Here is a 115,343-nt window from a genome sequence, read left to right as displayed (position 1 = left end):
CGAGCAATTCCGCTGGGTGTCGGTGGATGAGTATTGTGTGGTGAATGGCGGGGTCCCGAGACCGTTCGGGGGATGCTCGGATATCTCTTGGACTCTTTCGGGCGACACCCGGTAGGGAGCGCTCCCATTCCTTGATCTTGCTGCTCCGGCGCGCGGCTTTGTAGTAAACGCGTGTTTACCGCGTGGCTCTGCGTGGAGAACGAATGGGGTGATCCGGGCCTGTCCCGGATGGTCCGGACCTGTGACACGGGCGCTTCGACGATTTTTTCGGGACGGCCCCTCCTGTACCGATATGCGGTACCAACTCCCGGAAAATGGGAAACCTGCGGAGGATGCCAGTGAGCGCCCGATCAGCGGGAACGTGCCGAGGCGAGCGCGAGTGCCCGATGCAGCACGCGCGAGTCCCCGAGCATGCCGCGCAGCCGCCGCTCCAGCCCGGCGATCGGCACGAGGTTCTGCGGCGCCCGGGGATCCTTGTACGACGCCGACGCGAACCGGGGCAGCGTCGCCCCGGACAGCCCGGCCAACTCGATCGCCTGGTCCACGGTCAGCTCCGGCGAGCACTCCACCCGGACGATGCCGGACCACGGCGCGCCGGTCCCGTTCGGCAGCCGCAGGTACCACGACCAGCCGCCCCACCGGGTGCCGAGATGGAAGACCGGGGTCCGCTGGCCGGCCCGCAACCGGGGCACGACCGCCTCCTGGGCCGCGGGCAGATAGCGGCTCTTCTGCGTCTTGATGTATCCGATCGTGCGCGGCAGCTGCCGCCGGTCCCGCAGCGGCCCGTCCACGATCAGCAGGTCGGCGCCGTCCGTGCCGCGGGCCCGCGCCTCCGACGAGATGTCGATCTCCAGCGCGGTGAGCGGCCCCTGCACGGCGGCTTGCAGCTTGCTCGCCTCGCCGGCGCCGGCGATCCGGTGGATCTCGTAGTGCACCGAACCGGCCTGCACGCCGTCGACCGACGGGCTGGCGGTGAACAGGCCCCGGCCGACCCGGGCGGCGACCAGCTCGGCCGCGCCGTGCGCCAGGTCGCACCGGACGACGCCGGCCGCGAACGAGGCGGCCAGCCCGGCGAACGAGGTGCCGTCCTCCTCCGCGGTCCAGATCTGGGCGTCGTTGCGGCGGACCCCGTCGACCAGGAACACCACGTCCGGCGCTCGGGCGCCGGCCGGCACGTCGACCGGGGCCCACTCGGCGGCCGGCACCTCCACGTCGACGTCCACCTGCGCGCTGCTGGGCGAGGCCGGCCCCTCGCCGTCCCCGCCCTCGAAGGAGGCCCCGTACGCCGGGTCCCACGCGTCGACGTACATCCGGGTCACAGGCCGATCCTCTCGACGTGTGCGGTGCGGGCGTCCTTGCGTACCTCGAACCGGACCGGCACCCGCTCGGCGAGCGCGTGCACGTGGGTGACCAGTCCGACCATCCGGTCGCCGCGGGCGGCCAGATTTTCCAGCGTCGCGGCGACCACGTCGAGGGTCGCCGCGTCCAGCGTGCCGAAGCCCTCGTCCAGCACGATCGACTCCAGGCTGGCCGCCGTGGTGCTCATCCCGGCGAGCTGCTCGGAGAGGGCGAGGGCCAGCGCCAGCGACGCCTGGAACGTCTCGCCGCCGGAGAGCGTGCGCACGCCCCGCCGCAGTCCCGCGTCGTGATGGTCGATCACGAAGAACTCGCCCTTGTCGTGCATCAGTTCGTACTGCCCGCCGGTGAGCTCGCGCAGGATCCGGGAGGCACCGTCGACCAGCAGGTCCAGTGCCTCCTCCAGCAGCCAGCGCTCGAAGTTGTTCGCCCGCAGGTGCCCGGCCAGCGATTTCGCCACCCGGCCGGCCTGTTGCAGGGCCATCCGCTGGTCCTGCATCTCGCGCGCCTGCTCGAGCCGCTCGACCAGGCGCTGCCAGGCCGCCTCGGCCCGCTCGGCGGTGACCGCGGCGGCCCGGATCAGGGTGGCCTCGGCGTCGGCCGGCGCGACCGTGGGCGGCTGCACCCCGGCGTCGGTGAACAGCGTCGCGATCGCCGACTGGGCGCCGGCCGTGGCCTCGTGCGCGGCGGTGACCGTGGCGTCCGCCTCGGTCCGGGCCGCGGAGCGGGCGGCGTGCTCGTCCCGGGCCCAGCCGACCAGGGTCTGCCAGGCGCCGGCCAGGTCGTCCCGATCGGCCGGCGGCGGCACGAACCGGGCCAGGCCGTCACGGACCTCGTCGAACCGGCGCCACGCGGTGCGCTGCTGCTCCTCGGCGGCCCGGACCGCGGCCTGAGCGGAGCGCAGCTGGTCACGGGCCGTCCGGACGGCCGAGGTGGCGTCCTCCAGCCTGCCCTGCAACCGCCCGAACTCGGCGAGCTGCTGCTGGATCGCGGCCACCCCGGGCAGGCCCTGCACCGCCTTGCGCACCTCGGCGAGCCGGGTCAGGTGGTGCTCGTACTGCCCGCGCTTGCGCTCCAGGTCGGACTCCAGGTTGCGGGCCACCGCGTCGCGCTCCTGCCAGCGGGCGGTGGCCTGCTCGGCGGCCTGCCGGGCGGCGGTCCCGGCCGCCTCGGCCAGCCGCACCGCCGACTCCCGCGGAACCTCCGGCACCACGGTGACCGGCTGCTCGCAGACCGGGCAGTCGTCACCGGGGGTCAGGTGCCCGCGCAGCGCGGTGGCGCGGTCCCGCTGCTGGGCGTCGCGGTAGTCCTGCCGGGCCTGTTCGAGCAGTTGCTGGGCGCCGATGTGCTCGGACTCGGCCAGGTCGGCCGCGGCGCGCGCGTCCCGGCACTCCACCTCGGCGACCGACACCTTGCCGGCGAACCAGCCCTCCTGCTCCGTGAGCCGCTCCAGCTCGGTGTGCCGGTCCAGGGCCAGCCGCAGCGAACCGGCGTCGCCGGCCGCGGCCAGCTCGCCGCGCACCTTCTCCTCGGCCTCCTCGGCCGCGTGCACCGCCTCGGCCGCCCGCTCGGCCTCGGCACGGGCCGCGGTGATCGCGGTGGTCGCCTCGGCCAGGTTCGCCGGGGTGCGCACCGAGGTCAGCAGCCGCAGCTCCGTGTCCAGGGTGTCCCGGGTGCTCCGCGCCGCGTCCTCGGCCGCCCGGGCCGCCCGCAGCGCCGGCACCGCGGCCTCGACCGCGGCGGTCAGCTCCCGCATCCGGGCGAGGTGGCCCGCGGCCTCCTCGACCGCCTCGTCGGTGGCGTCCTCCAGGGCGGCCAGCGCCTGGTCGACCACGGTCAGCTTGGCCTCCGCGGCCTTGCCCCGCTCGGCCGCCTTGACCTGCACCTGCTCGTACATCTGCAGGCCCAGCAGGTTGACCAGGATCTGCTGGCGGGTGGCCGGTTTGGCGTGCAGGAAGTCGGCGAACTGGCCCTGCGGCAGCACCACGCAGCTGGTGAACTGTTCATAGGGCAGGCCGACGGCGTGCAGCACCGCGTCGTCCATCTCGGCCGGGACGCCGGCCAGCACCTCGCCGAGGTCGTCCAGGTCCATCCCGGTGTCGAGCTTGCTCACATCGAAGCCGGGCGGCATCAGCTGGAGGCCGGCGCCGGAGGTCTTGACGTTGCCCCGCCCGTCACGCCGGACCACCCGGGTCGCCACGTAGCGGTCACCGGCCGACTCGAAGACCAGGCGGACCCGGGCCTCGGCGGCGGACGGGGCGAGCGCGTTGCCGATGCCCCGGGCGCCGCCCCAGCGCGGGACCTGGCCGTAGAGCACGAAGCAGATCGCGTCGAGCACCGTCGACTTGCCCGAGCCGGTCGGGCCGACCAGGGCGAAGTAGTCGGCGTCGGTGAAGTCCACCGTGGTCTGGTCACGGAACACCGTGAACCCGGACATGTCCAGCCGAATGGGCCTCATTGGGTGCTGCTCACCTCGTCGTACAGCTCGTCGAAGAGCTCGCGGACGCCCTCCTCGGCGTTGCCGCGACTGTCCAGGTAGTCGCCGAAGAGCTCGCGCGGGGAGCGGCCGGCGCGTTCCGCCGATCGGGCGCCCGCGCGGTCGGGCAGCATGTCCGGGTCGATGCGGACCTCCAGAGCGTTCGGCAGCAGCTCCTGCACGTCCTCGCGCAGGCCGGGGCGGGGCGCCTCACGCACCAGGACACGCAGCCAGGCATCCGGAAGGTTCACCGTGGCGAGCTGTTCCAGGGTCCCCCGGACGGTGCGCAACGTGAGCGCCTCGGTGACCGGCACGTCCCGGACCTGGGCCGCCTTGTCCACGCCGACCTCGACGATCGCCACCGAGCAGACGTTCTCCTCCTCGCCGAAGTCGATGGCGAGCGGGCTGCCGCTGTACCGCACCGGGCAGGGGCCGATCACCCGCTGCGAGCGGTGCAGGTGGCCGAGCGCGACGTAGTGCGTGTTCTGCGGGAAGACCGTGGACGGCACGGCGTAGCCCATGATCGTGTGCGCCTCGCGCTCGCCGCCGCCGGTGCTCGCCCCGACCAGGGTCAGGTGCGCGGTGATCAGATTGACCACCCCCGGCTCCGCGAAGGACTCGCTCAGCTTGCCGATCAGCCGTGCCATCAGATCGGCATACGTCTGATTCGCCTCGGCCTCGGTGAGGTCGTACATCTCCGCGGCGCGGATCGCATATCGCTGGGAGAGGAACGGCAGCGCGATCAGTCGCCACCGCTCGCCGCCCTCGGTGGTGCCCTCGATCACCAGGTCGCCGAGGCTCTCCCGGACGGAACCGCGCAACTCGATGCCGGCCGCGTCGGCCCACGGCCGCAGCGCGTCCAGAGCCTGACCGTTGTCGTGGTTGCCGCCGATCGCCACCACCCTCGCCCCGGTGTTGCGCAGCGCAGAGAGCGCCCGCGTCACGAGACGCGTCGACTCGGCGGTGGGTGCCGCGGTGTCGTAGAGGTCACCGGCGATGATGATCAGGTCCGGTTTCTCCGCCCGGGCGATCTCGATCACCTGGGCGAGCACCTTGGTGTGCTCCTCACGCCGGTCGCGACCCTTGAGAACCTTGCCGACGTGCCAGTCGGACGTGTGCAGGATGCGCATCGCAGAACCTTAGAACGGAATGTCGTCGTCGCCACCGGCCCGGCCGCCGATCACGGCGAACGGGTCGGCGGACTGCACGATCGAGCGCAGCGACTCGGCGGGCGGGGGACCGGACTCCGACTTGCGGGTGGCCCAGGCCGGGAACGGGAACTCCACGCAGAGCGGGACCGGGATGTCCGGCTGGTTGACGAACATCGTGCCGGGCCGGGCCAGCAGGGCGCGCTGGCGCATGGCCGGGGGCAGGAAGCCGTACTCCGGCCGGGAGGCCTCGGCCGGGTCGAGCCGGCCGACCACCCGGATCGCCGAGTTGGTGACGATCCGGCGCTCCACCTCGCTGGCGGTCTGCTGCGCGCCGATCAGGATCACGCCCAGCGAGCGGCCGCGCTCGGCGATGTCGAGCAGCACCTCCTTGATCGGGGAGGAACCCTCGCGCGGCGCGTACTTGTTCAGCTCGTCGAGGACGACGAAGAGCAGCGGGCGGCCGGTGCCGGACTTCTCCTTCTCCTCGAACTCCGACTTCAGCGTCACGCCGACCACGAACCGCTGCGCCCGGTCCGGCAGGTTGTGCAGGTCGACGACGGTGACCTGGGCGCTGTCCGCGGTCTTGATCTGGTGCGGGCGGCGCTGCGCCAGGTCGCCCCGGATCAGTCGGGACAGGTCCCGCTTGCTGCCGATCAGCCGGCGGGCGAACGCGTTCACCGTGCCCATGTTGATCGCGCTGCCGGCCCAGATCGACCGGGTCTCGTCGTCGGTGAGCTGGTCGACGATGTGATCGACCAGGTCGCCATAGGACCCGATGCGGCGGCCGTCGATGCTGATCCCGCCCTCGGCCGGGACCGCGAACCGGTGCAGGTGGGCGGTGACCGAGTGGACCACCATCGTGTACTGCTGGCGCTCGTCGTCGGCGTCGGCGAACACGTAAGGCAGGAGCTTGCCGGAGCAGAACTCGTCGAGCGTCCAGTAGAACGCGTCGACGCCGGTCAGCCGGCCGCTCACGTCGGGGGCGCCGGACGGGTCGCCGGGGCGGGGCGGCGCGTAGACCCGGACGTCGGTGAACGGGGTGTCCGGCAGGTCGAGCAGCTTGTAATACGCCCGGGTCTGCTCGTCCAGCTTCGTGTTCGGGTGGTCGAGGAAGAGCAGGTCCTCACCCTTGACGTTGAAGATCAGCGCCCGTGCGTTCGCCCCGTCGGCGCCCAGCTGCCCGGAGCGGAACACCGAGTAGAGCAGGAACGTGGCGAAGCTGGTCTTGGTGGCCACGCCGGAGATGCCGGAGATGGAGACGTGCGCGCCGCGGGTGCCGTCCAGAAAGTCCGCGTTCAGGAACACGGGGACGCCGTCGCGGCCGGTGCCCATCGGGACGCGGCGCTCCATCCGGTCGAAGTGCAGGGCGGCGTCGCGGTCCTCGCCGGAGGCCCGGTGCACGATCGCGCCGGGGGCCGGTGGCACGTAGAGCTCCGGGTCGACGCGGGTGGTGGTGATCTCGGCCGCCTCCTGAACCATGGCCGGCAGCGTGCCGTCGGCGATGGCGAACACGTCCGAGTCGAACTGCGCGCCCTCGTGCCGCGCCCGGACCTGGGTGACCACCCCGGCGATCGTCACCGGCTCGCGGTCCGGCAGCTCACGCTGGGTCACCACGACGTCGTCGAGCTGGAGGTAGCTGCCGGGGGCGACGGCCGTCCAGAACTGCAACGGGGTGGCATCGGCGGTACCCAACACCCGCCCGACGGGGGAAGTTTCGTCAGACACGGAGATCATGGTGCCTCAGAGGTACGACAAAACGCTTGTTCCCGGGGTTGTCCACAACTTCTGGGGTCCATCCACAGAGTTATGCACAAGATCTTGATCACCCGAAGGAGGCGCGCCTGACATCACACCGGTTGGCACCGACGTCGGCCGGGACTAACTCCGGGCGTACCGTAAGAAAAGCATGTCGTCCCTGGTCAGTGCGTGCCGCAGCGACATCCGCCGCGGCGGCGAAGGCGGACCGGTCGCGATGCGGCCGGCCCGGCCGCCGATCAGCAGCGGCGCCACCGTCAGGCACAACTCGTCGACCAGGTCCGCCGCGATCATCGAGCCGAGCAGCGCCGGACCGCCCTCGCAGAGCAACTGGGTGGCGCCGCGCTCGTGCAGCAGCCGCACCCCGGCGGCCAGGTCGACCCGCTCGTCACCGACCGCGATCACCTCGGCCACCTCGCCGATCGGCGCGACCGGCGCGGCCCGGTGGGTCAGGACGATCGGCCGGACCGGCGCGTCCGAGAAGATCAGCTGGGCCGGGTCCAGGTCCAGCGACCCGGAGACGATCACCATGAGCGGGAACTCCGGCAGCCCCTGCGCCCGGCGCCAGGCGCGATCGTCCGCGGTCAGCCGCAGCGCGTCGTAACGTTCGGCGCGCACCGTGCCGGCCGCCACGACCAGCGCGTCGCAGACCATCCGCAGGGTGTCGAAGACCTCCTTGTCACCGGGCCCCTGCAGCCCGGCGGAGAGGCCGTCGACGGAGACCGCCCCGTCGGCGCTGGCGATGAAGTTCGCCCGCAGGGTGGGCCGCTCGTGCCGCGGATAACGGGCGACCAGCCCGTCCCGGTCCTCCGGAAGCGGGATCATGGCCCGGGCGGGCCGGTCACCGGCGGGACCGGACCGGGCTCGCGGTGCTGGCAGTCGCACCACGATCCGCCCTTGCAGTCCTCGTGCCGCCGATCCCGGCAAGACTCGCAGATCATGTTTCGACTCTAGGACGCACGGTCCGCTTCCGGTGCATTTGTGGTACGGCCGCGGCGCCCGGCCGATACCCGAAGGTGTCAGACAGCTGACAACCGTGCGGAATCCCGGAGCGGGATCTGCCTACGCTGAGTTGTGACTTACGGCATATCTTGCCCGGCTTGATGGCCGGGACACGACCGTGCAACGGGTCCGAAACGCCGGATGGGCAGGGTGTTCACCTAGGGCGGCGGCACCGGTCGTCCGCGACGGGAGGAGTCACATGTTGCTGCGGGTTCGAGTCACCCTGCCGGACCGTCCCGGCGCTCTCGGCCAGGTCGCGCGCACTCTCGGCGTGGCCGGCGCGGACATCGTGCAGGTCGTGGTGCTGGAGCGGCTCGGTGGCCGGGCGGTCGACGACTTCACCGTCGTCTGGCCGGGCGCGGCCCGCGTGGAGCGTCTGCTGGCCGGGCTGGCCGCGATCCCCGGAGTCCAGGTCGACGGGGTGTGGAAGGCGATCGGCGCCCCGGTGAACGGTGGACACGACGCCGAGCTGCTCGCCCAGGTCGCGGCGAACCCGGCGGACGGGCTGGCCACCCTGGTCGACGCGGTCCCGGGGCTGCTCGCTGCCGACTGGGCGGCAGCGGCGACGGTCCCGGCCGACTGGGCCGCGCGCAACGGCGCCAACGGGGTCGGTCACCAGCCCCGGGTGGCGTACGCGAGCTGGCGCGCCCCGTCCCCGCTGCACCTGCCCGAGGTCACCCCGCTGCGGGCCCGCCCGTTCGCCGACCCGGGTGGCGCCCGGTACGCGGTCGCCCCGTTCGGCCGTGGCGGGCTGGTCCTGCTGGTCGCCCGGACCGACGAGGACGACCTGCCGGCCGCCGCGTTCCACGTGACCGAGGTGGACCGGGTGGCCCAGCTGGTGCGCGCCGCCGCGGTGATCCTGGGCGACCGGCTGGACGCCGTGACGCCCGCCACGATCGCCAAGGTGTGACCGTCCTAACCCGGAAAATCGCAGCTCAGGCAATAACACGGCAACAAGGCCGGGGCACTCTTGAGGCAGAGCGAAAGGAGTGCCCCGCATGGCGTTGTGGCGTGTCCGGGCCACGGTCGACGACCGTCCCGGCTACCTGTCCGTGCTGACCGCGAGTCTCGCCCTGAAATCGATCAACATCCTGGCCGTCCAGGTGCACACCACCGAGGCCGGCGCGGTCGACGACTTCCTGGTCGACGCCCCGGAGACGATGACCGAGGCCGACCTGCTGGCCGCGGTGACCAAGGGCCGGGGGCGGGACGCGTTCGTGGCCCGCGCCGAGGCGCAGGGCTTGGCCGATCAGCCCACCCGCGCGCTGGCCCTGGCCGGCCGCCTGGTGCACGAGCCGGAGGCGCTGGGCGAGACCCTGGTCGCCCTGCTCGACGCGACGGACGTGCGCTGGCGCCCGCGGCCGTCGGCCGAGCAGCCCGGCGTGCACGGCGGCCGGATGACCCTGACCGACCCGGCCGGTGGTTCCTATGAGGTGCTCCGGGCCCTGCCCGCCTTCACCCCGGCCGAGTTCGCCCGGGCGCAGGCCCTGGTCGAGCTCGCCGCCGGTGTCACCCGCCACCAGCGCGAGACCGTCACCCTGATGCTGCCGGACGGCGCCGAGGTGACCCTGCGCCCGGCCGGCCCGGACGACCTGCCCGCCGTCCGCGAGCTGCACGACCACTGCTCCACCGCCACCCTGCGCCGGCGTTACCTGGGCGTGGTCCCCGGCGACTCCCGCCTGCGCCGCCTGCTCGAGCCGCCCGGCGGCGTCACGCTGCTCGCGATCGCCCCCGGCGGCCGCGTCGTCGCGACGGCCAGCCTCTGCGCCGAGGGCGACCTGGGCGAGGTCGCCGTCCTGATCGAGGACGACTGGCAGCGCCGGGGCCTCGGCACCGCCCTGCTCCGCCGCCTGCGCGCCCACGCCGAGCGCGCCGGCTTCGCCGCCCTGGTCGCCCACACCAGCGCGGACAACGTGGCGATGCTCCGCACCCTGCGCCGCCTCGGTCACGGGCCGCTGGAGCGCGACGGTTCCCTGGTGAGCGTCACCCTCCCGACCGCCGCCCAGCCGGTCGGCGACGAGACTCCTGCTACTTCGGGGTAGCGGGTGAGAGGGGCGGCGGGTACCGGTTCGGGCCCGCCGCCCAGGGTAATTTCGGGTTCCCGCCGGGTCGCTTCGGGCTCTCTCTGCGGTGCCCGTCTCGCGGCCTGCGAAGATCTTCATTTACGCAGGCCCGGCGGGGTGCGGATCGCATGCTCCCGCGCGGGCCGGGCGGGCTGATCTGGCCGCTGACGCGTCCAGAACGATCAGCCCGCCCTTTGCTGTCCGCGGGTGGTTCCGGAGATCAAACCCGGGCTGGCCCTGGTGGCCCTATCCCGCGTCTTGATAGGGCCGTCAGGGCCAGCCGGGCAGTGGGCCGCGTCCGCTGGCGTGGTGTAAGAGTCGGCCATCGCTGATCCGTGTGGGTTGATGCTATGCGGCGATCTCGGCGGGTTGGTCGGGTTCGGTGTCTTGGCTGGTGGTGATGGGTGTGAGGCGGGCTTTGCGGAGTAGGTCCAGGCTCATGTAGCGGCGTCCTTCGACCCATTCGTCGGTTTGTTCGGCGAGTACGGCGCCGACGAGGCGGATGATCGCGGCCCGGTTCGGGAAGATCCCGACGACGTCGGTGCGCCGCCGGATCTCCTTGTTGAGGCGTTCTTGGGGGTTGTTGGACCAGATTTGGCGCCAGAGCTCGCGTGGGAACGCGGTGAAGGCGAGCAGGTCAGCTTGGGCGTCGTCGAGGTGTTCGGCGGCGTCGGGGAACTTCTCGGCGATGGTGTCGAGCACGCGGGCGAACTGGGCGTGGACTTCGTCGGTGTCGGGTTGGTCGAAGACGGTGCGGACCAGGGTGGCGACCCAGGGCTGCGCTGTTTTGGGGACTTTGGCGAGCAGGTTGCGCAGGTAGTGGGTGCGGCAGCGTTGCCAGGACGCGCCGGGTAGTGCAGCCCCGATCGCGGAGACCAGGCCGCGGTGGGCGTCGGAGACGACCAGCCGGACGCCGGCCAGGCCGCGGGCGGTCAGTGATCGGAGGAAGGCGAGCCAGCCGGCGCCGTCTTCGTCGGAGCTGATCTCCAGGCCGAGGACTTCGCGGCCGCCGTCGGCGTTGACCCCGACCGCGATCAGCGCGTGCACGTTGATCGTGCGGCCGTGCTCGCGGACCTTGATGACCAGGGCGTCGACCCAGACGAACGTGTAGGGGCCGGCGTCGAGCGGGCGTTGGCGGAACGCTTCGACCTGGGCGTCGAGATGGCGGGCCATCTCGCTGACCTGGCTTTTGGACAGCTGCTTGATGCCGAGTTGCTCGACCAGTTTCTCGACCCGGCGGGTGGAGACGCCGAGCAGGTAGCTGGTCGCGACGACGCTGACGAGGGCTTGTTCGGCGCGGCGGCGGTGTTGCAGTAGCCAGTCCGGGAAGTAGGAGCCTTGCCGCAGTTTGGGGATGGCCAGTTCGACGGTGCCGGCGCGGGTGTCCCAGTCGCGGTGGCGGTAGCCGTTACGGGAGTTGGTGCGCTCATCGCTGCGTTCGCCGTACTCGGCGCCACACAGCGCGTCGACTTCGGCGGACATCAGCACGTCAGCGAAGGTTTTCACCATCGCCCGCAGCAGATCAGGGCTCGCCGATTGAAGATGCTCGCGCAACAGGTTCGCGACGTTCAGACTCGGTTCTGCGGCCATCGCAGGTCTCTCCTTCGTGATCTTCAGACAATCCGAAGGATCTGCGATGGCCGCCTTCATACACCGGGAAAGACCAGGTCATACACCACTTCGGTGGACGTGACCGGGCAGTGTCGGGCTGGTGTTGAGGGTCCTGTCTCGGGTCTTGGTAGGGCTGTGAGGGCCAGCCGGGCAGTGTCGGGCTGGTGTTCAGGGTCCTGTCTCGGGTCTTGGTAGGGCTGTGACGGCCAGCCGGGCAGTGTCGGGCTGGTGTTCAGGGCCCTATCCCGCGTCTTGATAGGGCCGCGACGGCCAGCCGGGCAGTGTCGGGCTGGTGCTCAGGGCCCTATCCCGCGTGTTGATAGGGCCACCAGCACCAGCCCAGGTTTTGGCCTGTGTCGAGGGCTGTCATCCGTCCGCTTTCGGGGCCCTCAGGGCAAGCCAGGGCGAACGCGCCCAGTCGCGGACCGCGAGCGGCGGCCGCGACGGTGACCCGCTGGCCCCTTGGCCTGGCGGTCAAACCGTGACCGGTGTCGGGCCGTTGGTGGCGGCTGCGGCCGGGGGCTGCCGGCTGCTGGCCTGGCGGTCAAGACCGTGACCAGTGTCGAGCCGTTGGTGGCGGCCGCGGCCGTGACCCACCGCCCCTTGGCCTGGCAACCAAGACCGTGACCGGTGTCGAGCCGTTGGTGGCGGCCGCGGCCGTGACCCACCGCCCCTTGGCCTGGCGACCAAAACCGTGACCGGTGTCGGGCCGTTGGTGGCGGCCGCGACTGGGGGCCGCTGGCTGCTGGCCTGGCGGTCAAGACCGCGGCCAGTGTCGGGCCGTTGGTGGCGGCCGCGACCGTGGGCCGCTGGCTGCTGGCCTGGCGGTGAAGATCGTGGCCTGCCGGTTGCTGGGATGGCGGTCGGGGCTGCGGCGGGCCGGAGGGGTCAGCTGTGGTGGAGGCCGTGTTCGACGCAGGTGGCGGTCCAGCCGGTGGGGACGACCTGGACCTTCATGCGGCGGCGGCAATCGGGGCAGTAGCGGGGTGGCTCCAGCTCGCGGGCCGCCGCGCACGGGGTGTGGTCGCCGGAGTCGGCCGGGTCGCCGCAGCGGTCGCAGTAGGTCTTCATCGTGGTCGGCATCAGAACGTCGCCGACAGGGACTTGACCGGCATCTTCAGGTCCTGGAGCAGCTCCAGGTCCGCGGTGGCCGGGCGGCCCAGGGTGGTCAGGTAATTCCCGACGATCACGGCGTTGATGCCGCCGAGCAGGCCCTCGCGGGTGCCGAGGTCACCGAGCGTGATTTCGCGGCCACCGGCGTACCGAAGGATGGTCTTGGGCATGGCCAGCCGGAAGGCGGCGATCGCGCGCAGCGCGTCCTTGCCCTCCACCACCGGGCGGTCGCCGAGCGGGGTGCCGGGCCGCGGGTTCAGGAAGTTCAGCGGGACCTCGTGCGGGTCGAGCTCGGCCAGTTGCGCGGCGAACTCCGCCCGCTGCTCGACGGTCTCGCCCAGGCCCAGGATGCCGCCGCAGCAGACCTCCATCCCGGACTCGCGGACCATCTTCAGCGTGGACCAGCGCTCGTCCCACGAATGGGTGGTTACCACGTTCGGGAAGTAGGACTCGCAGGTCTCGAGATTGTGGTTGTAGCGATGCACGCCCATGTCGACCAGATCGTCGACCTGCTCCTGGGTGAGCATGCCGAGGCTGGCGGCGACCTGGATGTCGACCGCCTCCTTGATCGCCTTGACGCCCTGGCGCATCTGGTCCATCAGCCGCTGATCCGGACCGCGCACGGCGGCCACGATGCAGAACTCGGTCGCGCCCGTCGCGGCGGTCTGCCGAGCGGCCTCCACCAGGGACGGGATGTCCAGCCAGACGGCGCGGACCGGGGACGCGAACAGCCCCGACTGGGAGCAGAAGTGGCAGTCCTCCGGGCAGCCGCCGGTCTTCAGGGAGACGATCCCCTCGACCTCGACCTCCGGGCCGCACCACTTCATCCGCACGTCGTGAGCGAGCTGGAGCAGCTCGGGCAAATCCTCGTCGGGCAGTCGCAGGATCTCCAGGATCTCGGCCTGATCGAGGCCGACGCCGCTGTCGAGGACCCGGGTACGTGCCCGGTCGAGGATCTGAGGCATGTCCGTACCCTACAGACTTCGCTGCCCGGCAGGGACTGTCGGACGTGGGTGGTAGTTTCCGGTTCTCGTGATCTCTGGGGGCTTCGTGGACTGGTTGGGGTCGCTCGATCGCCTGGCCCGTGAGCGGGCCAAGGCGGGGCTCACCCGCCGGCTCCGGCCGCGGCCGGCCGGCGACCAGGTCGTCGACCTGGCCGGCAACGACTATCTCGGGTTGTCCGATCATCCCGCGGTGGTCGCGGCCGCGGTGACCGCGCTGGAGGAGTACGGCCTGGGCGCCACCGGCTCCCGGCTGGTCCGGGGCAGCACCGACGCCCACACGGCTCTGGAGTCGGCGCTGGCCGACTGGCTCGGGGCCGAGAGCGCGCTGGTCTTCTCCTCGGGCTACTTGGCGAACCTGGCTGCCGTCCGGCTCGCCGCCACGGTCTGCGACCTGGTCGTCTCGGACGCGTTCAACCACGCCTCGCTGATCGACGGTTGCAAGATCTCCGGACTGCCGGTGACGGTCGCGCCGCACAACGATCCGGCCGCCGTCGCCGCCGTCCTGGACGCCCACCCCGGCCGGACGGCGGCCGTCGTCACCGAGTCGGTCTTCTCGGTCGACGGCGACCTCGCCCCACTCGCCGAGCTGCACGCGGTCACCTCGGCCCGCGGCGCCCTGCTGATCGTCGACGACGCGCACGCGCTCGGCCTGCTCGGCCCGGCCGGCGGCGGTGGCGTGCCGGCGGCCGGCCTGGCCGGGCAGCCGGACGTGATCGTCACCGCGACGCTCTCCAAGTCGTTGGGTGGCGCGGGCGGGGTGATCGCCGGCGCCGAGCCGGTGATCCGCCACCTGGTCGACACCGGCCGCACCTTCATCTATGACACCGCTCCGCCGCCGGCCGTGGTGGCCGGCGTGCACGCCGCGGTCGGGCTGGCCCGGGCCGCCGACGACCGGCGCGCGACGCTGGTCGAGCGGGGCGCCCGGATCGCCACGCGGCTGCGCGCGGCCGGCTTCCCGGTGGCCGACCCGGCTGCCGGGGTGCTCTCGGTGCCCGCCCCGGGCCCGGAGGCCGCGGTCGGCTGGGCCGCGGACTGCCAGGATCGGGGGGTGGCGGTCGGCTGCTTCCGGCCGCCGTCGACCCCGGACGGGAGCTCGCGGCTGCGGTTGACCCTCAACGCGGGTGTGCCCGAGGCGGACTTCGCCCGGGCCGTGGATGTGATCGTGGAGTGCGCACCATGAACGCCGACTCTCTCCGGACCGCCGCCTACCCGGGCATCGCGGTCACCCCGTTGCCGCGCGGCTGGCGCAGCGGGGGGCACGGGCTGCCCGCCGCGCCGCCGGCCCGGCAGCTCGGCCCGGCCGCGGACCCGTTGCACGCGCATGGTGGCGGACATCACACGCCAGAGGTCGCGGCGGATTCGGGCGCGGGCGGGTCCGGGACAGAAGCGGCCACGGGTGGGAGGGCGCCGGAGGCTGCCGCGGGTCCCGCTGAGGGCGGTCGTGATCCGGGCGCGGCCACGGGCCCGGGCGAGGGCGGCCGAGAGTCGGGCGCGGCTGAGAGCGGTCGTGAGTCGGGTGCTGCCGCGGGCCCTGGCGAGGGCGGGCGAGAGCGAGATGCCACCGAGGGCGGACCAGCGCCGGACACTGCCACGGGCCGGGCTGAGGGCGTACCGTCAGCGGATGTGACCGTGCCGCCCGCCGAGCCGGCAGCAGAGGAGCCGGCCCCGGCCACCGCCGATCCCGATGCGACGCCGCAGGCGGAAGCCGACAGAGCGCCGCAGGCGGACACTGACCTGGCGCCGCGGGCGGACACCGGCCCGCACTCGCCGGCGGAGGCCGGCCCGAAACCAGCGGCGGAAACCGACAAGACGGCGCAGCCGCGGCGCGCCGCCGACCCCCGGGAGTGGCACGGGATCGTCTTGGTCACCGGCACCGACACCGAGGTCGGCAAGACCATCACCACCGCCGCGGTCGCGGCCGCCGCCCAGGCGGCCGGTCTGCGCGTCGCGGTCCTCAAACCGGGACAGACCGGCACCATCACCGGCGCGCCGACCGATGCCGAGGTGGTCAGCCGCCTGGCCGGCCCGGACACCGTGAAAACCCTCGCCGAGTACCCGGAGCCGCTCGCCCCGCTGGCCGCCGCCAAGGTCGCCGAGCTGCCCGCGCTGGAGCTCTACGAGGTGGTCGACGCGATCCGCGCCGAGGCCGACAAGCACGACCTGGTGCTGGTCGAGGGCGCCGGCGGCCTGCTGGTCCCGATGGGGCTGCGGCCGTCCGGCGAGGCGTGGACGTTCGCCGACCTGGCCACCACGCTGGGGGCGAACGTGCTGGTGGTGGCCCGCGCCGGCCTCGGCACGCTGAACCACACGGCGCTGACGCTGGAGGCGCTGGACCGCCGCGGCGTCCCGGCCAAGGTCATCCTCGGCGCCTGGCCCGCCGAGCCCGAGCTGGTGCACTGGGCGAACCTGAGCGAGCTGGTCCCGCACCTGGTCGGCGCGCTGCCGGCCGGCGCCGGATCGATGGACCCCGGCGTCTTCCGGCGGTCCGCGCCGGGCTGGCTGACGCCGGCTCTGCACGGCGTTCTGGACAACTGGCGCGTCTGGGCGGAAGAAGCGGGATAGCCGTGTGTCCCGGCACAATTGCGGTGCCGGGAGGTGGTCGAGATGCAGACTGGCGGCGTGACTTTCACCCTGACGATCGACTGTGGCGGCGGCGGGATCAAGGGATCCGTGCTGGATGACGCGGGCACGATGCGGGCCCACCCGATCCGGGTCCCCACGCCGTACCCATTGCCGCCCGATCTGTTCGTCAAGACCCTGGTCGATCTCGGCACCCAGTTGCCGACCGCCGACCGGGTCACCGTCGGCATGCCGGGGATGATCCGGCACGGCGTGGTGGTGGCGACCCCGCACTACGTGACCCGGAGCGGCCCGCGCACCAGGGTGGATCCGGAGCTGGTCGAGGCGTGGCGCGGGTTCGACGCCCGGACCGCGCTGGCCGAGGCGTTCGGGCTGCCCACGCTGGTGCTCAACGACGCCGAGGTGCACGGCGCCGGGGTGGTCGCCGGCACCGGCTGCGAGCTGGTGCTGACCCTCGGGACCGGGCTGGGCTGCGCGCTGTTCGACGGCGGCGAGCTGGCTCCGCACCTGGAGATGTCGCAGGCCCCGGTGCGCTGGGGGATGTCCTACGACACGTACATCGGGGAGCACGAGCGCCGCCGGCTGGGTGACGCGCTCTGGTCCCGCCGTGTGCGTAACGTGGTCGACGGCTTGCGGCCGGTCTTCCTCTGGGACCGGGTCTATCTCGGCGGTGGCAACTCGCGGCTGATCACGCCGACCCAGCTGGCCCGGATGGGCGACGACGTGGTGGTGGTGCCGAACACGGCCGGCATCGTGGGGGGTGTGCGCGCGTGGACGCTGGGGCAACGGTGATCCCGGCTGCGCTGCTCCTCGATTTCGGCGGGGTGCTGGCCGACGGGACGGGACCGTTCCGGGCCGCGCCGCCCGAGCTGGTCCTGCGGATCTACAACCTGACCAAGGGTGCGCTGCAACCGGGGCAGATCCAGCGGGCGCTCGTCGACGGCGCCGCCGCGTACGCCCGCTGGCGCGACGAGGACCACCCGGACGAGCTGCCCCAGGCCGAGGTCTGGGAGCGTTTCGTGATCGCGGGCTGGCCGCCGGCCGCGGCGGTGCCGGTCCGCGGCGCGGTCACCAGGCTCAGCTACGACTGGGCCCGGCGCGACGACTGGAAGCTGCGTCCCGGCATCCCGGAGGCGCTGGCGGCGTATTCCGCGGCCGGCGTCCCGATGGCCGTGGTCAGCAACACGCTCAGCGGCGCCGCGCACCGCGACTTCCTGGCCGAGGCCGGGGTCGGTCACTACTTCGCGGCGCAGGTCTACAGCGACGAGGCCGGCGTCCGGAAACCCAACCCGCAGATGATCTGGCGGGCCACCGACGCGCTGGGGGTGGCGCCCGCCGACTGCTGGTTCGTCGGGGACAGCCGGCAGCGGGACGTCGTCTGCGCGCGCCGGGCCGACATCGCGCGGGCGATCCTGATGCCGTCGGGCCGCTCCGACAGCCCCGGTGAGCACGGCGAGCCGGACGTGGTCGTCGAGGACGGTCACGCCCTCGCCGCCCTGCTCAGCTGACCACCTGCCAGACCGAGGTACGCCGGACCGCACAGCTCTCCAGCGCCTCGATCACCGGCACGTCATAGGTGGCCCGCAGCACCAGCCCCTCCGGCAGGTACGCCCGCCCCGGGTCCCCGACCAGCACCAGCGAGCCCCGCCCGGCCGCCCGCCGCAGATACGGCAGCACCCGCCCGGCCATCTCCCGGCTGTAGAACACGTCGCCGGCCAGCACCACGCCGTACCGGTCGTCGGTGTCCAGCAGGTCGGCCTCGACCGTCTCCACCGTCACCCCGTTGTCCGCGGCGTTGGCGGCCGCCGCGGCCAGCGACAGCGGGTCGATGTCGTTGGCCACCACCGGCCGCGCCCCCGCTTTCGCCGCCGCGACCGCGACCAGCCCGGACCCGGTGGCCAGGTCGAGCACGCTGCGCCCGGCGACCAGGTCCGGCTCGTCCAGGAGGTGCCGGGCGAGGGCCTGCCCACCGGCCCAGGCGAACGCCCAGAACGGCGGCGGCTGCTCGGCGCCGCCGGCCTCGGTGGCCTCCCAGAGCGCGATCGGCTCCTCGGCCTGCCGGAGGTTGATCTCCGGGACGAACGGGACCGGCGCCAGGAGCGTGTGGGCGCGTACGAAATCGAGTAGCACCCGACGATTGTGCCCTTTCCCTCAGAACGGTGATCCCGGAGCCGAACAGTGAGGCGACGGAGACGGCGGGAGGGAAACGGATGCCGACGCGGTGGCCGGCCGCCCTCTTCGGCGCCTGGATCGTGGTTCTCGGCGTCGTCTACTCGCTGGAGCCCGCCCTGCACGGCTGGCTGATCCTGGCCGGCGGTCTGTCCGCGCTGGTCGCCGTCCTGATCGGGACCTACCGCAGCGCGCCCGACGACCGGGTGCCCTGGTGGCTGCTGGCCGGCGCGGCCGGGCTCTCCGGGCTGGGCGCCGCGATCGGCAACGCACCCTCGTTCATCACCAACTGGCTGCTCTGGCTGGAGGCGGTCGGCACCGGCCTGCTGCTCTGCTCCTACCTGGTGCTGGCGGTCGCGCTGGCCGGTTTCGTCCGCCGCCGCACCGGCTCGTCGCGGGACGTGCCGGGCCTGCTGGACGCGGCCATCGTCACCTCCGGGGTGGCGCTGCTGATCTGGACGTTCGTGATCGGCCCGCGGATGTCCGACGTGACGGTCAACGGGCTGGAGCAGCTGCTCCCGGTCGCCGACCTGCTCTGCCTCGGCCTGCTGATCCGGCTGGCCACGGTGCCCGGCCGCCTGGTGGCCTCCGGGTACTGGCTGGGCGCGGGGACCGGCGCGATGCTGGTGGCCGACGTGTTCCGGACCTCGGCGTACGGCCAGCTCGCCCTGTACGCCACCGCCGGGACGGCCGCGCTGATCCCGTCGATGGCCGAGCTGACCCGGGCGTCGTCGGCGCCGGCCGCCGAGACCAGCCGGGGCCGGCTCGCCCTGCTCGCGGTCGCCGCGCTGGCCGCGCCGACCGTGCTGATGGTCAAGATGTTCCAGGACAGCCAGGTCGCCGGCCTGTTCCTGGTGGCGGTGCTGAGCCTGCTGATGCTGATGCTGGTGCTGGCCCGGATGTCCGGGATCATGGCCAGCCACCGGCAGGCGATGGCCCGGGAGCGTGCGCTGCGCGAGGCGTCGGCGGCGCTGGTCTCGGCGGCCGACGCCGAGGCGGTCGGGCTGGCGGTCCGCACCACGGTGGCCCAGTTGCTGCCCGGTGACGTGCCGCACGGCGTGGTGCTGGCGATCAGCATCGCCCAGTCCGAGCCGCTGTCGCCGGAGGCGGCCGCGCAGGCCGCGGTGGACCGGGCCACCGGCACCGCGGCGCGGCTGGTGCAGACCCGGGACGTGGACTGGGCGGTCGCGGTCCGGCTCACCCAGTTCGCCGAGACGCTGCGCTGCCCGATGGTGTTGCAGGACCGCCCGACCGGCGACCCGCTGGTCGGCGTGCTGCACGTGGGCGCGCCGGCCTGGGCGCTGCGCGAGCTGAAGCGCTCGGTGGAGGTGCTGGCCGGGCAGGTCGCGCTGGCGCTGGAGCGGATCGCGCTCAGCCACGAGGTGACCCAGCGCAACAGCGAGGCGTATTTCCGGACGCTGATCCTGAACACCGCCGACGTGATCACCATCCTCGACGAGCACGACCGGATCCGGTACGCCAGCCCGTCCGCCCTCGGTGTCTTCGGCGCCGACCCGACCGGCTACCGGCTGCCCGACGTGATCCACCCGGGCGACGAGAGCCGGCTGGCCGAGGCGCTCGCGGCGGTCCGGGGCGGTGACGAGCTGCGGCAGCTGGACTTCCGGGCGGTCGGGGCGGGGCGTACCGAGGTGCTGCTCGAGATGCACTGCCGGGATCTGCGCGCCGACCACAGCGTGGCCGGCCTGGTGGTCACCATGCGGGACGTCACCGAGCAGCGGCAGCTCGAACGCGAGCTGACCCACCAGGCGTTCCACGACGCGATGACCGGCCTGGCCAACCGGGTGCTGTTCCACGACCGGCTGAAGCACGCCCTGGCCCGCGGCGCCCGGGACGGCTCGGTGGTCGGGGTGCTCTTCATCGACCTGGACGACTTCAAGATCGTCAACGACACGCTCGGGCACGCGGTCGGCGACCAGCTGCTGATCGAGGTGGCCCACCGGATCGCCGGCTCGCTGCGCGCCGACGACACCGCAGCCCGGCTCGGCGGCGACGAGTTCGCGGCGCTGGTGGAGAACGTCAACGACCCGGGCGCGGTGGAGGAGACCGCGAACCGGATCCTGGCCGCGCTGGCCGCCCCGATCGTCACCGACGCCAAGCCGCTGCACGCGGTGGCCAGCATCGGCATCACCACCACGCTGGAGGCGGGCGCCGCGGACGAGCTGCTGCGCCAGGCCGACCTGGCGCTGTATGTGGCCAAGGGGGCCGGCAAGAACCAGTGGCGGCGGTATCAGCGGCACCTGCACGACGAGATGGTGGAGCGGCTGGAGCTGCGCTCGGCGCTCGACCACGCGGTCAACGAGGGCCACTTCCTGCTGCACTACCAGCCGATCGTGGACCTGGCCTCGGGCGTCGCGGTGGGCTTCGAGGCGCTGGTCCGCTGGTCGCACCCGCAGCGCGGGGTGATCACCCCGGACCAGTTCATCGAGGTCGCCGAGGAGAGCGGCCTGGTCGTGCCGATGGGCCGCTGGGTGCTGGAGGAGGCGCTGCGCACGGTCTCCGAGTGGCGCCGGGTCCTGCCGCCCGGCCAGGCGCCCTATGTCACGGTCAACGTCTCGGTCCGGCAGTTCCGCGAGGCCGGATTCGTCGACCAGGTGCGCACCGCGTTGCACCACACCGGGGTGCCGCCGCAGTCGCTGATGCTGGAGATCACCGAGACGCTGTTGATGAAGGACGACGAGCAGCGGGTCTGGTCCGACCTGAGCACGCTGCGCGAGATGGGCATCCGGATCGCCATCGACGACTTCGGCACCGGCTACTCCTCGCTCGGCTACCTGCGCCAGCGCCCGATCGACGTCGTGAAGATCGACAAGACCTTCATCGACGACATGGTCACCAGCCCGCAGCCGCTCGCCCTGGTCAGCGGCATCGTCAGCCTGGCCCGGAACCTTCAGCTCACGGTCGTGGCCGAGGGGATCGAGGACGTCGCGCACCGGGACCTGCTGGTCCAGCTCGGCTGCCCGCTCGGGCAGGGGTTCCTGTTCTCCAGCCCGCTCGGCCCGACCGAGGTCCTGGCCTGGATGACCGGCACCACGGTCGCCGCGTGATCAGTACGGGTCTCCGGTCCCCGGAAAGTGATCAGTACGGGTCTCCGGTGCCCGGAAAGTGATCAGTACGGGTCACCGGTCCCCGGAAACCGTCCGCGCAACAGCCCGCCGAGCCGCCCCGGCTGACTCCCGCTCGCGTCCAGCGGCGGACTCTCCGGCCGCCCGGCCCGCTCCGCCAACCCTGCCACCACCTCGTGCAGCGCCTCCACCGCGTCCCTGCGTGGCGCCCACCCGAGCTCCTCAGCGGCCCGGTCGCAGCACATCAGCGGCGCCTTGAGGGCCAGCTTCACCCACCCCCGGTCCACCGGTTGCATCCGCAGCCACCAGCTGATCGCGGCCACTCCCTCCAGGGCGAACCCGGGCACCGGCACCGGCACCCCGTGGAACGCCTTGGCCAGCACCGCCGGATCGAGCACCGGCCCGGCCGCGATGTTGAACGCGCCCCGCACGTCGGCCCGCAGCACCCGCAGATACGCCTCCGCCACGTCGTCCGCGTGCACCGCCTGCAACCGCAGCCCGGGGTTCGCCGGCAGCACCGGCACCCAGCCGAACCGCAGCAGCCGGGCCGGCACCAGCGGCCCCGCGAAATACCGGCCGATCTCCGTCCCGGCGTCCCGCTGGAAGATCAGCCCGGGGCGCAGCCGGACCACCCGCAGCGTCGGGTGATCCGACTCGATCTCGTCCAGCATCCTCTCGACCAGCGCCTTGTGCCGGCTGTAGGACGACTCCGGGATCCCGGTGCGCAGCCAGGTCTCCTTCACGTACGCCCACTTCGGCCCCGGCGCGTACACCCCGACCGAGGAGGCGTGCACCAGCGTGGCCACCCCGGCGCGCAACGCCGCCTGGAAGACCGTGCGGCTGCCCAGCACGTTCGTCCGGTACAGCCGCCGGATGTCGTGGCTCGGCTGGATCTGCCACGCCAGGTTCACCACCGCGTCGGTGCCGTCGAAGATCGGGGTCAGCCGGTCCAGGGCGTCGTCGCTCCCCACGTCGACCGAGTGCCACTCCATGTCGGCGTAAGGGCCGCCGTCCCGGGGTGTGCGCCGGGCGATGCCGATCGCCTCGACGTCCGGCTCGGTGCGCAAACGGCGCAGCAGCGCGGTGCCGGCGTTGCCGGTCGCGCCCACGATGACCACACGCATGCCGCAAGCCGTACCCCGCGTCGCACGATCGAATCGGATTCCCGGAACTATTCCGCGGCCCCGGGTTTCCGGTCCGGCTTTTCACCGGGCCCGCCGCCCGGTCCGGGCCGTTTCCCCGGTTTCGGTACGCCCGCCGGCCCACCCGTTTTCGGTACGCCCGGCAGCGGCCGCTCCCGGATTTCGGGATCACCCGTCACGCCCGGCCGCCGGGCCGAACCGGTACCGGCCCGGCGTTCCGATTTGCGCATCGGTCATTTCGGCCGGGCCGGTACGGCATCGTCCCGCCGAACCATCCGGTGATTTCCCGCCGGTCAGCGCGTTCGCGGGCTATTTTCGTGGTGCTCGGAACCGCACCTAATGGGTGGCGTCGATCCCGATGCCGCGGCCCCCGATTCCGGTGATCATCCGGCGCGGCCGACCCGGTCCGATCACCGATCGGCGCCGCGCCGCCCGGGATTGACCCGGCCGAGGATTGACCATGGTCATCTCGGGAACCGTGCGGTCCGGATCGTTCGGCGGGCGTTCCCGGGCACCCCGTTCCCGGATTGTGAACACCGCCGGCGCCCACCTGACCTGCACGGGAACGAGAAAACGGCGCCGCCGGACAGTCCGGCGACGCCGTTTCACGGCATGCGGTCAATCAGCGCTTGGCGTGGTACGCCTCGACGACGTTGCTCGGGATCCGGCCACGCTCGGAAACCGAGTATCCGTTCTTGTTCGCCCACTCGCGAATGGCCTGATTCTGGTCGCGGCTGGTCCGGCTCGAGGCGGCCGGCGCGGCCCGCCGGGCAACCGTCGGAGCAACGCCGGAACGACCCAGCCGGGTGGCCGCGGAGAGGAACGGCTCCAGAGCCTTGCGCAGCTTGCCGGCGTTCTTCTCGGACAGGTCGATCGTGTAGTTCACGCCGTCGAGTCCGAATTCGACAGTGCGGTCGGCCTCCCCGCCGTCGAGGTCGTCGGTCAGAAGGGTAATTATCTGCTTGGCCATGTCGTGTTCGCTCCTACAGCGATGTCATTCGGGTGACGGCTGTACGCGAGCGATGGGGGTGCCGCGATTAGTCGTCGTCGCATTATTGTGTCGCGCACCCCATGGCTATTGCAAATTGCGTCTCTTGGCATGTCGCAATTCCGCTGCGCATCCACCCGTAAGCGGAGGGTGGCCGCCCCGGCCGGTAATGGCTGCCCAGCGACTCTTTTCGAACTCGTGAATGTCCTGTAACGTGGCTCGTGGGAGCGCTCCCAGGCGGACCGGGCGCTCGATCAGACCCGAGCCGCCTCGTCGCCGACTCTCCGGTGCCGGGGCGGTTCGTCCATGTTCGCCACCCGTCGCGGAACGCGCCCGGATCCGCTACAGGAGCAGGCCGCCGGTGGCCCGGATGTTCTGCCCGGTCACCCACGCCGAGTCCGGCCCGGCCAGGAAGGCCACCACCGCCGCCACGTCCGCCGGCTGCCCGAGCCGGCCGAGCGCGGTGAGGGCCACCGATCCCTCGATGCCCTCCGCGGTGTTCACCCCGCGCAGCATGTCGGTGTCGGTCGCCCCGGGCGACACCGTGTTCACGGTGATCCCGCGCGGCCCGAACTCCTTCGCCGCCACCGCCGTGACCTGCTCCAGCGCCGCCTTGCTGGCGCAGTACAGCACCATCCCCGGCCCGGACACCACCGTGTTCAGCGTCGACACGTTGACGATCCGGCCACCGTCGCGCAGCAGCGGCGCGGCCTCCCGGATCGCCAGCAGCGGGAACTTCGTGTTGATCGTCAGCACCCGGTCGAACGCCGCCGGGGTGACCTCGGCGATCGTCGTGTGGTCGGCCACCCCGGCGTTGTTGACCAGGATGTCCAGCCCGTCCCGGACCGGCTCGAAGATCGCCGGCAGGGTCTCCGGGTCGGCCTGGTCGCACCGCACCGCGACAGCCTGGTCGCCGAACTCGGCGACCAGGCTGTCGGCCGCCTCCGTGCGGGACCGATAGGTGAACACCACCCGGGCGCCGTCCGCGGCCAGGCGGCGCACGATCGCCCGCCCGATGCCCCGCGAACCTCCGGTGACGAGCGCTGTCTTCCCCGTGAGCGTCATATGTGGACGCTAGCCGGTCAGCTTTCGACGCGGGTAGGGCCGAGGCGCAGCGCGGTCGGAGCGTGGGCGGGAACGGCGGGGGACCGCGGTGGCACCGGCTCCACTCGCTGATAGTCGGTGCCGGCCGCCGGCCGCGGGTCCGCCTCGCCCTTGTTCGGCCACAGCGACATGGCCCGCTCCGCCATCGCGGTGATGGTCAGCGACGGGTTCACCCCGAGGTTCGCCGGCACCGCCGAGCCGTCCACCACGTGCAGTCCCGGATATCCGTAGACCCGGTGGTACGGGTCGATCACCCCGGCCTCCGGGGACGCGCCGATCGTCGCCCCGCCCAGGATGTGCGCGGTCATCGGGATGTTGACGATGTCGCCGACGGTGCCGCCGGGGAAGCCGTCGATCCGGTCGGCGATCCGGCGGACCGCCTCGTGCCCGACCGGGATCCAGGTCGGGTTCGGGTCGCCGTGCCCGGGGCTGGTGGTCAGCCGGCCGCGCTTGGTGCGGCGGACCGTCAGCGAGTTGTCCAGGGTCTGCATGACCAGCGCGATGATGGTCCGCTCGCTCCACCGGCGGGCGGACAGCGAGTAGGCGAGCACCACCGGGTGGCGCAGGCACTCCCAGAGGAACTTGAGCGGGCGCGGCACCCGGCCGCCGCCGTCGACCAGCAGCGTGGAGAGCAGGCCCATCGAGTTGCTGCCGGGGCCGTATCGGACCGGCTCGATGTGGGTGTTCGCGTCCGGGTGGAACGACGAGGTGATCGCCACGCCCTTGCTGAACGGCTCGGCCGGCACCCTCTTGGTCTCCGCGCCGAGCAGCGCCTCCGAGTTCGTCCTGGTCAGCGAGCCGATCCGGGCGGAGAGCCGGGGGAGCACCCCGGTGTCGCGCATGGCGTGCAACAGCCGCTGGGTGCCGAGCGCCCCGGCCGACAGGATCACCTGGCCGGCGGTGAAGGTGCCGTTGCGGGTCTCCACCCGCCAGCGCTCGCCGTCCGGGCGGATCGCGGTGACCTCGGTGTCCGGGTGGATCGTCGCGCCCTTGCGCTCGGCGAGGTAGAGGTAGTTGACGTCGAGCCGGTTCTTGGCGCCGACGGTGCAGCCGATCATGCAGTTGCCGCACTCGACGCACCCGGTGCGGTCCGGTCCGGCGCCCCCGAAATACGGGTCCGGCACGGTCTTGCCGGGCTCGCCGAAGAAGACGCCGACCGGGGTTCTCCGGAACGTGTGCCCGACGCCCATGTCCTCGGCGACCTGCTTGATCACCACATCGGACGGCGTCATCGTGGGCTGCTCGGTCACCCCGAGCATCCGGGACGCCTGGTCGTAGTGCGGCGCCAGCTCGGCCGCCCAGTCGGTGATCCCGGACCAGTGCGGGTCGGCGAAGAACGGGGCGGGCGGCTGGTACAGCGTGTTGGCGTACACCAGCGAGCCACCGCCGACCCCGGCCGCGGACAGCACCATGATGTCCTTGAGCAGGGTGATCCGCTGGATGCCGCGCATCCCGAGCTTGGGCGCCCAGAGGAAGTTCTTCAGATCCCATGACGTTTTCGGCAGCGTGTCCGGGGTGAATCGGCGACCGGCCTCGAGCACACCGACCCGGTAGCCCTTCTCGGACAGTCGCAGTGCGCTGACGCTGCCGCCGAAGCCGCTGCCCACGATCACGATGTCGTAATCCGTCATCGCATCACCTAAGCATTACCGGCCGGTAACCACCAGACCCGATTTTTATCGCTTGTAAATCGTCATGGAATATCCGACTTGGTCGATTGGGGTGCTGGTGTCGAGAAGCTGTTTCAACTTCGGTGAGGCCAGGGCGACCCGGGAGTCGGAAACCACCAGAATGCCGTGCACCTGGTCGAACGGCACCGAGTACGGGTTCTCCGCGGTGATGCCGTAGTAGGCCGGCACGCCGCTGCCCTTGTAGATCAGCCAGATCCGCTGCCCGGCGTAGTCGGTCTTCAGCTTCTGCGACAGCCGGGCCAGGTCCTGCCCCCAGTCGACGTTCGAGTCGTGCAGGTTGTGGTGGGTGTTTTCGGTCCCGCCGAACGCCTCGTTGGAGTACGGCAGGTAATACGGGAAGGTCCGTACCGAGCTGACGGCCGTGGCCACCACCAGGACCACCGCGGCCACCCGGGCCCAGCGGAACCGGACGAGCGCGACGGTGCCGGCCGCGACCGCCAGGAACATCGGCAGGAAGATCACGTACCGGGTGCCGTAATCGCGGGCGCCGGTCATCGCGACCAGCAGCAACACCGCGGAGACGGGGAGCACGTAGAGCGAGGCGACCCGCAGCCGGGGGAGCAGCAGCATGGTCAGCACGCCGGCCGCCCAGAGCGCCAGCATCCCCAGCGGCGTCTTGATCAGCAGTGCCACCGGCAGGTAGTACCAGAGGTTGCCCTTGTAGGCCTCGCCGAGCAGGAAGCCGTTGAAGGTCTGCCGCTCGAACCTGAACTGCATCAGCAGCCCGTCCCGGTAGGCCTGCGGGAACGGCAGCCAGTCGACCGCCAGGCCCTTGAGGCCGCCCGGGTGCGGCAGTCGTGGCGGGGTGGTCCAGCGCAGGTGCGGGTCGGCGATCAGGTAGACCACCCAGACCACCGCGACCGCGATCAGCCCGGTCGCGACGACCGTGCCCAGGCTGATCAGCGTCCGCCGCCGGATCTCGACGGCGCGCTGCGCGTGCCACATCGAGAAACCGGCGAGCAGGACCAGCAACGGTACGGCCGGGAGCGCGCTCGCCCGGGTGGCCAGCGCCGCACCGAGCGCCAGCCCGGCCGGCGGCAGGTAGGCGTACGGCCGCTCCCGCCCCCGCCAGGCCAGCCAGAACGCGGTCAGCAGCAGTCCGGCCGCCGGCACGTCCAGGGTGGCCAGCGACCCGTGCGCGATCACGTCCGGCGAGAACGCGTAGAGTCCGAGCGCGATCAGCCCGCCCACCGGCCCGGCCAGATCCCGCGCGAACGCCAGCACCACCAGCCCGAACAGCAGCGTGAGCAGGATGACCGGCAGCCGGGCGGCCAGCATCAGCCGGCCCGGGTTGTTCCCGCTCTCGTAGAGCAGGTGCCGCCCGAGCGCCGTCTGACTACCCGGGTACGCCGGGTCCAGCCGGTGCACGTCGCCGAACGCCAGCCCGGTCGCCAGGATCAGCTTGCCGAGCGGCGGATGCTCCGGGTTGTACCGCAGGCTGTGCTGCTGCGTGTAGACCTCGGCGGTCGCCACGTACACCGGCTCGTCGATGGTCGGGGTCTGCTGCGTCGCCGTGGTCACCATGGCGAACGCCATCTGGGCCATCATCGCGACGACGGCGAGCAGGTACAACAGTCGGCGTCGCGGCATCGGGCAAAGATAGCCGGTGGGCTCAGCCGCTGAACTCGCCCGGCACAGTGGCGTCCGGGTCGGCGTGTTTGTCCTGTTCGGCGGCGCGCAGCTCGACCCGCCGGATCTTCCCGGAGATCGTCTTGGGCAGCTCGGCGAATTCCAGGCGGCGGATCCGGGCGTACGGCGGCATGTGCGCACGGGCGTGCTCGAAGATCGCCGCCGCGGTCGTCTCGTCCGCCGCCCACCCCTCCGCCAGCAGCACGTACGCCTTCGGCACCGCGAGCCGCACCGGGTCGGGCGACGGCACCACCGCGGCCTCCACCACCGCCTCGTGCTCGATCAGCACGCTCTCCAGCTCGAACGGCGAGATCCGGTAGTCGGACGCCTTGAACACGTCGTCGGTGCGCCCCACGTAGGTGATGTACCCGTTCGTGTCCCGGGCCGCCACGTCCCCGGTGTGGTAATACCCGTCGGCCATCCGCTCGGCGGTCAGCTCCGGGTCGCCGTGGTAACCGACCATCAGCCCGACCGGCCGCGGGTCCATCGCCACGCAGATCTCCCCCTCGTCCGCCTCGGCCCCGGTGACCGGGTCGAGCAGCGCGATCCGGAAGCCGGGCACCGGCCGGCCCATCGAGCCCGCCTTGACCGGCTGCCCGGGGGTGTTGGCGATCTGCACCGACGTCTCGGTCTGCCCGAACCCGTCCCGGATGGTCACCCCCCACTTCGCCGCGACCTGCTCGATCACCTCCGGGTTGAGCGGCTCACCGGCGCCGACCGCGATCCGTGGCGGCGTCTTCAGCTCGGTCAGGTCGGCCTGGATCAGCATCCGCCACACGGTCGGCGGCGCGCAGAAGCTGGTCACCCCGCAGCGCTGCATCTCGGCCATCAGCCGGCTCGCGTCGAACCGGGTGTAGTTGACGATGAACACGCAGGCCTGCGCGTTCCACGGGGCGAACACGTTGCTCCAGGCGTGCTTGGCCCAGCCGGGGGACGAGATGTTCAGGTGCACGTCGCCGGGACGCAGGCCGATCCAGTACATGGTGGAGAGGTGGCCCACCGGATAGGACACGTGGGTGTGCTCGACCAGCTTGGGCTGGGCGGTGGTGCCCGAGGTGAAGTACAGCAGCAGCGTGTCGCCGGCCCCGGTCGGGCCGTCCGGAGTGAAGTCGGGGCTCGACGCGGAGGCCGTACCGTAATCGCGCCAACCCGGCGCCGAGCCCACCGCGATCCGGGTCACGGCCGGATCCACCTGGTCGAACTTGCCGGTCGCGGCGCCCATCGCGATCACGTGCCGGGCGCCGCCCCGGCTGACCCGGGCGGCGGCGTCGGCGGGGCCGAGCAGCGGGGTGGCCGGGATGAGCACGGCGCCCAGCTTGATCCCGGCGAGCACGGTCTCCCAGAGCTCCACCTGGTTGCCGAGCATCACCACGATCCGGTCGCCGCGGCGGACGCCCTGCTCGCGCAGCCAGTTGGCCACCCGGTTGGAGCGCTCCGACAGCTCGGCGAAGGAGAGCCGCTGCTCGCTGCCGTCCTCCTCGACGATCCACAGGGCCGGCTCGTCGTTGCCGGCGGCGATCACGTCGAACCAGTCCAGCGCCCAGTTGAACCGGTCGAGCCGCGGCCAGGCGAACTCCTCGTACGCGACCGGGTAGTCCTCGCGATGGTCGAGCAGGAAGTCCCGGGCGCGGCGGAAGGTGAGGTGAGCCTCGTTGTCGGCCATGCCGCCATTCTGCGCCGCGGGCCGGGGCGGCGGAACGCCCCCGGCGAAACCGCCGGGGGCGTCAGGTGCCGGGGGAAGGGCTCAGACCGTGCTGCGGACGCGGGACTCCTGGTACTCGTCGTACCGCGCCTGCGCCGCCTTCAGTTTCGCCGGGTAGGCCGCGGTGGTCCGGTACAGCTTGTAGATCAGCAGGAACTCGAAGGCCAGCATGGCGGCGCCGGAGAGGATGGTGATCGGGAAGATCAGGCCGGTCAGCGGGGCCAGGATGTAGACGAACATCTCGTACTCGATGCCGCTGAACAGGTGGGTGCGGATCCGGTTGCGCTTGAGGGTGGCGCCGATCCGGCTCTTCAGCGACTGCGGGCGGGCTGCCGCCACCGGCTCGTCGTCGGCCGCCTCGTCGCCCGGCTCGGCCATGTCCTGCGCCGCGTCCGGGTGCACCTCGACCGGGAACTTCAGCGCGTCCAGGTTCTCCTTCATGCCGCGGCGGACCTTGGCGACCTGGCTTCCGTTCAGGTAACGGACCAGGTCCAGGAAGATGGCCACGGACATCAGCCACAGGTATTTCACGTCGTGGTGCTGCGCGTACTGCCCGCCGAACAGGGTGAGCGCGCAGAAGAAGACCCGGACCCGGTCGAGGACGAAGTCCAGCCACTGGCCGAAGACCGTGCCGGTCCCGTTCAGCCGGGCGATCTTGCCGTCCATGCAGTCGACGACGAAGCTCAGGTGGAACAGGATGGCGCCGACGATCAGCCACTGCTGGTCACCCTGCGCGAAACTGACCATGGCGCCGACGCCGATGATCGTCGCGATCAAGGTCAGTACGTTGGGCGTAATCCACCGGTACGGGGCCACGATGCGCACCAGCCGGGATGCCAGCGGGTCGACCAGGAGCACGGTCCACCACGCGTCGATCGGCTTGTAGGTGCGCTCCCGGATTTCCTGCAAGGTCACCTTCACGGGCGGCACTCTAGACCCTAATTGTGTGAAAACACCAAGTGGCCCCACGGTTGCTGCCAGGGGTGAGACGACCGGTGTTGACGGGTAGTCGATTGTCGGACCAGGATACCCGTCCGGCGGTGCGCGGCCTCCGCCGCGCACCGCCGAAATGGGCACAAAAGATCAACCGTGTTCGCGCAGTCCGAGCCGGGCGTGCACGGCTCGCAGCGGCCGCGGCGCCCACCAGTTCCACCGCCCGGCCGCCCGCATGAACGCCGGCACCAGCACCGGCCGGACCAGCAGCGCGTCCAGGATGATCGCCAGGCTGGCGCAGAGCCCGAAGAACTGGATCAGGGACACCCCGGACGAGAGCATGGCCAGGAACGACACCGACAGGATGCCGGCCGCCGCGCTGATCACCCGGACGCTGCGCGACATCCCCTCGACCACCGCGGTGTGCAGGTCGGCGCCCTGCTCGTGCCGCTCGATCACCCGGGACAGCACGAACACCTCGTAGTCCATGGAGAGGCCGAACGCCACGCAGAACAGCAGCACCGGGATGGCCACCGCGAGCGGCGCCCCGGTCTGCCCGAGCACCTCGGACAGGTTCCCGTCCTGGAACACCCAGACCGCCACACCGAACACCGCGCCCATCGTCAGGGTGTTCAGCAGCAGCGCCTTGAGCGGCAGCAGCACGCTGCCGGTGAGCAGGAAGAGCAGCACGAACGTGCTGACCGCGATCAGGATCGCGGCGATCGGCAGGCGCGCCCCGATCGAGCCGGTGATGTCCACCAGCTGCGCGGCCGGCCCGGTGACCAGCACCGGTACCCCGCTCGGCACCGGCACCGCGCGGACCCCGCGGGCCAGATCGGCGCCCTCGCCGGAGTACGGCTCCACCTCGCTGACCACCGAGAACCAGGTCGCGTCGCCGGCCACGAAGCGTGGGTCCGGCCGGCCCGGAGCGACCACGATCACCCCGTGCTGGTACGTGCCGACCATGCTGTCCACCCGGGTCACGCCGGGCACCTCGGAGAGCCGGGCGGCGTAGTCGGCCACCCGGATCCGGGCGTCCGTCCCGGTGCCCCAGTGCTCGGCGACCACCACGGTGGCGCCACTGCCGGTGTCGGCGAACTCGGTCCGGACGGTGTCCGCCACGATCCGGCTCTCCGCCTCCTTGGGCAGCACCCGGTCGTCGGCCACGCCGAAGCGCACGTGGCCGAAGGGCAGCGCCAGCAGGAGCAGGATCAGGATCACCGGGGCCGCGGTGAGCACCGGGCGGCGCAGCACGAACGCGGCGAACCGGCCCCAGAACGCCGGACGCTCCGGACGGGGCCGCCACAGCGCCCACTTGTCGATCCGGTGCCCGAGCAGGGTGAGCAGCGCGGGCAGCACGAACAGCGCCGCGCCGACGGTGGTGAGCACCACGGCGATGCCGGCGAAGGCGAACGAGCGCAGGAAGTACTGCGGGAACACGAGCAGGCTGCACAGCGCCACCGCCACGGTCGCGGCGCTGAACAGGATGGTGCGGCCGGCCGTCCGCATGGTGGCGGCCAGCGCGGTCGTCAGGTCCTCGGACCTGACGCGTTCCTCGCGGTACCGCGAGACGAAGAGCAGGCTGTAGTCGACCGCCAGGCCGAGCCCCAGGGCGGTCGCCATGTTCACCGAGAAGACCGACACGTCGGTGATCGCGGCCAGCAGCCGCAGCGCGCCGAGCGTGCCGACGATCGAGAAGATGCCGATCAGCAGCGGCGCCCCGGCCGCCCCGACCGTGCCGAAGACCAGCAGCAACAGCACCAGGGTGATCGGGATGGCGATCGACTCGGCGGTCGCCAGGTCCTTGGTCACCTGCTCGTTGATGTCGTTGTTGATCTGCGTGAACCCGCCGAAGGAGACCGCGATCGGCCCCTCGGCCGCGAGCTGGTCGTGCAGGGAGCGGGCGCGGTCCGCGCTGCTGTCCTCGTCGCCGTCCACGTGGACCAGGATCATGCCCTTGTCGTGGGCGCGGCTGGCCAGCTGCGGCAGGTGGTTCACCCAGTAGGAGCCGGCCACCGTGACGCCGTCGGCGGTCGCGAGCCGCTGGGTCACCCGCTGGGCGGCGGCCCGGACGTCCGGGTCGTCCACGCTGCCGCCCGGCTTGCCGATCAGCACCACGAGGTTCGGGTCGGCGGTGCGGAAATACGTCGAGAGCACCTGCCGGCCGCGTACCGAATCGGAGTCCGGGTCGTCGAAGCCGCCGGTCTTCAGTGCGGTCACCACGTCACCGCTGAACGCGATCGCCAGCCCGGCCAGCAGCACCGCGAGGAGCAGGACGAGTCGGGGGCGGCGGCTGGTCAGCCGGACCACCGGCCCGGGGGCGACCGGCTGGTCGTCCCCGGCCCGGGGTGGCCGAGTAGTCAGAGAGGTCATCGCAGGTGGCGCTCTCAGGCCGGCTGCGGCACGCGGGCCGGGTCGAGATGCCGGGCGACCAGGTCCACGGTCGTCTCGATGTCCTCGGTGCTGTGCTCGGCGGTGATGAAGAACCGCAGCCGGGCCAGCCGCTCCTTCACCGCCGGGTACATGATCGGGTTCGCGCTGACCCCGTTCTTCAGCAGCGTGTCGGCCAGCTTGAGGGCCTGCACCGAGTCGCCGGTGATGCACGGGATGACCGGGGTGCCGCTGCTCGGCCCGGTGTCCAGCCCGGCCTGCTTGGCCAGCCGCAGGAAGGTCGCGGCCCGGTCGTGCAGCACCTTGAGCCGCTGCGGCTCCTCGCGCAACAGGTGCAGGGCGGCCAGCGCGGCGGCCGCGTTGGCCGGGCTCATCCCGGCGCTGAAGATGAAGCCGGGCAGGGTGTACCGCAAGTACTCGATCAACTCGTGCCGCCCGGCGATGTAGCCGCCGCAGCTGGCGAGGGACTTGGACAGGGTGCCCATCCAGATGTCGACGTCCGTGCGGTCCACCCCGAAGTGCTCGCCGACGCCGCCGCCGCGGGCGCCGAGCACGCCGATGCTGTGCGCCTCGTCGACCATCAGCAGCGCGCCGTGCTTCTTCTTCAGCGCGATCAGGGCCGGCAGGTCACAGATGTCGCCGTCCATGCTGTAGACGCCCTCGACGATGATCAGCACCCGGCGGTACCGGTCGCGGATCCGGGTGAGCAGCGCGTCCAGGGCGGCCAGATCCTGGTGCGGGAACGGCTGCCGGTTCGCCCCGGAGAGGCGGCAGCCCTGCAGGATGCTGTCGTGCGCGAGCGCGTCGTGCACGATCAGGTCCTCCGGGCCGACCATGTGCCCGATGATGCCGACGTTGGTGGAGTGGCCGCCGAGCAGCGAGATCGCGTCCTCGGCGCCGACCAGGGCGGCCAGGCCGCGGTCCAGCTCGTCGTGCAGGGCCCGGTTGCCGGAGAGGATGCGGGCGGCGGAGACCGAGGAGCCGTACCGCTCGACCGCCTCCTTCACCGCGTAGTTGACCATCGGGTGCCCGGACAGGCCCAGGTAGTTGTAGCTGGAGAAGGAGATCAGCTGCCGGCCGTGCACCGAGGTCCGGCTGTTGATCACCGAGTCGTGCACGATGTAGTACGGGTTCGCGACGCCGACCTTCTCCAGGATGGTGCCGCGCGCCTCGAACTGGACGATCTCGGGGAGCTTGGTCACGTCGGCGACCTCGGGGCGGCGGGCCTCGTGACGGGCCTCGTCGCGGGGCACCAGCTCGCGGACCGGTTCGGGCTCCGGCGCCGGTGCCGGAGCCGGCGCGCCGCCGAGCGCCTCGTTCAGCAGCTGCGTCAGCTCACCGACCGTGGCGATCCCGAACACCTGCTCCGGGGCGAGGTCGAGATCCGGCCAGCGGCGCTTGGCCGCGGCGATCAGCTCGGCCGTCATGATCGAGTCGAAGCCCAGGTCGCCGCCGAACGACTGTTCCGGGCGGACCATGTCGGCCGGATAGGCGCTGATCTTGCCGACCATGGCCGCGACCTCGCTGAAGACCTTCCGGTCCTCGGTCTTGCGGGGGGCGGGCACCGGTGCGGGCCGCTCCGGAGCCTTCTCCAGAGCCGCGGGCCGCTCCACGACCGCGGGTCGCTCCGTCACCGCGGGTCGTTCCGCGACCACCGGTCGTTCCGCGACCGCGGGCCGTTCCACCGGGGCCCCCGGTTCGGCGCCGATGTCGCGCAGGACCGCGAGCTGCTCCCGCAGCAAGGAAATGACGTCATTCACCGGAATCGGCGCTCCGTTCCTGGTCACGGCTGCCGGCTGCGCGTCGGGCAGGGCAGGGGAAGGCAATTCGTGTTTGCGGACAAATCGGGCCGCTTCCGTCTTCTTCTCGGTACGCCTGATCGAGTAGTGCTGCGTGGCCAGCGGCGACGGCGGCAGCGTCACCAGCGGCACCCCGAGCCCCTCGAAGAGTGGCGTGAGATCCACCGGCACACCCGCGACGGCCAGCCGGCCCAGTCCTTCGAGCAGGGCGTACCCCTCGTCCGGCTCGGCCGGCATCAGCGCGATCGCGTCCAGCCCGCGCGCCGACGGCGTCTGCGCGGCCATCCCGAGCAGCGAGTCCCCGGCCGAGACCTGCACCAGGATCTTCGCGCCGGCGTCCACCGCCGCGTCCACCGCGTCGCGGAACAGCACCGGCGCCGAACCCTGCCGGCTCCAGAGCGCGCGCAGCGTCTCCGGGTCGACCGGCGCCGCCGGGTCCACGCTGGAGATCAGCGTCCGGATCGGCTTGCGCACCGGCAGGTCGGCCACGTGCACGGCGACCCGGGAGTCGACCTCGGACATCAGCGGGGAGTGGAAGGCGTGCGAGACGCGCAGCGGCACCACCGGCACGTCCCGGTGACGGCACCGCTCGACCAGCCGGTCCACCGCGTCCCGGTGCCCGCTCGCCACGATCTGGGTCGGGTGGTTGTAGCAGCCCGCCCAGACGCCCTCGATGCCGATCCGCAGCTGCTCGAACCCGGCCGCGTCGATCCGGACCGCGGCCATCGTCCCGGGCGCCGGCTCCTCGCCGGAGGTGACCGCGGCGCCGCGCTCGATCAGGAACTCGATGCCGTCGTCCGGGGTCAGCGCCCCGGCCGCGACCGCGGCGGCCAGCTCGCCGACGCTGTGCCCGAGGGTCACCTGCGGGGTCACCCCGAGCTCGGCGAGCAGCTGGGTCATCCCGATCCCGGCCACGCCGAGGCCGGGCTGGCAGATCCGGGTCGCGCTGACCTGCTCCTCGGCGCCCGGGCCGGGGGTGTCGCAGAGCAGGTCGGTGACCGGCGCGCCGGTACGCTCGTCGACCCGGTCGGCGAGCGGCCGGACATGCTCGGCCAGCGCCGGGAAGCGGGCCACCAGGTCGCGCAGCACGCCGGGACGCAGCGAGCCCTGGCCGGGGTAGAGGAAGGCCAGCGAGCGCTGCTCCGGGCTGAGCGGGGTGGTGCTCGCGTACACGCCGGGGGCGAGGCGGCCGGTGGCGCCGGCGGCCAGCTCCCGGGCCGCGGTGGCGAGCCGCTCGGCCAGCTCGGCCCGGGTCCGGCACATCACCGCGAGCCGGGCGCCGAGCAGCCGGCGGCTGGCCGTGGTGCGGGCCACCGCCGCCGGGGTGAGCGCCGGGTCGGCGGCGACCAGGCCGGACAGGCGCTCGGCGTACGTCGCCAGCAGCTCCCCGCCGTCCGCCGACAGCAGCACCACCCAGGGCCGGGTCCCGTCCGCGTCCTCGTCGTCGGTCTCCGGCTCGGGTGCCTCGCTGAGCACCGCGTGCACGTTGGTCCCGCCGAAGCCGAACGAGCTGACCGCGGCCCGCCGCCGGTCGTCGGCCGGCGGCGTCCACGGCCGCGGCTCGGCGGTGATCTCCAGTCCCGCCTCGGCCAGCGGCAGCTCCGGGTGCGAGTCTACGGCCGGCTGCGGCGGCACGGTCCGATGGTGCAGGGCCAGCGCGGTGCGCAGCACGCCGGCGGCGCCGGCCGCCGGCAGGGTGTGCCCGATGATCGCCTTGCCGGAGGAGAGGTAGCAGTGCCGGTCCGCCGACTTGGCCCGCAACCGGCGGATCGCCTCGATCTCCACCTTGTCGCCGACCGTGGTGCCGGTGCCGTGCGCCTCCAGGAAGTCGATCGCCCCCGGCTCCACCCGCGCGTCCCGGTACGCGGCCCGCATCGCCGCCTCCTGGCCCTCCGCCCGCGGCGTCATCGGCCCGGCGCCCTTGCCGTCGTTGGCGGTCCCGATGCCGTTGAGCACCGCGTAGATCCGGTCGCCCGCCTCCAGGGCGTCGTCCAGCGGCCGCAGCACCGCGAGGGAGCCACCCTCGCCGAGCACGAAGCCGTCGGCCCGGGCGTCGAACGGACGGCACAGCCCGGCCGGCGACAGCGCGCCCACCCGGGAGAAGCCGACCAGCGCGTTCGGGGTGAGGTTCAGGAACACCCCGCCGACCAGGGCCGCGCTGCACGAGCCGGTCCGCAGGTGGTTGACCGCCTCGTGCATCGCCACCAGCGCCGACGAGCAGGCGGCGTCCACGGCGAACGACGGGCCGCCCAGGTCGAGCAGCTCGCTGACGGTGGCCGGGGCCATGTTGAGCAGCGAGCCGGCCATCGAGAACGACTGCGGCGGGTCGATCGCCACCTTGGCCGCCTCGGCGATCGCCGCGAGCAGCTCCGGGTCGTTGGCGTTCGGCGACAGCGAGCCGTCGGCCAGCATGCTCGCGGTCAGCCGGGCCCCGGTCATGTCCTTGTAGTCGGCGGTGCTCAGGCCGACGAAGACGCCGGTGGTCGACCGGTCGAACGGCCGCCGCTCCCAGCCGGCGTCCTGGACCGCCTCCCGGGCCAGGTCGACGAGCAGCCGGTGCTGTGGGTCCATGGCTTTGGCACGCCGCGGCGGGATGCGGTGGTGCAGGGCGGCGAACTTCTCGACCTCGTCAAGAAAGGCCACCCGGTCGGTGTACGTGGAATGCGTGTCACGGAAATTCGTGGAATAGAATGTCTCGTGATTCCAACGCGCCGACGGTACGGGCCGGAATTGATGAGCGGCGGCCAGTGAGTTCGCCCAGAACTCGACCACGTCGCGCGCCCCCGGAAAACGGCAGGATAGGCCGACGATGGCAATGTCCAATGAAGTTCCCCATGCTTGCGTGCCTGAAGGTCCGCGGAGTGCGGCCAAATAAAGCGCGGAACAGGCCGATGACGGGATGCGCTTTGTGAGCAGAGGCTAACCCACGCCGGGGATTTTGCACGGAAGCCGCAACGGCGTTTTTGCGAGACCTTCCGCAGCTTCCTGCCAAAGCTAAAGCACTCCCGTTCCGACCGGTGTGATCTTTACCTCGGGATCACCCGAGAGTATTAACCGCGTGTCCCCCCGAGCGGTTTCGCACGTTGTTCGGATGCCGGCCGCGTCACTCGATGGTGTGTCGGTTTGGGAATTTTGACCGCTTCGCCTAGTTTCGTGCTCCATGAAGCACACGACCATGCGGTGGCTCGCCGCGGCCGTGGCGCTGGCCGGCATCGCCGCCTCCAGCCCCGCCCAGGCCGCGCCGAACTTCCGACCCATCCGGATGAACGCGACCGCCTACTACGGCACGCTCGACGTCATCGCGCGCGAGACCCTCGGGCTCAAGGCCCACTTCACGACCTGGGACGGGCACCCGGTGGCCGGCCTGCCGATCCAGTTCACCACCACCGGCGAGCGGTTCCCGCTCTGCGAGGCGACCACCGACTTCGGTGGCTGGGCCGAATGCAAGAACGGGCCGGTCCCGCCGCCCGTCTCGCTGGCCAACCTGCTGGTCAACGGCTACGACGCGGTCTGGCTCGGCAACCGCCGGTTCGCTCCGGTGAGCGCGCACAACAACATCGGCATCGGCTGACGCCGATCGGGAAACGGCCATGGGGCGCGCCTCGGCGCGCCCCGGGCCGAACCGGACTCACGACCGCAGGACGGCGCTCACCTCGTGCAGGTGGCGCAGCGCCTGCCGATAGGAATCCACCAGCCCGGTCATCTCGTAGGGCACCCCGATCTCCGCGCAGTACTCCCGCACGATCGGCTGCGCCCGGCGCAGGTGGGGCGTCGGCATCGCCGGGAACAGGTGGTGCTCGATCTGGTAGTTCAGCCCGCCCAGCGCCACGTCGACGAACCGGCCGCCCCGCACGTTGCGTGACGTCAGCACCTGCTTGCGGAGGAAGTCCTCGGTGCCGTCCGGATGCGGCATCCCCTTGTGGTTGGGCGCGAAGGTCATCCCGAGATACACCCCGAACAGCGCCTGGTGCACCACCAGGAAGGCCAGCGCCTGGAGCGGGGTCAGCACCAGCAGCAGCGCCGCCGCGTAACCGGCGAAGTGCACCCCCAGCAGCGCCCACTCCCGCCCGCGCTGCTTCACCGACCCGCTCCGCAGGGCCCGCAGACTGTCCCGTTTCAGCGACAGCCCGAGCAGCGTGAGCAGCGGGAAGAACAGCCACGCCTGGTGTTTCTGCACGAAGCCACCGCCGCGCGCCTGCTCCGGTGACCAGACCAGCACGCCCGCCCCGACGTCCGGGTCGAGATCGTCGTGGTTCGGGTTGGCGTGGTGCTTGGTGTGCTTGTCCATCCAGTAGCCGTACGACATCCCGATCGCCAGGTTGCCGGCCAGCAGCCCGGCCCGCGAGCTCGGCTTGTTGGTGCGGAACACCTGCCGGTGCGCCAGATCGTGCGCGACCAGCGCCACCTGGGCGAACACCACGGCCAGGAAGGCCGCCACGGCGAGCGTCCACCAGGACGCGCCGACCAGGACGAACGCGGTCCAGCCGCCGGCCAGGGCCAGGGCGACCAGACTCAGGCGCAGGGCGTAGTAGCCGGGCCGGCGGCGCATCAGCCCGGCGGCGTTGATCCGCCGGTTGAGCTCGGCGAAGTCGCTCCCCGTGACGCGGGGTCGTTCGGTCGTCGTCGTCATGGACTCAGCCTCGCGGAACGCGCGCGCCCGGTCAGGAGTGCCAGCCCGCACCTCAGAGGTAGTGCTGGCCCTACCGACAAGCCCGGCCCGGATCGGCAGGATGGGGTCATGGACTCGCGTGACTGGATCCGCGACGGCCTGCGGGCGGTGCTCAGCGGGCTGATCGCCATCCCGCTGGCCGTGCTGAACCTGCCGCTGTTCGGGTTGTCCCTGGCCGCCCTGGTGCTGAGCATCGTGCCCGGCCTCGGGCTGCTGCTGTTCCCCGGGATCACCCTGCTGGTCCGCGCCCGCGCCGACCTGGCCCGCCGGCTCGCCGGCCGGGCCGGTGTGCCGATCCGCCGGCCGTACCTCCCGCCGCCCGAGCGGGCCGTCGCCGGCGGCTGGCGCTATTACAAGTGGATCGTCACCGACCCGGCCACCTGGCGGGATTTCGCCTGGCTGGTGCCCGGCGCGGTGGCCGGCGTCGTCCTCGGCGCGCTCACCCTCGCCATCCCGGCCTACGGGCTGGAGGGTGTGCTGCTCATCCCACTGTGGATCTCGCTCGGCACGGACTGGTACGGCTACGGCGCGATCTGGCCGATCGAGACCGTCGGCGAGGGGTTCCTGTCGCTGCCGCAGGGCGCGCTGATCCTCTCCGTCGGCATCGCGGTCGCGCCCTACCTGCGCCGCTTCGACGCCCACTTCGGCCGGTTGTTCCTCGGCCCGACCCGCAACGCCGAGCTGCGCCTGCGGGTCAGCGAGCTGACCGTGACCCGGGCCGACACGGTCGACGCGCAGGCCGCCGAGCTGCGCCGGATCGAGCGCGACCTGCACGACGGCGCCCAGGTCCGGCTGGTGTCGCTGGGCATGACCATCGGGCTGGCCGAGGAGATGGTCGAGGCCGACCCGGCCGGTGCCCGCAAACTGCTCGCCGAGGCCCGGGAGACCAGCTCCGCCGCCCTGGCCGACCTGCGCCACCTGGTCCGCGGCATCCACCCGCCGGTGCTCGCCGAGCGTGGGCTGGACGGCGCGGTCCGCGCCCTGGCGCTCGCCGTGCCGATCCCGACCACGGTGGAGACCGCGCTGCCCGGCCGCCTGGACACCCCGGTCGAGTCGGCGGCCTACTTCGCCGTCGCCGAGGCCTTGGCGAACGCGACGCGCCACAGCTTCGCCCGCACCACCCAGGTCGAGCTCTGGCACACCGGTTCGGCCCTGCTCATGCGGGTCAGCGACGACGGCCTGGGCGGCGCCGACCCGTCCGGTGGCAGCGGCCTGCGGGGTATCGAGCGTCGTCTTGCCGCCTTCGATGGCACGATGAGCCTGTCCAGCCCGCCGGGCGGACCGACTGTCGTGACCATGGAGTTGCCTTGCGCGTCGTCCTCGCCGAAGATCACGCCCTCCTCCGGGACGGGCTGACCCGCCTGCTGACCGCACACGGCTGCGAGGTGGTGGCCGCCGTCGACAACGGACCGGCGCTGCTCCCCGCCCTGATCGAGCAGCGGCCGGACGTGGCCGTGGTCGACGTCCGGCTGCCACCGACCTTCACCGACGAGGGCCTGCAGGCCGCGATCGCCGCCCGCGCCCGGATCCCCGGCATGCCGGTGCTGGTCCTCAGCCAGCACGTCGAGCCGCTGTATGCCCGGGAGCTGCTCTCCGACCGGGCCGGCGGCGCCGGCTATCTGCTGAAGGACCGCGTCTCGCACGTCGCCCAGTTCATCGACGCGGTCCGCCGGGTCGCCTCCGGCGGCACCGCGATGGACCCCGAGGTGGTCTATCAGCTGCTGGCCCGCCGGCAGTCGCCGCTGTCCGCGCTGACCGCCCGGGAGCGCGAGGTCCTGGGCCAGATGGCCGAGGGCCGCTCGAACGGCGCCATCGCCACCAAACTCTTCATCGGCGAGAAGGCGGTCAGCAAACACATCAACAACATCTTCACCAAGCTCGGCCTGCCCGTCTCCGACGACGACAACCGCCGGGTCCTGGCCGTCCTCACGTACCTCAACACCTGAAAACCGATAAACCCGATTTTCTACGCTTTACCCCTCCAGCAAAAGCAGGCGCCAACTCCCGTACTACCTCGCGAGGGAGGCGCTTCCCCGGGCCGCCCGGCGACCGCCGGGCTGAATCCGGGGAGACGGCCCGGGAAGTCAGCGCGTGCCGGCGAGCCGGGCGACCCGCCCGTCCTGGCCGGAGGCCCAGCAGGCGTGCCGGACGCAGGCCACCGCGTCGAAGCTGCCGGTGTCGAAGCGGCGCCAGGTCACGCCGCCGTCGGGGGAGTAGTCGCTGCCGGTCGGCCCGACCGTGATCGCCGAGCGGGGGCCGGACCAGGCGACCCCGGAACGGTATTCGCCCGGCGGCACCGCGGCGGTCGTCCAGGTGCGGCCGTCCCGGGTGATTGCCGCCCCGGCCGGCGCCGACTCCGGCGTCAGGTAGTCGCCGCCGGCCGCGAGGCCGTGCCACGGATCGCGGAACGCCAGGGAGTAGATGCCGGCGCTCGGGCCGCTCGGCACCGGGGTGCCGGTGACCTGCCAGGACCGCCCGAAGTCACGGGAGCTGAACACCCGGGCGGCCGCCCCGCCACCGGTGGCGAAGAACGCCTTCCCGCCGGCCGAGACCAGGCAGGTGCCGCTGGCCGCGAAGGCGAACTCGCCGTCCAGGGCGGCCGGCATCCCGGCGTCCGGCAGCACCGACCAGGACCGGCCGCCGTCGCGGGTGGCCAGGATCCGGAACTTGCCGCCGACCGGGTCGGACAGGGCCAGGCCGTGCCGCCGGTCGAGGAACGTGATGCAGTCGTAGAACGCCGTCGCGTCCTCGTTCTGGAACGCCCGGGTCCAGGAGCGGCCGCCGTCCGCGGTGGTGTAGATCCGCGAGTCGGTGCCGGAGCCGATGGTCAGCGCCACCGCGTGCCGGGCGTCGAACGCCTCGATGTCGCGGAACTGGAGCGCGGCCGCGTCCGCCGGTCCGACCGAGGACCAGCTGCGGCCGCCGTCGACGGTGCGCAGGACGGTCCCGGCGCTGCCGGCCACCCAGGCCACCGACGCGCTGACTGGAGCGAGCCCCCGGAACCGCGCGGTGGAGCCGGTCTCGCTGAGCTGCCAGGCGTGCGGTGTGCCCGGTGCCGCCACGGCGGGGGCGGGCACGGCGATCGCCGCCACCGCCACCAAGGCTATCGACAACCTTCGTTTGATCGTCATGCCCGGAGAACTTACCCGCCCGCGGAGCGTGGGGCACGACACTGATCCGCGGGATGCCACACGCCGGAAATCCGGGCTTACCACAATGTGAGACATGAAGTCGCCGCCGCAGCAGCTAGCCGTCACCGTCGCCATCACCCGGCGGGCCGATCCGTCCCGGGACGCGGAGATGGCCGCCTGGGTCCGGGCCGGCGCCTCGCTGGCCGAGACCTTCCCGGGTTTCCTCGGCACCGGCTGGGTCCGCCCGGAGCCGGGCTCCCCGGAGTGGCACATGCTCTATCGCTTCGCCGACGCCGACGCGCTGCGCGACTGGGAGGAGTCGCCGCAGCGGCAGTGGTGGCTCTCCTCGGCCGAGGGTTTCGTCGAGCACACCCGGATGGAGAAACGCACCGGGATCGAGGGCTGGTTCGACCCGCCGCGCGAGTTGCAGATCGACCAGCAGGCGCCGGCCGCCCCGGCCCGGTGGAAGCAGGCGACCACCATCTGGCTGGGCTTCTTCCCGGTCAGCCTGCTCTCCGGCTGGCTGCTGGCGCCGCACCTGGCCGGCCTGAACCTGGTGCTGCGCACCATGATCAGCACCCTGGTCCTGACCCCGATCATGACCTACCTGGTGCTCCCGCGGATCACCCGGGTCCTCCAGCCCTGGCTGCAGAAACGGCGTTAACTTGAGTTTTAACGTGCGGCCTGGCGGTATCGACCCTGGCTGATCATGGAGACAGCCCTTGATCGATGATCTTCTTGTCTAGGGAAGAAAACCGAATCAAGGGCTGTCTGTTGATCAGTGTGCACGACGCTGTTCCGGCTGACGCGGTCGGGCAGCTGACCGCGTTTAGGCAGGAGTTCCACCGCTGCCTGAGCCGCCGTCCGGATGCTTTGTTCGAGCTGGTGGACGCACTGTTGTGCGGGGACGGCCCGGTGATCTCGCTGCCCGAGCTGTCACTGACCGGTGAACATCGGCGGGGCCATGGTTCGCTGTACGCGGCCCTGAGCCGCGGCCGTATCGACGTCGACCGGCTACGGACCGCCTTGGCCTCGGTCACCGTCCCGAGAGCCGCTGACGGACGGATCGTCCTGGCCGTGGACGTGACCTGCTGGCTGCGACCCGAGGCCCACACCAGCCGGCAACGGGTGCTCTGCCACACCTACGGCCGCGGCAAGGACACCCACATCATGGTCCCGGGCTGGCCATACTCACTGGTCACCGCCCTGGAGACCGGCCGCAGCTCGTGGACCGCACCCCTGGACGCCCGCCGCCTGGCACCCGGCGACGACACTGCCACGATCACCGCCGGGCAACTCCGCGACGTGGTCGAACGGCTCATCGCCGCCGGACACTGGCAGCCCGGCGACCCCGACATCTGGATCGTCGCCGACGCCGGCTACGACGGACCCCGACTGGCGTTCCTGCTCACCGACCTGCCCGTGCAGATCCTGGTCAGGATGCGCTCCGACCGAGTCCTGCGCCGGCCTGCACCAGCCCGGACGCCAGGCACGACCGGCCGTCCGCCCCGCCACGGCGGCGAGTTCCTCTTCGGCGACCCTGCCAGCTGGGGCGAGCCCGACGCGGCTACCACGACCGACACTCGCCTTTACGGCGCCGCGACCGCCCGAGCCTGGCACCGGCTGCATCCGCGTCTGACTCACCGCACCGCCTGGATCAGCCAAAACGGGCAGCTACCGATCATCGAGGGCACCGTCATCAGACTGAGCGTCGAACAACTGCCGTCCGGCGGCAACCCGAAACCGGTCTGGCTCTGGTGGTCCCACCCCACCGCCGACAGCCACGAAGTCAACCTGGCCTGGCAGGCATTCCTCCGCAGGTTCGACATCGAGCACACCTTCCGCATGCTCAAACAGACCCTCGGCTGGACCCGCCCAAAACTACGCGACCCCGAGGCCGCCGACCGCTGGGCCTGGCTCGTGCTGGCGGCCTACACCCAACTGCGACTCGCCCGAGCAGCGGTCAGCGACCTACGCCGCCCCTGGGAACGACCCATGCCTGCCGAACGGCTCACGCCCGCCCGCGTCCGACGCGGGTTTCGGAACCTGCACAGCAGGACCGGCAGTCCTACTGCTGCACCGAAACCCTCCCGGCCAGGCCCCGGACGCCCACCCGGCCGCCGCAACAACCAGCCAGCCACCCGCCACGACGTCCACATCGTCACCAGCCCAAACACCAGCCCAAGCGACAAGACGAAGAGAATCTCGAGCAGCCCCAGACCACGCCGCACCGGTTAAAACTCAAGTTAGTTGCCGAGGCGGTCGCGGAGCCGGACGGTGTCCGCCACCGTCCAGCCCGGCGGCGGGGCGACCGTCGCCCACCCGTCCACCGTCGCCGACTTGTAGACGTGCCCGTGCCCGGTCGGCGCCTGGTTGGCGAAGACCAGGTCACACGTGGTCTGCCAGAACGTGACCCAGGGGAACCAGTGCATGGCCGGGCTCACGTCCGGCCCGCGCTCGCCCTGGAGCCAGGCCGGTTTGCGCCACAGGATGTCCCAGTTCCACCAGACGATCGGGTCGGACGAGTTCTGGAGATACACCACCTTCGGCGGGACGCCGGGCCGGTCCCGCAGCTCGGTGGCGTCGTCGGCGAAGTCGACCGGCAGCCCCGGGTGCACCGGGTCCCAGACCGGGGACGGCGCCGCCCGGTCCTCGGTGAGCCGCTGGTGGATCGGATTGGCGAACGTCGGGCCCTCCATCAGCACCCCGTCCGCCCCGTCGGCCAGGTCGGCGGCGGTGCCGAAGGTCGCCTCCATGCCGTACGTCCCCAGGCTCTCGCCGAACAGCAGCAGCTTGGGCCGGTGCGCGACGGGCAGCACCGACCAGCGCTCGCGCACCGCCATGATCAGCGCCGACGCGGCGTCCACCACCTCGGACCGGTCACCGAGGAAGGCGATCCAACTGGGCAGGTACGAGTACTGCATGGAGACCAGCGCGGTGTTCCCGGCGTACATGTACTCCAGCGACTGGGTCACCTTGTTGTCCACCCACCCGGTGCCGGTCGGGGTGAACAGCGCCACCACCTGCCGCTGGAACGCGCCGGTCCGGTCCATCTCCCGGACGATCAGGTCGGCCCGCTCGCGCATGGTGTCCGCCGAGGCCAGCCCGGCGTACAGCCGGATCGGCTCGGCGGCCGGGCGGCCGGCGAACTCGCTCAGCTCCTGCCGGGTGGGCGCGCTGGCCACGAAGGCGCGCCCCTGCCGGCCCAGCGTGTCCCACCGGACCAGGGACTGCGGGCTGCCCGAGCGCAGCGGGGACTCCGGAGGGCGCATGCCGCTCTCGGTGCCGCTGTTGATCACGGCGGCCGACCGGTCGGCGACCGCGAACAGGTGCGCCACCAGCAAGCCGTCGAACGCGCTGTAGCTGAGCACGGCCACCACCACGGTCCCCGCGCAGTACGCCGCCCGGTCCGGCACGATCAGCCGGAACACCTGGGCGCAGCCGTGCGTGGCGAGCCGCAGCAGCCGGGCGATCAGCAGGAGCACCCCGAAGGTGAGCAGGCCGGCGCCGACCGTGCGGACGATGTCGTACTCCTGGGCGGGCGCCATCCCGAGGCGCAGCCGCAGCTCACGCTGCCAGCGGACGCCGAGGACGAGGCAGGTGGCGATCATCGGGAGGAGCAGCACGGCGAGCACCCGCCACCAGATCCGCACGGCGCGGGCGGAGAACGTGAACCGGATGCGGATCAGCGCGCCGATCGCGGTGCCCAGCGCGTACCCCATGGCCGCGGTGATCCCGGCGACCACGCCCTGGAGGATCCCGGTCCGGGGCAGCAGCGACGGGGTGAAGGCCAGGCAGAAGAAGACGGCGGCCAGCCCGGCGCCGGTGAGGCTGAGCGGGGCCCGCACGATCCGGGGGTGTGCCGGGGTCGTCTTCTCGGTCGAGGCGCGGGGCCGCGGGATGCGGGCGCGCCGGGAGGTGAGTCCGTCCACGGCAGGTGCTAGACGCATGCGGTGCTCCGATCATCGACGGGGGACGTCGGTTTCGGTTACCTCCTCCATCATCGGGGGTCGATGGCGTTGTGCGCCGCCCCGTTTTCGGACGGTTTTGTGCCGCAGGTTCATTCAGCCGGGCTCTTCGCTGCCGATGTCATGCGGTGAGGAGGAAGCGATGCGGGTACGCAACTGGATCGCGGTCGTGGTCAGCGTGCTCCTGCTGGCGGCGGCCGGCGGGATCGCCATTGCCGTGAACCGCCGTGCGCTGAGCGCGGCCGATGCGGTGCACCGTGCCGACACCACTGAACTCGGCACGAACAACGCCACCCTGACCGGGCAGTTGCAGCTGCTCTCCGCGCAGGAGCTGGCGCAGGTCCTGGCCGAGCACGCGCTGAGTCTGGTCAAGGGCGACGCCACCGACCACGCCGTGCTGGTCAACGCGGCGGCCAAGAGCTCGACGTTCCAGTACGGCATGATGCTGACCGCGCTGGACGGCTCGGTGCTGAACGCCAGCCGGTCGGCCGGCCTGCCCGCCGCCGGTGACGCCGGCTGGGCGCCGATGCGCAAGCAGTTCGCCGGCGGCGCCCACGTCGGCTTCTCCTCGGTGATGACGGTGGAGCACATCCCGATCGCCGCGGTGGCCGTCCCGATCGTGGTCCACGGCTCGCCGGCCGCCTTCCTGATCGGCTTCAACCAGGTGGCCATCACCTCGTTGCAGAAGTACACCCAGCAGTTGCAGAGCGACAACCACCGCACCGACGTGGTGGACAGCTCCGGCACGGTCGCCGCGAGCAGCACGCCGGACATGGTCGGCGGCCGGATCGACGCGGCGATCATCGGGAGGCTGGGCCGGACGGGCACCTCCTTCGTGGAGTACCGGTCGGGCAGCACCGACATGATCGCGATCGTGGTCGGCGGCCTGCCGAGCGGCTACACCTACGTGCGCTCGCAGACCAAGTCGGACTTCGACGGCGCGGTGCACCGGCGCAGCCAGACGGTGAACATCACGCTGGTCGCCATGCTGCTGATCGGCGTGGTCGGCATCTCGGTGCTCGGGTACCGCACCCAGATCCAGCGGCGCCGTGCCGACGAGCGGTTCCAGGCGCTGTTCCAGCACGCCCCGGACATCGTCACGGTGATCGACCGGGAGGGCACGATGATCTTCACGAGCCCGAGCTCGGCGGCGATCCTCGGGTTCGAGCACGGCCTGCTGACCGGGCAGAGCGTCTTCGCGCTGGTCCACCCGGACGACCAGCCGGCCATGCGGGAACGGCTGGAGGTGCTGCTCGGCGACCCGGCCGGGGTGCTCCGCCTGCAGTGCCGGGTGCGCGCGTCCAGCGGGCACTACCGCTGGTTCGACTTCACCGCCTCCAACCAGATGGCCAACCCGGCGCTGACCGGTGTGGTGATCAACGCCCGGGACATCTCGGAGAACCGGGCGTTCCAGGAGCGCCTGGCGCACGAGGCCCAGCACGACCCGCTGACCGGCCTGCCGAACCGGCGCCGGATGCAGGACGCGCTGAGCAGCTCGCTGCGCCGCGACCCGGTCGCCGTGCTCTTCGTCGACCTGGACGGGTTCAAGCCGGTCAACGACGTGCACGGGCACGAGGCCGGCGACGAGCTGCTGCGCCAGGTGGCCGAGCGGCTGAGCGGCTGCATCCGGGCCGGCGACGTGCTGGCCCGGGTCGGCGGGGACGAGTTCGTGGTGCTGATGCCCGGGGTGCTCAGCCAGGACGACGTGGCGGCCACCGCGAACCGGGTGCGGACCGTGGTGGAGATGCCGTTCCGGATCGCCGGGCAGCAGATCGGCATCGGGGCCAGCGTCGGCGTGCACATGGCCGGCCCGGCCGAGGATCCGGACTCCGCGCTGCGCGCCGCCGACCACGCGATGTACCAGATCAAGCGCTCCGGCGGCAGCCGCGGGCTGCGCACCGTGCTGGAGAGCATAGGGAGGCACCGCGCGGCCGACTGAAGTTAGTGCACACTAGGTGCATGAACTCCAAGGTGCTGTCGCGGCGCGATCTCGACTTCCTCCTCTACGAATGGCTCGACGTCGAGTCGCTGACCACCCGGGAGCGGTTCGCCGACCACTCCCGGGAGACGTTCGACGCGTTCCTGGACGTGTCGCAGCAGATCGCCGAGCGGGACTTCGCGCCGCACAACCGCAAGAACGACCTGTTCGAGCCGACCTTCGACGGCGAGCGGGTGACGATCATCCCGGAGGTCGCGAAGGCGCTGCGGGTCTTCGCCGAATCCGGGTTGCTCGCCGCGACCCTGGACGCCGAGCGCGGCGGGTCGCAGCTGCCGGTGGTCGTGGGCCGGGCCTGCTTCCTCTGGTTCCAGGCGGCCAACACGGCCACCTCCGCCTACGCGATGCTCACCTCGGGAAACGCGCACCTGCTGCTGGCGCACGGCACCGAGGAGCAGATCCAGACCTACGTGCTGCCGATGATCGAGGGCCGGTACACCGGCACCATGTGCCTGTCCGAGCCGCAGGCCGGCTCGTCGCTGAGCGATGTGACGACCAAGGCCGTTCGCGACGAGGAGACCGGCAGATATCGCCTCACCGGCGGGAAGATGTGGATCTCGGGCGGCGATCATGAGCTGAGCGAGAACATCATCCACCTGGTCCTGGCCCGGGTCGCCGGCGCGCCGGCCGGCGTCAAGGGCCTGTCGCTGTTCATCGTGCCCAAGCTGATCGACGGGAGGCGCAACGGCGTCACCCTCGCCGGGCTCAACCACAAGATGGGCTATCGCGGCACCACCAACACCGTGCTCGCCTTCGACGACGCCGAGGGCGAACTCGTCGGCGAGGAGGGGCGCGGCCTCCAGTACATGTTCCACATGATGAACGAGGCCCGGATCGGGGTCGGCTCCGGCGCGGTCGCGCTCGGTTACACGGGGTACCTGCACGCGCTCGAATACGCCCGGGTACGCCAGCAGGGCCGCCCGGCCGGTGACAAGGACCCCGCCGCCCCGCCGGTCCCGATCGTCCAGCACCCCGACGTACGGCGGATGCTGCTCGCCTCCAAGTCGTACGTCGAAGGGGGTCTCGCTCTCGTCCTCTACGCGGCGAAACTGCTCGACGAGCCGTCACCCGAGAACGACCTGCTCCTCGACACGCTCACCCCGATCGTGAAGGCCTGGCCGTCGCAGTGGTGCCGGCTCGCCGACGACCACGCCATCCAGATCCACGGCGGATACGGCTACACCCGGGAGTACCCGGTCGAGCAGTTCTACCGGGACAACCGGCTGAACTCGATCCACGAGGGGACCGACGGCATCCAGGCCCTCGACCTGCTCGGCCGCAAGGTCACCCAGCGGGGTGGCGCGGGCCTGGCCCTGCTCCTGGACCGGATCCGGGCGACCGCGCTCAAGAGCGAGCTGGGCGAGCCGGTGGTGAAGGCCTGCGACCGGCTGGCCGCGACCACCGCCAAGCTGTGGGCCGACCCGGCGACCGCGCTGGTCAACGCCACCGCCTACCTGGACGCCGCCGGCCACCTGGTGATCGCCTGGATGTGGCTCTCGCAACTCGCGGCGGCCGAGGGCAAGATCGGCGACTTCTACGAGGGCAAGCGGCTCGCCGCGAGGTACTTCATCACTCACGAATTGCCCCGGATCGGCCCGATGCTGGACCTGCTCGACTCGGGTGACACGCTGCTTCTCGACCTTGAGGACGCCTGGTTGGGTTAGTTTCGACGGATGGCCGGTAAAGCCACCGTCATCGAAGTCGGCGACCACGACGTCCGCGTCTCCAACCCGGACCGGATCTACTTCCCGGAGCTCGGCGCCACGAAGCTCGACCTGGTCGAGTACTACCTGGCGGTCAGCGACGGGATCGTCCGCGCGCTGCGCGAGCGCCCGTGCATGCTGCACCGCTTCCCGGACGGCCTGTCCGGGGAGAAGGTGCACCAGAAACGGGTGCCGAACGGCGCGCCACCCTGGCTGGAGACGGTCCGGGTCCAGTTCCCGCGATACCACCGGCACGCCGACGAGCTCTGCGTGACCAAGCCGGCCGACGTGATCTGGGCGGTCCAGATGTCCACCGTGGAGTTCCACCCGTGGAACTCCCGGCGGGCGGACACCGAGAAGCCCGACGAGTGGCGGATCGACCTGGACCCGATGCCGGACTGCCCGTTCGGCACCGTGCAGCGGATCGCCCCGGTGGTCCGGGAGGTGCTCGACGAGCTGGGCATGGTGGGTTTCCCGAAGACGTCCGGTGGCCGGGGCCTGCACGTCTACGTGCGGATCGAGCCGCGCTGGGGCTTCACCGACGTGCGCCGGGCGGCGCTCGCCTTCGCCCGCGAGGTCGAGCGCCGCGCCCCGCAGGACGTCACCACCACCTGGTGGCGCAAGGACCGCGACCCGAAAGCCCTGTTCATCGACTACAACCAGAACGCCCGAGACCACACCATCGCCAGCGCGTACTCGGTCCGCGGCGTCCCGCAGGCCACCGTCTCGACCCCGATCACCTGGGACGAGGTCCCGGACGTCGACCCGCAGGCCTTCACGATCCGCACCGTCCCGGCCCGCTTCGCCGAGCTGGGCGACCTGCACGCCACCATCGACGACGTGCACCACTCGCTGGACACGCTGCTGGAGTGGGCCGACCGCGACGAGAAGGCCGGTCTGGAGACCCCCAAGGAGCCGTGACGTGTTGCCGCGTCTTGCCATGATCGCGCGGTGACCGACACATCGAAGCAGCTGCGCGCCGGGCTCGGCCTCCTCTGGCGCTCGGCCGTTCTGGTGGCCGTGATGGCCGGGCTCGTCTGGGTCGGCGAGAACACTGCCGGTGACTGCGGCAGGGGAGACGGCGCGGCCGGCGGCTGGGCCGTCGCCGCCCTGCTCGGCCTGGTGACCTGCCCCGTCCTGTTGGTGACCGGCCTCCGGCGCGCCCGCCGCACCGGTACGTGGCCCGGCGTCCTGCTGGGCTGGACGGCCGGGCTGCTGCTCGTGGGCCTGCTGCTGGCCGTCGAGGTGCTCCATGTCCGAGGTCTGCCCTCCGGCTGCCTGGTCTGAGCGCTTTCCCGGGCGCCGGTCCGGGCCGGTCAGGCGGGCCTGCCGGCCGTGCTCTCTCGGATGATCAGCTTGTGCGGGGCTCGCAGTTCGACGGCCGGCGGCGGGGTCGGGCTGCTGATCCGCAGCAGGAGGCGCTCGACGGCCGTCGTCGCGATCATCTCCTTGTCCGGGGAGATCGTGGTGACCGTCGGATTCGAGTACGCACCGTCCTCGATGTCGTCGTAACCGATCACCGCGACGTCCTCGGGGACCCGCAGACCGCGACTGATCAGGGTGTGGATGGCGCCGAGCGCGACCAGGTCGGAGTAGCAGAAGACGGCGTCCGGCGGCTCCGGCAGGTCCAGCAGGGCCGCCATCGCCTGGGCGCCGTCCTTCCGGTTGAACCGGGGCGTGCTGATGATCAGGTCTTCGCGCGCGGTCAGGCCGCGGGCCTGGTGCGCCTCGCGGAAGCCGCGGGTGCGCAGCTGGGCGGCCTCACCGGTGGCGTAGGGCTGGTCGCCGATCGCGGCGAGCCGGCGCCGGCCGAGGTCGAGCAGGTGCTCGGTGGCCTGGCGGGAGGCGGCCACGTCGTCGATGCCGACGTGGTCGAAGGTGCCGTCGCTGGACCGCTCGCCGAGGATGACCAGCGGCAGGTTCGGGTCGTGGTCGGCGAGCGCCTGCTGGTCGAGGCCGAGCGGACTGAAGATGACCCCGTCGAACAGCAGCCGCCGGGAGCCGTGCGCGATGAACGCGCGCTCGTGCTCGGGGTCGCCGTCGGTCTGGTCGATCAAAACGTTATAGCCGCGGGCCCGGGCCGCCCGGATCACGCTCTGCAAGAGTTCCGAGAAGTAGGGCGTGTCCAGGTACGGCACCACCAGCGCGATCTGCCCGGACCGGCCCTGCGCCAGGTTACGGGCCAGCACGTTCGGCCGGTAACCGAGCTCATCCACCGCACGCTGCACGCGGGCCTTGGTCCGCTCGGTCACGTTCGCATACCCGTTGACCACGTTGGAGACGGTTCGGCTGGAAACCCCGGCCAATTCCGCCACGTCACGTAGCGTGACTTCTCGACGCAATGGTGCCCCCTCTGCCGCGCCAAGTTTCCGGCAGGTTACCCCTTGCCGTCGATTGGACGTCCGTGCATGCTGTTTTGCAGCGCTGCAAAAGCGTAGCAACAAAGAGACGTGGAACGTGAAGAGCTGATTGCCGACCCCCGGTGTGCCAGCACCGGAGGCCGGCTTCTGACCCATCACTAATCTTGTGAGGAACCAGTGAACGTCAGAAAGTTTAGTGTACGGCGCGCGGCGGCGACCGTGGTCGCGGCTGTGACCGCCCTGACTCTTGCCGCGTGCAGCAGCAGCAGCGACGGCGACTCCGACGCCGGCACCCCGAGCGGCCCGGTGACCGTGAAGGTCTGGGCGTGGTACCCGTCCTTCCAGAAGGTCGTCGACCTCTACAACTCCACGCACACCGACATCAAGATCGAGTGGACCAACGCCGGCGCCGGCCAGGACGAGTACACCAAGCTCCAGACCGCGCTCAAGGCCGGCAAGGGCGCGCCCGACGTGGTCATGCTCGAGTTCCAGGAGCTGCCCACGTACCAGCTCACCAAGCACCTGGTCGACATGGGCAAGTACGGCGCCAACGACCTCAAGTCGCAGTACGTCGACTGGGCCTGGAAGCAGGTCAGCCAGGGCGACAAGGTCTACGCGATCCCGGTCGACGCCGGCCCGATGGCCATGCTGTACCGCGAGGACCTGTTCAAGCAGTACGGCCTGAGCATCCCGAAGACCTGGGACGAGTACAAGCAGCAGGCCGAGAAGCTGAAGACCGCGTCCGCCGGCAAGGCCTTCATGACCGACTTCGGCGGCAACGACGGCGGGTTCATGACCGGCCTGACCTGGCAGGCGGGCAGCAAGCCGTACACGTACGACACGTCGAACCCGTCGACCATCGGCATCGCGGTGAACGACGAGCCGGCCAAGAAGGTCATGACGTACTGGGAGGGCATGGTCGCCGGCGGCCTGGCCGACACCAAGGCGTACGGCACCACCGATTTCTACAACGGTCTCGGCTCCGGCAAGTACGTCACCTACCTGGCCGCCGGCTGGGGCCCGGGCTACCTGGCCAGCGTGGCCAAGACGACCGCCGGCAAGTGGCGCGCGGCGCCGCTGCCGCAGTGGACCGCCGGCGCCAACGACCAGGGCGACTGGGGCGGCTCGTCGTTCGCGGTGACCGACCAGGCGAAGAACCCGGAGGCGGCCACCAAGGTCGCGATGGAGATCTACGGCGCGACGAACACCGCCGCCTGGAAGATCGGCATCGACGAGGCGTACCTGTTCCCGACCGCCACCCCGGTGCTGGAGTCCGACGCGTTCCTGAAGAAGAAGTACGACTTCTTCGGCGGCCAGACCGTCAACGACGTCTTCGTCCCGGCCTACAAGGCGATCGCCCCGTTCAGCTGGAGCCCGTTCAACAGCTACAACTTCAACCAGCTGACCACCGGGATCAACGGCGCCATCGAGAAGAAGACCTCGTGGACCGCGGCGCTGGACACGGCGCAGGCCAACGTCACCCAGTACGCCACTCAGCAGGGCTTCAAGGTTCAGTAATGACCCAGGTGGAAACCCGGTCCGCGGCCGCTCCGGCGGTCGCGGGTCCCGCGCCCCGCTTCAAAAGAGGACGTGAAGCAGTCACGGGCTGGCTGTTCGTCGCTCCGTTCGTGGTGCTGCTGGTGGCGTTCCTGCTGTTGCCGATGGCGTACGCGTTCAAGCTCAGCCTCTACCGCTCCACCCTGATCGAGGGGGAGCACTTCGCCCTCTTCGAGAACTACACCCAGGCGTTCAAAGACCCGCTGGTCCGCGAGGGCGTGGTCCGGGTGATCCTGTTCGGGCTGGTGCAGACGCCGGTGATGATCGGCGTCGCGCTGCTCGCGGCGCTCCTGATCGACCACGCGACCTCGCGGTTCTCCCGGATCTTCCGGCTCGCCGCGTTCGTCCCGTACGCCGTCCCGGTGGTGATCGGCACCCTGATGTGGGGCTTCCTGTACTCCAAGGACACCGGCCCGTTCGGCTCGGTGCTGCACATCGACTTCCTCTCCAGCTCCTGGGTGCTGGCGTCGCTGGGCAACGTGGTGACCTGGCAGTGGGCCGGCTACAACATGATCGTCCTGTACGCGGCGTTGCAGGGCCTGCCGCGGGAGGTCTACGAGTCGGCGCGGATCGACGGCGCCGGCCCGGCCCAGATCGCCTGGCGGATCAAGACGCCGATGATCTCCTCGGCGATCGTGCTGGCCACGCTCTTCACGATCCTGGGGACGCTCCAGTTCTTCACCGAGCCGCTGATCCTCCAGCCGCTCAACCCGGGCTCGATCACCCAGCACTACACGCCCAACGTGTACGCCTTCAACCAGGCGTTCTCGTTCCAGCAGTACAACTACTCGGCCGCGATCTCGTTCCTGCTCGGCGCGGTGGTGTTCGTCGGGTCGTACATCTTCCTCTTCGCCACCAGGAAACGGAGCGCGCTGTGAACGGTAAGAGTGAGCGCGCCGGCATCGTCCCGCACGTCGTGATGGGCGTGATGGCGATCTACTTCCTGCTGCCGTTCTGGTGGCTGCTGGTCGCCGCGACCAAGGACAACGACGGGCTGTTCCTGTCCGCGCCGCTGTGGTTCTCCGACTTCCACCTGGTCGACAACCTGAAGACGGTGTTCTCCCAGGAGAACGGGATCTACCTGGTCTGGCTGCGGAACTCCGCGCTGTACGCGGTGGTCAGCGGCGTCGGCGCGACCGCGGTCTCGGCGCTCGCCGGGTACGCCTTCGCGAAACTGCGCTTCCCCGGGCGTACCAAACTTTTTGCTCTGCTCCTGGGGCTGATCATGGTCCCGGCGACGGCGCTGGTGCTGCCCACCTACCTGCTGATGTCGAAGGCCGGCCTGGTCGACTCGATCTGGGCGGTGATCCTGCCGTCGCTGCTCAACCCGTTCGGGGTCTACCTGCTGCGTGTCTACACGCACGAGTCGGTGCCGGACGAGATGCTCGAGGCGGCCCGCATCGACGGCGCCGGCGAGCTGCGGGTGTTCACCAGCGTGGCCCTGCCCGCGATGCGGCCCGCCCTGGTCACCGTGCTGCTGTTCTCGATGGTCGCGTCGTGGAACAACTTCTTCCTGCCGCTGGTGATGCTCAGCGACGACCATCTCTTCCCGCTGACGGTCGGACTGCGTACCTGGTACATGTCGGCCACCCTCGGCAACGGCGGCGAGGCCCTGTTCAACGTGATCGTGACGGGCGCCCTGGTGGCCATCGTGCCGCTGATCGCCGCCTTCCTCCTTCTTCAGCGTTACTGGCGCGGTGGTTTGACCATCGGCGCCGTCAAGTGACCTCTCCGCGCTTTTCAAAGGGACAACAAATGCTCCGTGCGCATGTCGCATTGAATCCGGCTGCCGTCGTGGCCCCCGTCAACCGCCGGACCTTCGGCTCGTTCGTCGAGCACATGGGCCGCTGCGTCTACACCGGCATCTACGAGCCGGGCCACCCGAGCGCCGACGAGGACGGCTTCCGTACCGACGTGCTCGCGCTGGCCCGCGAGCTGGGCGTGAGCATGGTCCGCTACCCGGGTGGCAACTTCGTCTCCGGCTACCGCTGGGAGGACGGCGTCGGGCCGCGCGAGCAGCGGCCCCGCCGCCGGGACCTCGCCTGGCGCAGCATCGAGACCAACGAGGTGGGCATCGACGAGTTCGCCAAGTGGGCCGAGAAGGCCGGCGTGGAGATCATGTACGCGGTCAACCTCGGCACCCGCGGCGTGCAGGAAGCGCTCGACGTGCACGAGTACATCAACCACCCGGAGGGCACGGCGCTCTCCGAGCGGCGGCGGGCGAACGGGGCGGAGAAGCCGTACGGCGTCAAGATCTGGTGCCTCGGCAACGAGCTGGACGGACCCTGGCAGACCGGGCACAAGACCGCCGAGGAGTACGGCCTGCTCGCCGCGTCCACCGCTCGCGCGCTCCGGTCCGCGGAGCCGGACCTGGAGCTGGTCGCCTGCGGCAGCTCCAGCTCCTCGATGCCGACCTTCGGCGCCTGGGAGTCGACGGTGCTGGAGCACGCGTACGACGTGGTCGACTACGTCTCCTGCCACGCGTACTACGAGGAGCACGACGGCGACCTCGGGTCGTTCCTGGCCAGCGCGGTCGACATGGACCACTTCGTGAACAGCATCGTCGCCACCGCGGACGCCGTCGGAGCACGCCTGAAGAGCACCAAGAAGATCAACCTGTCGTTCGACGAGTGGAACGTCTGGTACCTCTCCCGGTTCCAGAACGCCCCGCTGCCTTCGGAATGGGGCGTGGCCCCGCGCGTCATCGAGGATCAGTACAACGTGGCCGACGCGGTGGTCGTCGGCAACCTGCTGATCTCGCTGCTCCGGCACAGCGACCGGGTCACCGCCGCCTGCCAGGCTCAGCTGGTCAACGTGATCGCCCCGATCATGACCGAGCCCGGCGGCCCGGCCTGGCGCCAGACCATCTTCCACCCGTTCGCCCGCACCGCCGCGCTGGCCAAGGGCGACGTCCTGGAGACCCGGATCGACAGCCCGACCTACGAGACGGCGCGGCACGGCGAGGCCGCCCTGATCGACGCGGTCGCCACCCATGACGAGGCCACCGGCGAGGTCACCGTCTTCGTGGTCAACCGCTCCCAGTCCGAGCCGGTCGAGCTGGCCGTGGACCTGACCGCTTTCGGCACCGGCCTCACGGTCGCCGAATCGGTCACGCTGACCGACGACGACGTGCGCGCCTCCAACACCAGGGACGAACCGGACCGCGTCACCCTCCGCCCCACCGCCGGCGGGGTCGCCACCGACGGCACCACCGTCACCCTGTCCCTGCCCCCCGTCTCCTGGACCGCCCTCCACCTCACGCGTTCCGCCTAGCCCCGTTCCGGTGCCAGGCAGTCCCTTCGGTGTCCGCTCAATGCCCTTCCTTTCGTACGACTCGTAGTCCCGTGCGAATCGGCTCGCAAGACCGCGCTCCGTCCAGACCGCCACGCGAGTCGTGCGGGTCCGCTGCCCCTCACCGGCTGGTCCTCACGGCCCTATCCAGCGTCCCGAAAGGCCCCTGAGCACCAGCCCAAGTTCGCTGGCTGGTCCTCACGGCCCTTCCCCGTGCCCCGATGGGGCCGTGGAATCCAGCCCGAGTTTCGTGGCTGGTCCTCAGGGCCCTTCCCCGTGCTCCGATGGGGCCGTGGGAGCCAGCCCGAGTTCCGTGGCTGGTGTTCAGGGCCCTTTCCCGTGTTCCGGTGGGGCCGTGGGAGCCAGCCCGAGTTCGGTGGCTGGTGTTCAGGGCCCTTTCCCGTGCCCCGATGGGGCCGTGAGAGCCAGCCCGAGTTCCGCGGTTGGTGTTCATGGTTGTCCGTGGCTCGGTGACGGGTCAGCGTTTCGCGGCTGGTGCTCAGGGCCCTTTCCCGTGCTGCGGTGGGGCCGTGGGAGCCAGCCCGAGTTCGGTGGCTGGTGCTCAGGGCCCTTTCCCGGGCCCGGATAGGGCCCTGAGGACCAGCCAGGGAACCTGGGGCGCGTCGCGGTCGGGAGTGGGCCGGAGTGTCGCGTGCGGCGAGCGGACCCGCACGACACGCGCTGCGGTCCGGAGTGGGACGCGGCGTCGCGAGCCGATTGCCACGGGGCTACGGGTCGTACAAGAGAAGGAACTGGAAACGGGCGAGCGGCATCGCGGCAGCGGGGGTGGTTTGGGCGGCTGGGAACGGGCGAGCGGCATCGCGGCAGCGGGGGTGGTTTGGGCGGGCGGGAGTGGTTAGGGGGCGCCGAGGCGCCAGAGGGCGGGGTCGGTCCAGGCGCCGGTGATGGCGGTGTCGGCGTTCTGGCCTCGCATGCGGGCGAAGCGGAGGGCCAGGATCTGGAGGCGGACCGTCATCGGGATCTGGGCCAGCAGGTCGGGCAGGTCGGAGGGTGGCTCGGCCAGGGTGGTGACGGGGATGCCCTCCTGGCGGGCGGCGTCGGCGACCGCGGCGGTCAGGCCGTCCGGGTCCGCGGCCGGTTGCAGGACCAGCAGCGAGTCGGCGGCGGTGTAGGGCACCGCGGCGCCGTGCAGCAGGTGCTCCGCGTCGAAGCCCTCGCAGAGGATCCGCGCGCCCTCGCGGATCTTCAGCGCGCCCTCCCGGGCGGTCACCGACCATGCGCCCGGGCCGGTGATCGCCATCGCCCGGCCGGGGATCGGCACCCCGGCGAGCCCGGGGAACTCCAGCACCGCGCGCACCCGGGTGGCGGTCGCGCGGATCGCCTCCGGCCCGAACCCGGGCGCGCCGAGGTGGTGCGCGAGCTGGGCCAGGACCGCCAGCGCGGTGGTGTAGCTGACCGTGTAGGTCTCCGAGGCCTCGGCCACCGGGGTGCGGATCGCCTCGGCCCACTCCTGCGGCCCGGCCTCCGGACCGGTGACGGAGACCAGCGGTGTGCCGGCGGTCCGGGCGATCCGGCGGGCCCGCTGCGCGTAGGCGGTCTGTCCGGTGTGGCTGATCACCACGACCGCGTCGCCCGGGCGCAGCCACCGGTCGGTGAAGTCGGCCGCCGCGATCCACCGGGCGTCCCGCCCGGCGTCGAGCAGCGCGGCCGCGCCGAGCTCGGCGGCGTGCCGGCTGGTGCCGGTGCCGACCAGCCAGATCCGGCCGGCCGCGTCGAGGAGCTCGGCCGGTTTGGCGGTGAGCTCCGGATCGGCGAGAGCGTCCAGGGCGGCGGGCTGCGCGGAGATCATCGCGTCGAGTGCGGTGGTCATCCGACCTCCTGGTGCGGTGGCATCGGCGGATTCGGTGGCGCGACCGTCCTGCGACGAGCCGAAGACGTGCGACGGCCGTCTATGGACACCGAATCCGTACGATAACCCGCCCGCCGCCGTTCGCGCAGTCCCGCTCAAGAAAAAATCTTGGGGAAACTGTTATCGCCGTCCGGAAAAGACGTCACGTTAAAGGAACCTTAAACGACCAGTCGATTTCGACGAAGTTTTTCCATACTGGGGATCCCCCGATCACATCTCCCCCCGGAGGCGATTTCTGATGCGCCGGAAAAGAACGCTGTTGCTCACCTCGCTGGCGACCGTCGCGGCGGTCGGCACGGCCTGGTTCGCGCTGCCCGCCTCGGCCGCCTCGGCCACGGCGACCCTGCGTACGGTGTCCGACTGGGGCACCGGCTGGCAGGACGAGGTCGTCGTCAGCAACGACGGAACGTCCGCGATGGCCTCCTGGAAAGTCGAATTCGACCTCCCCGCCGGCGCCACTGTGGGCAGTTTCTGGGATGCGCAGATGACAGCCTCCGGCAGTCACCGGACATTTACGAACAGTAGCTGGAATGGCGCCGTCCCGGTCGGTGGAAAGGTGACTTTCGGATTCGTGGGCGCCGGTGGGCAGCCGGTCAACTGCAAGCTGAACGGCCAGCCCTGCGGCGGCGGCGCCGAGACGCCCGTCACCACCGCGCCGACCAAGGTGGTCACCACCGCGCCGACCGTCGCCCCGACCGCCGCCCCGACGGTCACCAAGACCACCGCCGCCCCGACGGCGACCGCGACGAAGACGCCCACGAGCGTCCCGCCGAAAGAGGACCTGCTCCCGGTCACGGTCACCAACAAGACCGGCCGCGGCGACGCCGTCCACCTGTACGTCCTCGGCGTCAACCTGGAGACCGGCAAGCTCGGCTACGTCGACAAGGCCGGCCGGTTCACCGCCTGGACCGGCGGCGCCGCGGTGCCCGTGTCCGCGCCGGACGTCTCGATCGCCGGCCCGGCCGACGGCGCCAGCACCACGATCCGGGTGCCGCGGAACCTCTCCGGGCGGCTCTACTTCTCGTTCGGGCGCAAGCTCGACTTCCGGCTCACCACCGGCGGCCTGGTGCAGCCCGCGCCGTGGGCCGGTGGCGACCCGAACCACGACATCCTCTTCGACTGGAGCGAGTTCACCGTCAACTCGTCCGGCCTGTGGCTGAACAGCTCGCAGGTGGACATGTTCGCGGTGCCGCACGTCGTCAGCGTCACCGGCGGCGGCGGCGTGACCAGCACCACCGGCGAGGTCAGGTCCGGCGGGCGGCAGAAGGTGATCGACGCGATCAAGGCGAGCCCGGCGTTCGCCAAGAGCGTGGTCACCCGGGCCGACGGCACGGTGCTGCGGGTGCTGGCGCCGGGCAAGGCGGCGGACGCCGGTCTGATGAGCCCGACGTATCTCGACCCGTACATCAAGAGCGCCTGGTCGGCGTACGCGACGAAGAATCTGACCGTGGTGCCCTTCGGTGACCGGCCGGACGTGAAGTACACCGGCCGGACCAGCGGCGACGTGATGAGCTTCACCGATGCGACCGGCAGGACGGTCGCCTCGTTCACCAAGCCGTCCACCGCGAACGTCTGGGGCTGCGACGGTGCCCTCGGTGCACCGAACGACCAGGTGGTCGGCCCGATCGCGCGGACCCTGTGCGCGGCCCTGCAGCGCACCACGCTGGGGCGGCTCGACGTCCAGCCGAGCGGCACGGCGGCCGACTTCTACCAGGGCGACCCGGCCAACCTGTACGCCAAGGTGATCCACCAGAACATGGTCGACGGCAAGGCGTACGCGTTCGCCTTCGACGACGTGCAGAACCAGGAGTCCCTGGTGCACGACGGTGACCCGCGCACCGCCGCGATCACGTTCAGCCCGTTCTAACCGGGCCGGTAGGCCACCTCGGGGTCGAGCAGTGGTGTCCAGGACGGGCGCCACTGCCGGCCCCGCGCCTCCATCTCCTCCTGGAGGTTGGTGCGCCACGGGCCGGAGACGCCGTCGTCGTGCCACCAGGACGGCCACGAGTCGTAGCAGCGCTCGATCCGGACGTCGGTGGCGCTCGTCTCCACCCGCAGGAACAGCCAGCGGCCGTACCGCGGGTCGGACTCGGCCCGCCTCAGCGCCCGGACCAGCTCGGTGAGGCGGCGGAACCCGGCGTACCGTTCCTCGCCCGGCGGGTCGGCCGGCGGATGCTCGCCGGGCTGCGCGCTGAAGCTGGTCGCGTCCGCGTACGCCAGCAGTGAGCACCGCCCGTCCCCGCCCGGTGCGTGCTCCTGGAGCCAGCGCACCAGCGCCCCGAGCTCGACGGTGTCCGGCGGCGGGGGCCGGCGCACCTCGGCCGCCTCCTGCATGGCAGCCCAGACCAGGCGGTCGTGCTCACCCTGGCTGAGCCGGCGGACCCGGCGCATCGGCGGCCGCCGCCCGGGCTCGATCCGCGGCGGCCGGGTGCCCGGGACGAGCCCGCCCCGGGCGGCGGCGGTCAGCGCCGCGTCGATGTTCGCGTCGTCCCCGAGCAGCGCGTCGAGGTGCTCGGCGTCCACCTCACCGCGGATCGCCGCGTAGAGCAGCTCGGCGGCGATGTCGCGGAGCGGGCGCAGCTCGGCCGGGGGAGCGGTGGCGCGCAACGCGGTCACCGTCTGCTCCTCGCTCAGCAGCGGCGCCAGCAGCTCGGCCATCCCGTCGTCGTAGGGCTGCCGATAGCGCACCCGGGACCAGCGGCCGCTCTCGTGCCAGATCACGAAGCCCAGCTCGTCGTTCTCGGCCAGCGGGGTCAGGTCGGCCCAGGGCAGCCAGTCCGGCGCGCCGGTGAGCGGGTCGGCGGCGGGGTCGGTGGTGACGGTGGCGTGGTGGTCGCGGTGGGCGCCGTACAGCACCGCGCGGCGGCCGTCGAGCAGGGCGAACCGGGCCCAGCCGAGGCCCGGGGCGTCGCGTCGCGCGCCGCGCTCGTCGACGGACCACTGCTCACCACGGTCGATGCCGGTCATCGCGGCGCTGAGCGTCGCCCAGCGGGTCCAGAGCAGTCCGGGCGCGGGGAGGTCCACGTCGGTCAGCATCAGTCCACTGTGCCAAATCGTTCGCCAGGTTGCTTCCCCGGTGCGCCCGGTTGCGGTCCGGGTGCTGATGATCAGCGCGGCGTTCCGGTTGCCGAACGGGTCGGTGTTCCCGCACCACCGACTCGGAAACGGATCATGTCTGCGCACGCCTTCGGTCTCCTCGGAGCCGCCCTGTCCATGTCCATCGCCTGGCCCCAGGTCTTCCTCTCCTGCGTACGCCGCCGCACCGGGGGTCTGTCCCCGGCCGCGTGCCTGCTCGCGGTGGTGATGCCGGTCGGCTGGCTGACCTACGGACTGCTGATCGGGGACCGGCTCCAGGAGGTCACCAACATCCTCAACCTGACCGCCGGGGTGGCCGTGCTGGTCGCCCTGCTGGCCACCCAGCCCGGGCTGCGCTCGGCCCGGACGCTGCGCGGCGCCGGTGGGCTGGCCGGTGCGGTGCTGATCGCCATCGTGGCGACCGCTTCGGCCGCGGCGCTGCCGCAGGTCACCGCGTCCCGGGCGGCCGGAATGCTGGGCACGGTGCTGGCGACCGGCGCGTTCGTGTCCGCGCTGCCGCAGCCGCTGGCCCTGCTCCGGGACCGGGCGCGGGACGTGTCCGGGTTGTCGCCGGCCCGGTTCCGGCTGGCGGCCGGCGCCAGCGGGTCATGGCTGGTCTACGGGCTGGGCACCGGGCAGCCCGCGGTCTGGGCGGCCGCGCTGGTCGGGCTGAGCAGCGCCCTGACCGTCTGCGCGGTGCTGACCGCACGCCAGGCGCGGGCCGGGGCCACCGTGATGGGCACGCCGCAGTGGCGTGACTCGGTGGTCACCCGCAGCCTCGCGGTGGCCGGGGTCTGATCCCGGCGGCCTTTCCCACTGGACGGTCCAGCGGCTTTTCCCGTGGACCGTCCGGCGGCTTTTCCCTCTCGGGCGTCATGCGGCGCGACGACCGTCGACGCTGGGCTTCCAATCGGCACTGTCCCGGCTGTCAGCGGTCAGGCCCGCGGCGGAAGCGATCAATAGTAGGACGAAGAAGACAAGCGCTGCGATTTCCATACACCAAGCTTCGTCCTGCCACCGCTTCCGTACCAGTGGCAGTAATGCCATACATCTTCAAAAAACTGCCAACCTTGCGGTACCGTGGCCGCATGTTGCGCAGTGTCGCCGTGATCGCCATGCAGGAGGTGGCGGTCTTCGAGCTGGGTGTCCTCTGTGAGCTGTTCGGTTACGACCGCACCCCCGAGGGCCTGCCCCATTACGACTTCGCGGTGTGCAGTGTCGACGGCGTACCGGTGCCGACCCACTCGGGCTTCACCATCACCCCGAGCCACGACCTCACCCCGGCCGAGACCGCCGACCTGGTCGCCGTGGTGCCCAACGACATCCAGGACGCCCCGGCCGAGGTGATCGACGTGCTGCGCCGGGCGCACGAGCGCGGCGCCTGGGTGATGAGCGTCTGCACCGGCGCCTTCGCGCTCGGCGAGGCCGGCCTGCTCGACGACCGCCGCTGCACCACCCACTGGCGGCACACCGACCGCCTGGCCGCCCGCTTCCCGAGGGCGAAGGTCGACCCCGGCGTCCTCTACGTCGCCGACGGCACCGTGCTGACCAGCGCCGGCACCGCTGCCGCGATCGACTGCGGGCTGGCCCTGATCCGCGAGGAGCAGGGCTCGGCGGTCGCCGCGCAGATCGCCCGCCGGATGGTGGTGCCGCCGCACCGCGACGGCGGCCAGGCCCAGTTCATCGAGACGCCGATGCCGACGGTCTCCTGCGAGACCATGCAGCCGCTGCTCACCCACCTGCTGGAGACGCTGGACCGGGAACACACCGTGGAGACCATGGCCGACCTGGTGCACATGGCCCCCCGCACGTTCGCCCGCCGGTTCCGGGCGGAGACCGGAGCGACACCGCACGACTGGCTGACCAATCAGCGGATCCTGCTCGCCCGGCGGCTGCTGGAGGAGACGGACCTCGGCATCGACGCGATCGCCGGGAAAGCGGGATTCGGCAGCGCGCAGACGCTGCGACACCACTTCACCCAGCGCCTCAGCACCACCCCCCAGGGATACCGCGGCGCCTTCAAGGCCAAGTCCTGACCTCGGCTCAGCGCAGGCGGGGGAGTTCCTCCTGGGCGGCGGCGAGCCAGTCGAGGGCGTATTCGAGGTCGGTGGCGGCGGCGCGCCGGCGGTAGGAGCGGTCGGCGCGGGCGGACAGGGCGCAGGCTTCGATGCCGCGGCGCTGCCGGGCGTACCGGTAAGGGTCGTCGATCGGCGCGGGACCGTCCGGCGTGCCCCGCGCCGAGCGGATCCGCAGGCGGCGCAGGCCGGCTCGCAGCCCGGAGGTCGCCCAGACACCGGCCACCGCGATCCCGGCCAGTGGCAGCGGCCGGGTCGGGTCCGGGACCAGGAGCAGCAACGGGAGAACCACCAGTGCGCCGGCGGCCACCGCGGACAGGGCGGTCGGCCCGTCGGCGATGGGAGCCGCGACCCGGTAGCGGTCCGCCGCCGTGCGGATCTCCTGGCGCGCCTGGCCCAGCCGGGCGAAGCCCACCCGGTCCGGGCGGTCGGCCACCCAGTCCCGGCACTGCGCGTCGGTGACCGTCGCGGTCAGCTCCCGATCGAGATGGCGCAGGCGGGGCGCCACCCCACCCACGAACGGGTCATCGCGACTCACGACGCGCCCCGCACGGATGACGACGGCATCACGGCCATTGTTTCTCGAGGTCGTCCAGGTAGCGGTCCAGGCAGTCGATCGCCTGGCAGAGCAGCAGGTCGGCGTGGGCCAGGCGGCCGAGCACCGGATCCGCCGCGACCGCCCGGCGCAGCGCGGGGACGGGCCAGTTCGCCGATCCGGCGCGGCGCAGCGCCGCCGAGACCAACTGCCCGCGGGCCCGCTCCAGCGAAGCCGGCACCGCGATCAACCCGAGCCCGGGCGAGTCCGGCGGCGACGGCAGCGTGGGCGTAGCGCCCCGGGGCCGCACCTGCCGGGCCAGATACATCGTGAGGAGCAGCGCGGCGCCGCAGACGGCCAGTACGCCACCCGGTCCGGCTCCGGCCGCCCGGGCCAGCGCCGCGCCCCCGGCGGTCACCGCCGCCGTCATCAGGGTGGCCACCGCGAAGCGCCGCGAGGTGCTCCGCCGTGCGCCGGGCAGCTCGGCGAGGATGGCGTCGGCGGTGGCCAGGTGGGTGATGGCCGAGCGGATCCAGAACTGCTCGCGGTCGTCGGCCGCGCGGACGATCTCGGCCAGGCCGTCGGCGATCAGGGCGCGCACGGCAGCCAGTTCGGCGGGCAGCGCGCGGACCGGCGACATACTTGCAGCGTCGCATCGATGGGGCGGTTGTGAACTGTCGGGTTTCCGCAGCATCTGGATCGCTCATGTCGCGCGGGTCCCGGCCGATCGTCGGGCCGTGCGCAGAGAGTGGCTGTCGTTGCCGGCCGGGACCGTGGATCGCGCCCGCCTGGCCGCGGCGGGCATCGGCGGTCTCGCCATGATCATGCAGCTCGGCCAGGTCGGCAACGCGATGCGCTCGGTCGCCTTCGGCCGGCTCGCCGCGGCCGCGCTGATCACTCTGGTGGCTCTGGTCGTGCTGATCCACCGGCGCGGGCGGACCTCCTGGTGGTCCGTGCCGGTGATCCCGGTGCTGGTCACCGTCGCCGCCGCCGGCCTGAAGGACCCCCTGGCCGGCACCGCGCTCGCGGTCACCTCGCTGATCGTCTGCTCGCTCTACGACACGAACCGGCGCTGGCTCGCCCGGCTGCCCGGCGCGGTGGCCGCCATGCCGGCCGCCGTGGCGATCTCCCCGGACGTCGTCTCCCAGGCCACCTCCTGGCACTCCCCGTCGGTGCTCGGCCTGATCCCGCAGATCATCCTGATGGGCGTCCTGACCAGGGCGTTCTACGTGGGCCTGCGGCGCCAGGAGCGGACCGCCGTACGCGACGCGACGCTCGCCCGGGCCGGCCGGGAGCTGCTCGCCGTGACCGATGACGCCCAGATCCGCGAGATCGGCGAGCGGACCGCCGGCGAGCTGGTCCGGATGCACCCCGGGGTGGCGCTGCTGATCGCGTACCGGGACGCCGACGGCCTGACCGTCTCGTTCGCGCCGGGGGCCCCGGCCGAGCTGACCGGGTGGCGACCGGCCGGCCCGGCGCCCACCCCGGAGGAACTGTCCGCGCTGGTAGCGGGTTTCCGGGACTGGCACGTCGATGGGCTCGGCGGGGAACCGGAGACCACCCCGGTGCTGATGGTGGTCGGTGGCCGGCGGCCGGTACCGATCGAGGTGGTGGACGCCTTCCGCAGCCTGTCCTACCAGGTCATGCTCGCCGGCGAGGCGGTGCAGGCCCGGGTCGAGCTGGATTACCGGGCGCACCACGACCACCTGACCGGCCTGCCGACCCGCGCGAAGTTCCTGCGCGCGGCCGGCGCCGCGGTGGCCGGCGGCGGCCCGGTCGCGCTGCTCAACATCGACCTTGACGGCTTCAAGCGGGTCAACGACGAGCACGGGCACGCGGCCGGTGACGAACTGCTGGTCGCGATCGCCGGGCGGATCGCCGCGGCGGCCGGCCGGCAGGGGGTGGCGGCGCGGTTCGGCGGCGACGAGTTCGCGCTGCTGCTGACCGGCTTCGACGACGTGGACGCGGTGCTCCGGCAGGCCCGCGAGCTCTGCGCCGACCTCGGCGTGCCGGTCGGGCTGGCGGCCGGCACGGTGCGGGTCGGCGCCAGCGTCGGCGTCGCCCTGGCCGAGCCCGGCGTCTCCGTCACCGACCTGCTGCGCCACGCCGACCTGGCGATGTACGCCGCCAAGGCGGGCGGCAAGAACCGCGTGGTCCGTTACGGCGTCACCGAGACGATCGCCGTCTGATCCACGCGGCGGCGGCGTCCGCGCTGGTCACGGTCGCGGCCGCGGGCACGGCCGGCCGATCCACCAGCAGCACCGGTACGCCCGACTCCCGCGCCGCCACCAGTTTCGCGTCCGAGCCGCCGCTGTCCTTGGTGACCAGCACGTCGATCCGGTGCCGGTCGAGCAGCTCGCGTTCGCCCGCCACGGTGAACGGCCCCCGGTCGAGCAGCACCTCCAGCCGCCTCGGCGCGGGCGGGGCAGGCGGCTCCACCGAGCGGGCCAGGAACCAGCACTCGTCCAGCCCGGCGAAGGCCCCGATGCCCTGCCGCCCGGTGGTCAGGAAGACCCGGCGCCCGATCCGGGGAAGCACGGCGGCCGCCTCGTCGAGGGACGCGACCCGGTGCCACACATCGCCCGGCGACGCGGTCCAGGCCGGCCTTTGCAAGATCATTATCGGTACGCCGGCAGCCGCCCCCGCCGTGACCGCATGCCGGGTCATCGTCGCCGCGAACGGGTGCGTCGCGTCGACCAGCACGTCGATCCGCTGCTCGGCGAGGTAGCCGGCCAGCCCGTCCGCCCCGCCGAACCCGCCCACCCGGACGTCCCCGGCCGGCAGTCGCGGCGCGCTGGTCCGACCGGCCAGCGAGGTGATCACCGTGTGCTCGCCGGCCAGCAGCCCGGCCAGCTCACGTGCCTCGGTGGTGCCGCCGAGGATCAGGACCTTCACGAGCGTGCCTCGGTGGTGCCGCCGAGGATCAGGACCTTCACGAGCGTGCCTCGGTGGTGCCGCCGAGGATCAGGACCGTCACGACCGGCAGCGATTCGCGGAGTACAGGTGGCTGTCCGGGAACTGGCCGGCGGTCAGCGCGGCACCCACCACGATCACCGCGGTCCGCTTGATCCCGGCGGCCTTGACCTGTTCCGCGATGTCGGCGAGCGTGCCCCGGACGATCAGCTCGTCCGGCCGGCTGGCCCGGGCCACCACGGCGACCGGGCAGTCCGCGCCGTACGCCCCGACCAGCTCGGCGACCACCGCGTCGATCCGCTGCACGGCCAGGTGCAGCACCATGGTGGCCCGGCTGCGGCCGAGCGTGGCCAGGTCCTCGCCGGGCGGCATGGCGGTGGCCCGTTCCGCGGTCCGGGTGAGGATCACCGTCTGGGCCACCTCGGGCACGGTGAACTCGCGGCCCAGCGCGGCGGCCGCCGCGGCGAAGGCGGGTACGCCGGGGGTGACGTCGTAGGGCACCCCGGCCGCGTCGAGCCGGCGCATCTGCTCGGCGACCGCGCTGAACACCGACGGGTCACCGGAGTGCAGCCGGGCCACGTCCTCGCCGCGCCCGGTGGCGGCGACCATCTCGGCGATGATCTCGTCGAGGGTGAGGTTCGCGGTGTCCACCAGGCGGGCGCCGGGCGGGCAGGCGTCCAGCAGCTCGGCGGGGACCAGGCTGCCCGCGTACAGGCAGACCGGGGCCTCGCCGAGCAACCGGTGGCCGCGCAGCGTGATCAGGTCGGCGGCGCCGGGACCGGCGCCGATGAAATGTACGGTCATCGGGTTACCGCCCAGATCGTCACCGGCATGAAGGATCGCCAGCCGGTGAAACCACCCACCGGCGAGCTGCGCTGCACCGTCAGGCGGGTCAGCTCCCCGCCCAGTCTCGCGTACGCCGCGGCCAGCACCGCCTCCGACTCCACGGTGACCGCGTTGGCCACCAGGCGGCCGCCCGGGCGCAGCGCGTCCAGGCAGCGGTCCAGCACGCCGTCCCGGGTCAGGCCACCGCCGATGAACACGGTGTCCGGGGCGGGCAGGCCGTCCAGGGCGTCCGGGGCGCGGCCGTGCACGATCCGCAGGCCGGGCACCCCGAGCGCGGCGGCGTTCGCGGTGATCGTGGCGACCCGGCCGGCGTCCGGCTCGATCGCGATCGCGCGGCAGGCCGGATGGCTGCGCAGCCACTCGATGCCGATGCTGCCGGAGCCGGCCCCCACGTCCCAGAGCAGCGCGCCCGGGGTGGGCGCCAGCGCGGCCAGGGTCACCGCGCGCACCTCGCGCTTGGTCAGCTGGCCGTCCGACTCGTACGCGTCGTCGGGCAGGCCGGGAACCACCGCGACCGGCGGACCGGCACCGCACTCGACGGCGATCACGTTCAGCGGGTCGCCCGGCGGCATCGCCCAGTCGCCGGCCGCGCCCACGAGCCGGCGCTCGTCCGCGCCGCCGAGCTGCTCCAGGACGGTGAGCTGCGCTTGCGGGTAGCCACGGGAGGTGAGGTAGGCCGCGACGGCGGCGGGGGTGCCGGCGCCCGCGGACAGGATCAGCAGGCGGCGCCCCGGGTTGAGCGCCCGGCCCAGCGCCGCGACCGGGGCGGTGACCAGGCTGACCACGTCGGTGCGGGCCAGGTCCCAGCCGAGCCGGGCGGCGGCCAGCGACACCGAGGACGGGTGCGGGACGACGCGCAGCCGGTCCGGGCCGAGCAGGCGGGACAGGGTCGCGCCGATGCCGTGGAACATCGGGTCGCCGCTGGCCAGGACGCAGACGCGGCGGTCGCGCTCGGCCTCGATCAGGTCCGGCAGGGCGGGGAGCAGCGGGGACGGCCAGGCTCGCCGCTCGGCGGTGACCTCGGGCGGGAGCAGGGCCAGCTGGCGGGGGCCGCCGAAGATCACTTCGGCGTCGTGGAGCAGGGCTCTGGTCGTACCGGAAAGGTCGTGGAATTGACCGGCGCCGATCCCGACGACGGTGACCACCGGGAGGTTGTCGAGACGCACCCGGAGAACCTATCCCGTCCCGGGATCCGGAAATTTCCGGTCGGTGGTTGAGCCATCCGGGAGCCAGGTGCGTACGCATTCCTGACGGCTCCGAAAGGCGGGCGCCGTGGACTGGTGAGCGGGTGAGGATGATGGCCATTCCGGCCTTCCAGGACCAGCGCGAGCGGCCGGACGACGACGACGGCTACTTCGCTGACCTGCGCGACTCCCGGAACGACTGGGACTCGCCGTCGAACTCCTATGCTCGCCCGACCTGGAACGGGCCGTCGCATGCGGCGGAACGTCCCTCCTGGGACAACCTGCCGGACTGGCCGGAGCCGGAGCCCACCCCGCTGTCCGCGCCCGCCGACCCCTACCGGCGCGACGCCATCGTGGTCGAGTCGAACACCTCGCCGACCGGCTGGAAAGCAGGCACCGGCTTCCCGATGCCGGAGGACGACCGGCCGCCGGCCGAGGCCACCTCGGGCAACCGGCTCTTCACCGTGCTGCTGTTCTTCTCCGGCCTGGCCACCAGCGTCGCGCTCTGGCTGTTCGACACCCAGGCCGGCGCGGTCGGCGACACCGCCTCGCTGATGCTGGCCACCGGCCGGGTCACCGGCCTGGTCGGCGGCTACCTGCTCTTCATCCAGCTGCTGATGATGAGCCGGGTCTCCTGGCTGGAGGAGTGGGTCGGCTCCCGGGACCTGCTCCGCTGGCACCGCTGGCTGGGCACCTCGCTGCTGGTCGCGGTGCTCGCGCACATCGTCACGATCGTCTACGGGTACGCCCTGCTCGCCGAGACCCCGGTCGTCGACCAGGCGTGGAGCGTGATCACCACGTTCCCCGAGATGATCAGCGCGACCGTGGCGACCGGCCTGCTGGTGCTGCTCTCGTTCACCTCGATCCGCTGGCTGCGCACCCACCTGCCGTACGAGTTCTGGCACCTGATCCACCTCACCGGTTACCTGGTCCTGCTGCTCGGTTACGGCCACCAGGTCGCCACCGGCGCGGACCTGAGCGGCCGGTTCGCCTCCTACTTCTGGCCCGGCCTGGGCGCGCTCGTGCTGGCCGCGCTGGTCTGGGGCCGGATCGTCGAGCCGGTCTGGCTGAACGCCCGGCACCGCTTCAGCGTGGCCGAGGTGGTGGCCGAGGGGGCCAACACGTTCTCCATCTACATCGCCGCGAAGAACCTGGAGAAGCTGCCCGCGCAGGCCGGCCAGTTCATGCGCTGGCGGTTCCTGAACGCCAACGGCTGGTGGCAGTCGCACCCGTTCTCGCTCTCCGCCGCGCCGAACAAGGACTGGCTGCGGCTGACCGTGACCGTGGCCGGCCGGCACACCGCCAAGCTGGGCGAGCTGCGGCCGGGCACGCCGGTCTGGGCGGAGGGCCCGTTCGGCACGTTCACCGCGCAGCGGCGGACCCGGCGCCGGGCGCTGCTGATCGCCGGTGGCAGCGGGATCGCGCCGATCCGGGCGCTGCTCGAGGACATGCCGCCTGACACCATCGTGATCTACCGGGCCAGCCGGCCGGACGAGCTGGTGTTCCGCGCCGAGCTGGAGGAGCTGGCCGAGGAGCGGGACGCCTGGGTGCGCTACATCGTCGGGTCCCGGACCGATCCGGGTCCGCGGCGGCTGTTCACCGAGGACGGGCTGCGCGGCCTGGTGCCGGACGTGAACCGGCGGGACGTGTACCTCTGCGGTCCGCCCGGGCTGGTGAACGCCGCGGTCGCGACGCTGAAGCAGCTCGACGTGCCGGATAGCCAGCTCCACCTCGACCCGTTCGAATTCTGATCCCCGACTCTTGGGAGTTTCCGCCATGCGCCGTAGTACCGCAGCAGCCGTGGGCACCCTCACCGGTGCTGCCCTGATCCTCGGGGTTCGTCTGAGCGTGCAGCCCGCGGCCGCCCCGGTGGAGGCCGCGCCGGCCGCCCAGGAGGTGACCGAGGAGCCGGCCCCGCCGGCTTCGTCCGCCTCGAAGAAGCCGGCGGACAAGAAGCCCGGCGACAAGAAGAAGACCGCCGAGCCGACCGAGGAGTCCTCCGCCGGTCTCGAGAACGGCACCTACAAGGGCAAGGCCGTGCAGAATCCGTACGGCACGGTCCAGGTCACCATCAAGGTGGCCGGCGGGAAGGTCACCAGTGCCAACGCGACGTTCCCGAAGAACGGCTACAGCGGCACGATCAACCCGAACGCGGTGAGCAAACTCAACCAGGAGACCCTGAAAGCGCAGAGCGCCGACGTGGACACGGTCTCCGGCGCCACCATCACCAGCGGGTCGTACAAGACCTCCCTCCAAGCCGCCCTGGACGCCGCCGGGGCGTAACGTGCTTCACCGTGCGCCACGTCGAACACGTCATGGGTACGGTCGTCAGCATCGACATCGCCGACGATCTGCCCGAGGAGCGGCTGCGTGAGCTGATCGCCGGGACCTGCGAGTGGCTGCACGAGGTGGACGCGCGGTTCAGCACGTACAAGGAGGACAGCGAGGTCAGCCGGCTGCGCCGGGGTGAGCTGACGCCCGCACAGGGCTCCGGCGACCTGCGCCTGGTCCTGGACCGCTGCGCCGACCTGTGGCGGGAGACCGACGGGTACTTCGACGCGTACGCCGGTGGCCCGCTCGACCCGTCCGGTTACGTGAAGGGCTGGTCCGTCGAGGTGGCCTCGGCCCGGCTGGCCGCGGCCGGCTCGACCCGGCACCACATCAACGCGGGCGGTGACATCCGGATGCGCGGCGCCGCGCCCGGTGGCGGCCCGTGGCGGGTCGGCATCCGGCATCCGTGGCAGGAGGACAAGCTCGCCTGGGTGCTCGCCGTCCGGGAGGGCGCGGTGGCCACCTCCGGCACCTATGAGCGGGGCGCGCACGTCTGGAACCCGCGGACCGGGCAGCCGGCGACCGGTCTGCGGTCGGTCACCGTGGTCGGCCCGGACCTGGCGGTGGCCGACGCCTATGCCACCGCGGCGCTGGCGATGGGGGAGCCGGGGCTGAGCTGGCTGGCCCAGCGGGTCACCGACGGGTACGAGTCGGCGGCGGTGACCGAGGACGGCCGCGCTTTCACCTCGCCGGGCCTCCCGGTCGCCTAGAAGTCGGCGAACATGGAGGGGACCCGGCGCGGGAACAGCTCGTCCAGCCGCGGCTCCCACTCGCCCAGGCCGCGCAGGAACACCTCGGAGGCGTCCAGCACCCCGTAGGCCAGCGCACTGAACCCGGCCGCGGTGAGCGTCACCGACGGCGTCCCGCCCGATTTCACGGTCAGCCGGCCGTCGTCCGCACCCAGCTGCCACACGCCGCCGATCAGCTCGTCGCCGGTCACCTCCACGGTCACCGAGCCGCTGCCCGCCTCGCTGCCGGCCAGCGCGGGCACGTCGAGCACCCGGACCATCGGCGCGTTCTTCACCGGGTTGTCGACGGTGGCGGTGACCGTCACCGCCATGTCGGTGCCCCACAGCTCGGGCAGCTCGTCCGCGCCGACCAGCAGCTCGATGCCGCTCACCTGGTCGACGTGCCGGGCCAGGAACTGAAGCAGCAGCGCGCGCCCGAGCGGGCCGGTGCTGAACAGGTTCGACGCGACGAGGTCACCGCCGTGCTTGTCGATCCGATATCGCAGGCCGCCGACCACCTCGTCGCCGGCCCGGGCCAGCGCGATCCACACCGGCTCCTCCCGGAGCAGCCCGGTGCGCGTCTCGTCGAAGACGGCGAACCCGTGCCGCTCGCGCAGCAGACGGTGGGTCAGCGCGTCGTAGTCGTCGAACCCCTCGCGGCCCGGCAGCCGCCGCACCGAGCCGGGCAGCTCCCGCCGCAGCAGGTCACCGAGCCCGGCCGGGGTGAACCGGGCCACCCGCACCCGGGGAATCCCGACATAGCCGAACCTCGCATAGAAACTCGGCCGGAACGGATAGAGCGCACTGACCGCGGCGCCCTCCGCACGGGTCTGCCGCAGCAGCCGCTCCAGCAGCTGCCGGACCACCCCCTGCCGCCGCGCCTGCGGGTGTGAGGTGACCGACGCGATCCCGGCCATGTCCTGCACCAGGCCGCGCACATTCTGCCGCATCGGCAGGGCCGCGGCGCAGGCCAGCGTCTCGCCGCCGGCCTCGGCGACCAGCATCGTGGAGGTCTCGAAGAACGGCGCGTTGGCCCGGTGCCTCGCCTCCTCCTCGGGCTCGGCGGGGGAGGGGAGCCAAGCGTAGGCCTGGAGCGGGAACATGGTGGCGGTCCGCTCGGCGGCGCTGATCTGCCGGATCTGCATGCCTCCATCCAATCGGACCCGCGCCCCGCCCCGCGCGCCCATTTTCCCGCCTGTGGACAACGGCGCGTCCGCCCTGGTCACGACACGCCGGGGGACCCCGGTTTGGCGTAGGCGCAGGTGACCGGCTATGGTTTTCTCCGTCGCCAGGGACACCGGGCGACAACGCGGAAGTGGCGCAGTGGTAGCGCATCACCTTGCCAAGGTGAGGGTCGCGGGTTCGAATCCCGTCTTCCGCTCGGAGAGGCCTTCACAGGTAACCGTGCGGGGCCGACTCGGTGGAGTGGCCGAGAGGCGAGGCAACGGCCTGCAAAGCCGTGTACACGGGTTCAAATCCCGTCTCCACCTCGCATCACAGTGCGGGCGATTGGCGCAGCGGGAGCGCGCTTCCTTGACACGGAAGAGGTCACTGGTTCGATCCCAGTATCGCCCACGAGATGGCAGGGGCCCCTGTGTCCGCGGATTGCGCGGACCGGGGGCCCTCTCGTTTTGTCTGCTCCGGGGGCCGAGCCCCCGGAAACCCCACGGTGCGGTGGTCGCGGCCGGTTCGCCGCCGCCGGGTCCGCCGACGGGGATCCGTCACTCGGGCTTCGCCCTCGGTCCGTGGCTTCCGGTCCGCTCGCGACTTTTCGGTACGAGGTCAGGTCGGCCGGCTTGCCCGCTGGGGTGTGGGTGGCTCCGCGGACCCCGAGGTCGCGGGCGGCGCGACACCCAGGCGCCGGATGGGCGTCGTCGGCGCCCGGTATGACCTGGACGCCGGCAAGGTCACTGTGCTCGGCCGGCCGTCTCGGCAGGATCAGGGCCCGTCCGTCACGGACGGGCCTTTGTCGTTTTCAGCGCTTCGGGGCACTCAAACCTGTGAGGTACTAGCGCGACTCAGGCGATAGCCAGTCCGACAATCGGGCAGGTACGGTACAGACCTCGTAGCCGGTGATCTTCTTCCGATTCGATAGGACAGAAGGCTGATTGGGGAGCAATCCATGCCCGAGCCAGGCCGCTGGTGGAGCAGGCTGCGACGACGCGGCTCCCAGCCGGTCGAGCCCACGGCCGCGCCGGCCGCGGAACCGGTGGCGAAACCGGATCCCTGGCGCCCGGTCGCCGGTGAGTTCGCCCTCCGGCTGCTCACTCTTACGTGGGAAGCGGTTCATCACATCGGGGAGGCCGAATTCCGCGAGCAGGACGCCGAACGGCGCACCATCCTGTTCCGGATCGACCACTCGGTCACCCGGGTCCGCCGCCTCGCGGAGAACCTGCGGGTGCTCACCGGCGAGCCGCTCGACGACCCGGACCGGCAGATCACCTCGCTGCACGACGTGGCGCACGCGGCCGGCGCCGCGGTCGAGCACTACGAGCGGCTGCACTTCGGCCCGATGGTCGATCTCGCGGTCGCCGCGGTCGCCGCCGACGACGTGATCCGGATCCTCACCGAGCTGATCGACAACGCCGACCGCTACTCGCCGCCGACCGAGCCGGTCACCATCGCCGCGCACCTGACCGGCGACGGTGACGTGGTGATCCGGGTGGAGGACAACGGGATCGGCCTGAACCCGGCGCACGTCCCGTGGCTGGAGCGGCTGCTGGCCGGCCCGGACGGCCCGGACGCCGCCGAGCTGCGCCCCGCCCACCTGGGCCTCACGGTGGCCGCCGTGCTCACCCACCGGCACCGCTCGCTGCGGGTGCGGCTGGTGCCCCGGCAGCCCCGCGGCACCGTGGCGATGCTGCTGATCGGCGCGGACCTGCTCTGCGAGACGCCGCAGCCGGCGCCGGAGCCCAAGCCGGCGCCGACGCCGAACCATCAGAACGACGTGACCATGGTGCTGCCGGTCCAGACCAGGCCGGCGCCGATGCCCCGCCGGGTGCCGGCCAGTGTCCGCGGGACCACCCCGCCACCGCCCCCGGTCACCACCCAGGTCCACCGGACCGCCTGGCACGACGACGCCGCGGACTTCAACGCCGGCGTCGACGCCGCCCGTGCACGAGCCCTCCAGAAACAGAAGGACCCTGATGACCGACTACCGCAACCCTGACGGCCAACCGGACGTCTCCTGGCTGATCGGCCAGCTAGTCCGTGAGGTCCCGACCATCACCGCGGTCGTCCTGGTCTCCGCGGACGGCCTGCAACTCGCCTCCTCCGGCCACCTCAGCCGGGAGCACGCGGAGAGCGTCGCCGCGCTCGCCGCCGGCTTCCTCGGCATCACCGGCCAGCTCGGCGGCCTGCTGCAACTCGGCGCCCCGGAGAACCTGAGCATCCGCTATCCGCACGGCCACCTGGCGTTCCTGCGGATCGACGACCAGGCCGGCGAGTTCGTCGCCGCGCTGCTGGTGTCGGCACAGCCGCAGACCCAGATCGGCCACCTCGGGTACGCCATGACCACCTTCAGCCAGGCGGTCGGGCACGCGCTCACCCCGGAGGCCCGGCACGCCCTGCATCAGGGCACGTTGCCCGCACCGGCTCGCTGATCGGAGGCCCCGCATGGCCCGCAGGCCGGGGCTGCACTGGAAGGTGCGCCCGTACATGACCGCGAACCGGCGGTCCGGCAACCGCAACCCACTGTTGATCCACACCCTGGTGTCCACCGGCAACCGGTACGACCCGGTGCTCGCCGCCAGTCTGGCCCCGGCCACCCGCTCGCTCTACGAGCAGGCCCGCCGGATGTGCTCGGTGGCCGAGCTCTCGGCGGCCTGCGGGCTGCCGCTCGGCCTGACCCGGCTGCTGATCAACGACCTGCTCAAACTCGGTCAGCTCGTCGTGCACGAGGCCCGGCCGTCCCAAGACTTGGCGCTCCTGGAGAAACTTCGTGCAGGCCTACTCCGACTTACCTGACGGCACGCGGAACGGCGAGGTCAGCAGCGCCAAGATCGTCATCGCCGGGGGCTTCGGCGTGGGCAAGACCACCGCGGTCGAGGCCATCTCGGAGATCCCCGCGATCCGCACCGAGTCCTGGATGACCGCGGCCGCCGCTCAGATCGACCGGCTCGACCCCGGCATCGACAAGGTCACCACCACCGTCGCGATGGACTTCGGCCGGGTCACCATCGACGACTCGCTCGTCCTCTACCTGTTCGGCACGCCCGGCCAGCCCCGGTTCTGGCCGATGTGGGACGACCTGGTCCGGGGCGCGGTCGGCGCGCTGGTCCTGGTCGACACCAACAATCTGGAGAACTCGTTCGCCGCGGTCAACTACTTCGAGAACGACGCCGACGTGCCCTGGCTCGTCTGCGTGAACCTGTTCCACGGCGTGCAGACCCACGACCTGGCCGAGGTCCGCGAGGCGCTCACCCTGCCCGCGCACATCCCGTTGATCGCCGGTGACATCCGCGACGCCCGCAACGTCGCCCACGCCCTGCTGGCCGTCGTGAACCACGCGACGGCACAGGCCATCGGATAGACAGCACCACAGGAGGCACCCCCCATGCGCAAGATCCTCATCGTGGGAGCCGGCCAGGCCGGTCTCCAACTGGCGCTCAGCCTGCGGGCCGAGGGCTACGACGTCACCCTGATGTCCGCGCGTACCCCGGAGGAGATCCGGACCGGCTGGCCCACCTCGACCCAGGCCATGTTCGACCTGGCCCTGAACACCGAGCGGGCCTACGACCTGAACCACTGGGACAACGTCACCCCGCCGATCCACGGGCTGCGCGTCCAGCTCGCCGCCCCGCCCGGGAACCTGGCCCTGGCCTTCAACGGGAAGCTTCAGCGCCCGGCCCAGTCCACCGACCAGCGGATCAAGATGGCCCGCTGGCTGGAGGACGCCGAGGAGCGCGGCGTCGAGGTGATCTACAACGCGGCCACCACCCAGGACCTGGACGCGATCACCCAGCTCGGCCGGTACGACCTGACCGTGGTCGCGGCCGGCAAGGGTGACCTGGTCGCGATGTTCGACCGGGACCCGGAGCGCTCGCCGTACACCGAACCGCAGCGTGGCCTGGCTGTCGCCTACGTGCACGGCCTGGAGCCGGACCCGGAGTGGCCGGACCCGCACGTCGGTTTCCACGCGCTGCCCGGTCTCGGCGAGCTGTTCGTGATCCCCGGCCTGACCCACTCCGGCCCCTGCGACATCCTGTTCTGGGAGGCGATCCCGGGCGGCCCGCTGGACCGCTGGGCCGGGCACCCCGGCCGGATGGACCCCGAGCAGCACCTGCGCCTCACCCTCGAGCTGATCCGGGAGAACCTGCCCTGGGTCGCCGCGCGCGCGGCGAACGTGCGGCTCACCGATGCCAAGGCGACCCTGCACGGCCGCTACACCCCGACGGTCCGCCGCCCGGTCGCCCACCTGCCCGGCGGCGGCAAGGTGCTCGGCCTGGCCGACGTGGTGATCGCCAACGACCCGATCACCGGCCAGGGCAGCAACACCGCCGCCAAGGCCGCCGACCACTACCTGCGGGCCATCCTGGCGCGCGGCGAGCAGCCGTTCGACGAGCAGTGGATGACCGAGACGTTCGAGGGCTTCTGGACCGGGCACGGCGCCGCGGTCACCGGCTGGACCAACGCCATGCTCCAGCCGCTCCCGCCGCACGTCCAGCAGCTGCTCGGCGCCGCCTCGCAGAACGAGCGGATCGCCGCCCGCTTCGCGGCCGGCTTCGTCGACCCGAACGACTTCCTCAACTGGTTCGTCGACCCGGAGAAGGCCACCGCCTATCTCGCGGAGGTCGGCACCGCCGGTTAGACCGGTTTCCGGTACGCCCGCCAGGCGCGTCCACGGTGGACGCGCCTGCGCCGGCGCCCGCCGTCGATCAGAGGCCTCGCCTGCGGTTCCAGTCGTAGACGTACCAGGCGTAGACGATGTTCCCCAGGCCGTACGTGAACAGGGCCAACAGGATGTGCACGCCGACGGAGTTCCGTTTGCGCAGCCCGTAACCGTGCGCGAAGGCCATGGCGCTGGTGTTGTTCTGGATCACGATCTGCGGCGCCGGCGCGGCGTACTGCGGCGGGTAGGGCTGGTGCGGGTACTGCTGGGCCGGATACGGCTGCGGCGGATAGTGCTGTGCTGGATACGGCTGCGGCGGGTATTGCTGCGGATACCCGGGGACCGGGGGAGCGCCGTATTGCGGCGGGTACTGCTGCGCCTGATATCCGGGTGCCGGCGAGTAACCGGGCGGGGGTGCGTAGCCGCCGTACGGGGGCGGGTCATCGGGCGGAATCGGGTGGGACACGGCGGCACTCCAGTAATTTATTTAAGTTTAAAAAAGCAGACTAATGATCTCCTCGACCCCTCGCGGTCGTCCCGACGGCCAGTTCGGCTCGGTCGAACAGCCAGGAGGCGCGCCCGCCGCGAGCGCGCCTCCGCGTCCGGTCAGGTGCCGGTCGTACCGGTGGCGCCGGTGGCCGCGTCGTCCTGCGTGCTGCCCTGGTCCTGGGTGCCGCCCTGCGGCCCGGTCCGACCCGACTGCCCGGACTGGTCGCTCTGGCCGTCCTGGCCGGGCATGCCGCCGCCGAAGCCGCCGCCCGGCATGCCACCGCCACCGGGCCCGCCGCCCTGCTGCTGGGTGACACCGGCCGAGCCGGTGCCGCCGGTCGCGGCCATGACTCCGGCCGTGATCCCGGAGCTGGCGACCGCGGTGGCCAGCACCGCGGCGATCAGGATGGTCCTCGGGCTACGGGGCCTCCTGCGCTTCGCGGTGGTGGCGGCCGGTGGCGTCCAGGTCCCGGCCGGCTGCGCGGCGCCGCCGATCTCCAGGATCGGGCCGGTTCGCGTCCATTCCGGAGCGGTCGGCACGACCTCGGCGGGCTCGGCCGCCGCCGTGGCGGGCTCGGACCACGGGTCACGCGGGGGAAGGGTGCTGACCGGCGCGGTGGCGTCCTCGGGCTTGGTCATCGGATGGCTCCTCAGCTCGTCGGGAAACCCAGCGTCACCAGCCGGACTGTGGGAATCCTGTCGCCGATGCAGGCGTCCGCTGTCAAAGCCGGGGATCACAGATAACGAAGCGATATACCCGATTTGCAGGGCGATGGCGGATCTTGCGTACCGGAAACCATTAGGGCACTCATGGGGAATTCTTAGAAATCGCTTGTAGCGTCAAGAAATGTTGAGTGTGGCGGTCGTGCCGTGATGACCGTGCTCCGGCCGGACGGCTCCGACCCACCGGAGCCGGCCGTGGAGGAGCCGACCCCAAGCCGTCTGAGCAGCCTTAACACTCCCGTGCGACGCCGCCGGGCACTGATCGCCCTGATCGCGGTCTGGGCCGTGGTGATCACCTGGGTGGCGTTCACCCGCGGCGGTGACGACACCGAGCCGAAAGCCGCCGTCAAACCCTCCCCGTCCGCGTCCCCGGGCCCGCTCACCGTCAGCGAGGTCTACCAGACGGTGCTCCCGTCGGTGGTGCTGATCCAGACCACCGGCCACGACGCGAAACAGGCCGCCGAGTCGGCCACCGGCACCGGCGTGATCGCGAACGAGGACGGCTCCGTGCTGACCGCGTTCCACGTGGTCGACGGCGCCGAGACGATCACGCTGACCTACACCGACGGCACCACCTCGTCCGCCAAGGTCACCGCCCGGAACCCGGCGCTGGACATCGCCACCCTGACCCCGGAGAAACTGCCCGGGACGCTGGTCCCCGCGGTGCTCGGCGGCGGCGTCGAGGTCGGCGACCCGGTGGTGGCGATCGGCAACCCGCTCGGCCTGACCGCGTCCACCACCAGCGGCGTCGTCTCCGGCCTCGACCGCAAGCTGAGCCGGGACAGGCAGAACGACATCGCCGGGCTGATCCAGTTCGACGCGGCGGTCAACCCGGGCAGCTCCGGCGGCCCGCTGATCAACGACCAGGGCCAGGTGGTCGGCATCGTGGTGGCCCTGGCGAACCCGACCGACGCCGGCACCTTCATCGGCATCGGGTTCGCCGTGCCGATCGGCGCGGCCCTGGGCGGCGGTGACAACGGCCCCGGCCGGGCGCCGCCGCTGTGACGGCACGACAAGCACAACCGAACCGAGGGACGGACTCATGAGCTGGACCGACGCCCCGCCCGCCTCCGCCGGACCGATCGAGAAGGTGCTCTACGAGGTCAAGAAGACCATCGTGGGCCAGGACATCCTGCTCGAACGCCTGATCGTGGCGCTGCTCGCCCGCGGCCACATTCTGGTCGAGGGGGTGCCCGGCCTGGCCAAGACGCTCGCCGTGAAATCCCTGGCCACCGCGATCGGCGGGGACTTCCACCGGGTCCAGTTCACCCCCGACCTGGTGCCGGCGGACATCGTCGGCACCCGGATCTACCACCAGCCCACCGGCGAGTTCCAGGTGCAGCTCGGCCCGGTCTTCACCAACCTGCTGCTGGCCGACGAGATCAACCGGGCGCCGGCGAAGGTGCAGAGCGCGCTGCTGGAGACGATGCAGGAGCGGCAGGTCACCATCGGCCGGGAGACCCACAAGCTGCCCGACCCGTTCCTGGTCATGGCCACCCAGAACCCGATCGAGAACGAGGGCGTCTATCCGCTGCCCGAGGCGCAGATCGACCGGTTCATGATGAAGGTGGTGATCGGATACCCGAGCCCGACCGAGGAGTTCGTGGTGGTCGAGCGGGCGCTCACCCCGCCCGCCGTGATCCAGCGGATCATCGACCCGGCCACCCTGACCGGTCTCCAGCAGGCCGCCGACCAGGTGTACGTGGATCCCTCCCTGATCGAGTACGCGGTGCAGGTGGCCAACGCCTCCCGCGACCCGGCCCGGGTCGGCCTCAGCGACCTGGCCCGTTACGTCACGTTCGGCGCCAGCCCGCGCTCCTCGATCAGCCTGGTGCTCGCCGCCCGCGCCCTGGCGTACATCCGCAGCCGGGAGTACGTGATCCCGGAGGACCTCTCCGACCTGGCCCTGGATGTGATGCGGCACCGGATGGTCCTCTCCTACGAGGCGCTCTCCGACGACGTCACCGCCGACCTGATCCTCTCCAAGATCTTGGCGAACCTGCCGTTCCCGGAGCCCGCCGGCCGGGGACGCTGAGCCCGATGAGTGAGCTTGCGAGCGAGTCCATGGGCACAGTTGTCAGCTCATCGCGGCGCCGGAGCGGAGCGGAGGTGGCGCCGGTGAGTGAGCTTGCGAGCGAGTCCATGGGCACAGTTGTCAGCTCATCGCGGCGCCGGAGCGGAGCGGAGGTGGCGCGATGAGCGGCCCTCCCGAACGGCTGCTGCGGCGCCTGGAGTGGCGGCTCGGCCGCCGCCTCGACGGGCGGTTGCAGGGCAGCTACCGCACGGTCTGGCACGGCGCCGGGATCGACTTCACCGACCTGCGCGCCTACACGCCGGAGGACGACGTCCGGCACATCGACTGGAACGTGACGGCGCGCCTGGACGAGCCGTTCGTCCGGCAGTACACCGAGGACCGTGAGCTCACCGCGTGGCTGGTGGTGGACAAGTCGGCCTCGATGCGGTTCGGCGCGCACGAGGGCAAGGACTCGGTCGCCACCGAGCTGGCGGTCAGCCTGGCCAAACTGGTGTCGCAGGGCGGCAACCGGGTGGGCGCGATCCTGTTCGACAACGCCGTGCAGCGGGTCATCCCGCCGCGCACCGGCCGCGACCAGATCCTGCGCATCGCCCAGGAACTGCTGAAACCGTCCCCGGCGGCGGCGAAGCCGGCGAGGTCCGGGCGGCCGGCCGCCACCACCGACCTGTCCGCGATGTTCCACCTGGCCGCGAAGACCACCGCCACCCGGCGCAGCCTGATCTTCCTGATGTCCGACTTCATCGGCGACCCGGGCTGGGACCGCCCGCTCGGCATGCTCACCCACCGGCACGAGGTGGTGGTCATCCGGATCGTCGACCCGGCCGAGCTGGACCTGCCCGACCTCGGGCTGATCCTGGTCGAGGACGCCGAGACCGGCGAGCAACTGCTGGTCGACACCAGCGACCCGCTGCTGCGCGGCCGCCTGGCGGGCCAGGTCGACGCCCGCGAGGCCGAGCTGGCCGACGCGATGCGCCGGGCCGGGGTCGCCGCCCACCGGATCACCACCGACCAGGACCTGCTCTCCGCCCTGGTCCAGATGGTGCGGACCGCCGGGCAGGTGCGCCGATGAGCTTTCATTATCCGCTGGTCCTGGTGGTCGCGGCGCTGGCGACCGGCGGCGCGATCGCCGCGTACGTCGCGCTGCAACGCCGCCGCTCCGCGGCGCTGAGATCCGCCGGTTTCGGCACGCTGGTGGGCGGGGGCCTGCGGCGCCATTTGCCGTACGCCCTGCTGCTCGCCGCCCTGCCCATCCTCCTGGTCGGGCTGGCCCGGCCGCAGGCGCAGGTCGCCGTGCCACGAGTCTCCGGCACCGTGCTGCTGGCCTTCGACATCTCGAACAGCATGGCCGCCACCGACGTGACGCCGACCCGGCTGGCCGCCGCCCAGGCCGCCGCGACCCAGTTCGTCGAGGCGCAGCCGGACAGTGTGGACGTCGGGGTGCTGGTCTTCGGTGACACCGCGCTGCTCACCCAGGCACCGACCGACGACCATGCCGCCGCGGCCGCCGCCATCGGGCGGGTGCGGCCCAGCGGCGGCACCTCGCTCGGTCAGGCCATCCTGGTCGGGCTGGGCACCATCACCGGCAAACCGGTCAGCCTGCCGGAGAACGGCGCGGCGCCGGACACCAGCACGCTCGGCTACTGGCCGTCGGCCACCATCGTGATCTTCTCGGACGGCGAGAACACCGGCGGGCCGGACGTCGAGGCCGCCGCCGAGCTGGCCGCCGCAGCCGGGGTGCGGATTCAGACCGTCGGCGTCGGCACCGCCCGCGGCGTGCCCGTCGAGGTCGACGGCTACCAGCTGAACACCGCACTGGACGAGAGCACGCTGACCGCGGTCGCGCAGGTCACCGGCGGGTCGTACCACGCGGCCGGTGACTCGGACACGCTCAACGACACCACCAAGTCGATCGACCTGCGCCTGACCACGAAGAAGGAGCCGCTGGAGCTGACCGCCCCGTTCGCCGGGGCCGCGCTGCTGCTGCTCGCGCTCGGCGGCCTGCTCGGCTCCCGCTGGCACGGAAGGATCGTGTGATGTCGTTCCACTGGCCGTGGGCGCTGGCCGCACTCCTGGTCGTCCCGCTGCTGCTGGCCGCCCGCTGGTGGCTGAACCGGCGCCGGAAACGCACCGCCGTGACCGTCTCCAGCGTGGCGCTGATCCGGGCCGCGCTGCCCGGGCGGTCCGCCTGGCGCCGTCGCGTCCCGGTCCACCTCTTCCTGGCCGGCCTGCTGGCGCTGGCCGGCGCCCTGGCCCGGCCGCAGGCCCGGGTCGCGGTGCCGGCCAACAACACCTCGATCCTGCTGGCCATCGACGTCTCCGGCTCGATGTGCAGCACCGACGTGCAGCCCAACCGGCTGGCCGCGGCGACCGACGCGGCCCGCGAGTTCGTCGAGTCGCAGGACGACGGCACCAAGATCGGGCTGGTCGCGTTCTCCGGCATCGCCGGCCTGCTGGTCACCCCGACCACCGACAAGGACCAGCTGCTCGACGCGATCGACACCCTGAAGACCGCCCGCGGCACCGCGATCGGCCAGGCCATCCTCACCTCGATCGACGCGATCGCGGAGATGAACCCGGACGTCGCCACCACCGGGGTGGACCTGGGCGACGCCGCGCCCGGCCCGAACGCGCCGGGCGCCTACGAGCCGGACACCATCGTGGTGCTCACCGACGGCTCGAACACCACCGGCGTCGACCCGGTGACCGCCGCCGAGCAGGCGGCGGCGCGTCGGGTGCGGGTCTTCACGATCGGCTTCGGCACCACCGAGCCGTCCCAGATGGTCTGCACCGCCGACCAGGTCAGCGGCGATTCGTTCATGGGTGGCGGCGGATTCCCCGGCGGCTTCCCGGGCGGCGGTGGCCGGGGCCGGGTCCAGGAGATCGACGAGGACGCGCTCACCCAGGTCGCCGACCTCACCGGCGGGCGCTACTTCAAGGCGCAGGACGCCGACGAGCTGAACGGCGTGCTCGCCGACCTGCCCAAGGAGATCGGCCTGCACACGGAGGACGTCGAGGTCAGCTTCTGGTTCGTGCTGGCCGGCGCGCTGCTGGTGGTCACCGGCGCCGGGCTGTCCCTGTGGTGGAACCGGGGCCCGCTCCCGGCCCGCCGACGGCCACCGGCTACGTCCGCGTGACCCATCCCGGTTGACCGGCCCGATCACGGGCATGCCTTCTCGCCGAGCCGCGCGGGTCCCCGAGCTTGATCATCTGAACGGCGCCCGGTTCCGGCCGGCCGCCCGGTGCCGCCCGGCCCTGCGGGCTGACCCGGCCGGACGTTTCACCGGCGCGGACCGATCGAACGGATGGCCCCCTGTGATCCGTAGTCATGCGAGATTGGCGCGCGTGTTCGAGGAGGCCCCTGTGATGGAAGAAGCATTTGTGGCGTACACCGCCGGCCACGCCGACGGATCGGCCGGGCGACGGGACGCGCAGCTCGCCGACGACCCGGAGACCGGTCCGGACTATCGGATCGGGGTGGTGGACGGCAGCGTGGCGGCGTTCCAGGCGGAGCTGGTCGCCGAGGTGCGCCGCCTGCTGGGCGACGCGCACTGACGGTTCTCGTCCGCCGGGGCGGGCCGTGCTCAGGGCGTACCGAAAACCGGTTTTGATCTGATCACGGATCACCTGTCGGATCACGGACCCGACTGACCATCCGGGCCTCGGGCTGGCGAGGCTTGACGGTGACGCTTTGCGGCGCTGTCCGGGGGTGATCCGATGGCCGGTGAGTTCGTGGTCCGCGGGCGGATCCTGCTGCCGCCCGGGGATCGACCGGCTTGCGCGGCCCGGGTGATCACCCGGGCCGAGGACGCTTTCCGTGCCGACGCGCCCGCGGTGCTGGTCGCCGAGGCGATCCGGGAGTCGGTCCCGTTGCCGGGCGGGGAGGGCGTCGTGCCGTTCGAGATCCGGTTGCCGGCCGAGGCCGCCGGACGCTGCACGCTGCGCTTCCACGTGGACGTCACCGGATCGGGCGGGGTCACCGCCGGCGACTACGTCTCCACCCGGTCGTATCCGGTCTCGGGCTTCTCCAGCGGCCTGTCGGTGCCCCTGCGCTGCGTCGAGTGAACAGCCCGTCTGACCTGGTCTTTTTCCATGATCACGGGGAGAACCGGGACCCGCTTTGGCATCGGGTCGGGGGCTCGGCTAATGTTTCCTTCGTCGCCGGGGAAACCGGGCGGTGAGATGCGGAAGTGGCGCAGTGGTAGCGCATCACCTTGCCAAGGTGAGGGTCGCGGGTTCGAATCCCGTCTTCCGCTCGGAGAGGCTGTTGCCGGTTCCATGGGGCACCGGTCTTCTCGGTGGAGTGGCCGAGAGGCGAGGCAACGGCCTGCAAAGCCGTGTACACGGGTTCAAATCCCGTCTCCACCTCGCATCACAGTGCGGGCGATTGGCGCAGCGGGAGCGCGCTTCCTTGACACGGAAGAGGTCACTGGTTCGATCCCAGTATCGCCCACCGACATTCGCATGCGAACCGCCTGTCAGGTCTGACAGGCGGTTCTTCTGTTGCTGGGTTGTCGTTGAGATGCTGGCGTCTGAGCTGCGCCGTTAGGTTTGACAGGTTGTGGCGGGTCCGAATCGGCCCGGTTGCGAGGCGCAGATCTTCCCCAACGACTGGGCAGTCCTGAGGATCACCAGCAGGCCGTCGCCGCGCTGACCGAGATGATCGAGCAGTGGTGGCGTAACCGGCATGATGCTGAGCCGTCCGTACAACAGAACGGTGGTTCGGCGCCATCGACCTCAAGATCACAGGTACCAGCCTGCGAGCCGAGTTCCCCCTCGCCTCGTAACCCTCCCGCTCGCTGTCGTCGGTTTCCGGAAGGCCTGGTACTGATTGCCATCAGCCAGGCCGTCAGAACCGTCCGTGCCGTCAGACGTTTAGCGGCCACCTGTTCGAATGCTTTGTGGCCGGCGCCGTCGCGGGCTTGATGGGACATGCCCTGTATGACGGTGGCGTAGAAGTGGGCCAGCGCTTCCGGGTCGGTGTCCGAGGGCAGGATGCCCGCCTCCTTGTCGGCGATGGCTCGGCGGTCGGCGTCGCGGAGGTCTCGCAGAATCTCGTGGGCCTCCGCCGACTGCGGCGTGTGGCTGGTGGCGGCGCTGATCACCAGGCAGTCTGGGGGCTGTGCCGGATATCTGCAGCGAGACGCTCGGCGGCACCGGCCGACGTATGGGTGGGCCGCGCTGCTCGACGGAGGTTGGAGGCCCGTGACGGGCGCTCCTATGGTCACTTGGGTGACTACCGTGCTGTGCGTTCCGCAGTGGCAAGGGTCGGCGTCCGAGCAGGCGCCGCGGCTCATGACCGGCGCACACCGCGCCGCCGCGCTCATCCCCGCCGACGCCGTGGTGACCGTGCCCGTGCTGGAGACCGGCGGCGAGAAGGCCGCCGGGATCCGCGCGTTCGACGTGCTCGTGGAAAATCAGCGACTGATCCGGGAAGCCCTGGCGGGCATCGACGGCCCGGTCATCACCGTCGGCGGTGAGTGCTCGGTCGACATCGCGCCGATCGCCGCCGCCCGCGAGCGCTACGGCGACGCGCTGACGGTCCTGTACATCGACGCGCACCCGGACGTCTACAGCGTCGACACCCTGCCCTCCGGCGCCTTCCACGCCATGGTCGTGCGTGCGCTGCTCGGCGACGGGCCGCCCGGGCTCACCCCGGCGGAGCCGCTGACGCCGCGGCAGATCATCATCGGCGGTGAGCGGGCGAACATCCCGGTCGAGCACGAGTACCTGGCGCGCCGCGGGCTGCGCCGGCACGGCGTCGACGACCTGGAGCGGGTGCTCGACGGCCTGACCGGCCCGGTGTACGTCCACGTGGACCTCGACGTCCTGGAGCCGGCCGACTTCGGCGCCACCTGCTATCCGGAGCCGGACGGCGTCCGCGCGGAGCGGCTGTTCGACCTGGTCAGCCGGGTGGACGGCGTGGTGGGGGCGGCTGTCACGGAGTGCGCGCCCGCGGGCGGCCTCACCGAGGGTGAGGCCGACGTCATCCGCCGGCTGGGAGCCGCTCTGGCGCGGTGAGATGGCCGGCCAGCTCGGCGACGACCCGCTCCGGTTCGGCGAGACACCGCCAGGCCGGTATCCGCCGTACTTCGGTGACCGAGGCGATGATGTCGAGCCGCCCCAGCGTCCGGCGGAACGGCCGGCCATCCGGATCACCTTCGGGGTCGTCGACCAGCACGGCCAGACTGCGGTCGCCGAGGCCGACCGTGAGATCGACGGGATAGCCGGGCAGGGGTGTGCCCCACCGCACCGTCAGCCCGGCCTCGCGCAGTCCGGGGATCAGCCGGTCGACCGGCCTCGGGCCCAGATCGGCGGCGCCGGCCTCGGGCGCCGGTGGCAGGGCGAGCGCGGTGATCAGGCCGCGCTGCCCGGACCACCACGATCGGTCGCCGACGACGATCAGCTGAGATCGGGCCCGGGTGATCGCGACGTTCCACAGGTTCGTCTCGTTCACGAGCCAGCCGCGGGTGCGATCGCTGATGCCCTGTGCGCCGACCGGCGAGATGACCATGATGTCCTTCTCGCTGCCCTGGAACTTGTGAATGGTCGCGCACAGCAGGTCGGCGCCGAGATCGACGTCCTGGAGCGCCCGGTCCAGAGCTCGCTGCTGCTCGGCCAGGGGTGTCACCACGCCGATCGAGGCGTCCGGGTAGTCCTTGCGGAGCCGCTGTACCTCACCGACCACGGCCTGCACCTCGTCGGCGTTGCGGCCGGAGCCGGTCGCGCCCCGGGTGAAGTGGCCCGGCACGTCCACCCAGCGGGTGGCGGGCTCGGCCGGTGCGGCCAGCCGGGCCGGGTCGGTGAGAACGGTCAACCGGTTCTGATAGACGACCCGGTTCGGCGCCTCGACGATCTCCGGGTGGCACCGATAGTGCTCGTTCAGGAGCACCGTGCCGCCGGCCGCGGTGGCGAACGCCTCGTACGCCGAGTGGCCGCGATAGGTGAGCCGGCGGTCGGTGAGCCACTCCTGCCCGAGACCGGCGCGGGCCTGCTCACTCCGGTCGTCGGTGTCGGCGAGGTCGACGACCGGGGCGAGCTGCCGGGGGTCTCCGATGATCAGGGCGCGCTTGGCCCGATAGAGCATCGGCAGGATGGCCGGGACGGTGCACTGGGCGGCCTCATCGATGATCACCAGGTCGAAGAGTCCCGCCTCGGGCTTCAACCGGCGGGCCGACATCGCGGTGGTCGCCCAGCCGGGAACGGCGGAGAGCAGCTCGGGAAGGTAGGACCAGCTCCGGCCGTCCGGCTTGGCCATCTCGTCGGCCCGGTTCCGCAGCAAGGTCGTGCTGCCGGCCACGCGGGCGGTGATCTGGGCGCGGAGCAGCTGACCGCTGTGCTCCGGCCGGACGTCGTTCTGCAGGGTCCGTAACCGTTCCCAGGCTTCCTCGGCGGTGCCCGGGCGAGACGCGAGCTCGTGGCGCCGCTCCCGCCAGCACTGCTCGATGACTGCTCGCTCGCCGAGGGCGGCGATCGCCGGACGGTCGAACACCCCTTGCGACCGCAGGCGCCGGCGGTGCCACCACCCGAACCACCGGCTGTGCAGTGCCCGGTCGGTCCGCGAAACCAGCCCGGCCAGGGCGGCGTCGTCGAGGTCGGCGAGGTCGCCGTCCCGTTCGAAGGCGAGGTCGGCAAGATCCCGCTCCAGCCGGCGGCGCTGGTCGAGATCCTCGCGCAGTCGCTCGATCTCGTGCTTCACGAGTCGTAACTCCTGGAACGGGCCGCGATCGTCCGGCGCCGGCGGTTGCCAGGCCTGCATCACGTCGGCAAGAAATTGCGGCTCCCGTTGCCGGTACTCCTTGTTCCCGGTGCGCAGCACCAGCCCGGGGCCCACCATGCCGGTGACCCGCTCGACGACCTCGTTGACGGCCCGGTTGTTGGTCGAGCCGATCAGCACGCTCTGCCCGGCCGCCGTGGCGGTGGCCAGCAAGGCGGTGACCAGCTGACTCTTGCCGGTGCCGGGTGGTCCCTGTGCGACGGTCAGGGGCCGGGCCATCGCCGCCCGGATGATCTCCTCCTGGGTCTCGTTGAGCGAGCTGAGAGCCACGGTCAGCGTCGCGGCGTCCGGCTCGTCCCGCGCGTTCCCCAGGTCGGCGGAGAGGGCGCCGAGCGCCGTCGCCTCGATCTTTCCGACCTCTTTGACGATGTCGCCCAGGTCTTCGATCAGCTGCCGCTCCGGGGACTCCTTGCTGCCGGCGGCGAACACCATCCCGGCGTTCTGCACGCGGTTGATCGATCCTCGGCTCGTCGGCCGGACCAGCTGTTCCGGGTCGAGAGTGGACACCGGCTTGAGCCCGAACGCGGTCGCCACCAGGGTGACGACCTCGGCGAGAGATCGGCGGTCACCGGGGTTGAGCCGTTCGGCCACGGCCTGCCGCAGCTCGTCGGCCTCCACCGCGGCCAGCTGGAACTGGTCGATCAGAGCCGGGCTGGGCTGCGGCGGCGCCGGATGTGCCGATCCGTCGTCGCCCACCGTCAGGTCGCAGACGAGCAGCGGCGCCAGCCGGACCGGCCGGCCGTTCTGCCGCAGCGCCACCAGCGGGTAGCCGTATTGCAGGGAACGGCCACCGGCCTCGGCGGACCGGGCCAGCCGCAGCCCGCGATCGGTCAGCGGGACCGGCCCGGTGGCCGAGAGGATGATCTCCGGGCCGGCGGGCGCGGCGATGGCGGAGTCCGGGTCGTCCGGGTTGATGAAGTACTGGAGGACCGCGGAGCGTTGCAGGCAGTTGACGTAGTAGGTGAGCAACTGCCGCCATCGGTCGGTGGTGAACGGGGCGTCGTCCGGCTCCTCCGCGGGCGCTCGGTGAGAGCGTTGTGGACGGTCACCCGGTCCGGCCACGAGCGGGATCGGGTCGGTGACGCCCTCGCTCGACTCGACCGGTTTGTCCTGACGGCGGCGTGACATCTCGGTCATCGCGTAGCGGGACAGGTCGCTCGCGGTGATCCAGCCGTCCTCGCCGGTGCTCTGCGCCGCGCCCCGCAGCCCGTCGAGCAGGACCTCGGTGAAGACCGACGGGCGATCGGGGCCCTGCGCCTTCGACGCCTTGAAGTGGCTGCTCGACGTGAGCAGGAACGTGCCGCGTTCCCGCTTGAGGCGGCGCGGCTCCTGGCGTACGCCGCCGCCGAGCCGATGGCGGGCGGTGAACGAGCCGGAGAAACAGCAGTCGAGAAGGACCACCTTCTGACTGGCCTTGGTGTGGTTGAGCATGTGCCGCAGGACGCCCTCGACGTCGATGGCCGTCGAGTGCAGCGACGCCGGGTCGGTGTCGGCGGCCCCGAGGAACAGCGAATGCTGGTCGTCGTGCCGGATGCCGTGGCCGGAGAAGTAGAAGAGCGCGAGATCGCCGGTGCGACGCGCGCCGTAGAACTCCTCGACGATCTGGACCAGGTGAGCCGCGGGCAGGTCGAGGCGAGCGTCGACGGTGTCGAAGTCGCCGTCGGTCTCCAGCACGGTCTTCACCTGGTCGACGTCCTGGCGGACGCCGGGCAGCGCGGCGAGTTTCGGGTCGGCGTGATAGGTGGCGGTGCCCAGCACCAGCGCGTGCCGGCCCATCAGCGGGAGCGCTCGATGGCGTTCCGGACGATGTCGATCATCTCGGACGCCTGTGCCTTGGTCGGCTGGTCGATGGTGAGCTCGATGTCGCCCACCTTCAGATGCGCCCGGCGTCCCCGGTTGCGCCCGAGAAAGCCGACGACCAGGTCGACCAGAGCCTGCGCGTAGCCCGGATCGGCGCCGGCGACGACCGACAGCGTGCTCAGCGCCACCTCGCCGAGACCCTTGGCGTCGGGGCCGGTGTCCGCCTCCGGCCGGTGTATCTCGCCGAGGTCGCTGAGGTCCTCGGCGAGCTCGTCGGTCAGCAGGTCGAGGGCGAAGTCATCGTCCTCCGGCAGCGGGGTGAAGCTGACCTCGACCACGACCTCGGACACCCGTGCCTCCTGTTGATCACATCCCGAACGCGCCTGTAACGCTACGTATCGTCACAACTGTGGTGCTCGATGTGTCAGCTTCCCGACTGGCACGCGGGCGGTGCCGGGCGTGAACCAGCGCTCGTGCAGCCGGCGCAGCCGCGGCGGCGCCCACCAGTTCCAGTCGCCGAGCAGCTTCATCACCGCCGGCAGGAGCAGGCCGCGGACCACCGTCACGTCGAGCAGCAGCGCGACCGCCATCCCGAAGCCGATCTCCTTGACCGCGGTCAGGTCGCCGAGCAGGAAGCCGAGGAACACCACGCCGATGCAGAGCGCGGCGGCGGTGACGACCGGCCCGGACTTCGCGAGGCCGGCGCGGACGGACCGTTCCTCCCTGATCCGGGCGAGCAGAAACACCTCGTAATCCATCGACAGCCCGAACACGAACACGAACAGCAGGACGGGCGTGGTGACGTCGATGGCGCCCGACGCGCTGACGCCCCACTGGAAGACGACGACCAGCACGCCGAGCGTGGCGAGCAGGGTGAGCGCGTTCATCGCCAGCGCCTTGACCGGCACCACCACCGAGCCGGTCAGCACGAACAGCAGCACCGCCGTGGACAGCAGGATGACCAGCAGAGCGAGCGGGAAGCGCCCGGCCACCGAGTCGCGGTAATCGACCAGTTCCGCCGCGGCGCCGCCGACGAGCACCCGGAACGGCGGATCCGTCGCCCGGATCGCCCGGACCACGTCGCGGGAGGTCCGGCCGGCGGTCTCGCCCTCCGGCGTGACGTCCAGGACGGCCGAGCCCGCCGGGATGTCCGGACGCGCCTCGACCCGCAGCACCCCGTCCAGCCGGTTGAGCGCGTCCAGGAAGTCGCGGTCCGGGTCGGCGTCGACCACCACGACGATCGGGTCGGCCTGCCCGGCGCTGAAGTCGCGCTGCACCCGCTCCTGCACCTGGCGGGCTTCGGCCGAGGCGGGCAGCGCGCGGGCGTCGGAGTTCTCCAGGTTGACCCCGGCCACGAACGGCAGGGACAGCACGAGCAGTCCGGCGGTGACGGCCAGCGCGACCGGTGCCGGCCGGGCCTCGGCGAGCACGGCGAGCCGGGCGAGCAGGCCGGGCCGGGGCGCGCGGGCCGGGCGGATCCGGCGGTGCGCCACCGCGATCAGCGCCGGCACCGCGGTCAGCCCGGCCGCGGTGGCCAGCAGCACCACGAGCGCGCCACCCAGCGCCATCGCCCCGAGCAGCGGTTCGGCGAACGCCAACAGCCCGGCCATGGCGGCGCCGACGGCGAGCCCGGAGATCAGCACGGTCCGGCCGGCGGTCGCGGTGGTCCGGGCGAGCAGCTCGGCGACCGGCGCCTCCGGGTCGGCGTCGCGCTCCTCCCGGAACCGGGCGATCATCAGCAGCGCGTAGTCGACGGCCAGCCCGATGCCGAGCAGCGTGACCACGTTGACGGTGAACTCGCTGACCGCGGTGAGCGCGGTCAGCCCGACCAGGCCGAGCAGCGTCACCGACACGGTGGCCAGCGCGGCGGCGAGCGGGACGGCGCCGGCCACGAAGCCGCCGAGGATCAGCACCAGCAGGATCAGCAGGACGGCGAACGCCACCGACTCGCCGAGGGCCGCGTCGGCGACGGCCTGGTCGGCGAACGCGCGCTCGGCCAGTTTCTCGCCGCCGACCAGCACCTCGGGCGCGTCGATGCGGTGCAGCGCCGCGGCGACCGCGTCCTCCACCCGCTCGCGCCGGTCGTCCGGCAGGCCCCGCGCCAGCTCGACCCGGATCAGCGAGCTCCGGTTGTCGGCGCCGATCCGCCCGCCCGGCGCGCTGTACAGGTCGTCGACCCCGGCGACGCCGTCCATCGCACGGATCCCGGCGGTGACCGCCGTGACGTCGGCGACCAGCGCCGGGTCGTACACGTCGCGTCCACTCACGACGGCGACCACCACCGGGCCCTCGGGCGACAACTGCTCGATCCGCCGGTCGGCCAGCTGCGACTCGGCGTCCGGCCGCAGGCCCGCGGTGGGGGCGAGCCGGTCGAACACCTGGCCGCCCAGGACGGATCCGGCGAGGGTCAGAACCAGCCAGGCGCCGAGCACCGGCCGGCGCAGGCGGGCACACGAACGGCCGAGGGCGCTCAACGTCACCGGGGCATGCAAACACTTTCGATCGACGCGCATCAACCGGACGGTCGGCCAGTTCTGGCCGCTCGGCGGCACGCCGTCCAATTAGGATTTTGCAATCTGTCAGGAATGTTTGGCGTCGGGGGGATGCCCATGTTTCGGCGTGCGCTGAGCGGGATGGTCGCGGTGGCAGCGGTTGCCGCGATGTCGTCGTTCGTCGGCTCGCAGCCCGCGACCGCTGTCGCGCTGCCGACCGGCTTCCAGGAGCAGATCGTCTTCAGCGGGCTGACCCAGCCGGTCGACCTGGAGTTCGCCCAGGACGGGCGGGTCTTCGTCGCCGAGAAGGGCGGCCGGATCAAGGTCTTCGACGGCCTGGCCGACACCACCCCGACGATCTTCGCCGACCTGTCGTCCACTGTGCACAACCAGTGGGACCGGGGCCTGCTCGGCATGGCGCTGGCCCCCAACTTCCCGGCCGACCCGTACGTCTACGTCCTCTACACCTACGACGCGCCGCCCGGCCGGACCGCCCCGGTCTGGAACGACGTCTGCGCCAACGCCAACGACGGCAGCTGCGTCGTCACCGGCCAGCTCTCCCGGCTGCGCGCCGACGGCAACACCATGACCGGCGGCGAGCAGGTGCTGCTGCGCGACTGGTGCCAGCAGTTCCCCAGCCACTCCATCGGCGACCTCGCCTTCGGCGCCGACGGGATGCTCTACGTCTCGGCCGGTGACGGGGCGAGCTTCAGCGCGGTCGACTACGGCCAGCTCCCCTCCGGCGCACCGACCAACCCGTGCACCGACCCGGCGAACGAGGGCGGCGCGCTGCGCTCGCAGGACGTCCGGACCGGTACGGACGAGACCCAGCTGGACGGCGCGCTGCTGCGGCTCGACCCGGCCACCGGCGCGGCCGCGCCCGGCAACCCGAACCTCGGCGCCGCCGACCCGGACACCCGCCGGATCGTCGCGCACGGCCTGCGCAACCCGTACCGGATCACGATGCGGCCGGGCACCAACGAGACCTGGATCTCCGACACCGGGTGGAACACCTGGGAGGAGGTCGACCGGGTGGTCAACCCGACCGCCGGGGTGACCAACTTCGGCTGGCCCTGTTACGAGGGCAACGCCCGGCAGTCCGGGTACGACAGCGCCAACCTGCCGATCTGCGAGAACCTCTACACCGAGCCGGCCGGCGCCGTCACCGCGCCGTTCGTCACCTGGAACCACTCCAGCAAGCTGATCGCCGGCGAGGCCTGCCCGACCGGCAGCTCGTCGTCGACCGGGGTGGCGTTCTACCCGGCGGCCGGTGGCCCCTACCCCGACGAGTACGACGGCGCGGTCTTCTTCGCCGACTACTCGCGCCGGTGCATCTGGGCGTCGCTGCCGTCCACCCCGGGCGGCCTGCCCGACCCGGCCAACCTGCGGACGTTCGTCTCCGACGCGGCCGGCCCGGTCGACCTGGAGGTCGGCCCCGGTGGCGAGCTCTACTACGCCGACCTGGGCGGGACCATCCGCCGGGTGCGGTACTTCCCGGGCAACCAGCCGCCGAGCGCGGTCATCGACGCCGCGCCGACGCAGGGTCCCGCGCCGCTGACCGTCACCTTCCACGGCGCCGCCTCCAGCGACCCGGACCCGGCCGACGAGGGCCGCCTCAAGTACGCCTGGGACTTCACCGACGACGGCGTCACCGACGCGACCACGCCGACCGCGACCTTCACGTACACCACGCCGGGCACGCACACCGCCCGGCTGACCGTGACCGACACGCTGAACGCGACCGGCACCAGCACGGTCACCATCACGCCCGGCAACGAGGCGCCGACCGGGGTGATCGACACGCCGGCGGCGGGCACCACCTGGAAGGTCGGCGACACCATCAGCTTCACCGGCCACGCCACCGACCCGCAGGAGGGCACCCTGCCCGCCTCGCGCCTCGACTGGGACCTGGTCATGCACCACTGCTCGGCGCCGGACACCTGCCACGAGCACGACATCCGCCGGTGGACCGGGGTGGCGTCCGGGTCGTTCGAGGCGCCCGACCACGAGTACCCGTCCTATCTGGAGCTCAGGCTGGTCGCCACCGACCAGGGCGGCCTGACGCACACCGTGTCGCGCCGGCTCGACCCGAAAACGGTCGACCTGACCTTCACCTCGGTGCCGGCCGGGCTCCAGCTCGCGGTCGGCTCCTCGTCGGCCGCCACGCCGTTCACCCGCACGGTGATCCAGGGCTCGACCAACTCGGTGTCCGCGCCGTCGCCGCAGGGCGCCTCGACGTTCGCGTCCTGGTCCGACGGCGGGGCGCAGACCCACATCGTGACCGCGCCGGTGACGGCGACGACGTACACCGCGACCTACACGACCGCCCCGGTGTCGCAGCGGATCGGCTACACCGCGGTCGGCGCGTCGCTGGACAGCGGCGACGCGAACCACATGAACGGCTCGCGGTTCGTCACCGGGGCCGACCCGGCGACCGTCACGTCCATGTCGGTCTACGCCAAGGGTGTGCAGTCCGCGCCGAACAACCAGTATCAGCTGGCGATCTACGCCGACGCGAGCGGTTCCCCGGGCGCCCGGGTGGCCACCAGCACAACGGGCACCCTGACCGCCAACGCGTGGAACACCCGCCCGATCACCGCGGCGCTGGCCGCGAACACCGCGTACTGGCTGATGTACAACACCAACGGCGACAACAACCTGAGCTACGACGCCGGGACGGCCAACCAGGGCGCCTGGAGCAGCGCGTCGACCGCGTTCGGCACCTGGCCGGCGACGTTCGGCACGGCCAGCCGGTGGAACGCGAAGTTCTCGATCTACGCGACCACCGGGGTGGACACCACCGCGCCGACGGTGACCTCGACGACCCCGGCCGGCGGCGCCACCGGGGTGGCGGTGACCGCGCCGATCACCGTGCGGTTCAGCGAGGGCATGGCGGCCGGCACCATCACGCCGGCCAACCTGGAGCTGCGCGGTCCGGGTGGCACGCTGATCGGCCGGACCGTCGCCTACGACGCGGCCAACCAGGCGGCGACGATCACGCCGTCGGCGGCGCTGACCGCGTCCACCGCGTACACGGTGACGGTCCGGACCGGCGTGACCGACGTGGCGGGCAACGCGCTCGCGGCCGATCACCAGTTCTCGTTCACCACCGCGAGCCCGGCCGCACCGCGGCTCGGGTACGACCAGGTGGGCGCGTCGCTGGACTCCGGTGACGCGAACTTCATGAACGGCTCGCGGTTCGTCACCGGCGCCGCCGGGCTCACGGTGAGCCAGATCTCGGTGTACCTCAAGGGCGTGCAGGCCACGCCGGCCAACCAGTTCCAGGTGGCGATCTACGCCGACGCGAGCGGCTCGCCCGGCGCCCGGGTGGCCGCCAGCACCTCGGGCACGCTGACCGCCAACGCCTGGAACAGCCGGCCGGTCACCGCGACGCTGGCGCCGAACACGGCCTACTGGCTCGTCTACAACACCAACGGCGACAACAGCCTCAGCTACGACACCGGCACGGCCAACCAGGGCGCCTGGAGCGCGGCGACGTCTTTCGGCACCTGGCCGGCCACGTTCGGCACGTCCACCCGCTGGACCGCCAAGTTCTCGATCTACGCGTCCTGACTTCACGATCAAGACCAGTTTCGCGTACGCCGTGAGCACCACCCGTACCGAAGGAAAGGCAATGACCCGCGTCGGTCCGGCGGCGAGCGGAGGGGCTCGCCGCCGGAGGCGATGCTCGTGCCGGCCTAGGCTCGCAACGGTGATCGGGCGCCGCGCTCCAGGACGGCCGGCAGCACCGTGGCGACCAGCACGCATGCCCCGATCACCGCGCCCAGCACGGTCCACGACACGTCGATCGGCAGCGGCCCGGTCACCGGCAGCAGCGTCACCCACAGCCCGGCGATGCCCGCCGCCGTGACGCCCGTCGCGAGTACCACCCCGACGCCGACGCAGACCAGTGACTCGGACACCGCGTACCCGAGGATCTGCCCGTGGCCGGCGCCGAGCAGACGCATGGTGTTCCGTTCCCCGGCGCGGTCCGGCGCGCTCATGACCAGCGTGTTGACCAGCGCGATGAAGGTGTAGGTCACCAGGATCCCGAGCACCAGCAGCAGCCCGAGGCGGCTCGCGCCGGACCGTCCGGCGGCGGTCCCGGCCGTCCACTGCCGCTTGCTGACCACCGTGGCCCGGTGTCCCTCGGCCGCCTGGCGCAGCGCCGTCTCGACCGCCTTCGCGTCGCTGCCGGGACGGATCTCGACGAGCGCCTTCGCCGGCGGGCCGCCACCGGCGTTGCGCGGGCTCAGGTACGCGGCCGTCGGCGCACCGGGCGGCAGCACCCGGAGCACCCGCAGCCGCGTCTCGGTGCCGCCGGCCAGCCACAGCCGGACGGTGTCGCCCTCCCGGTATCCCCAGTCGCCCTCGACCGCGATCCCGTCGTCCGGAATGGACTCGGTGCCTTCCGCCGGGCGCTGGATCAGCACGGAGTCGCCTTCCAGCGTGTACACGCTGGTCTCGGTGATCGTCGACACGACGGCGCCGGGCACCGCGTGCAGCCGGGCGACCAGCTCGGCGTCGAGCCCGGCGGCACCGTCCGGCAGCACCAGGTAGTCGGCCCGCACCGAGCCCGCCTGGATCACCGTCTTCGCGGTGTCGGTCATAGCCGAGGCGGTGAGCAGGGCGGCGGGCAGCGCGACCGTCATCAGCACCGGCGTCGCGAGCGCCGCGGTCCGCCGCGCCGAGCTGGTCGCGGCGGCCGCCACCAGCTTGCCGACCACGCCGCCCCGCCGCCGCAACGGCCAGGTCAGCAGCCGGGCGGTGGGCCGGACCACGGCGGGCGCGAGCAGCGCGGCGGCCGTGACCAGCAGCATCAGGACCGGCATGTACGTCTTCCGGTTCGTGCCCGACGCGGGATCCCCGACGGCGGTGACCGCGATGCAGACCAGCGCGGTGGCCAGCGTGCCCAGGCCGATCAGCAGGCGGGGGAGGGGCATCGGCCGGGCCGGCGCGGCATTCTCGGCCAGCGCCTCGGCGGGCCGGATCCGGCTGGCCCGCCAGGCCGAGGTCAGCACGGCCAGCAGGGCGACGAGCACACCACTGAGAAAGGCCCAGTGTGCCGGCGCGCCGGACTCGCTGACCTCGTGGATCCAGTCCGGCGCCAGGTGCCGGGCCACCAGCCAGTCCAGCACGGCCGGTGCGGCGTACGGCCCGGCCGTCGCGCCGGCCGCGGCCGCGACGGCGGCGACGATCAGCGCCTCGGCGTACAGCATCCGGCGGATCTGGCCCGGGGTGGCGCCGGCCGCCCGCAGCAGCGCCATCTCCCGGCGCCGCTGCCCGACCGCGAAGGCGAAGGTCGTGGCCACCACGGCGATCGCGATGAAGACGGCGAACCCGAGCGCGATGCCGACGATGGTGTTCGCGTTGTTGCGGGCGTCGTCGTCGCTGTCCCGGTCCGGGTCGAGCCGGCCCCGGTCGTCCCCGGTCAGCACCCGGCCCCGGTCGCCGGCCACCGCGCGGACCCGGTCCGCCGGCTGCTGGACGAGGAGGGCGTCGACGCGCGGGGACAGCTGCGCGGCGCGGGCGTCGGTGAAGAAGAGGGACACCTCGCGGGCGGGACTACAGAGCCCGGTGACGGTGTATTCGCGGACACCGGCCGCCGTCACCACCCGCACCCGGTCCCCGGGCCGGGCGCCGGCGCTCACCACGACCTCGTCGTCGGCGGCCGGCGCCCGCCCGGCGATCAGCCGCTGCCCGGCCGCCGGCAGCGCCGAGAAGGGCCGGCCCACGCTCGGGCCGTCCCCGTCGGCGAGCGTCGCCGGGAAGACCCGGTCGGCGACCGCGCCCGGCAGGCCGGCGACCAGCTCGGCCGGGACTCCGGAGCGCTGGGCGAGCGGCGCGGTCGCGGCGCCCCGCCAGGTCGGCACGCTCAGTTCGTCGGTGCCGACCACGACGACCGGGACGTCGCGATAGCGCTGCGGCCCCCGGTCGGGTCCGCCGGCCGTGGTGGCCAGCACCTGGCCGAGCGCCGCGACCAGCGCCGAGCCCAGTGCCAGGGCGACCAGCGTGCCGGCGAACGACCGCCACCGCAGCCGCAGCGTGGCCAGCGCGAGGATCAGCATGCCGACGCCTCCAGCCGGGCCATGTGGATCATGATGGCCTCGGCCGTCGGCGCGACGATCTCGCCGTCGATCCGGCCGTCGGCGAGGAACAGCACCCGGTCGGCGAACGCCGCGGCGTGCGCGTCGTGGGTGACCATCACGACGGTCTGGCGGCGCTGGTCGACCAGCTCGCGCAGCAGTCGCAGCACCTGCTCGCCCGAGCCGCGGTCCAGCGCGCCGGTCGGCTCGTCGGCGAAGACCACGGCCGGCGCGGTCAGCAGCGCCCGGGCGATGGCGACGCGCTGCTGCTGGCCGCCGGAGAGCTCGCCCGGCCGGTGCCCGGCGCGGTCCGCGAGCCCGACCGCGGCCAGGCTGGCGAGCACGTCGGAGCGGCGGGGGCGGCGACCGGCGAGCCGCAGCGGCAGGGCGACGTTCTGCGCGGCGGTGAGCGCGGGCATCAGGTTGAAGGACTGGAAGACGAAGCCGATGCCGTCCCGGCGCAGCAGCGTGCGCCGCCGCTCGCTGAGTGCGGTCAGGTCCTGCCCGTTGAGGCTGACCCGCCCCGAGGTGGGCCGGTCCAGCCCGGCGGCGCATTGCAGCAAAGTGGACTTGCCGGAGCCGGAGGGGCCCATGACGGCGGTGAACGAGCCGGTGTCGAAGCTGACCGAGACGCCGGCCAGCGCGGTGACCCCGTTGGCGTAACGCCGGGTCACCTCGTTGACGTCTACGACGGGTACCGAAGGCATGCTTCCGACGCTAGGAAGCGCGATTCCCCAGGGGTACCGGACACATGACTGGTGTAGCTTCCGATCCCATGATCCTGGGCCGGGACGCCGACCGTGCCGCGCTGCGCGACGTGGTGCGGCAGGCCCGCGTCGGGCACAGCGCCGCGCTGGTGGTCCGCGGTGAGCCCGGCATCGGCAAGTCCGCGCTGCTCGGCGACATCACCGCCGGGCCCGGGCTGACCGTGCTGCGCTGCGCCGGCGTGGAGTCCGAGGCGGAGATCCCGTTCGCCTCGCTGCACCTGCTGCTGCACCCGGTGCTCGGCCGGGCCGAGGCGCTGCCCGGGTTGCAGCGCGCCGCCCTGCTCGGCGCGCTGGGGATGGCGCCCGCCCAGGGCCGGGACCCGCTGCTGGTCGGCGCCGCCGTGCTGACCCTGCTCGGCGAGCTGGCCGAGACGGAGCCGGTGCTCTGCCTGGTCGACGACGCGCACTGGCTCGACGAGGCGTCCGCCCGCACGCTGCGCTTCGTGGCCCGCCGCCTGCACGCCGACGCCGTCGCGATGATTTTCGCGGCCCGTCCCGAGTTCGACCCGGCCGGCCTGCCCGAGCACCGGCTGGACGGGATCGTGGCGGCCGACTGCGACACGCTGCTGGACCGCTGGGCCCCGGGCCTGGACCGTCCGGCCCGGGACCGGATCATCCGGGACAGCGCCGGAAATCCGCTCGCGCTGCGCGAGCTCTCGCAGGTGGCGCCGGACCACGCTCATCTGCCGGGTCCGCTGCCGCTTCCGCGCCGCATCGAGAACGCCTTCGGTACGCGTATCGCCCGGCTCACCCCGTCCGCCCGCACCGTCCTGGCCCTCGCCGCCGCCGACGAGACCGCCGCCCTCGGGGTCCTGCTGCGCGCCGCCGCGGCCCACGGCATCTCCCGCGACGAGCTGCGCGGCGCCCTGCATGAGGCCGAGACCGCCGAGCTGCTCCGGGTCTCCGGCGGCCGGGTCGGGTTCACCCACCCGCTGCTGCGCGCCGCCGCCTATCAGCAGGCTGGCTTCGACGAGCGGCTCGCCGTGCACCGGTCCCTCGCGGACGCCCTCGCGGCGGAGCCCGACCAGCAGGCCTGGCACCTCGCCGCCGCCGCGACCGGTCCCGACGACGCGGCCGCGGACGCCCTCCAGCGGGCCGCCGAACGCGCGCGGGGCCGCAGCGGCCACGCCGCGGCGGCCGCCGCTCTGGAACGCGCCGCCGACCTGACGCGCGACCCCGGCACCCGGGCCCGCCGGCTCATCGAGGCCGCGACCGCCGCCAGCGACGCCGGCCGGCACCAGCGGGTGCGCCCCCTGCTGGACCGGGTCGGCGACGTGCCGGTCGATCCGGTCCTGACCGCCCGTTACCACGAGTTGCGGGCCCGGGTCGCCTTCGACTCCGGTGACGCCGCGCGGGCACACGACCTGCTGGTCGCCGCCTCGGCGGCGCTGGCCGAGCACGATCCGGTCGCCGCCCGGACGGTGCTGATCGACGCCGCCCGCAACGCCTGGCAGCTCAGCGACCCGTCCCGGGTCGCGGACGCCGCCGCCCGGCTGGCCGCCCTGGGCCCCGCCCCGGACGCGCTGGCCGCAGCCGTGGCGGCCGTCGCCGGCGCCGCCGACCTGCTCACCACCGGCCCGGCGGGCGCCCTGCGAGCCATGCGCCCGCTGGTCGCCGCCGGACTGCGGCCGGGCGGCTCCTACGCGTTACGGCTCAACGCCGCGTTCGTGGCCGGCATCGTCGGCGACTTCACCGCCGGCAGCAGCATCGCCCGCCAGGTCGTCGACGAGTGCCGGGCCACCGGCGCCGTCGGCTGGCTGCCGCTCGCGCACGTCACGCTCGCCACCGCGGAGCTGTACCTCGGACAGTTCCGCACCGCCGGTGCCTCGGCCGTCGAGGGACTGCGACTGGCCGCCGACACCGGCCAGCCGAACCGCACCGGATACCTGGAGGGGGTGCTGGCCTGGATCGCCGCGGTGCGGGGCGACGAGGAGGAGTGCCTGCGTCTCGCCGCCCAGTGCCACGACGGCTTCACCACTCACCGCATCGCCAACGGCCTCGCCTGGGCGGTCTGGGGCCGGGCCCTGCTCGACCTGGCCCTGGGCCGCGCCGCCGACGCGCTGGACCGGCTCGACGCCGCCCTGGACGGGCCGGTGCGGCACCAGATCCACGCCGTCCACTTCGCCGCCGACCAGGTCGAATGCGCGGTCCGCCTGGGCGAGCCGGAGCGCGCCCGCGCGGCCGCCGACCGGTTCGCCATCTGGGCCGAGGAGTCCGGCCAGCCCTGGGCCCGGGCCGTCACGCACCGCTGCGAGGGCATGCTCGCCGCCGACCCGGACGTCGCGGAACACCACTTCACCACGGCGTTGCGCGCCCACGCCGACGGCGCCCGGCCGTGGGAGATCGCGCGTACCCAGTTGGCGTTCGGCGAACGGCTGCGCCGCGACCGCCGCAAGAACCAGGCCCGCCGCCACCTGCGAGCCGCCCGGGAGACCTTCGAACGCCTCCCGGCCCGCGCCTGGGCCGACCGCGCCGCCGCGGAGCTGCGCGCCGCCGGCGAACAGTCCGACACGGCCCCCGCCGTCGACCTGCTCGCCACCCTGTCCCCGCAGGAGCTGCAGATCGTCACACTCGCCCACGCCGGCCTGACCAACCGCGAGATAGCCGCCCGCCTGTTCCTCAGCCCGAAAACAGTCAGCTACCACCTCTACCGGGCCTTCCCCAAACTGGGCGTGGCCAGCCGGGGACAACTGGCCCGCATCGACCTACCCACCTGAGCGCCCGGGTCAGGTGGCCAGCTGGTCGCGGCGGCGGGTGAGGTATGCCTGCTCGGCCGTGTTGCCGCTCAGCTCGATCGCGCGGTCGTAGGCCGCCCGCGAGTCGCCGCTGCGGCCCAGCCGGCGCAGCAGGTCGGCGCGGACCGCGTGGTACGCGTGATAGTCCGCCAGCGGCAGGTCCGCGACCTGGGCCAGCGCCACCTCCGGCCCGTCCAGCTCGGCCACCGCGATCGCCCGGTTCAGGCGCACGATCGGTGACGCGTCCACCCGGAGCAACTGATCGTAAAGCGCCAGGATCTGCGACCAGTCGGTGTCCCGGACGTCCGGGGCGTCGGTGTGCACCGCGTTGATCGCGGCCAGGATCTGGTAGCGCCCCGGCGCCTGTCCGGCGGCCAGCCGGGCGCGGACCAGGGCGTGCCCCTCGGCGATCAGCGCCCGGTCCCAGGCGCCCCGGTCCTGCTCGGCCAGGGTGACCAGCTCGCCGCTCGCCGACACCCGGGCGGCCCGGCGGGCCTCGGTGAGCAGCATCAGCGCCAGCAGCCCGGCGACCTCGCCGTCGGCCGGGAGCAGCGCGTGCACCAGCCGGGTCAGCCGGATCGCCTCGCCGGTGAGGTCGGCGCGGACCGCCTCGGCGCCCGGACCGGAGGCCAGATAACCCTCGTTGAAGATCAGGTACAGCACGGCGAGCACGCCGGTGACCCGGGCCGGGAGATCGTCGCGCAGCGGCACGCCGTACGGGATCCGGGCCGCCTTGATCTTCGCCTTGGCGCGGGTGATGCGCTGGCCCATGGCGGTCTCCTGGACCAGGAACGCATGGGCGATCTCGGCCACGGTGAGCCCGCCGACCAGTCGCAGCGTCAGGGCGACCCGGGCCTCCATGGCGAGCGCCGGGTGGCAGCAGGTGAAGACGAGACGGAGCCGGTCGTCGTCGATCGCGCCGAGCGGCTCCGGGGTAGCGGACAGCACCAGCGCCTCCCGGTGTTTCTCGTCGCGCCGTGCCTCGCGGCGAAGACGGTCGATGGCCTTGCGGTTCGCCGTGGTGGTCAGCCAGGCGCCGGGCGCCGGCGGGACACCGTCGACCGGCCAGCGCTCGACGGCCGTCGCGAACGCCTCGGCCGCCATCTCCTCGGCCAGGTCCAGATCACCGAACCGCCGGGCCACGGTCGCGACCACCCGGGCCCACTCCTCGTGGTGAACCCGGGTGAGCGCGTCGCCGACGCCGCTCACGCGTCCAGGAACGGGCGCACCTCGACCCGCCGGTTGCACGCCTTCGACCCGGCCGCGGCGAGCCGCAACGCCACGTCGAGATGCGGCGCCTCGACGATCCAGAAGCCGATCACGAACTCCTTCGACTCCACATAGGGCCCGTCGGTGTACACCGGCGCCGCCGCCCGGGCGTCGATCACGGTCGCCGCGTCCGGCCCGGCCAGCCCACCCGCGAACACCCACTGCCCATCAGCCTGAAGCCGCTCGTTGAACACGTCGATCGCCGCCATCTCGTCATCGGTGGCCCGCGCGTCCGAGTCGTGCAGCACAGAGATCAGATACTGCGTCATCCCGCTCATCTCCCGTCCCCGGCGACCACCCACGGACCGCCTCACACCCCTGCGACGAACCCCGTCCTCCCGATCCGACACGCTCCGCCAAGATTTTCCAGGATCTTTTCCGGTACGACTCGTGGTCCCGGCCGGCCGGCTCGCCAGGCCCGGCCCCCACCGGACCGCCCCGCGTCTCATGCGGGTCCGCCGCCCCTCACGGTCACGCTCAACCGCCGATCCCCGCCCCACCGACGCGGCGTCCCCCGCCGGTCCCTCACCAAGCGCACCCACCGGCGCGGCGTCGGCCGACGGTCCCGTCCCGTTCCGCATCCGTCGGTGCGGCGTCGGCCGACGGTCCTTCACCACGCGCGCCCACCGGTGTGGCGTCGGCTGACGGTCCCGTCCCGTTCCGCATCCGTCGGTGCGGCGTCGGCCGACGGTCCTTCACCACGCGCGCCCACCGGTGTGGCGTCGGCTGACGGTCCCGTCCCGTTCCGCATCCGTCGGTGCGGCGTCGGCCGACGGTCCTTCACCACGCGCGCCCACCGGTGTGGCGTCGGCTGACGGTCCCGTCCCGTTCCGCATCCGTCGGTGCGGCGTCGGCCGACGGTCCTTCACCACGCGCGCCCACCGGTGTGGCGTCGGCTGACGGTCCCGTCCCGTTCCGCATCCGTCGGTGCGGCGTCGGCCGACGGTCCTTCACCCGCGCGCCCACCGGTGTGGCGTCGGCTGACGGTCCCACCCCGCTCCGCATCCGTCGGTGCGGCGTCCGCTGACGGTCCCGTCCCGCCCTGCACCCGCCGGTGCGGCGTCCGCCGACCGACGGTCCTTCACCCGCACGCCCACCGGTGCGGTGTCCGCTGACGGTCCCGTCCCGCTCCGCATCCGCCGGTGTGGCGTCAGCTGACGGTCCCACCCGCCCTGCACCCGTCGGTGCGGCGTCCGCCGACGGTCCCACATCCTCCGCGCTGCCGCGCTGCCGGCGCCGAGCGCCCGTGCCCACAGCGAACCCGCACGACACGCGCCGTGGCCCGGAGTGGCCGCGGCCTCGCGAGCCGACTGGCACGGGACGCCAAGTCGTACCGGAAAATGGGGTGACCGAAAGCCGCAGCGACCCGGAAGCGGCGGATGATCGGCGCTGCCGCATCGAGCCGTGACCGGGCCGCGGATCGCTGAGCTGCGTGAACTTCTCAGACCTCCAAGGTGTCGACCGCCTGGCCGGTGACAGCCGCGATCAGGGCGAAATCCTTGTCGATCGCGGGAACGGTCAGGCCGGTCTTCCCCGCCGTGGCCGCGATCAACGGATCCGGGGCTGAGCGCGCACGATGCTGCCCGCGATCCGCCAGGAGCATGTGCACCTGAAAAGCTCTGTCCTCGATCGCCGGAGTCAGACGGTCGATCGGCATCGGAGGAAGCGGCGGGAGCGCGAACCGCTGCTGTCCGGCCGCACCGCTGCTCAAGCTTGCGGCACAGACATGGGTTGCCGGCGGCGTCGATGCGATCGACGGCGTCCTCACTCAGATCGCGGATGAGGATGTTGGGCATCGGCTACCTCCGGCGGGGGTGGTCTCACGATGTCGCCGTGGCGGGACCGAGCGTGCGCCCGGCGAAGTGGCAGCGATCCGCATCGCGTGAACGGCGACGCTTCAGGTGAGCGTCGCCGTCGCGGTCCGGTGGCTGCGGGTTCGGGATGTCTCGTGGCTGGTGAGGGGTACCTCTGGCCGCCGGTCTGGGTTGCTGGTGCTGTCTTGTGGCTGGTGAGGTGCTTCTGGCCGCCGGTCTGGGTTGCTGGTGCTGTCTTGTGGCTGGTGAGGTGCTTCTGGCCGCCGGTCTGGGTTGCTGGTGCTGTCTTGTGGCTGGTGAGGTGCTTCTGGCCGCCGGTCTGGGTTGCTGGTGCTGTCTCCTGGTCGGTGAGGAGCCTCTGCCCGCCGGTCTGGTTGCTGCGGCTGTTCGCGCCTGGTGAGGAGAGCTCTGCTGGCCGGTCTGGTTGTTGCGGCTGGTTCGTGGGGTGGCTCGGCGGTTTGGAGACACCCCGGGACCAGCCGCGCGTTTCAGCGGCGGACGTGGAGGGCGGTGGCGGTGAGGAAGCACATCGCGGTGATGGCGCCGGCGGCCAGGGTGAGGGAGCCGGCCGGGCCGCCGGTCATGGCCCAGGCGTCGCCGAGCAGCAGGGCGGTGCCGGAGAGGGTGGCGGCCAGGGCGGTGCCGCGGGCGCCGGCGGCCTTGAAGTGGCGGGCCAGCACGTAACAGGCGGCGATCAGGGCGGTGAAGGTGATCGAACCGGCGACCATGTGGCCGATGCTGTGCCAGCTCATCGTGGCGGGCATGCCGGCCGGGGTGCCGATCGGGTAGCCGTCGGCCGGGTCCATCACCAGCACGCCGGCGGCGAACATGCCGAGGCCGGTGATCCGGACCAGGCGCGGCGCCCACCGGCTGGGGATCGCGCGGCGGAGGCCGGTGGCGCCGGTCACCAGCAGGATGCCGGCCAGGACGAAGTTGGTGATCTGCAGCCAGCCGAGGGCGCCGGTGCTCAGCAGGCTCAGCGGGTGCCGGGTGAGGTCGAAACCGTCGCGGGTGGCGGCCTGGGTGAGCGAGACCGCGGCCCACAGCGGACCGGCGACCGCGAGCGCCCCGAGCAGCGCCCGGGTGGTGCGGTCGGCGGTGCGGCGAGCGGCGGCGGGGGTGCGGGTGGCGGCGGCGGTGGTGGTCATCTCGGGCTCCTTCTCGATCGGTTGTCTGCCCCTTCGTCGCTCGGGCCGATGTGACAGGTAATCGACCGTGAGGCGCAGTGTCACGGGCGGGGCAGGCGTGATTACCTGTCACATGGGCCCGGACGACGTCAGGGTGCAAGCAACCGCGAGAACGGAGAGAAACGATGCGCTACCTGATGCTCTCGAAGACCCAGAACAACCAGCCTGACGAGAAGCTGTTCGCCGAGATGGCGGCGTTCATCGAGGAGATGACGGCGTCCGGTGTGCTGCTGGCGACCGGTGGCCTGGACCCGGCCGGGTTCAAGATCGCTTCGAGTGGGGACGACGTGACGGTGACGGACGGGCCGTTCACCGAGGCGAAGGAGGCGATCGGCGGGTTCGCGCTGGTCGAGGTGCGGTCGCGGGAGGAGGCGGAGGAGCTGGGCCGCCGGTTCCGCAAGATCGTCGGGGACGGGGAGAGCCTGATCCACCAGGTCTACAGCTGACGAGGCCGGCATGAGCGAGGTCCGGGCCGCGGTCGGCGTCGTCTGGAAGCGGGAGTCGGCGCGGATCGTCGCGGCGCTCCTGCGGATGGTTCGCGACGTCGGCCTGGCCGAGGAGCTCGCGCAGGACGCGCTGGTCGCGGCCATGGAGCAGTGGCCGGTCGACGGCATCCCGGACAACCCGGGTGCCTGGCTGACCACGATCGCCCGGCGCAAGGCCGTCGATCACCTGCGGAGATCGAGCAGATTCGACGGTACGGACGTCGAGCCCCCGGACGTCCCCGAGCAGTCGTCCGGCGACGACGTGCTGCGTCTGATGTTCATCTCGTGCCATCCGGTGCTGGACCGGGACGCGCGGGCGGCCCTGACCCTGCGGGTCGTCGCCGGGCTCAGCCCCGCGGAGATCGCCCGCGCCTTCCTGGTCGGCGAGCCGGTGATCGCCCAGCGGATCGCCACCGCGAAACGCACTCTCGCCGAGTCCGGCGTCGCCTACGGCCTGCCGGGCGGCGCCGAGCTCAGCGGCCGGCTGGCCTCCGTGCTCGAGGTGGTCTACCTGGTCTTCAACGAGGGCTACTCGGCCACCTCGGGCGACGACCTGATGCGCCCCGGGCTGTGCCTGGAGGCGTTGCGGCTCGGCCGGTTGCTGGCCGAGCTGGCCCCGGACGATCCGGAGGTGCACGGCCTGGTCGCGCTCATGGAGATCCAGCAGTCCCGGTCGGCGGCCCGTACCGGACCCGGCGGCGAACCGGTCCAGCTGCACGAGCAGAACCGGGGGAGATGGGACCGGCTGCTGATCAACCGCGGGTTCGCGGCGATGCTGCGCGCCCGGGCGGCCGGTGCGGGAGCGGCGCCGGGGCCGTATGTGCTGCAGGCCGCGATCGCGGTCTGTCACGCCCAGGCGCGGACCTCGCAGGAGACGGACTGGGTGCGGATCGCGGCGCTCTACGCGGCGCTGGAACGGCTGGTGCCGACGCCGGTGGTGCGGCTGAACCGGGCCGTGGCGGTCGGCTTCGCGGCCGGGCCGGAGGCCGGATTGGCGCTGGTGGACGCGCTGCGGGCGGATCCGGTGCTGCGGGATTATCACCTGCTGCCGGGAGTGCGCGGGGATCTGCTGCTGCGGTTGGGGCGGGTGGCGGAGGCGCGGCTGGAGTTGGAGCGGGCGGCGTCACTGACCCGGAACGCGGCGGAGCGAGACTTCCTGCGGGCCCGGGTGGACGCGACCGTGGTGCCCGGCGAGGTGACCCCGGCTACCGCCGCTCCCAGCGCGTCGACCGCCCCGGCCGGCGCGGCGACCGGCTCGGCCGGCGCGGGGCCGCTGCTCGGGGCGGCGGCTGACGAGTTTCTTGCGGGGCTGGGCGGGGCGACGGCTCTCGCGTACCGGAAAACGCTTGGCCGCATGCGGCGGGCCTTGGGGGAGCGGACTCCCTTGAGTGCTCTCGATGCCGCCGGCGTAGCCGCGGCGGTGGCCGCCACCTGGCCGGATGCCGCGCCGCGGGGATGGAATCGGCATCTCGCCGCGCTGCGGTCCTTCACCGCGTGGGCGGGCGTCCCCCGCCTCGCCGATGACCTGAAAAATCGGAGCGTGCCGGAAAGATCGGGCAGCGAGCCGGGTGAGCCGCCCGACCTGGACGGGGTGGGACTGCGGGAGCGGACGCTGTGGCTGATGGTGCAGGAGTCCGGCGCACCGATCGGCGCGGTCCTGGCGTTGAACGTCGAGGACCTGGACGGACCCGGCGGTCCCGGGGTGACCTGGGGAGAGCGGACCGCGGCCCTGATCCCGGAGCTGATCGCGGGCCGGACCCGGGGGCCGCTCTTCCTGTCGGATCGGCGCCCCGCGCCGGCTCGCCGCCCGCCACCGGCCGATCTCTGCCCGGAGACCGGCCGGCGCCGCCTCTCCTACGAACGCGCGGAGTACCTCTTCAAACGGGCGACCGGCCGGACGCTGCGAAGTCTCCGTGGGCTGAGGGAAGCGGCCGGAATCCCTCAGCGGTAGGCGGCGTGACCGGTCAGCGCCTGCCCGATGACCAGCGTGTGGATCTCCGACGTGCCCTCGTAGGTGAGCACCGACTCCAGGTTGTTGGCATGCCGCAGCGGCGAGTACTCCAGCGTGATCCCGCTGCCGCCCAGGATCGTCCGGCACTCGCGCGCGATCCCCAGCGCTTTGCGCACGTTGTTCAGCTTGCCCACGCTCACCTGGTGCGGCTTGATCGACCCGGCGTCCTTGAGCCGGCCCAGGTGCAGCGCCAGCAGCGCGGACATGTTGAGGTCCACCGCCATGTTCGCCAGTTTCTCCTGGGTGAGCTGGAACGCCGCGATCGGCCGGTCGAACTGCACCCGGGTGTTCGCGTAGTCGATCGCGGTCCGCAGGCTGTCCCGCGCCGCGCCGGCCGCCCCGAAGATGATGCCGAAGCGGGCCTCGTTCAGACAGCTCAGCGGCGCGCCCAGACTGCGCGCCCCGGGCAGCCGCGCCGAGTCGGGCAGCCGCACCTCGTCGAGGATGAGCTCGCCGGTGATCGACGCCCGCAGCGACAGCTTCTGCTTGATGGTGCGGCTGGTGAACCCGGGGGTGCCGCGCGGCACCAGGAAGCCGCGGATCCCGTCCTCGGTCTGCGCCCACACCGTCGCGATGTCCGCGATGCTGCCGTTGGTGATCCACATCTTGGTGCCGGTGAGCACCCAGTCGTCGCCGTCGCGGACCGCGCGGGTGCGCATGTTGGCCGGGTCGCTGCCGAAGTCCGGCTCGGTGAGGCCGAAACAGCCGATCGCCTCGCCCGCGGCCATCCGCGGCAGCCACTCCTGCTTCTGCTCCTCCGACCCGTACTTCCAGATGGAGAACATCGCCAGCGAGCCCTGCACCGAGACGAAGCTGCGCAGCCCCGAGTCGCCGGCCTCCAGCTCGAGGCAAGCCAGCCCGTATGCCACCGCGCTCGTCCCGGCGCACCCGTAACCGTCCAGGTGCATACCGAGCACGCCGAGTTTGCCCAGCTCCGGGGCCAGTTCGCGGGGGAAGGTGCCGGCCTCGAACCACTCCGCGACATACGGCCGGACGCGGTCGGCGACGAACCGGGACACCGTCTCCTGGATCTGCCGTTCCTCGTCGCTCAGCAGCCCGGCGATGTCCAGCAGCTCGAGGGGGTCGGTGAGGGTCATGCGTCCTCCGTCGTCAGCGGCCTGCCGGGTACCCGATTCAGCGATAGTACGGGCGGGCGGGCGTGGTTACGGTGGGGCCCAACCAATTCGTCACGGGGTCTCCAGCAGCGAGGGGTCACGATGGCCGAGGCCAGCCTGCTCGACCACTTGAGCCCAGGTGATCATGCCTGCCTCATCTTCGACGACGAGCCGCTCCGGGCCCGCAGTCTGGCGGCGTACATCCGGGCCGGTCTGCGCCAGCACCACCGGATCCTGTACCACGGGCAGAGCGCCGAACGCCTGCCGCAGGTGCTGGCCGGGCAGGGGGTGAACGTCACGGCCGCCCTGCACAGCGGGCAGTTGACGCTGGACGGGCCGGGGTCGGCGTACCTGACCGCGGGCGTGTTCGACGCCGAGGCGAGCCTGAGCGCCTGGATGGGTGAGGCGGACAAGGCCCGCGCGGCCGGATACCGCGGCATGCGCGGCATCGGCGACATGTCCTGGGCCCGGCACCTGGACGACGTCGACCAGCTCTCGTGGTACGAGGCTCAGGTCAACCGGGTCTTCGCCGACGGCTATGCGATGGGCATCTGCCTCTATGACCGGCGCCTGTTCACCGAGCCGGAGTTGCGCCGGCTCACCCGCACCCACCCGGCCACGATCACCCGGCACACGGATCCGGAGCGGGTGCCGCTGCTGCGTGGCGTCCGCAGCCGCAAACCGCTCGGCCTGCGCCTGGAGGGGGAGGCCGACCTCTCCAACCGGCACGCGCTGCGGGCGATGATGGAGCACCTGACCGAGGATCATCCGCTGAGCCGGGTGCCGCTCACGCTGGACCTGAGCCGGTTGCGGTTCGCCGACTCGGCGGCGGCCCGGATCCTGCTGGCCCCGGCGGCGGCAGGGACGCACCGGTTGCAGATCGTCGGCTGCTCCCCGCAACTGCACCGGCTGCTCCGCTTCCACTGGACGGGGTCGTCCGAGGCGCTGCGAATCGACTAAATCCTCCGCTTTCCCTCCCGCCTGCCGATGGGGCTAGGTGGCGAGGCTCCCGCGTGGGCGCCGGAGGAACAGTTGAGGAGTGGGATGCGCGGCCAACCGTCCGACCGTCGCATGGACGAGGGCTTCACGCTGCTCGAGGTGCTGGTGTCGCTCGCCGTGATCAGCGTCGCCATGGCCGGGCTGGGCATGTTCTTCGTCAACGGTGCGCTCACCGCCGCTCAGCAGCGTGATCAACGCTACGCGGTGCGGCTGGCGAGCAACGCGCTGGAGCAGGTCCGTGCCCTCGAGGGGTCGGCCCTGCTCGACGGCCGTGGCCAGGCGAGCGTCGACCAGCAGTGGGCGGCGCTGCAGTCCGGGCCGTTCCAGGACAAGCTCAAGCCGTACCTGACGAGCATGGCGCAGATCGGCATCTCCGGGAGCACCGAGGGGCAGAACGCGGCGCTCCCGACCGTGCCGACGACGCTGACCCTCGGTGGGATCAGCTTCCAGCAGAGCATCGTCGTCGGCACCTGCGAGGTCTACGTGACCCGCGACGACGACTGCGTCAAGCCGCTCGCCGCGACCGACCCGAAGCGACCGACCGACTCCACCTCGATCCTCCAGTACTTCCGGGTGGTGGTGCTGGAGACCTGGCAGCACAAGAGCTGCACGGCGACCGGCGGCCAGTGCGCCTACCTCGCCTCGACCCTCATCTCCAGCAAGAAGGACGACGCGAAGTACAGCTCGACGCGGGCCATCCCGAAGATCCGGCCGCCGGACATGCGGCTCTTCTTCCGCGGGGTCGGCGACGTCTCCGTCTTCATGAAGGCCACCGGCGGCAACCTGCCCAACACCTGGAGCGCCGTCAAACTGCCCGACGGTCTCGCCATCAAACCGTCGACCGGTGAGGTATGGGGTACGCCGACCAAGGCCGGCGTCTGGACGTACGCCACCACCGGCACCTACATCAAGGTGGTGGAGAGCGCGCCGCCGGTGGGCACGCTGTCCCCCCGCTCGGACACCGACCAGACGCTCGGCACCAAGTGGCAGGTGATCGACCAGCCGAGTCTCGCGGTGCCCGCGCCGGTGAGCTACGTCGGTGACCCGGTCGCCCTGCCGGCGATCGTCGTCGACAAGACCAACAGTGCGGTGTCCTACACGTACTCGCTGGACACTCCCCTGCCGGCCGGACTGGCGTTCGACGACACCACCGGGGCGATCACCGGCACGGCCAGCACGAGCTATTCCGCCATCATCACCGTCACCGCGAGCACCACCACCATCGACCAGCCCTTCACCCTCAAGTTCACGCACACCGTGCTCCAGCCGCTGACCCTGCAGCCGGTCGCCGATCAGCAGGTCGACCTGCTGTCGACGGTCAACCTGGCCACCACCGCCGCGGGCGGCGACGGCAACTACACGTTCACCGCGACCGGTCTGCCGACCGAGCTGAGCATCAACGCGACCAGCGGCGTGATCTCCGGGGGACCGGTGCTCATCGGTGGCCGGTTCCTGCCGACGGTCACGGTGAAGGACGGGACCGGTGCGTCGGTGACCGTCAACTTCGTGATGCAGGTGGGTTCGCCCACGAGCACGCTGCAATTCACCGCGCCGGCCGCCGTGGTGACGTCCACGGCCAGGCAGTCGGTGAACCTGTCTGTCGACACCAACGCCGACGACATCGGCGTCAAGATCAAGAACGTGGATGTCACCGGGCTGCCGCTCGGCGTCACCCTCAGCGGGAAGGGCGACAAGATCACCGGTAAGCCGACTCTGCCGGGCGTCTACACCGTCACGCTGACGGCGACGACCAGCGGCAAAGACACGCAGACCGCCAAGTACACCTTCGTCTGGACCGTCCTGTGAGCCGCCTCGCCGGCCGGCTCCGGGACGACCAGGGCTACTCGCTGATGGAGATGCTGGTCACGACGGGGATTCTGTCGGTCGTGACGCTGATGGCGGTGACCGCGATCATCCAGATCTACTCCGGCACCAAGCAGATCGAGCAGAACTCGGTCAGCGGTGACCAGCTGGACATCAGCTTCAACCGGCTGGACCGGGAGTTGCGCTACGCGACGTACGTGTCCGCGCCCGGCAGCCCGACGGGGGTGCCGTCCCGGTACTACCTGGAGTTCGCGATCCCGCCCAGGGTGAAGACGGCGACGGACCTCACCGATCCGCCGGTCCGGTGCCGGCAGCTGCTGTTCGACACCGCCAAGAAGATCCTCACCATCCGGAACTGGGACCTGGGTGGCACGCCGGGGACGCCGGCCACCCTCGCCACCGACGTGTCGCTGGACAACGGCGCCAAGCCGTTCGAGGTCTACAAACCGGGTGACTCGCCGTGGAAGACCGCGAGCGCCGGGACCACCGGGGTGGGCACCCAGTTCACCCTCAACTACCTGATGACCCGGGTGCACTTCAACGTCGTCGTCGGCAGCGTCACGCAGCGGTTCGACAACGGCTTCACCACGCAGAACATCGGCGAGGAGACCGACCTCGACGGCTACGGCGACAACCCCGACCTGATCGATCCGACACTCCAGCAGTGCAGCAACGTAGGGAGGCCGTAGTCATGAGGTGGCACCGCCGCTCCGGCGACGACAGTGGCTCGCTGCCCATCGCGATGATGGTGGTGAGCACCGGACTGGTCCTCTCGATCGCGGTCATGCCGATGATCCTCCGGCAGTTCACCACCGCACGCGCGATGGCCGACCGCAGCACCGCGCTCGCCGGGGCCCGGATCGGGCTGGACGTGGTGATGGCCCGGATCGCCGCGGCCGCGTACGGCGCCACCGGTCTGCTCGAGGACCTGCCG

91 protein-coding genes and 6 tRNA genes (1 of these 97 running past the window's edge) are annotated in these 115,343 nt (G+C 72.1%); 54 read left to right on the top strand and 43 right to left on the bottom strand.

Annotation, left to right across the window (positions count from 1 at the left end; translation table 11 throughout):
* Positions 1 to 350: 350 nt before the first annotated feature.
* The 5 genes from Aiant_RS14155 to Aiant_RS14135 all read right to left on the bottom strand — a co-directional run bounded on the left by Aiant_RS14155 (position 351) and on the right by Aiant_RS14135 (position 7,563).
* A complete protein-coding gene (locus tag Aiant_RS14155) occupies positions 351 to 1,319 on the bottom strand; it encodes a hypothetical protein (RefSeq protein ID WP_189336504.1) in 969 nt (322 codons plus the stop codon).
* On the bottom strand, positions 1,316 to 3,814 hold the full coding sequence (locus Aiant_RS14150; protein ID WP_189336505.1) for an AAA family ATPase: 2,499 nt from the start codon (positions 3,812 to 3,814) through the stop codon (positions 1,316 to 1,318). Before Aiant_RS14150 ends, Aiant_RS14155 begins: the two co-directional genes overlap by 4 nt.
* Complete coding sequence (locus Aiant_RS14145) at positions 3,811 to 4,962, bottom strand: exonuclease SbcCD subunit D (RefSeq protein ID WP_189336506.1); 1,152 nt, start codon at positions 4,960 to 4,962, stop codon at positions 3,811 to 3,813. The genes Aiant_RS14150 and Aiant_RS14145 overlap by 4 nt, the downstream gene beginning before the upstream one ends.
* 9 nt (positions 4,963 to 4,971) lie before the next feature.
* On the bottom strand, positions 4,972 to 6,717 hold the full coding sequence (locus tag Aiant_RS14140) for an ATP-binding protein (protein WP_189336507.1): 1,746 nt from the start codon (positions 6,715 to 6,717) through the stop codon (positions 4,972 to 4,974).
* 144 nt (positions 6,718 to 6,861) lie between these two features.
* Positions 6,862 to 7,563, bottom strand: a complete 702-nt coding sequence (locus Aiant_RS14135) for a pyrimidine reductase family protein (RefSeq protein ID WP_189336517.1) — start codon at positions 7,561 to 7,563, stop codon at positions 6,862 to 6,864.
* A gap of 376 nt (positions 7,564 to 7,939) precedes the next feature.
* Here Aiant_RS14135 and Aiant_RS14130 point away from each other — a divergent pair, with 376 nt between their 5' ends.
* Together Aiant_RS14130 and Aiant_RS14125 are read left to right on the top strand one after the other, a co-directional pair.
* Positions 7,940 to 8,650, top strand: coding sequence for an ACT domain-containing protein (locus tag Aiant_RS14130; RefSeq protein ID WP_189336508.1), 711 nt, complete (start codon positions 7,940 to 7,942; stop codon positions 8,648 to 8,650).
* Positions 8,651 to 8,738: 88 nt separating this feature from the next.
* Positions 8,739 to 9,782: a GNAT family N-acetyltransferase gene (locus Aiant_RS14125; RefSeq protein ID WP_189336509.1), complete on the top strand. Its 1,044-nt coding sequence runs from the start codon at positions 8,739 to 8,741 to the stop codon at positions 9,780 to 9,782.
* A 369-nt stretch (positions 9,783 to 10,151) separates the two neighbouring features.
* Here Aiant_RS14125 and Aiant_RS14120 read toward each other — a convergent pair whose 3' ends face one another.
* The 3 genes from Aiant_RS14120 to bioB form a co-directional block, all read right to left on the bottom strand.
* Positions 10,152 to 11,393, bottom strand: coding sequence for an IS256 family transposase (locus Aiant_RS14120; protein ID WP_212847084.1), 1,242 nt, complete (start codon positions 11,391 to 11,393; stop codon positions 10,152 to 10,154).
* 909 nt (positions 11,394 to 12,302) lie between these two features.
* The gene (bsaP, locus tag Aiant_RS14115; protein ID WP_229831505.1) at positions 12,303 to 12,497 is read right to left on the bottom strand and encodes a biotin synthase auxiliary protein BsaP; all 195 of its coding nucleotides are present in this window, start codon (positions 12,495 to 12,497) and stop codon (positions 12,303 to 12,305) included.
* Positions 12,497 to 13,492 (bottom strand): biotin synthase BioB, encoded by a 996-nt coding sequence (gene bioB, locus Aiant_RS14110; RefSeq protein WP_189336960.1) that lies wholly within the window; start codon positions 13,490 to 13,492, stop codon positions 12,497 to 12,499. The genes bsaP and bioB overlap by 1 nt, the downstream gene beginning before the upstream one ends.
* Positions 13,493 to 13,577: 85 nt before the next feature.
* Here bioB and Aiant_RS14105 point away from each other — a divergent pair, with 85 nt between their 5' ends.
* The 4 genes from Aiant_RS14105 to Aiant_RS14090 all read left to right on the top strand — a co-directional run bounded on the left by Aiant_RS14105 (position 13,578) and on the right by Aiant_RS14090 (position 17,619).
* Positions 13,578 to 14,711: an 8-amino-7-oxononanoate synthase gene (locus Aiant_RS14105; RefSeq protein ID WP_189336961.1), complete on the top strand. Its 1,134-nt coding sequence runs from the start codon at positions 13,578 to 13,580 to the stop codon at positions 14,709 to 14,711.
* 674 nt (positions 14,712 to 15,385) lie between these two features.
* On the top strand, positions 15,386 to 16,093 hold the full coding sequence (gene bioD / locus Aiant_RS14100) for a dethiobiotin synthase (RefSeq protein WP_189336980.1): 708 nt from the start codon (positions 15,386 to 15,388) through the stop codon (positions 16,091 to 16,093).
* A gap of 57 nt (positions 16,094 to 16,150) precedes the next feature.
* Positions 16,151 to 16,903: an ROK family protein gene (locus Aiant_RS14095; protein ID WP_189336962.1), complete on the top strand. Its 753-nt coding sequence runs from the start codon at positions 16,151 to 16,153 to the stop codon at positions 16,901 to 16,903.
* Complete coding sequence (locus Aiant_RS14090) at positions 16,882 to 17,619, top strand: HAD family hydrolase (protein WP_229831506.1); 738 nt, start codon at positions 16,882 to 16,884, stop codon at positions 17,617 to 17,619. Before Aiant_RS14095 ends, Aiant_RS14090 begins: the two co-directional genes overlap by 22 nt.
* Here the strand turns inward: Aiant_RS14090 and Aiant_RS14085 are convergent.
* Positions 17,612 to 18,241: a class I SAM-dependent methyltransferase gene (locus Aiant_RS14085; RefSeq protein ID WP_189336963.1), complete on the bottom strand. Its 630-nt coding sequence runs from the start codon at positions 18,239 to 18,241 to the stop codon at positions 17,612 to 17,614. The two genes, Aiant_RS14090 and Aiant_RS14085, sit on opposite strands and share 8 nt — an antisense overlap.
* 80 nt (positions 18,242 to 18,321) lie before the next feature.
* Here Aiant_RS14085 and Aiant_RS14080 point away from each other — a divergent pair, with 80 nt between their 5' ends.
* On the top strand, positions 18,322 to 21,345 hold the full coding sequence (locus Aiant_RS14080) for a putative bifunctional diguanylate cyclase/phosphodiesterase (protein ID WP_189336964.1): 3,024 nt from the start codon (positions 18,322 to 18,324) through the stop codon (positions 21,343 to 21,345).
* A 62-nt stretch (positions 21,346 to 21,407) separates the two neighbouring features.
* On the opposite strand, the gene Aiant_RS14075 is transcribed toward Aiant_RS14080, so the two are convergent.
* The 9 genes from Aiant_RS14075 to Aiant_RS14035 form a co-directional block, all read right to left on the bottom strand.
* Positions 21,408 to 22,487, bottom strand: coding sequence for an NAD-dependent epimerase/dehydratase family protein (locus Aiant_RS14075; RefSeq protein WP_189336965.1), 1,080 nt, complete (start codon positions 22,485 to 22,487; stop codon positions 21,408 to 21,410).
* A 640-nt stretch (positions 22,488 to 23,127) separates the two neighbouring features.
* A complete protein-coding gene (locus Aiant_RS14070; protein WP_189336966.1) occupies positions 23,128 to 23,475 on the bottom strand; it encodes a histone-like nucleoid-structuring protein Lsr2 in 348 nt (115 codons plus the stop codon).
* Positions 23,476 to 23,835: 360 nt separating this feature from the next.
* A complete protein-coding gene (locus tag Aiant_RS14065; RefSeq protein ID WP_189336967.1) occupies positions 23,836 to 24,558 on the bottom strand; it encodes an SDR family oxidoreductase in 723 nt (240 codons plus the stop codon).
* A gap of 17 nt (positions 24,559 to 24,575) precedes the next feature.
* Positions 24,576 to 26,228 carry an FAD-dependent oxidoreductase gene (locus Aiant_RS14060; RefSeq protein ID WP_189336968.1) on the bottom strand — a complete coding sequence of 551 codons (1,653 nt, stop codon included), beginning with the start codon at positions 26,226 to 26,228 and terminating at the stop codon, positions 24,576 to 24,578.
* A gap of 45 nt (positions 26,229 to 26,273) precedes the next feature.
* Positions 26,274 to 27,878 carry an ArnT family glycosyltransferase gene (locus Aiant_RS14055; RefSeq protein WP_189336969.1) on the bottom strand — a complete coding sequence of 535 codons (1,605 nt, stop codon included), beginning with the start codon at positions 27,876 to 27,878 and terminating at the stop codon, positions 26,274 to 26,276.
* Positions 27,879 to 27,900: 22 nt separating this feature from the next.
* Complete coding sequence (locus Aiant_RS14050; RefSeq protein WP_189336970.1) at positions 27,901 to 29,580, bottom strand: AMP-binding protein; 1,680 nt, start codon at positions 29,578 to 29,580, stop codon at positions 27,901 to 27,903.
* Positions 29,581 to 29,661: 81 nt separating this feature from the next.
* A complete protein-coding gene (locus Aiant_RS14045; protein ID WP_189336971.1) occupies positions 29,662 to 30,540 on the bottom strand; it encodes a CDP-alcohol phosphatidyltransferase family protein in 879 nt (292 codons plus the stop codon).
* Between the two features lie 162 nt (positions 30,541 to 30,702).
* Positions 30,703 to 32,925: an MMPL family transporter gene (locus Aiant_RS14040; protein ID WP_189336972.1), complete on the bottom strand. Its 2,223-nt coding sequence runs from the start codon at positions 32,923 to 32,925 to the stop codon at positions 30,703 to 30,705.
* 14 nt (positions 32,926 to 32,939) lie between these two features.
* The gene (locus Aiant_RS14035) at positions 32,940 to 37,514 is read right to left on the bottom strand and encodes a type I polyketide synthase (protein WP_229831507.1); all 4,575 of its coding nucleotides are present in this window, start codon (positions 37,512 to 37,514) and stop codon (positions 32,940 to 32,942) included.
* A 388-nt stretch (positions 37,515 to 37,902) separates the two neighbouring features.
* On the opposite strand from Aiant_RS14035, the gene Aiant_RS14030 reads away from it, so the two are divergent.
* Positions 37,903 to 38,313, top strand: coding sequence for a hypothetical protein (locus Aiant_RS14030; protein ID WP_189336973.1), 411 nt, complete (start codon positions 37,903 to 37,905; stop codon positions 38,311 to 38,313).
* 57 nt (positions 38,314 to 38,370) lie between these two features.
* Here the strand turns inward: Aiant_RS14030 and Aiant_RS14025 are convergent, their stop codons facing one another.
* The gene (locus Aiant_RS14025; protein ID WP_189336974.1) at positions 38,371 to 39,372 is read right to left on the bottom strand and encodes a fatty acid desaturase family protein; all 1,002 of its coding nucleotides are present in this window, start codon (positions 39,370 to 39,372) and stop codon (positions 38,371 to 38,373) included.
* A gap of 108 nt (positions 39,373 to 39,480) precedes the next feature.
* Here Aiant_RS14025 and Aiant_RS14020 point away from each other — a divergent pair, with 108 nt between their 5' ends.
* Positions 39,481 to 40,767 (top strand): sensor histidine kinase, encoded by a 1,287-nt coding sequence (locus tag Aiant_RS14020; RefSeq protein WP_189336975.1) that lies wholly within the window; start codon positions 39,481 to 39,483, stop codon positions 40,765 to 40,767.
* A complete protein-coding gene (locus Aiant_RS14015) occupies positions 40,719 to 41,357 on the top strand; it encodes a response regulator transcription factor (RefSeq protein WP_189336976.1) in 639 nt (212 codons plus the stop codon). Before Aiant_RS14020 ends, Aiant_RS14015 begins: the two co-directional genes overlap by 49 nt.
* A gap of 138 nt (positions 41,358 to 41,495) precedes the next feature.
* On the opposite strand, the gene Aiant_RS14010 is transcribed toward Aiant_RS14015, so the two are convergent.
* On the bottom strand, positions 41,496 to 42,542 hold the full coding sequence (locus Aiant_RS14010) for a WD40/YVTN/BNR-like repeat-containing protein (protein ID WP_189336977.1): 1,047 nt from the start codon (positions 42,540 to 42,542) through the stop codon (positions 41,496 to 41,498).
* Positions 42,543 to 42,636: 94 nt separating this feature from the next.
* Here Aiant_RS14010 and Aiant_RS14005 point away from each other — a divergent pair, with 94 nt between their 5' ends.
* Both Aiant_RS14005 and Aiant_RS14000 read left to right on the top strand, forming a co-directional pair.
* Entirely contained in the window at positions 42,637 to 43,206 is a 570-nt protein-coding gene (locus tag Aiant_RS14005) for an antibiotic biosynthesis monooxygenase (protein WP_189336978.1), read from the top strand.
* Positions 43,207 to 43,316: 110 nt separating this feature from the next.
* Positions 43,317 to 44,780 (top strand): NF041680 family putative transposase, encoded by a 1,464-nt coding sequence (locus Aiant_RS14000; protein ID WP_212847083.1) that lies wholly within the window; start codon positions 43,317 to 43,319, stop codon positions 44,778 to 44,780.
* Positions 44,781 to 44,788: 8 nt separating this feature from the next.
* On the opposite strand, the gene Aiant_RS13995 is transcribed toward Aiant_RS14000, so the two are convergent.
* Complete coding sequence (locus tag Aiant_RS13995; RefSeq protein ID WP_189334288.1) at positions 44,789 to 46,492, bottom strand: alpha/beta hydrolase; 1,704 nt, start codon at positions 46,490 to 46,492, stop codon at positions 44,789 to 44,791.
* 160 nt (positions 46,493 to 46,652) lie between these two features.
* Here Aiant_RS13995 and Aiant_RS13990 point away from each other — a divergent pair, with 160 nt between their 5' ends.
* Genes Aiant_RS13990 through Aiant_RS13975 form a run of 4 tightly spaced genes read left to right on the top strand, consistent with a single transcriptional unit; the run spans position 46,653 to position 51,496 of the window.
* Positions 46,653 to 48,449 carry a sensor domain-containing diguanylate cyclase gene (locus Aiant_RS13990; protein WP_189334289.1) on the top strand — a complete coding sequence of 599 codons (1,797 nt, stop codon included), beginning with the start codon at positions 46,653 to 46,655 and terminating at the stop codon, positions 48,447 to 48,449.
* A gap of 20 nt (positions 48,450 to 48,469) precedes the next feature.
* Positions 48,470 to 50,170 carry an acyl-CoA dehydrogenase gene (locus Aiant_RS13985; protein WP_189334290.1) on the top strand — a complete coding sequence of 567 codons (1,701 nt, stop codon included), beginning with the start codon at positions 48,470 to 48,472 and terminating at the stop codon, positions 50,168 to 50,170.
* A gap of 9 nt (positions 50,171 to 50,179) precedes the next feature.
* Positions 50,180 to 51,130: a non-homologous end-joining DNA ligase gene (gene ligD / locus Aiant_RS13980; RefSeq protein ID WP_189334291.1), complete on the top strand. Its 951-nt coding sequence runs from the start codon at positions 50,180 to 50,182 to the stop codon at positions 51,128 to 51,130.
* Between the two features lie 30 nt (positions 51,131 to 51,160).
* Positions 51,161 to 51,496 carry a hypothetical protein gene (locus Aiant_RS13975; protein ID WP_189334292.1) on the top strand — a complete coding sequence of 112 codons (336 nt, stop codon included), beginning with the start codon at positions 51,161 to 51,163 and terminating at the stop codon, positions 51,494 to 51,496.
* Positions 51,497 to 51,525: 29 nt separating this feature from the next.
* Here Aiant_RS13975 and Aiant_RS13970 read toward each other — a convergent pair whose 3' ends face one another.
* Positions 51,526 to 52,551, bottom strand: coding sequence for a LacI family DNA-binding transcriptional regulator (locus Aiant_RS13970; RefSeq protein ID WP_189334293.1), 1,026 nt, complete (start codon positions 52,549 to 52,551; stop codon positions 51,526 to 51,528).
* Between the two features lie 249 nt (positions 52,552 to 52,800).
* On the opposite strand from Aiant_RS13970, the gene Aiant_RS13965 reads away from it, so the two are divergent.
* The 4 genes from Aiant_RS13965 to arfA are packed head-to-tail and all read left to right on the top strand — an operon-like array spanning position 52,801 to position 57,399.
* A complete protein-coding gene (locus tag Aiant_RS13965) occupies positions 52,801 to 54,087 on the top strand; it encodes an ABC transporter substrate-binding protein (RefSeq protein ID WP_189334294.1) in 1,287 nt (428 codons plus the stop codon).
* On the top strand, positions 54,087 to 55,004 hold the full coding sequence (locus Aiant_RS13960) for a carbohydrate ABC transporter permease (protein ID WP_189334295.1): 918 nt from the start codon (positions 54,087 to 54,089) through the stop codon (positions 55,002 to 55,004). The genes Aiant_RS13965 and Aiant_RS13960 overlap by 1 nt, the downstream gene beginning before the upstream one ends.
* Positions 55,001 to 55,852, top strand: a complete 852-nt coding sequence (locus Aiant_RS13955) for a carbohydrate ABC transporter permease (protein ID WP_229830921.1) — start codon at positions 55,001 to 55,003, stop codon at positions 55,850 to 55,852. The genes Aiant_RS13960 and Aiant_RS13955 overlap by 4 nt, the downstream gene beginning before the upstream one ends.
* Before the next feature lie 29 nt (positions 55,853 to 55,881).
* Positions 55,882 to 57,399, top strand: coding sequence for an arabinosylfuranosidase ArfA (gene arfA / locus Aiant_RS13950; RefSeq protein WP_189334296.1), 1,518 nt, complete (start codon positions 55,882 to 55,884; stop codon positions 57,397 to 57,399).
* A gap of 874 nt (positions 57,400 to 58,273) precedes the next feature.
* On the opposite strand, the gene Aiant_RS13945 is transcribed toward arfA, so the two are convergent.
* Complete coding sequence (locus Aiant_RS13945; protein WP_189334297.1) at positions 58,274 to 59,248, bottom strand: SIS domain-containing protein; 975 nt, start codon at positions 59,246 to 59,248, stop codon at positions 58,274 to 58,276.
* Between the two features lie 277 nt (positions 59,249 to 59,525).
* Between Aiant_RS13945 and Aiant_RS13940 the strand changes: the two genes are divergently transcribed.
* Positions 59,526 to 61,154, top strand: a complete 1,629-nt coding sequence (locus Aiant_RS13940; RefSeq protein ID WP_189334298.1) for a beta-1,3-glucanase family protein — start codon at positions 59,526 to 59,528, stop codon at positions 61,152 to 61,154.
* On the opposite strand, the gene Aiant_RS13935 is transcribed toward Aiant_RS13940, so the two are convergent.
* The gene (locus tag Aiant_RS13935) at positions 61,151 to 62,323 is read right to left on the bottom strand and encodes a hypothetical protein (RefSeq protein ID WP_189334299.1); all 1,173 of its coding nucleotides are present in this window, start codon (positions 62,321 to 62,323) and stop codon (positions 61,151 to 61,153) included. The two genes, Aiant_RS13940 and Aiant_RS13935, sit on opposite strands and share 4 nt — an antisense overlap.
* A 135-nt stretch (positions 62,324 to 62,458) precedes the next feature.
* Here Aiant_RS13935 and Aiant_RS13930 point away from each other — a divergent pair, with 135 nt between their 5' ends.
* Both Aiant_RS13930 and Aiant_RS13925 read left to right on the top strand, forming a co-directional pair.
* Positions 62,459 to 63,160 (top strand): SemiSWEET transporter, encoded by a 702-nt coding sequence (locus tag Aiant_RS13930; RefSeq protein ID WP_189334300.1) that lies wholly within the window; start codon positions 62,459 to 62,461, stop codon positions 63,158 to 63,160.
* Positions 63,161 to 63,450: 290 nt separating this feature from the next.
* Positions 63,451 to 64,398 (top strand): GlxA family transcriptional regulator, encoded by a 948-nt coding sequence (locus Aiant_RS13925; protein WP_189334301.1) that lies wholly within the window; start codon positions 63,451 to 63,453, stop codon positions 64,396 to 64,398.
* Positions 64,399 to 64,405: 7 nt separating this feature from the next.
* Here Aiant_RS13925 and Aiant_RS13920 read toward each other — a convergent pair whose 3' ends face one another.
* Positions 64,406 to 64,975 (bottom strand): hypothetical protein, encoded by a 570-nt coding sequence (locus Aiant_RS13920; RefSeq protein WP_189334302.1) that lies wholly within the window; start codon positions 64,973 to 64,975, stop codon positions 64,406 to 64,408.
* 28 nt (positions 64,976 to 65,003) lie between these two features.
* Positions 65,004 to 65,612, bottom strand: a complete 609-nt coding sequence (locus Aiant_RS13915; RefSeq protein WP_189334303.1) for a hypothetical protein — start codon at positions 65,610 to 65,612, stop codon at positions 65,004 to 65,006.
* 97 nt (positions 65,613 to 65,709) lie between these two features.
* Here Aiant_RS13915 and Aiant_RS13910 point away from each other — a divergent pair, with 97 nt between their 5' ends.
* Positions 65,710 to 67,161 (top strand): GGDEF domain-containing protein, encoded by a 1,452-nt coding sequence (locus tag Aiant_RS13910; RefSeq protein ID WP_189334304.1) that lies wholly within the window; start codon positions 65,710 to 65,712, stop codon positions 67,159 to 67,161.
* Here Aiant_RS13910 and Aiant_RS13905 read toward each other — a convergent pair.
* The 3 genes from Aiant_RS13905 to cbiE form a co-directional block, all read right to left on the bottom strand.
* Complete coding sequence (locus Aiant_RS13905; RefSeq protein ID WP_189334305.1) at positions 67,139 to 67,867, bottom strand: cobalt-precorrin-6A reductase; 729 nt, start codon at positions 67,865 to 67,867, stop codon at positions 67,139 to 67,141. The genes Aiant_RS13910 and Aiant_RS13905 overlap by 23 nt on opposite strands.
* A gap of 78 nt (positions 67,868 to 67,945) precedes the next feature.
* Positions 67,946 to 68,689 carry a precorrin-4 C(11)-methyltransferase gene (gene cobM, locus Aiant_RS13900; protein ID WP_189334306.1) on the bottom strand — a complete coding sequence of 248 codons (744 nt, stop codon included), beginning with the start codon at positions 68,687 to 68,689 and terminating at the stop codon, positions 67,946 to 67,948.
* Positions 68,686 to 69,897 carry a precorrin-6y C5,15-methyltransferase (decarboxylating) subunit CbiE gene (cbiE, locus tag Aiant_RS13895; protein WP_189334307.1) on the bottom strand — a complete coding sequence of 404 codons (1,212 nt, stop codon included), beginning with the start codon at positions 69,895 to 69,897 and terminating at the stop codon, positions 68,686 to 68,688. The genes cobM and cbiE overlap by 4 nt, the downstream gene beginning before the upstream one ends.
* 128 nt (positions 69,898 to 70,025) lie before the next feature.
* Here cbiE and Aiant_RS13890 point away from each other — a divergent pair, with 128 nt between their 5' ends.
* Genes Aiant_RS13890 through Aiant_RS13880 form a run of 3 tightly spaced genes read left to right on the top strand, consistent with a single transcriptional unit; the run spans position 70,026 to position 72,956 of the window.
* A complete protein-coding gene (locus tag Aiant_RS13890) occupies positions 70,026 to 71,666 on the top strand; it encodes a ferredoxin reductase family protein (protein ID WP_245006655.1) in 1,641 nt (546 codons plus the stop codon).
* A 25-nt stretch (positions 71,667 to 71,691) separates the two neighbouring features.
* Positions 71,692 to 72,198: an FMN-binding protein gene (locus Aiant_RS13885; protein WP_189334309.1), complete on the top strand. Its 507-nt coding sequence runs from the start codon at positions 71,692 to 71,694 to the stop codon at positions 72,196 to 72,198.
* Positions 72,199 to 72,230: 32 nt separating this feature from the next.
* Positions 72,231 to 72,956 (top strand): FAD:protein FMN transferase, encoded by a 726-nt coding sequence (locus tag Aiant_RS13880; protein WP_189334466.1) that lies wholly within the window; start codon positions 72,231 to 72,233, stop codon positions 72,954 to 72,956.
* On the opposite strand, the gene Aiant_RS13875 is transcribed toward Aiant_RS13880, so the two are convergent.
* Positions 72,953 to 74,119 carry a GNAT family N-acetyltransferase gene (locus Aiant_RS13875; protein ID WP_189334310.1) on the bottom strand — a complete coding sequence of 389 codons (1,167 nt, stop codon included), beginning with the start codon at positions 74,117 to 74,119 and terminating at the stop codon, positions 72,953 to 72,955. The genes Aiant_RS13880 and Aiant_RS13875 overlap by 4 nt on opposite strands.
* A gap of 164 nt (positions 74,120 to 74,283) precedes the next feature.
* On the opposite strand from Aiant_RS13875, the gene Aiant_RS13870 reads away from it, so the two are divergent.
* From Aiant_RS13870 to Aiant_RS13835, 8 genes are all read left to right on the top strand, one after another.
* Positions 74,284 to 74,355: transfer RNA gene (locus Aiant_RS13870), tRNA-Gly, on the top strand.
* 38 nt (positions 74,356 to 74,393) lie between these two features.
* A tRNA-Cys gene (locus Aiant_RS13865) sits at positions 74,394 to 74,464 on the top strand.
* Between the two features lie 13 nt (positions 74,465 to 74,477).
* Positions 74,478 to 74,549: transfer RNA gene (locus Aiant_RS13860), tRNA-Val, on the top strand.
* A 547-nt stretch (positions 74,550 to 75,096) separates the two neighbouring features.
* Positions 75,097 to 76,143: a sensor histidine kinase gene (locus Aiant_RS13855; RefSeq protein WP_189334311.1), complete on the top strand. Its 1,047-nt coding sequence runs from the start codon at positions 75,097 to 75,099 to the stop codon at positions 76,141 to 76,143.
* Positions 76,121 to 76,576, top strand: coding sequence for a roadblock/LC7 domain-containing protein (locus Aiant_RS13850; RefSeq protein ID WP_189334312.1), 456 nt, complete (start codon positions 76,121 to 76,123; stop codon positions 76,574 to 76,576). The genes Aiant_RS13855 and Aiant_RS13850 overlap by 23 nt, the downstream gene beginning before the upstream one ends.
* Positions 76,577 to 76,589: 13 nt before the next feature.
* Positions 76,590 to 76,940 carry a DUF742 domain-containing protein gene (locus tag Aiant_RS13845; protein WP_189334313.1) on the top strand — a complete coding sequence of 117 codons (351 nt, stop codon included), beginning with the start codon at positions 76,590 to 76,592 and terminating at the stop codon, positions 76,938 to 76,940.
* Positions 76,915 to 77,505, top strand: a complete 591-nt coding sequence (locus tag Aiant_RS13840; RefSeq protein ID WP_189334314.1) for a GTP-binding protein — start codon at positions 76,915 to 76,917, stop codon at positions 77,503 to 77,505. Before Aiant_RS13845 ends, Aiant_RS13840 begins: the two co-directional genes overlap by 26 nt.
* Before the next feature lie 24 nt (positions 77,506 to 77,529).
* Positions 77,530 to 78,783, top strand: a complete 1,254-nt coding sequence (locus Aiant_RS13835) for a styrene monooxygenase/indole monooxygenase family protein (protein WP_189334315.1) — start codon at positions 77,530 to 77,532, stop codon at positions 78,781 to 78,783.
* 67 nt (positions 78,784 to 78,850) lie between these two features.
* Here the strand turns inward: Aiant_RS13835 and Aiant_RS13830 are convergent, their stop codons facing one another.
* Positions 78,851 to 79,270, bottom strand: coding sequence for a DUF8108 domain-containing protein (locus Aiant_RS13830; protein ID WP_189334316.1), 420 nt, complete (start codon positions 79,268 to 79,270; stop codon positions 78,851 to 78,853).
* Between the two features lie 140 nt (positions 79,271 to 79,410).
* Positions 79,411 to 79,932, bottom strand: a complete 522-nt coding sequence (locus Aiant_RS13825) for a hypothetical protein (protein WP_189334317.1) — start codon at positions 79,930 to 79,932, stop codon at positions 79,411 to 79,413.
* 324 nt (positions 79,933 to 80,256) lie between these two features.
* Here Aiant_RS13825 and Aiant_RS13820 point away from each other — a divergent pair, with 324 nt between their 5' ends.
* The 10 genes from Aiant_RS13820 to Aiant_RS13775 all read left to right on the top strand — a co-directional run bounded on the left by Aiant_RS13820 (position 80,257) and on the right by Aiant_RS13775 (position 86,501).
* The gene (locus Aiant_RS13820; RefSeq protein ID WP_229830924.1) at positions 80,257 to 81,021 is read left to right on the top strand and encodes a S1C family serine protease; all 765 of its coding nucleotides are present in this window, start codon (positions 80,257 to 80,259) and stop codon (positions 81,019 to 81,021) included.
* A 37-nt stretch (positions 81,022 to 81,058) separates the two neighbouring features.
* Positions 81,059 to 82,051, top strand: coding sequence for an AAA family ATPase (locus Aiant_RS13815; protein ID WP_189334319.1), 993 nt, complete (start codon positions 81,059 to 81,061; stop codon positions 82,049 to 82,051).
* Between the two features lie 160 nt (positions 82,052 to 82,211).
* Positions 82,212 to 83,120, top strand: a complete 909-nt coding sequence (locus tag Aiant_RS13810) for a DUF58 domain-containing protein (protein ID WP_189334320.1) — start codon at positions 82,212 to 82,214, stop codon at positions 83,118 to 83,120.
* Positions 83,117 to 84,085, top strand: a complete 969-nt coding sequence (locus tag Aiant_RS13805; RefSeq protein ID WP_189334321.1) for a VWA domain-containing protein — start codon at positions 83,117 to 83,119, stop codon at positions 84,083 to 84,085. The genes Aiant_RS13810 and Aiant_RS13805 overlap by 4 nt, the downstream gene beginning before the upstream one ends.
* On the top strand, positions 84,085 to 85,185 hold the full coding sequence (locus tag Aiant_RS13800; protein WP_189334322.1) for a VWA domain-containing protein: 1,101 nt from the start codon (positions 84,085 to 84,087) through the stop codon (positions 85,183 to 85,185). The genes Aiant_RS13805 and Aiant_RS13800 overlap by 1 nt, the downstream gene beginning before the upstream one ends.
* A gap of 229 nt (positions 85,186 to 85,414) precedes the next feature.
* A complete protein-coding gene (locus tag Aiant_RS13795) occupies positions 85,415 to 85,603 on the top strand; it encodes a hypothetical protein (protein ID WP_189334323.1) in 189 nt (62 codons plus the stop codon).
* Between the two features lie 162 nt (positions 85,604 to 85,765).
* The gene (locus Aiant_RS13790) at positions 85,766 to 86,113 is read left to right on the top strand and encodes a ferredoxin reductase domain-containing protein (protein ID WP_189334324.1); all 348 of its coding nucleotides are present in this window, start codon (positions 85,766 to 85,768) and stop codon (positions 86,111 to 86,113) included.
* Between the two features lie 119 nt (positions 86,114 to 86,232).
* Positions 86,233 to 86,304, top strand: a tRNA-Gly gene (locus tag Aiant_RS13785).
* 41 nt (positions 86,305 to 86,345) lie between these two features.
* Positions 86,346 to 86,416, top strand: a tRNA-Cys gene (locus tag Aiant_RS13780).
* Positions 86,417 to 86,429: 13 nt separating this feature from the next.
* A tRNA-Val gene (locus Aiant_RS13775) sits at positions 86,430 to 86,501 on the top strand.
* A gap of 175 nt (positions 86,502 to 86,676) precedes the next feature.
* Here Aiant_RS13775 and Aiant_RS13770 read toward each other — a convergent pair.
* Positions 86,677 to 87,153, bottom strand: coding sequence for a hypothetical protein (locus Aiant_RS13770; protein ID WP_189334325.1), 477 nt, complete (start codon positions 87,151 to 87,153; stop codon positions 86,677 to 86,679).
* Between the two features lie 127 nt (positions 87,154 to 87,280).
* Between Aiant_RS13770 and Aiant_RS13765 the strand changes: the two genes are divergently transcribed.
* Positions 87,281 to 88,069 (top strand): arginase family protein, encoded by a 789-nt coding sequence (locus Aiant_RS13765; protein ID WP_229830927.1) that lies wholly within the window; start codon positions 87,281 to 87,283, stop codon positions 88,067 to 88,069.
* Here Aiant_RS13765 and Aiant_RS13760 read toward each other — a convergent pair.
* Genes Aiant_RS13760 through Aiant_RS13750 form a run of 3 tightly spaced genes read right to left on the bottom strand, consistent with a single transcriptional unit; the run spans position 88,035 to position 94,105 of the window.
* Positions 88,035 to 91,601 (bottom strand): caspase, EACC1-associated type, encoded by a 3,567-nt coding sequence (locus Aiant_RS13760; RefSeq protein WP_189334326.1) that lies wholly within the window; start codon positions 91,599 to 91,601, stop codon positions 88,035 to 88,037. The genes Aiant_RS13765 and Aiant_RS13760 overlap by 35 nt on opposite strands.
* A complete protein-coding gene (locus Aiant_RS13755; protein ID WP_189334327.1) occupies positions 91,601 to 91,975 on the bottom strand; it encodes a hypothetical protein in 375 nt (124 codons plus the stop codon). The genes Aiant_RS13760 and Aiant_RS13755 overlap by 1 nt, the downstream gene beginning before the upstream one ends.
* Before the next feature lie 51 nt (positions 91,976 to 92,026).
* On the bottom strand, positions 92,027 to 94,105 hold the full coding sequence (locus Aiant_RS13750; protein ID WP_229830928.1) for an MMPL family transporter: 2,079 nt from the start codon (positions 94,103 to 94,105) through the stop codon (positions 92,027 to 92,029).
* Positions 94,106 to 94,234: 129 nt separating this feature from the next.
* Here Aiant_RS13750 and Aiant_RS13745 point away from each other — a divergent pair, with 129 nt between their 5' ends.
* Positions 94,235 to 97,690, top strand: coding sequence for an Ig-like domain-containing protein (locus Aiant_RS13745; protein ID WP_229830931.1), 3,456 nt, complete (start codon positions 94,235 to 94,237; stop codon positions 97,688 to 97,690).
* A 125-nt stretch (positions 97,691 to 97,815) separates the two neighbouring features.
* On the opposite strand, the gene Aiant_RS13740 is transcribed toward Aiant_RS13745, so the two are convergent.
* Both Aiant_RS13740 and Aiant_RS13735 read right to left on the bottom strand, forming a co-directional pair.
* The gene (locus tag Aiant_RS13740) at positions 97,816 to 100,185 is read right to left on the bottom strand and encodes an ABC transporter permease (RefSeq protein WP_189334330.1); all 2,370 of its coding nucleotides are present in this window, start codon (positions 100,183 to 100,185) and stop codon (positions 97,816 to 97,818) included.
* Complete coding sequence (locus tag Aiant_RS13735) at positions 100,179 to 100,910, bottom strand: ABC transporter ATP-binding protein (protein ID WP_189334331.1); 732 nt, start codon at positions 100,908 to 100,910, stop codon at positions 100,179 to 100,181. Before Aiant_RS13735 ends, Aiant_RS13740 begins: the two co-directional genes overlap by 7 nt.
* Positions 100,911 to 100,978: 68 nt before the next feature.
* Here Aiant_RS13735 and Aiant_RS46505 point away from each other — a divergent pair, with 68 nt between their 5' ends.
* Positions 100,979 to 103,687: a helix-turn-helix transcriptional regulator gene (locus tag Aiant_RS46505; protein ID WP_189334332.1), complete on the top strand. Its 2,709-nt coding sequence runs from the start codon at positions 100,979 to 100,981 to the stop codon at positions 103,685 to 103,687.
* Positions 103,688 to 103,696: 9 nt separating this feature from the next.
* Here Aiant_RS46505 and Aiant_RS13725 read toward each other — a convergent pair whose 3' ends face one another.
* From Aiant_RS13725 to Aiant_RS13710, 4 genes are all read right to left on the bottom strand, one after another.
* A complete protein-coding gene (locus Aiant_RS13725) occupies positions 103,697 to 104,914 on the bottom strand; it encodes an RNA polymerase sigma factor (RefSeq protein WP_189334333.1) in 1,218 nt (405 codons plus the stop codon).
* On the bottom strand, positions 104,911 to 105,243 hold the full coding sequence (locus Aiant_RS13720; protein ID WP_189334334.1) for a YciI family protein: 333 nt from the start codon (positions 105,241 to 105,243) through the stop codon (positions 104,911 to 104,913). The genes Aiant_RS13725 and Aiant_RS13720 overlap by 4 nt, the downstream gene beginning before the upstream one ends.
* Before the next feature lie 1,172 nt (positions 105,244 to 106,415).
* Positions 106,416 to 106,631, bottom strand: coding sequence for a PIN domain-containing protein (locus tag Aiant_RS13715; protein WP_245006654.1), 216 nt, complete (start codon positions 106,629 to 106,631; stop codon positions 106,416 to 106,418).
* Positions 106,632 to 107,276: 645 nt separating this feature from the next.
* The gene (locus Aiant_RS13710) at positions 107,277 to 107,936 is read right to left on the bottom strand and encodes a DUF998 domain-containing protein (protein WP_189334335.1); all 660 of its coding nucleotides are present in this window, start codon (positions 107,934 to 107,936) and stop codon (positions 107,277 to 107,279) included.
* A gap of 164 nt (positions 107,937 to 108,100) precedes the next feature.
* Between Aiant_RS13710 and Aiant_RS13705 the strand changes: the two genes are divergently transcribed.
* Positions 108,101 to 108,421, top strand: coding sequence for a YciI family protein (locus tag Aiant_RS13705; protein ID WP_189334336.1), 321 nt, complete (start codon positions 108,101 to 108,103; stop codon positions 108,419 to 108,421).
* A gap of 10 nt (positions 108,422 to 108,431) precedes the next feature.
* A complete protein-coding gene (locus Aiant_RS46860; RefSeq protein ID WP_189334337.1) occupies positions 108,432 to 110,411 on the top strand; it encodes an RNA polymerase sigma factor in 1,980 nt (659 codons plus the stop codon).
* Here the strand turns inward: Aiant_RS46860 and Aiant_RS13695 are convergent.
* A complete protein-coding gene (locus Aiant_RS13695) occupies positions 110,402 to 111,568 on the bottom strand; it encodes an acyl-CoA dehydrogenase family protein (RefSeq protein WP_189334338.1) in 1,167 nt (388 codons plus the stop codon). The genes Aiant_RS46860 and Aiant_RS13695 overlap by 10 nt on opposite strands.
* A gap of 120 nt (positions 111,569 to 111,688) precedes the next feature.
* On the opposite strand from Aiant_RS13695, the gene Aiant_RS13690 reads away from it, so the two are divergent.
* From Aiant_RS13690 to Aiant_RS13675, 4 genes are all read left to right on the top strand, one after another.
* Positions 111,689 to 112,546 carry an MEDS domain-containing protein gene (locus tag Aiant_RS13690; protein WP_189334339.1) on the top strand — a complete coding sequence of 286 codons (858 nt, stop codon included), beginning with the start codon at positions 111,689 to 111,691 and terminating at the stop codon, positions 112,544 to 112,546.
* Between the two features lie 84 nt (positions 112,547 to 112,630).
* Positions 112,631 to 114,391, top strand: a complete 1,761-nt coding sequence (locus tag Aiant_RS13685) for a putative Ig domain-containing protein (protein WP_189334340.1) — start codon at positions 112,631 to 112,633, stop codon at positions 114,389 to 114,391.
* Positions 114,388 to 115,098, top strand: a complete 711-nt coding sequence (locus tag Aiant_RS13680) for a PulJ/GspJ family protein (RefSeq protein WP_189334341.1) — start codon at positions 114,388 to 114,390, stop codon at positions 115,096 to 115,098. Before Aiant_RS13685 ends, Aiant_RS13680 begins: the two co-directional genes overlap by 4 nt.
* A gap of 2 nt (positions 115,099 to 115,100) precedes the next feature.
* Positions 115,101 to 115,343: the beginning of an RICIN domain-containing protein gene (locus tag Aiant_RS13675; protein ID WP_189334342.1), read on the top strand. Its footprint extends 1,287 nt past the window's final position; 243 of the gene's 1,530 nt are visible here — the first part of the coding sequence; its start codon is at positions 115,101 to 115,103; its stop codon lies beyond the right edge, outside the window.

It is taken from the genome of Actinoplanes ianthinogenes, from assembly GCF_018324205.1.
GTDB lineage: Bacteria > Actinomycetota > Actinomycetes > Mycobacteriales > Micromonosporaceae > Actinoplanes > Actinoplanes ianthinogenes.
Note: the sequence above shows the minus strand (reverse complement) of the source record. Positions and strands in the feature narration are given on the sequence as shown.

What these genes read in the sequence shown, in the direction of transcription:
- Aiant_RS14150 (WP_189336505.1), bottom strand. Translation starts at nt 3,814, where the DNA reads ATGAGGCCCATTCGGCTGGACATGTCCGGGTTCACGGTGTTCCGTGAC.
- Aiant_RS14145 (WP_189336506.1), bottom strand. Translation starts at nt 4,962, where the DNA reads ATGCGCATCCTGCACACGTCCGACTGGCACGTCGGCAAGGTTCTCAAG.
- Aiant_RS14140 (WP_189336507.1), bottom strand. Translation starts at nt 6,717, where the DNA reads ATGATCTCCGTGTCTGACGAAACTTCCCCCGTCGGGCGGGTGTTGGGT.
- Aiant_RS14135 (WP_189336517.1), bottom strand. Translation starts at nt 7,563, where the DNA reads ATGATCCCGCTTCCGGAGGACCGGGACGGGCTGGTCGCCCGTTATCCG.
- Aiant_RS14130 (WP_189336508.1), top strand. Translation starts at nt 7,940, where the DNA reads ATGTTGCTGCGGGTTCGAGTCACCCTGCCGGACCGTCCCGGCGCTCTC.
- Aiant_RS14125 (WP_189336509.1), top strand. Translation starts at nt 8,739, where the DNA reads ATGGCGTTGTGGCGTGTCCGGGCCACGGTCGACGACCGTCCCGGCTAC.
- Aiant_RS14120 (WP_212847084.1), bottom strand. Translation starts at nt 11,393, where the DNA reads ATGGCCGCAGAACCGAGTCTGAACGTCGCGAACCTGTTGCGCGAGCAT.
- bsaP (WP_229831505.1), bottom strand. Translation starts at nt 12,497, where the DNA reads ATGCCGACCACGATGAAGACCTACTGCGACCGCTGCGGCGACCCGGCC.
- bioB (WP_189336960.1), bottom strand. Translation starts at nt 13,492, where the DNA reads ATGCCTCAGATCCTCGACCGGGCACGTACCCGGGTCCTCGACAGCGGC.
- Aiant_RS14080 (WP_189336964.1), top strand. Translation starts at nt 18,322, where the DNA reads ATGCCGACGCGGTGGCCGGCCGCCCTCTTCGGCGCCTGGATCGTGGTT.
- Aiant_RS14075 (WP_189336965.1), bottom strand. Translation starts at nt 22,487, where the DNA reads ATGCGTGTGGTCATCGTGGGCGCGACCGGCAACGCCGGCACCGCGCTG.
- Aiant_RS14070 (WP_189336966.1), bottom strand. Translation starts at nt 23,475, where the DNA reads ATGGCCAAGCAGATAATTACCCTTCTGACCGACGACCTCGACGGCGGG.
- Aiant_RS14065 (WP_189336967.1), bottom strand. Translation starts at nt 24,558, where the DNA reads ATGACGCTCACGGGGAAGACAGCGCTCGTCACCGGAGGTTCGCGGGGC.
- Aiant_RS14060 (WP_189336968.1), bottom strand. Translation starts at nt 26,228, where the DNA reads ATGACGGATTACGACATCGTGATCGTGGGCAGCGGCTTCGGCGGCAGC.
- Aiant_RS14055 (WP_189336969.1), bottom strand. Translation starts at nt 27,878, where the DNA reads ATGCCGCGACGCCGACTGTTGTACCTGCTCGCCGTCGTCGCGATGATG.
- Aiant_RS14050 (WP_189336970.1), bottom strand. Translation starts at nt 29,580, where the DNA reads ATGGCCGACAACGAGGCTCACCTCACCTTCCGCCGCGCCCGGGACTTC.
- Aiant_RS14040 (WP_189336972.1), bottom strand. Translation starts at nt 32,925, where the DNA reads ATGACCTCTCTGACTACTCGGCCACCCCGGGCCGGGGACGACCAGCCG.
- Aiant_RS14030 (WP_189336973.1), top strand. Translation starts at nt 37,903, where the DNA reads ATGAAGCACACGACCATGCGGTGGCTCGCCGCGGCCGTGGCGCTGGCC.
- Aiant_RS14025 (WP_189336974.1), bottom strand. Translation starts at nt 39,372, where the DNA reads ATGACGACGACGACCGAACGACCCCGCGTCACGGGGAGCGACTTCGCC.
- Aiant_RS14020 (WP_189336975.1), top strand. Translation starts at nt 39,481, where the DNA reads ATGGACTCGCGTGACTGGATCCGCGACGGCCTGCGGGCGGTGCTCAGC.
- Aiant_RS14010 (WP_189336977.1), bottom strand. Translation starts at nt 42,542, where the DNA reads ATGACGATCAAACGAAGGTTGTCGATAGCCTTGGTGGCGGTGGCGGCG.
- Aiant_RS14005 (WP_189336978.1), top strand. Translation starts at nt 42,637, where the DNA reads ATGAAGTCGCCGCCGCAGCAGCTAGCCGTCACCGTCGCCATCACCCGG.
- Aiant_RS13995 (WP_189334288.1), bottom strand. Translation starts at nt 46,492, where the DNA reads ATGCGTCTAGCACCTGCCGTGGACGGACTCACCTCCCGGCGCGCCCGC.
- Aiant_RS13990 (WP_189334289.1), top strand. Translation starts at nt 46,653, where the DNA reads ATGCGGGTACGCAACTGGATCGCGGTCGTGGTCAGCGTGCTCCTGCTG.
- Aiant_RS13985 (WP_189334290.1), top strand. Translation starts at nt 48,470, where the DNA reads ATGAACTCCAAGGTGCTGTCGCGGCGCGATCTCGACTTCCTCCTCTAC.
- ligD (WP_189334291.1), top strand. Translation starts at nt 50,180, where the DNA reads ATGGCCGGTAAAGCCACCGTCATCGAAGTCGGCGACCACGACGTCCGC.
- Aiant_RS13960 (WP_189334295.1), top strand. Translation starts at nt 54,087, where the DNA reads ATGACCCAGGTGGAAACCCGGTCCGCGGCCGCTCCGGCGGTCGCGGGT.
- arfA (WP_189334296.1), top strand. Translation starts at nt 55,882, where the DNA reads ATGCTCCGTGCGCATGTCGCATTGAATCCGGCTGCCGTCGTGGCCCCC.
- Aiant_RS13945 (WP_189334297.1), bottom strand. Translation starts at nt 59,248, where the DNA reads ATGACCACCGCACTCGACGCGATGATCTCCGCGCAGCCCGCCGCCCTG.
- Aiant_RS13940 (WP_189334298.1), top strand. Translation starts at nt 59,526, where the DNA reads ATGCGCCGGAAAAGAACGCTGTTGCTCACCTCGCTGGCGACCGTCGCG.
- Aiant_RS13935 (WP_189334299.1), bottom strand. Translation starts at nt 62,323, where the DNA reads ATGCTGACCGACGTGGACCTCCCCGCGCCCGGACTGCTCTGGACCCGC.
- Aiant_RS13930 (WP_189334300.1), top strand. Translation starts at nt 62,459, where the DNA reads ATGTCTGCGCACGCCTTCGGTCTCCTCGGAGCCGCCCTGTCCATGTCC.
- Aiant_RS13925 (WP_189334301.1), top strand. Translation starts at nt 63,451, where the DNA reads ATGTTGCGCAGTGTCGCCGTGATCGCCATGCAGGAGGTGGCGGTCTTC.
- Aiant_RS13915 (WP_189334303.1), bottom strand. Translation starts at nt 65,612, where the DNA reads ATGTCGCCGGTCCGCGCGCTGCCCGCCGAACTGGCTGCCGTGCGCGCC.
- cobM (WP_189334306.1), bottom strand. Translation starts at nt 68,689, where the DNA reads ATGACCGTACATTTCATCGGCGCCGGTCCCGGCGCCGCCGACCTGATC.
- Aiant_RS13890 (WP_245006655.1), top strand. Translation starts at nt 70,026, where the DNA reads ATGATGGCCATTCCGGCCTTCCAGGACCAGCGCGAGCGGCCGGACGAC.
- Aiant_RS13885 (WP_189334309.1), top strand. Translation starts at nt 71,692, where the DNA reads ATGCGCCGTAGTACCGCAGCAGCCGTGGGCACCCTCACCGGTGCTGCC.
- Aiant_RS13880 (WP_189334466.1), top strand. Translation starts at nt 72,231, where the DNA reads ATGGGTACGGTCGTCAGCATCGACATCGCCGACGATCTGCCCGAGGAG.
- Aiant_RS13875 (WP_189334310.1), bottom strand. Translation starts at nt 74,119, where the DNA reads ATGCAGATCCGGCAGATCAGCGCCGCCGAGCGGACCGCCACCATGTTC.
- Aiant_RS13855 (WP_189334311.1), top strand. Translation starts at nt 75,097, where the DNA reads ATGCCCGAGCCAGGCCGCTGGTGGAGCAGGCTGCGACGACGCGGCTCC.
- Aiant_RS13850 (WP_189334312.1), top strand. Translation starts at nt 76,121, where the DNA reads ATGACCGACTACCGCAACCCTGACGGCCAACCGGACGTCTCCTGGCTG.
- Aiant_RS13845 (WP_189334313.1), top strand. Translation starts at nt 76,590, where the DNA reads ATGGCCCGCAGGCCGGGGCTGCACTGGAAGGTGCGCCCGTACATGACC.
- Aiant_RS13835 (WP_189334315.1), top strand. Translation starts at nt 77,530, where the DNA reads ATGCGCAAGATCCTCATCGTGGGAGCCGGCCAGGCCGGTCTCCAACTG.
- Aiant_RS13825 (WP_189334317.1), bottom strand. Translation starts at nt 79,932, where the DNA reads ATGACCAAGCCCGAGGACGCCACCGCGCCGGTCAGCACCCTTCCCCCG.
- Aiant_RS13815 (WP_189334319.1), top strand. Translation starts at nt 81,059, where the DNA reads ATGAGCTGGACCGACGCCCCGCCCGCCTCCGCCGGACCGATCGAGAAG.
- Aiant_RS13810 (WP_189334320.1), top strand. Translation starts at nt 82,212, where the DNA reads ATGAGCGGCCCTCCCGAACGGCTGCTGCGGCGCCTGGAGTGGCGGCTC.
- Aiant_RS13805 (WP_189334321.1), top strand. Translation starts at nt 83,117, where the DNA reads ATGAGCTTTCATTATCCGCTGGTCCTGGTGGTCGCGGCGCTGGCGACC.
- Aiant_RS13800 (WP_189334322.1), top strand. Translation starts at nt 84,085, where the DNA reads ATGTCGTTCCACTGGCCGTGGGCGCTGGCCGCACTCCTGGTCGTCCCG.
- Aiant_RS13795 (WP_189334323.1), top strand. Translation starts at nt 85,415, where the DNA reads ATGGAAGAAGCATTTGTGGCGTACACCGCCGGCCACGCCGACGGATCG.
- Aiant_RS13790 (WP_189334324.1), top strand. Translation starts at nt 85,766, where the DNA reads ATGGCCGGTGAGTTCGTGGTCCGCGGGCGGATCCTGCTGCCGCCCGGG.
- Aiant_RS13760 (WP_189334326.1), bottom strand. Translation starts at nt 91,601, where the DNA reads ATGGGCCGGCACGCGCTGGTGCTGGGCACCGCCACCTATCACGCCGAC.
- Aiant_RS13745 (WP_229830931.1), top strand. Translation starts at nt 94,235, where the DNA reads ATGTTTCGGCGTGCGCTGAGCGGGATGGTCGCGGTGGCAGCGGTTGCC.
- Aiant_RS13740 (WP_189334330.1), bottom strand. Translation starts at nt 100,185, where the DNA reads ATGCTGATCCTCGCGCTGGCCACGCTGCGGCTGCGGTGGCGGTCGTTC.
- Aiant_RS13735 (WP_189334331.1), bottom strand. Translation starts at nt 100,910, where the DNA reads ATGCCTTCGGTACCCGTCGTAGACGTCAACGAGGTGACCCGGCGTTAC.
- Aiant_RS46505 (WP_189334332.1), top strand. Translation starts at nt 100,979, where the DNA reads ATGATCCTGGGCCGGGACGCCGACCGTGCCGCGCTGCGCGACGTGGTG.
- Aiant_RS13720 (WP_189334334.1), bottom strand. Translation starts at nt 105,243, where the DNA reads ATGACGCAGTATCTGATCTCTGTGCTGCACGACTCGGACGCGCGGGCC.
- Aiant_RS13715 (WP_245006654.1), bottom strand. Translation starts at nt 106,631, where the DNA reads ATGCCGATCGACCGTCTGACTCCGGCGATCGAGGACAGAGCTTTTCAG.
- Aiant_RS13710 (WP_189334335.1), bottom strand. Translation starts at nt 107,936, where the DNA reads ATGACCACCACCGCCGCCGCCACCCGCACCCCCGCCGCCGCTCGCCGC.
- Aiant_RS13705 (WP_189334336.1), top strand. Translation starts at nt 108,101, where the DNA reads ATGCGCTACCTGATGCTCTCGAAGACCCAGAACAACCAGCCTGACGAG.
- Aiant_RS46860 (WP_189334337.1), top strand. Translation starts at nt 108,432, where the DNA reads ATGAGCGAGGTCCGGGCCGCGGTCGGCGTCGTCTGGAAGCGGGAGTCG.
- Aiant_RS13695 (WP_189334338.1), bottom strand. Translation starts at nt 111,568, where the DNA reads ATGACCCTCACCGACCCCCTCGAGCTGCTGGACATCGCCGGGCTGCTG.
- Aiant_RS13690 (WP_189334339.1), top strand. Translation starts at nt 111,689, where the DNA reads ATGGCCGAGGCCAGCCTGCTCGACCACTTGAGCCCAGGTGATCATGCC.
- Aiant_RS13685 (WP_189334340.1), top strand. Translation starts at nt 112,631, where the DNA reads ATGCGCGGCCAACCGTCCGACCGTCGCATGGACGAGGGCTTCACGCTG.